Source organism: Flavobacterium sp. CHNK8 (assembly GCF_019774515.1).
Classification (GTDB): Bacteria; Bacteroidota; Bacteroidia; order Flavobacteriales; family Flavobacteriaceae; genus Flavobacterium; species Flavobacterium tiangeerense.
In genome coordinates this window covers 1,614,799-1,730,141 of record NZ_CP081492.1, presented here as the reverse complement: position 1 = coordinate 1,730,141, position 115,343 = coordinate 1,614,799, and the positions used below count along the sequence as shown (strand labels likewise).

The window sequence follows — 115,343 nt, the reverse complement described above, 5'->3', positions numbered from 1 at the left end:
CCTCATTTGAAGTTTTAATAACACTACCTTCCAAAAAAAAACTATCTACAGACTTAAATGTACTGCAGTTTGATGAAAAAGGAGAGGAAACCACACATCTTTTAAAAGGAGATAATCGTACAAACATTAATTTGATAATTACCTCAAAACCAGAATTTACAAGTTTTAAAAATAATATTGTTGATGTTGTGACCGATTTAAAGAACACTAAGTTAAACGATATTCAAAAGGCTTTAGTAATAGATAAAGTAGTCACCTTTACCAATGCATTTATTGGAAAATATCCACATGAGAAAATCATTATAACTCAAAATGATTATGATAAAAATCCGTTTTATGGCTTGAACCAACTACCCTCTTTTTTGAGTCCCTTCCCTGAAGAATTTTTGTATGAAATTAAGTTTTTAAAAACATATTTAAATTCATTTCTCAAAACAAGTTTACACCTTGACCCTAGAAAAGAAAATTGGATTTATGACGGCATTCAAGTCTATGCTATGATGAAATATATTGACGAGAATTATCCAAATACAAAAATGATTGGCAGTCTTTCCCGATTTAAACTGTTACAAAATTTTAATATTGCAAATATTGATTTTAATGATCAATACAGTTATTTTTATATGTTAATGGCACGTAAAAATCTAGATCAACCCTTAGGAGAGTCTAAAAATAATTTGATTAAGTTTAATGAACAAATTGCCAATAAATATAAGGCTGGATTAAGCATTAGGTTTCTGGATGATTATCTTAAACAAGACATTATGATGCAAAGTATTCAAGAATTGTATGCAAAAAAGCAACATATACTAGCAACAAGAACTGATTTTGAAACGCTTTTAAAATCCAAAACAAAAAAAGATATAAGTTGGTTTTTTACCACCATGATCAATTCAAGAGACATTATTGATTATAAATTTACAACTCTGAGTAAGACAAAGGACAGTATTACATTTTCTGTAAAAAACAGAACAGGAACTACAATTCCTATTCCTGTTTATGGCACTAGGAAAGGCGCAACTGTTTTTAAGCAATGGCTAGATATTGAGGCCTGTGATAGCACCTTAACCATTCCTAGAAAAAACATTGATCGCTTGATTTTAAACTTAAAAAACGAAGTACCAGAATTTAATTTGCGCAATAACTGGAAAAAGTTAAATGGTTTTTTGCCTAATAACAGACCAATAAAATTTGTTTTTATGAAAGATCTTGAAGATCCTTATTACAATCAAATATTATATGTACCTTCTATTTACTATAATTTATATGATGGCCTTACCCCGGGCATTCGATTACATAATAAAACCATACTTGACAAACCTATTATTTTTGATGTCAATCCGTCTTACTCTACTAGATCACAAAATATATCTGGATCAGCAGCATTTGTGGTGAACCAAAATATTAGGACAAGTACTCTGTACAACATTCGATATGGGATAAGTGCCAATTATTTTAATTACGCACAAGACGCAGCGTATTTTAGATTAAATCCATCAATTCAATTGCGCATTCGTGAGCCAAACTTTAGAGATAATAGAAAACAATTAATTCTATTTCGACAAGTCATTGTTAATAAAGATGAAAGTGCAATTCTTACTGAGAATACTGCAACTAATTACTCTGTTTTTAATACACGTTATATAAATACAAAAACTGAAGTTACCAATCATGTGAACTTTGCTATTGATTTACAGGCTTCAGGAAAATTTAGTAAACTTACAGCAGAAATTGAATATCGAAAACTTTTTGAAAATAACCGTCAACTCAATTTACGATTTTATGCAGGAAGTTTTTTGCATAATAAAACACAATCTAACTTTTTTAGTTTTGCGCTAGATCGTCCTACCGATTATTTATTTGACTATAATTACATAGGAAGATCAGAGAATAGTGGCCTTTTTAGTCAGCAATACATTATCGCTGAGGGTGGTTTTAAATCAAAAATAGACACTCCTTTTGCAAACAGATGGCTTACAAGTTTGAACGCTAGTTACAGCATTTGGAATTGGATAGAGCTATATGGAGATGTAGGATTAATGAAAAATAGTGGCTCAAAAGAGCGTTTTGTATACGATAGCGGCATACGCCTGAACCTGGTTACCGACTACTTTGAACTGTACTTTCCAGTCTACTCTAACAATGGTTGGGAAATTTATCAGAACAAATACAACGAAAAAATACGTTTTATTGTTACTTTTTCACCTAAAACATTACTCAATCTTTTTAATCGAAAGTGGTTCTAAACGAAAGCTATCTTGTCAAATTGTTGAATTATTCTTAAATAATCGAATATAAAATTACATATAACAAAAAAATAAACTTCATTTACTTAGAATAAATTGTGAAAATTAAATTCTATTTTTTTCAAAGCGCTATGATAATAGGTTGTTTTTAAGTAAATTTGCAGCATAAAGTTATACTTTTCTATTATGATAAAAGAAAAAACCAATTCTGCATTGACATTTGAAGATTTCAAAATCGAAGTTTTAAAAGACTATACCACCGCAATTATAAGCCGTGAGTGCAGTTTATTAGGACGAAAAGAAGTATTAACAGGAAAGGCCAAGTTTGGAATTTTTGGTGATGGTAAAGAAGTTCCTCAATTGGCTATGGCCAAAGCTTTCAAAAATGGCGATTTTAGATCAGGGTATTACCGTGATCAAACTTTCATGATGGCAATAGGTGAACTTACAATTCAACAATTTTTTGCAGGATTGTATGGCCACACAGATATCAAACATGATCCAATGTCGGCCGGAAGACAAATGGGTGGACATTTTGCAACACATAGTCTCAACGAAGATGGATCTTGGAAAGACTTAACAAAACAAAAAAATTCAAGTTCAGATATATCTCCTACTGCGGGCCAAATGCCACGTTTGTTAGGACTTGCTCAAGCCTCTAAGATTTACAGACAGGTATCAGGTATTCCAAATGCGGCAAATTTTTCAAATCAAGGAAATGAAATTGCTTGGGGAACCATCGGTAATGCAAGTACATCTGAAGGATTATTTTTTGAAACTATCAACGCGGCAGGTGTTTTACAAGTGCCAATGGTGATGAGTGTTTGGGATGATGAGTACGGAATTTCGGTTCATGCAAGACATCAAACTACAAAAGAGAATATTTCTGAAATCTTAAAAGGATATCAAAAAGAAGCAGATACCAACGGATATGAAATTTTTAGAGTAAAAGGCTGGGATTACGCTGATTTGATTACTACTTATGAAAAAGCAGCTACAGTAGCTCGTGAAAATCATGTACCCGTTTTAATTCATGTAAATGAGTTAACACAACCTCAAGGACACTCGAGTTCTGGATCACATGAGCGTTATAAAAATGCAGATCGCTTAGCCTGGGAAAGAGAATTTGACTGTATTAGACAAATGAAGTTGTGGATGATAGCTATAAATATAGCCTCTCCAGAAGAGATTGAAGCAATTGACGCTCAAGCAAAAAAAGAGGTTTTAGAGGGTAAAAAAGCAGCTTGGACAGCTTTTCTTGAGCCTATAATTGAAGATCAAAAAGACTTAATAGTACTATTGCAAAAAATCGCAACTACTAGCGCACATCAAGAGTCTATTTTAAAGTATGTAGCTGAACTAAGTGGTATTAAGACACCATTGAAAAAAGAAATTTTAGTTGCAGCTAGAAAAGTACTGCGATTGATTTTGAACGAATCTGGAAAAGATGAGCTTTCGCAGTGGATCACAAACTATACTAAGAAAGAACAAATAAACTTCAGCAGCAATTTATTTTCAGAAACAAAGGAAAATATATTTTCATCAAAAATGGCTTTACCTACTTATGCAGATGATGCAAAAGAAGATACAGATGGAAGAATGATTTTACGCGATAACTTTGATGCTATTTTTACTAAATATCCTGAAACGTTAATATTTGGAGAAGATGCAGGAGCAATTGGCGATGTAAACCAAGGTCTTGAAGGAATGCAAGAGAAATATGGAGAACTTCGAGTAGCTGACGTTGGTATTAGAGAAGCAACTATTTTAGGGCAAGGAATAGGACTTGCATTGAGAGGATTACGACCAATAGCCGAAATTCAATACCTAGATTATTTATTGTATGCAATTCAAATCATGAGTGATGATTTAGCTACTTTACGATATAGAACTGTAGGAAAACAAAAAGCACCGCTAATAATCCGTACTAGAGGACACCGTTTAGAAGGAATTTGGCATTCTGGGTCACCAATGGGAATGATTATTAATGCAGTGCGTGGAATTCATGTTTTGGTACCTAGAAATATGACACAAGCCGCCGGATTTTATAACAGCTTGTTAGAGTGTGACGAACCAGCTCTAGTAATTGAATGCTTGAATGGATACCGATTGAAAGAAAAAATGCCATTGAACTATGGAGAATTCAAAACTCCAATAGGTGTTATAGAAACTTTAAAACATGGAAACGACATTACACTTGTTTCTTATGGATCAACATTGAGACTTGTACAACAAGCTGCAATAGAATTACAAGAAGTTGGCATTGATTGTGAAGTTATTGATTTACAATCACTTTTACCATTCGACATCAACAAAGACATTATAAAAAGTATTGCAAAAACAAATCGTTTGCTAGTGATTGATGAGGATGTACCAGGAGGAGCTTCGGCTTATATCATGCAACAAATTCTTGAGGAGCAAAATGCTTATGAACACCTTGACAGTAAACCACAAACTTTAACTGCAAAAGCCCACAGACCTGCTTATGGTACTGATGGAGATTATTTCTCTAAACCATCGGCTGAGGATATTTATGAAAAAGTTTATGATATGATGCACGAAGTAAATCCGTTAAAATTTCCTTCATTGTATTAATTTTTTAAAATAATAAAAAAACCAATCTTAATCTAGATTGGTTTTTTTTTAAAATAATTTTCTTAAAATCAGCCCTCAACAAAAGTTAAACTCTACCGCACAACTTCCCATTTAATTATCTTTACTAAAACTAAAATAATTATGGAAAAATATGCATTGTTAGCTCGATTAGAAGCCAAAGAAGGAAAAGAAGCTGAAGTGGCAGCATTTTTAAAAAGTGCCCTACCATTAGTATTGGATGAACCCGAAACGGTGAATTGGTACGGATGGCAAATAGGAACATCAACATTTGGAATTTTTGACACCTTTGAAACTGAAGAAGGTCGAAAAGCACATTTGGCAGGTAAAATAGCCGAAGCTTTAATGGCAAATGCAGGAACGCTTTTATCAAAAGATCCTGTAATAGAATTTGTAGACTTACTTGCAGTAAAATAAGTATGTCAAAAAAATATTTGATTTAAGAAAACGTCTTAATTAATTGTTATAATGCCAATATAGCCTCGCTATATTGGCATTTTTTTATATTTTTAATGAAAAAAAACATGCAACCGCTAGAAAACATACTAAAAGATATTCATGATTGTAAAGTAATTGAAAATACAATTCCATATAGTGATTATATTCCACTGGATTTATCAGTACACAATACTCATTTTCAAAACCTACAATTGAAAAATGCCCCCGAATTTGAACGTTACATAGACAACTATTTATTAGAAAAAAATGCTAAAGTAGCTTATGGCGGTTACAATGAAACCAGGGATTTGTACAAGCGTAGTGGTATTTTTAATGATCTTAATACCGAAGAACGAAACATTCATTTAGGTCTAGACTTGTGGATAAAAGCAGGTACATCAGTATTAGCAGCTCTTGACGGCACGGTTCATAGTTTTAATTACAATACTGGTCTAGGAGATTATGGACCCACAATAATTCTAGAACATGCTATAGACGAACATTTATTCTATACTCTTTATGGACATTTAAGTCTAGATAGTTTAAAAAATATTGCAGTTGGTGATTTCTTTGCAAAAGGTCAGTTGCTAGCTACACTTGGTGAAGCCGCTGTAAACGGAGATTATGCTCCTCACCTACACTTTCAAATTATAAAAAACATACAAGAAATGCATGGAGATTATCCAGGTGTTTGTAGTAAAAAAGATTTAGATTTTTATCTAGAAAATTGTCCCGATCCTAACCTATTACTTAAAATATGAAAAAATTAATTTTTCTTACAGCTATTCTATTGGTTGTTATTGGCTGTAAAACCAACAAAAATATTACTACGGATCCTACAACCGCATCAACTATAATAAAAATAGCTGTAGGTGATATTAATGATACTCAAAAGATCAAGGCTTATGAACTGGGTAAACGTGTTTTAATGACGTGTAACACCTCTAAATTTAAACCTTTTACGCCTGATGAAGCAACACCATCAGTGATTCAAAATACCACACAAGAAAGACTTACTAAAACGTGTCAACGATTTAGACAATATTACGGCACATTTGAGGATTTAAAACTTATCGAAGCCTATACAATTAAAAGCGATAATTCCATTATTTTTAGATACAAAGCACTTTATTCTAAAAATGTTGCCAACAAAGAATTAAGGGTCACAATGACATCTACTAATAAGGTTTCCTCCATAAAATCATTGGACTGGAATGATACTATTAATATAAATTAATAATTCATTTAATTTCGAAGTATACTCTTTTGATATATTTTATTTTGTAACCAATTCGAAATCAAGAGATATAGTCTATTTTTCTGAAATAATTAACCTAAATTATTTCACAAATTTTCACTTTAATTATATAACAAATAAAATGTTGACTTTGTATAATTTTACATTATCGAAATAACAAACTAAATATTTGATTGAATTATTTCGATAATTGTATTTTACTATTTTTTTTATACGGCTCTAAAATTAATTTTCTGAATAATTAGTATTTGTGAAAATTAAATTTACTTGATAGCTATATAAAATTAATTAACGTAACTTACATATATTAAACACGTTACTAACACAACATTAAATAAATATATTTGAAACTATACATTAAATACATGGTGAGCAATCGTTGTAAAATTGCAGTCAAAGAAGAGTTAAAAAAGCTGAAACTCCATTTTGTGGTTGTTGATTTAGGAGAAGTCGAAATCATGGAAAACTTATCTATGGAGCAAAGACAAATCTTAAAAGCTGCACTTCTTGATTCAGGACTTGAATTGATGGATGATAAAAAATCTATGTTGATAGAAAAAATAAAAAATGTCATTATCCAGATGGTACACCACTCAACGGAGGTCATTAAAATTAACTTTTCAGATTATTTAAGTCAGCAGTTAAACCATGATTACACCTATTTATCAAATTTATTTTCTGAGGTTCAAGGTACTACTATTGAACAATTTATTATTTCACATAAAACTGAGCGCATTAAAGAGCTTATAATTTACGGAGAATTAAACATTACTGAAATTGCTTGGAAAATGAATTACAGTAGTGTAGCCCATCTTTCGAGCCAGTTTAAAAAAGTGACAGGCTTATCTCCTTCACATTTTAAAAAATTAAAAGATAAAAGGAGAAGTCCAATTGAAGAAATTGGAAATCACAAAAACAACTTATAGATATGTATTACAAAAATGGAGAAATCCAGGAAAATAACGATGTTCAGTATAACCGAAATTTAATAGAGTCTATACTAGAGCCTATATTTATTGTAAACATACAAGGTGAAATTATTGATTTCAACAAAGCAACTTCATTAATTATTGGTAAAGAACGTGAAAATATACTGTATTCAAATTTTGAAGATTATTGTCATCCCGTTCAGCAAGTTCGAAATCTTATATCAATAGTTTGCCAAAAGGGATCATTGTACGATCAAGCATTAGAACTTAAAGATGAAGCTGGTAATTTAATACCCATCTTGTGTAATGGAACACCTTTTAAAGATAACGAAGGAAATTTAATTGGTGTTATTTTTGTTGTTCGGGAAACCTCAAAACAAAAATGGTCTATTGAATTAGAGGAAGCACATAAAGAAAAAGAAAAACAACAAGACCTTAATAAAGAACTTGAAAAACTCAATAACTCTGCAATTCTAGCATCTCAGTATACTTTGAGTTTAATTGAAGCCAGTCAAGATCCGCTAGTTACTTTGAACACCAAAGGTAAGATTACGGATATGAATCAGGCCTTGGTAAACAGTACTGGAATGTCAAGAGAAGAGCTCACTGGATCTGATTTTTTTGATTATTTTACCGAAAAAAAGAATGCTCGCGAAGTTCATAAAGAGGTATTTGATAAAGGAAGCGTTTCTAATTTGCCACTTACCATCAAGCATAAAAATGGAAAATTAACTGATGTACTTTGCAACGGTTCTGTATACAAAGATGCGCAAGGAGAAGTGGCTGGTGTAGTTATAGTAGCGAGAGATGTAACAGAACAAAAAAAAATAGCATCAGCCCTGATAGAAGCACGAGTATTTGCTGAATTAGCTACCGAAATCGCAGAAGAAGCTAAAAAAAATGCTGAAAGTGCAGCCATAATTGCTAAAAATGCTGTAAAAGCCAAACAGCAATTTTTGTCTAATATGAGTCATGAAATTAGGACTCCAATGAATGCAATTATTGGATTCACAAAAGTTGTTTTAAAAACCGATTTGACTGTAAAACAATTAGAATACATCAATGCTATAAAAATGAGTGGCGATGCATTAATCGTTTTGATTAATGATATATTGGACCTTGCCAAGGTAGATTCTGGTAAAATGACTTTTGAGAAAAAACCTTTCAAATTGAATGCTTCGCTTGAATCCATGCTTCATTTATTTGAAAATAAAATTCAAGAAAAAAACTTAAAACTTATTAAAGAATACGATCCAAACATTCCAAAAGTTTTAGTGGGTGACCCTGTTCGTTTGCATCAAATTATTTTGAACCTCGTAAATAATGCAGTAAAGTTTACTCAAAAAGGTATCATCACCGTAGGTGCTCAACTAGTTTTTGAGGACGATGATCGCGTGGTTATTGAATTTTCTATTTCGGATACGGGAATAGGAATACCAGAGGACAAACTAAATCATATTTTTGAAAATTTTAATCAAGCCTCAAGTGGTACTTCAAGAATTTATGGTGGTACTGGATTAGGATTAGCCATTGTTAAACAGCTTGTTGAATTACAAGGAGGAAAAATTCGAGTAAAAAGCACTATTAAAAAGGGATCTAATTTTAGTTTTTCTTTAAGTTTTCAAAAGACAAATGCCAATGCTGCACTAGAAAATGATTTGCTAGAACTGGATTCAGAAATTAAGAACATAAAAGTTTTAGTGGTTGAAGACATTGCACTGAACCAATTGTTAATGAAAACTGTTCTAGATGATTTTGGTTTTGAACGTGATGTTGCAGAAAACGGAAAAATTGCAATTGAAATGCTAAAAGAGAAAGCGTATGACATCATTTTAATGGACTTGCAAATGCCTGAAATGAATGGATTTGAAGCAACTGAATATATAAGAATTAAAATGCAGTCACAAATACCTATAATTGCACTAACTGCTGATGTAACAACAGTAGATTTAGATAAATGTAAAGCCGTAGGAATGAATGACTATCTAGCAAAACCCGTAGATGAAAGGTTGTTGTATAGTAAAATTGTTGGTATTCTTAAAAAACCTAAACTAGAAAAATTGTCAGCAAAATTGAATGAAAATATTGATACTACAGTAAAAAAAATAAGATGTATTGATCTTGTTTATTTGAATCAAAGAACAAAGTCTAATCCAGAGCTTATGATGGAGATGATTGATTTATATCTTGCTCAGACTCCCACATTAATAAATACGATTAAACAAAGTTTTGCAGAACAAAATTGGCAATTATTGGCTGCAGCGGCACATAAAATGATTCCTTCATTCTCTATTATGGGTATTAGTACTGACTTTGAGGATATCGCCAAAAGAATTCAGGAGTTTGCAAATTCACAAGAAAAATTAAATGAAATTGACGAATTAGTATTGCAATTAGAGGAAATTTGTTTGCAAGCTTGTGGAGAATTAGAAGAAGAATTAAACATTATAAAAAATACAAAAAAGTGATAAACGAAAATAAAATTAAAATTTTTCTAGTAGATGATGATGCTTTTTTTTTAAAATCATTGGAAATTGAATTTAATCAAAACACAAATTTTGTAATAGAAACCTATCCTACTGGCGAAAAGTGTATAGAAAATTTAAATCATTTACCAGATTTAGTTATCCTTGATTTTCAACTAGATGGAATTGTAATTGATGCTATGAATGGCTTGCAAACATTAGATAAAATAAAAGAATTAAATTCAAATATACCTGTCATAATGCTTTCATCTCAGGATAAGATAGAAGTTGCAGTGCAATGCATGCATCACAAGGCATTTGATTATGTGGTAAAAAGTGAAACCGCTTTTTTACGATTAGAAAAAATAATTTCTACGATTTTTAAGTATCAAAAATTAGAAAAAGAACTGCAATGGTACATGGATAGAATGTAGATTTTTCTCTTCTATTATATTACAGCTACGCTTTAGCTTTCAATTTTAAAAATATTTAAAATTGAAAGCTAAAGCGTTTTTTTTACTGCAAAAAATACCTTAAATCATTTTGTGTGAATGATATAAGTATTATAAAAAATTGTACAACAATAACGGAGTTCTTTACAACTATTTTTGTTTAACTAAATTATAAAAAAATGAACATCAAAAGAATTTTTGGAACAATACTCACCGTCCTTGGGATAGGTGGATTAATTTATACAGCTATGTTATTCTCATCAGCAAATTCTGATTTTGAATCTGTAAAACCTTTACTGATATACGGTATTCTTGGTGCTGTATTTTTTATTTCAGGGATCAGTTTAGTTCGTACTACTAAGGACGAATCATAAATTGAATTAACCTGTTTGATTTTCTATGAATCAAAATTAAATTAATTACAATGTGCTATTTTTTTAGAATATCAATTAATTTAAAAGAACTTCAAGATGTTTTGTATTTAAAATGCGTGTAAATAGGATTTTTTTTAATTATTCATAAAATTCCAAAAAGTTCATAAAATGAGAAATTCAAAAATTAATAGGCTTGAATTATTGAAAAATAATTATCCAAATAAAAGTGATTTAGAGTTTGTAGGACCTAAAAATCAAACCTGTCGAAATATTTATCTTGAGGAATTACAAGACATATACTTTTCTGAAAAATCACTTTTAATTTCGATTCCCATATTGATCCAGAAAGCAGCGAGTAAGGAAATTTCGGATGCACTTACAACTCATTTACAATTTACAAAAGAGCACATTCAGCGTCTTGAAGATTTTTTTGATTCAATTGGAGAAAAAAATATCATACTAAACTATTCTTCTTTATATGAAAACGAATCTAATACTCCATAATCAGGACCTACTCGATTGGTATTAATTTCAAGTTCATTGTGAAAAAAAATCACAAATAAACAATTTAACAAGGAATAGAAAATGTTAATCATATAACTTTTTGAATTAATAATGTAATATAAAATTACTGTACAATATTCACCTTTGTAAAAATTTAATTCTTGATTATAGAACAAAAAATATCTGGTTAAAAACAATCAATAATTATTTATAAAAAAACTCATTATGAAACTAAACATTGGAATCACCGAAGCGCACTTAAAAAGTAGTATTACCATTTTGTCATCGCTTTTAGCAAATGAAATGACTTTGTATATAAAACTTAGAAAATTTCATTGGAACGTATCCGGGCAAAGTTTTATGGAATTGCATCAATTATTTGAAGCTCAATATACTGAGCTTGAAGTTTCGATTGATGAAACGGCCGAACGAATAAGCAAATTAGGCGGAAAAACAATTGGGACTATGAGCGAGTTTAGTAAATTATCTGTTATAAAAGAATCTCCTAATGTATACCCAGTTCAAAAAGAAATGCTACAAGAACTTGTAAAAGATCATGAAACGTTAATTGTACAATTAAGAGAAGATATTGATACCTGCGACAGCAAAAATAATGATGCTGGAACAGCTGATTTTCTTACAGGATTAATGAAAGATCATGAAACAATGGCTTGGAAGTTAAGAAGATATTTAGAATAAAAAATTAAAAAAAAGTTATGATCAATTTAAAAAATGAGGTTTTAAAACCATCAAATAGTAATTGTAGAGTGGGAAAAACAGCCCCTTCTCAAAGATACAATTATACACAAAGAAATACAGTTTTTATAAATACGAGTAAAGTGAAATTTACTTAAATAGAAATTATAAATTCCTTTTTTATAAAGTGAAATTATCAAAAATAGGTTGAGTTTTGTTTGGTTTGGGCTGTTGGAAACAACAGCCTTTTTTTTACAAATTAAATAAAACATTCTCCCACAAAGTAAACTTGAAGTATCATTTTTTTTACCCTCATTTAGAATATATCTTATCCGTAAATATTGCAACTTTTCTGTAAAGTTGTGTAACAAGGTTTATGGTTATTTATATGAATTTTGCAAAGAGAAATTTATTGAAATGTGGTAGTATTTTAAACACCCTCTAATGCCCAGCCTGAAACATAAATAGCACAATCAAAATCATAAGATATGAATATTAAAAAATCAGTTGATGTATTAAACAATTTAATAGCATCTCATAAAGATAGGGTAATAGCGTATCAAAATGCAAAAAAGGGATTTAATGAAAATGACTTAGTGCAATTATTCAATGAGTTTGAAAAAACAAGCAATTTGTTTAATGAAGATTTGATATTTGAACTGAGTAAAATAAATGGTGCCCCAAAAGAAAATGCTAGAAATCATACTTTAATTGATAAAATTTGGGGAAATTTAAAAATAAACTTTCTCATAAAAGACAAAGAAGAAATTCTAAACAGATTGGAATATTCTGAGTTTGAAATACTCAAAGTATATAAAAACTCATTGACGAACAACACTGATTTTATTCCAAAAAAGCTGAATAAAATTTTACAACAGCAACAAATATTACTAACAAATCAACATGACAAAATTAAAGATTTGGGAGATAGTATGATAGCAAAATCAAGTATGAGTTTTTAAAAGGTAATTGTATTTTTTAAAAATATAATTCAGATTAAATTTAAAAATAGAGGAATGAACCAAACATTAACGATACAAAAAGAACGATTGGGAACTTATCTCAATCAAAGTTTTATTGAAGTTGGCAGAGCTACCGAGTTTGCTATTCGTTTTTTTAAAGAAGCCATTAGGCCTCCTTATGAATTCAAGGAGCTGCTCAAACAATGTTACTTAATAGGATATAAATCTTTACCACTGGTAACTATTACTGGTTTCATAATGGGGTTGGTTCTTACTTTACAATCGAGACCAACTTTGGCAGAATTTGGAGCCGAATCTTGGTTGCCTAGCATGGTGGCACTGTCTTTAATTAGGGAAATTGCTCCTGTTATTACTGCTTTAATTTGCGCTGGTAAAGTAGCTTCAGGAATTGGAGCTGAATTAGGCTCAATGAAAGTAACAGAGCAAATTGATGCCATGGAAGTTTCAGCTATCAACCCATTCAAATATTTAGTAGTAACTAGAATTATGGCAACTACATTAATGATTCCATTACTTGTAATTTATGCTGATGGAATAGGAATAGTTGGAGGTTACATGGGGATTAATATTCACGGCGATGTAAATGTAGTCCGCTATTTATCACAAGTGATTGAATCCATAACATTTTTAGATATTTTTCCCGCAACTATAAAAACTTTTTTCTTTGGATATTTTATAGGAATGATTGGTTGCTATAAAGGATATAATGCTGAAAATGGAACTGAAAGTGTAGGTAAAGCAGCAAATTCTGCGGTAGTTACGGCCTCATTAACCATTTTTATAATTGATATGATTGCGGTACAAGTAACTGATTTATTTTTTTAATATGGAAAAAAATTACACACTTCAAAATAGTAATCCGGTAATTGAAATCAAAGACTTACACAAATCATTTGGTACAAATGAAGTTTTAAAAGGAGTAACATTTAACTTAAACAAAGGAGAAAACCTGGTAGTTCTAGGTAAATCCGGTTCAGGAAAATCAATTACTATTAAATGTATCGTTGGACTAATTAAAATAGACGACGGCATTATTACTGTGTTCAACAAAGAAATCAATTCATTAGAAATCGATGAACTAAACAAAATTAGAACACGCATTGGATTTCTTTTTCAAAATGCTGCTTTATATGATTCTATGAGTGTTCGAGAAAATCTTTCTTTTACATTGAGAAGACATGATACCACATTATCAGGTGATGCAATTAATGAACACGTTTTTGAAGTACTCGAAAGCGTGGGATTGAAGGAGGCCATAGACAAAATGCCCTCTGAATTATCTGGAGGAATGCGCAAACGAATAGGACTTGCAAGAACGTTGATTCTTAAACCAGAGATTATTCTGTATGACGAACCCACAACAGGACTTGATACCATTACCTCAAGAGAAATAAGTGAACTCATCTTAGAACTTCGACAAAAAAATAAAACATCATCAATAATTATAACGCATGATATGCCCTGTGCAAGACTTACATCTGATAGAATTGTAATTTTAAAAGATGGTGTAATACATGTTGAAGGAACATATGATGAGCTAGAAAAAAGTGAAGATGAATGGGTTCGTTCATTTTTTATTTAAATTAAAAATTAAAAATCATGGTTAAAGAGTCAGGATACCAATGGAAATTAGGAATGTTTGTTATAGTTGGATTGTTTTTATTTGTAGGTACCATCTATTTTGTAGGCAAACAAAAAAACTTATTTGGATCAACTATTGAGTTGTATTCAAAATTTAATTCAGTAAACGGTCTTGCAGTAGGCAACAACGTTCGATTATCAGGTATAAATATTGGAACTGTTGAAGATATTGAATTCCTTAATGATACTTCGGTTGTTATTAAAATGGTTATCAAAGATGAAGTTCGTAAATACATCAAGAAAGATGCCGTGGCAAGTATCAATTCGGATGGTTTAATGGGCGATAAAGTCTTGACAATAACTTCAGGAAAGAAATCTACTATATTGATTAATGATCAGGATTATATTAGATCTAAAAAAGCCATTGAAATGGATGACCTGATGGTGAGTGTTAAGAAAAGTGTAGATAATGCCGGACTGATAACTGCTGAGCTAGCGCAATTTAGCTCAAGTATGAATAATGGTGATGGAGCATTATCTAAACTGGTTTCAGATAAAAAATTCGGTAATAGCGTGGACAACATGGTAACTAGTTTAGAAGCAAGCGCATTAGAGTTTAAAACTTTTACTACTAGTATGAACAATGGTAAAGGGGCTCTATCAAAACTTATAAGTAACGAGCGAATGGGGAATTCAATAGATTCTTCTTTAACCAATGTAAAAACAGCTACAAAAGGCTTAAATGAAGTAATTGAGGCAGCAAAACATAATTTTTTATTGAGAGGTTTTTTCAATAAGAAGAAAAAAGAAGAAGATAAAAAACTCGAGGAAGCACAAGAAATTGAAGAAGCCGAAATGAAAAAAGCTTTGAAAATAGATCAAAAAAATGATTCTATCAACAAATAATACTATTGTTTTATTATATCCAAGCTATTTTTAGAAGTCTAAAACTATTTTGAATAAAATACTGTAAAGTCTAAAGGTTATTTTAAAAATCAGTGAAAATCACAACAAATAGCCATAGTTATATAATTTAATTAGTTAGAATTTTGGGAACTTTGGAGGGTGAAGATTATTTCACTATTAATAACCAAAATTATGAATTCAAATGATTTAGAGGGGAACTGGGAACAGCAGAAGGAGAAATTAAAAGAAAAATTTGTTGCTTTAACTAGCAACAAGTCATTATTTTCAGAATCTAAGAAAGAAGAAATGCTAAAGAAATACCAAGACAAACTAGGAAAAACTAGAGAGGAACTTATTGTTATTTTTCAATCCTTATAGTTTTTTTTTATCTCTTACTTACAGGATATAAAATTAGGTTTAACTAAAACTGTAATTTATAAAATCCTTTTTAATCAAAATAAATGTGACTAGAATACAAGAGACTAAAATTGATTTTTTTGTTTCGTTAATTTTAAAATACACAATATATTATAAAATGCAAGTTGTAAAAACTTGCATTTTTTTTGCTTAAATACTGTTTATCAATGTGTTAATTATTAAATTTATAACCTGTAATTACTAAAGTGTGAATCTTGAAACATTCACTAAAAGTAATGTAACAACTAAACTGTGTTAATTAATGACCTTTGTAATATATAAATCAATAAAAAAAATAAACAATGAAAAAGTCTAAAAAATTAATTTTCGCATCAATAACATTAGGATTATTATCTTTCACAGGAATCCAGGCACAAGAAAAAACTCCAGCTTTTGGTTTTAAAGGAGGTCTTAACTTTTCAAACTTATACACAGATACTGTTGATGACAATAATGTATTAACAGGTTTTAATGCAGGTTTATATGCTAAATTCCCAATTACAAATAGTATCGCAATTCAACCTGAAATTAGCTACACTACAAAAGGATCTGAATTAGTGTACAACAGTTTTGGAGTAAATGGAACAGCAAAATTCAATATCAATTATATAGAAGTACCTATTTTACTTGTTGCTAATTTAACTGATAATTTCAATGTACAAGTAGGTCCATATTTAGCATACATGGTTAGCGGTAAAACAACTAATGATTCTAATCTTGGTTCATCAGTTCGTACATTAAATACTGATGATTTCAATAAATTTGACGCTGGTATTTCAGGAGGTTTAGGTTTTGATTTAGATGCAGTAAATTTTGGAGTGCGCTACAATTACGGATTAACTAAGATTGGTAAAGATGATAGTTTTACATCTTCAGATGCTAAAAACAGTGTATTTAGCGCATACGTAGGTCTTAGACTAAACTAATAATTAACATTAAACATATTTATCATGAGCAATCTTCTTTACACAATAGCAGTTATTTTAGTGATTTTTTGGGCAATCGGTTTTTTTGCATACAGTGTTGGATCCATCATTCACATTCTTCTTGTTCTAGCGGTAATAGCTATTCTATTCAGATTAATTTCTGGTAGAAAAATATAATATTCAATACTAATTCTAATCATTAAAACTATAAAATATGAGTAATCTTCTATATACAATAGCAGTCATTTTGGTAATTTTTTGGGCAATCGGATTCTTTGCTTTTAGCGTAGGTTCAATAATTCATGTCTTATTGGTAATTGCTGTAATAGCAATATTATTTAGGCTCATTTCAGGTAGAAACGTATAAATTAATAATTATAACTTTAAAAATTTGCATTATGAAATCAGATAAAATAATATTAGGAGTTTTAGGCGGAGTAGCCGTAGGAGCATTATTAGGAGTTTTATTTGCACCAGATAAAGGTGATAACACAAGAAAAAAAATTGCTGACAAAAGCAATGATTATGCTGACGAATTGAAATACAAATTGGACAACATTTTGGGTACTATTACTCAAAAATATGAAAAAATTTGGGCAGAAGGTGAGAAACTTGTTGCTGAGGGCAAATCTAAAATGAATGAAGTTAAACATGATGGAGAAGATCTTTTAGCTCAAGGTAAAGCATCTTTTAACGAAGTAAAAAAGGATATTAATTCAATATAATTTGTATTACTTCTTTAAAAAATTAATTTTGATATAAATTTCAGGAAAATGGAAAACAATGCATCATCAATAGAAATGCTTTTTGAAAGAGCAGAGAATTATACTAAAACTTCAATAGAGTTAGCTAAACTTAATGCGATTGACAAAACTGCTGACGTGGTTTCATCACTAATCTCTAGAATGGCAATTTCTGTTGTTTTTGCGATGTTTGTTTTTCTTTCAAACATTGGTCTCTCTCTTTGGGTAGGCGAGCTTGTAGGACAACTATACTTTGGTTTTTTTATTGTTGGTGCCTTCTATCTAGCACTAGCACTTTTACTATACTACTTTAAAGACAAATGGATAAAAATGCCTATTAGTAATTTTATAATTGTCAAAATGCTTAAAAATAGTTAATATGAAAAAGAGTACTGAATCAGAGATGCTAAAAGAAGCTATTCAATTATTGAAAGAAAAACAAGCTTTAGAACTTGTACAACTTAAAGACCAATATCATGTAACTTATGAAAGTTTACAACCTGTAAACCTTATAAAAAATGCTTTTGGACAGTTAACAAAAACTTCCGAGTTTAAAGGAAATATTCTTAACAGTGTTATTGGTATTGCATCAGGATACTTATCAAAAAAAGTATTATTAGGTTCTTCCCATAATCCAATCACAAAGGTTCTTGGTACTATTTTACAATTTGCAATAACTAACTTTGTAAGTAAAAAAGCTGAGACTTTTACTCAAGAGAAGCAATCTTGATAGAAACTTTTTATAAAGATTTAAAAATTCATTAGAGGATAGCCCAAAAAGCTATCCTCTTTTTTATTGCATCAAATTGTACAATAGGTTTTCTATTTGTATTTAAAAATCAAACACCCTTATATAATAACAAATACAATATCTTTTCTAAATCCAAAACCATAATAGATACCGTAATACAATCACAACATTCTATACTGCCTTAGCTCATTTTGATGCTTCAAAAATGTGTAAATATAAGTTAATCTTACTACTTCATTATTTAATTATATAACTCTTTAAGCCAATAACATAACAACCTTTGTTATGTAGAATACTTAATCCTTAAAAATGAAAAAAATGAAAACTAAAAATTTACTATTACTCTTTGCAATACTGTTTATTGCATTAATTTCTAGTTGTGCTGAAGACGATTTTGTAGAAACAGTAGGTGTTTGCCCAGTTGTAGAATCTACCGTTCCTAATAATTTAGCGCTAAGCGTACCTTTTAATCAAATTATCTCAGTCACTTTCAATGAAGAGATAAATGCTTCAACTATCAACTCCTCTACTTTAATTATTTCAAAAGCAGATGGCACGGTAGTTTCTGGTGCAATCACGTACAGCGGAAGAACAGCAAGGTTTACTCCTGCTAACCCTCTAAGTCCTAATACTACCTATACTGGTAGGATTACAACTGGAGTAAAAGATGTAATGGGTAATGCTCTTCAAACAGATTATTTGTGGACATTTTCTACTGGAATGATTATTGTTCCTGTTGTAAATACTACTGATCCTACAAACAATCAAATTAACGTTGCTCTTAATAAAACAATAACTGCAACTTTTAGTGTTCCAATGGATCCTTTGACAATAAATAATTCAACATTTACAGTTAAACAGGGTACGAACTCAATTGCAGGTGCAATTACTTATTCTGGATCAACGGTTTCTTTTGTACCTACAAATCCTTTAACCGTTAATTCTGTTTATACGGTTACTATAACATCAGGTGCTAAAAGTTCACAAGGAACACCACTAGCTGCTGATTACGTATGGAATTTTACAACTGTTCCTGTTCCAACAGTTACATCTACTGATCCATTTAATAACGCTATAGGAGTTGATTTAAACAAAACACTTACTGCAAACTTTAGCATTGCTATGGATCCGCTAACTATTAATACAACCACTTTTACTTTAAGACAAGGGACTACAGTAATTCCAGGCGTTGTACTGTATACTGGTGGTACTACTGCTTCATTTAATCCAGTAAATGCTCTTAATCCTGGACTTATTTATACAGCAACAATAACAACTGGTGCTAAAAGTTCAGCCGGTATTCCATTAGCTAGTAACTATGTTTGGAATTTCACAACCTCAAATGTTGTAGTAACACCTCCTGTTATAACAAGTGGTTTGTTCTTTGGAGTTTTTGGAGGAAACGCAGGAATAACAAATCAAGGATTATTAACAGTAGTTGATGGTGCAATAGGAACAACCGCTGCATCAACGTTAATAACTGGTTTTACTGATGGTACAAGTGGTGATGTATATACCGTAACTCCATTAAATAATGGAATTGTTACTGATGGTATATTTACAGATGCTCCAGCTCCTGGAAATGCTACGAAAGCAGCAACAGCATTAGCTGGATTAAACGCAGCGAGAGATCTCTACAACAGTATTTCACCTGCTTCTATGCCTGGAGGTGTTGCTAATCCTGGTGCTGGTGAATTAGGAGGATTAACATTAGCTCCTGGTATTTACACTGCTTCAAGCTCTTTTAGTATAACCAACGGAAATCTTACCTTAAATGCTAATGGAGATCCGAATGCAAAATGGTATTTTCAAGCACCATCCTCTTTAACAGTAGGTGATTCAATGCCAAGTAGTGTAACTTTCTTAAACGGCGTAGGTAATCCTAATAATGTGTATTGGTATGTAGGAACTGCAGCAGTTATTAATTACGCTGGTGGTGGAGTTATGGTAGGAAATATTATTGCCAACTCTGGTGTGACTTTGTCATCTCCTGCTAATAGTACAAATCCGTTTTTAACAGTTTTAAATGGTAGAGCAATTTCATTAGTAGCTTCGGTTACTATGGTAAATACAACTATTAACGTACCGAATAACTAAGCCTAAACGATACATAATTTAGAATCAAACTAATATATCTCACTAAGGATAGATGCATTAAAAATTAATTAAAAAAATATATCATGTACAATATTAATAATTTAAAAATGGGACCAAGTAATTCTTGGTCTCCTACTAACCTCTCAATTAAAAGACTTTTAGTAGTCTCTTTGACATGGTTAGGTGCTCAAACAACAGTTCAAGCACAAGAAGTTCAATCTATTAGATATACTACTCCTTCTTGGTATTTCGGTGTAGCTGGTGGAGCCAATTTCAATTTTTATGAAGGCTCAACCAATCAACTGAATGCAAGCTTTACTCCTCCTGCTACTTTTCATGAAGGAAATGGCACAGGGCTTTTTATTGCACCACTTTTAGAATATCGTCCTGCTACCTCAAGATGGGGATTTATGTTGCAAGCCGGATTTGATAGCCGTAAAGGTTCTTTTGACCAAGTCCTTACTGCATGTGACTGTCCAGCTGATTTAAAAACTGATCTTAGTTATATTACTGTAGAACCTAGCGTACGTTTTGCGCCGTTTAAATCTAATTTTTACCTTTATGGAGGTCCAAGATTAGCATTCAATCTAGACAAATCATTCACCTATCAATTAGGAATTAATCCAGCTTTCCCTGATCAAGCTCCTTCTGCTGCTGTAACGGGTGAATTTAGTGAAATTGAAGAAACCATTTTGTCCATGCAAATTGGCGCTGGTTATGATATTCCACTTTCATCGGATCGTAACAAAACACAGTTTGTATTATCCCCTTTTGTTTCGTTCCAACCTTATTTTGGTCAAAATCCACGTGCTACAGAAACTTGGAATATAACAACTATTAGAGCTGGTGTTGCGCTTAAATTTGGACAAGGAAAAGAGATTCAAGAAGCAACAGATTTATTTAAAGATCCTGAAGTACAGTTTTCCGTAAATTCTCCTATCAATGTTCCTGGAGAAAGAAGAATGACTGAAATTTTCCCCCTTAGAAATTATGTTTTCTTTAATGAAGGGTCTACACAAATTCCAAATCGTTATGTTGAATTAACGAAAAACCAAGTGAAAGACTTCAAAGAAGACCAATTAGAAACTTTTGCTCCAAAAAATTTGTCAGATCGTTCAAAACGACAAATGACGGTTTATTACAACGTGCTGAACATACTGGGCGATCGTATGCAAAAAAATCCTTCATCAACAATCATGTTAGTTGGTTCATCAAATAATGACAATACAGATGGTCTCGCAATGGCTGAATCTGTTAAAACGTATTTGGTAAATATATTTGCAATAGACGCCTCTAGAATTACTACTAAAGGTCAAAGTAAACCAAATATCCCATCAGAACAACCTGGAGGAACATTAGAACTAGTGTTACTTCGTGAAGGAGATCGTAGAGTTTCTATAGAAAGTAATTCCCCTGATTTATTGATGGAATTTCAAAGTGGTCCTGATGCACCATTAAAACCAGTACAGATTATTGCATCGCAAGAAGCACCAGTTGATAGTTATGTTACTTTTAATAATAAAGGAGCTGGTGAAGCATTGTCTTCATGGTCCTTACAAATAACTGATGAACAGGGAAAAACACAGCCTTTTGGGCCTTATACTCAAGATGAGGTAAGCATACCAGGAAAAATGATTTTAGGTACACGTCCCGAAGGTGATTATAAAATAAAAATGATTGGTCAAACTAAAAGTGGTAAAATTATAGAGAAAGAAACTCCCGTTCACATGGTTCTTTGGACTCCTGCAAAAATGGAAGAAGGTACCAGATACAGCATCATCTATGAATTTAACACATCTAAAGCGATATCAATCTATGATAAATATCTTACTGAAATAGTTACACCTAAAATTCCTATTGGTGCAACAGTAATTATCAAGGGTCATACAGATGTTATTGGTGAGGTGGCTTACAATCAAGAATTGTCTTTAGCTCGCGCCAATGATGTAAAAACCATACTTCAAAATAGCTTGAGTAAAGCTGGTAGAAGCGATGTGAAATTTGACGTTTCTGGTTATGGTGAAAACGAAAATAACGCACCTTTTGACAATAAAACTCCCGAAGAACGTTTTTACAATCGTACAGTAATAATTGATATCATTCCAGCTGTCAAATAAAACTAAGTAATACAGAATACCATTTATTAATTCCAAAAAGAGGACAGAAACTTAACAGTCTGTCCTCTTTTTTTTACATAAAAATTTATTTTTATAAAATGAAATTACAATATCAATCCTGAATGGCGCTTTGTATATTGAATTAAGCAATTCAAATTATACATTAAAAGTATTTCATTTTTCTATATTCCTATTTTAACAACTAAAGTATAACATAAAATTATTATTTTTACTATTAAATTTTTGTAGCTATGACACCAAACGAAAAAACAATAATTAAGTTTTATACTGCTTTTGCTAATGCCGATGCCTCAACAATGTGTGAATGCTATCATTCTAAAATTGAATTTCGCGATCCAGTTTTTGGTTTATTAAAAGAAAATGATGTTTGCCAAATGTGGAAAATGCTTTTAGAACGAAGCAACGGAAATTTAAAAGTGATTTTTTCTGATTGCAAAGCAAATGAGTTCACTGGATCAGCGCACTGGCAAGCTACCTATTTATTTACCAAAACAAATAGAACTGTAATCAACAAAATTATTGCCCAATTTCAATTTAAAGACGGTTTAATTATAAAGCATACAGATGATTTTGACCTCTATAAATGGTCTAAGCAAGCCTTTGGTATTACAGGATTTTTATTGGGATGGACCGGATTTTTTCAGGGAAAAATTCAGAATCAAGCTCAAGAATCACTTCAAAAGTATATTTCTAAAAATACAAAATAGTGACATTTACTTTTTAATTATTACAACAATTTTGAAAAGTCAAAGTCCCAATCAGTTGTAAGTTTATACCATAAATGACCATTTGTAGCATCAAGCGGACAATCAAAATTATTAGTGTACAAAGCTCCAGTTCCTAATCCTTGTGGCATGGCATTATTTTTCTTAAATGTCCATTGTGCTATGGCGTTTAATCCGATATTACTCTCTAGTGCAGAGGTAATCCACCACCCTATTTGGTGCTTCTCAGCCAGGTCAATCCACTCTTGCGTGCCTTTAAAACCGCCTATAAAACTTGGTTTTAAAATAATGTATTGTGGTTTTATTTGAAGTAACAATTGCTCTTTATCCTCTTTCAAAAAAACTCCTATCAACTCTTCATCTAGCGCTATAGGAAATGGAGTTTTCTCACACAGCTCTGCCATATTTTTAATTTGATTTTTTTGAATTGGCTGTTCAATACTATGTATCTTAAATTCATGAAGTTGTAATAACTTATCTAAAGCGTTTTCTACCCCAAATGCACCATTAGCATCAACCCGAATTTCTATTTGCTCAGGTGTAAAATGATCTCTTATAAACTTAAGCAATTGAAGTTCTGCATCAAAATCTATGGCTCCTATTTTAAGTTTAATACATTTAAAACCATCTGCCAGCTTCTCTTCTATTTGCTTTTTCATGAACTGCTCCTCGCCCATCCAAACAAGTCCATTAATAACCATTGCCTTTTTACCAGCTGTAAATTCAGATGGGAATAACAAGAACGGATGATGACTCTCTAGCGATTGAAAAGCCATTTCTACACCAAACTGAATGGAAGGAAATTCTAATAAAGCTTCCCATAGTTTTACCTTTCCTAAGTGAATGTTTTCGCAGGTCCACTTTATTTTTTCTTCATAATCAGGTCTATCATCTATACTTAAACCACGTAAAATACCACACTCACCAATTCCTTTTTTGCCGTCTTGTTCTAATACTATAAACCAAGTTTCTTTATCGTTCATTACACCTCGTGATGTACCAGATGGACGTTTAAAATTAAGAATGTATTTGTGATAAGTTGCTTTCAAAATATATTTTTATTGGTGTAAATGAAGATCTTGATTGATTTAATCTACTATTTTTAAAACTTTTTCAAAATCATTAGACACGATTCCAGCTTTTTTAAAAGCTTCAAAATCTTGCTTAATTTTTTGTGTCCAACTCAAACTATCCGTTACATTTTGAGTTTGGTATTGTTTATAAATGGCTTTGGCCAATGAAAAATTTTCGTTTAACAAATACGCATGCGCCAAATTAAGCTGAATTAACAATTCTGTTTCATCCTTTTTTTGGCCTTCTTTTAAAAATTTCAATGCCTTTGCATATTGTTTTGTCACCAGATAACTGTATCCTAGATTATTATAATCCAGCGCTGAAGCTTTTCCATCATTGATAATAGTAGTCATTTTTTGTATGGCTTCACCATGTTTGCCTTGTTTTGCTAATCCAGTAGCTTGTTTTCTTAAGTCTTCATAAACAGCAGTCGAAAGGTTGCTTTCACCAAAACAACTATTTCCAAAATCTTTATACGCTTTTGCACGCTCTACAGCTAACAATTTTTGAAACTCGGAAAAGGTGTATTTAGGTTGAATTTTATCCAATATACAAACACAAAAATCATCAGAATTACTCATTTTTTGAGCCAAGTTTGATGTTTTACATTGATCAATAATAGACTTTCTGTTTTCAATTGTCCAGCCACGACTTAACTTTTTATTAACCCAGGGAACAACTTCAAGTATTATTTTCTGGTTCATAATCCAGTTTTTACTTTCAAAACCAAACCACAAGTTTCCCTTGTTGCTTTGCATACAAGCCGATTTATCAGTTGAAAGTCGTTTGGCATCTTTGCTTATTGGTGTGTTTTGAACCAAACAGGCAGTATCTGTTTTTCCGTTTTCTTTGTATTGTTTTGCTAAATCAGCACTTGTAAATATGGCATACTTACAGGTATCGTCTCCTGAAATTTTAGACAAAATAAAAACTGCTCCGGCTGACCCTTGACTAATGCCTGTGGGATCTGGAATAGATTTTAATACTGATACCAAACTTCCAGCCAATTGCTGATTTTTATCCAAAAGGGTAATTCTAAAAACTACCTCAGTGGTTCCCTCAGGAAAATCTTGGGTTTTAATAACAATTCTATCTCGTGCTGAAACCGTAATTTCCTCTGATGTAGCTCTGGTTTTATCCCAATAACCATCCTGTTGAGCAAAAATCGAGTGGAAAGAAAGTAAGAACAGAAAAAAAACAAATAGCTTTTTATATTGCATGGTAAAATAAAATAATGGATAACATGACATTCTAGAACGTGTTTAGGACTACGTTTAGTACTTATGAATGGTATTTTCCTAGCCCTGAAAGCAGTGAAAATCCTTTTATAAAGCCGTAAGCCCATCAAGGCTTACGGCTTTGTAAAAGATTGTAACGAATAGCAGGAAATAGCTCCTAAAAAAATTTACAAATCAATAGAGTTCCCTATTTCTAGCAACATTAAATCTTTTCCTTTGTTAAAAAACTTACGAATGGACTCTTCTTTATTGATTTCGATATACCCGAAAGTGTCAAAATGGTATCCTAAAATTTTATCACATTCCACAAAATCCGATGCAATGATAGCGTCTTCAACATCCATGGTGAAGTTATCACCTATTGGTAAAATGGCTAAATCAAGTTTTGTGCGCAATGGAATGAGTTTCATATCCATGGTAAGTGCCGTATCACCTGCGATATAAATATTTTTATGTTCGCCTTCTATGACAAAACCTCCTGGATTTCCTCCGTAAGAGCCGTCTGGAAAAGAGCTGGAGTGAATTGCATTTACATATTTTACTTTTCCAAAATCAAATTTCCAACTTCCACCGTGGTTCATAGGGTGCGATTGAAAACCTTTTGCGCCATAATATCCTGCAATTTCAGCATTGGATACAATTACTGCATTTGTTCTTGTTGCTATAGCTTCTACATCAAGAATATGATCTCCGTGTGCGTGTGTTAATAAAATATAATCCGCTGCTAGCGTCTCAATGTTGATGTGTGCTGCTAAAGGATTTGCCGATATAAATGGATCAACAAGTATGTGTTTGCCACCAACTTCTATTCCTAATGATGCGTGACCGTAAAATGTTATTTTCATTGTTATTGTTTTAAAAGTTTAGTTCTTAAATTATCTTCCGCCAAGGAATAAATTTACAAATAAATCTTGAATGAATGAAACCATACATATTGATAATAAGATGGCTAAAGCAAAGGTACTCAAGGCTAATTTTTTAAGTTCAGGGTCAAGATCTTTGTGATTCTTATTGTTATAAACCGTTTTTAGATGTTTTAATAATGGAATAAATGCGATGATAAATAAATACTGATCAAGTCTGTACTGACTAATTACAGCAAAAATTACAACAAGCAACATGGCTGTTATAATTAAAAAATAATGGTATTTCTTGGCATTTTCTCCACCTATTTTAACCACTATCGTATTTTTATTTGATTTTCTGTCTGAGGCTTCATCGCGCATGTTGTTCAAATTCAAAACACCGGTACTTAATAACCCTATTGCAATGGCAGGTAAAAACAAATTGAAATCCAATTGTTTAGTATATAAAAAATGAACGCCTAAGGTACTCACTAATCCAAAGAAAATAAACACAAATATATCTCCCAAACCGTGGTAGCCATAAGCGGATTTTCCTACTGTGTAACGAATGGCCGAAATAATGGCCGCTACCCCTAGCACTAAAAAAAATAGGGAATAAAAAATATTTGTATCTGAAAAGGAGACATAAATTAATAATATAGCAGCTATCAATGTGGCTATAGAAGTAATGATAATAGCTTTTTTCATGGCCTGTGGTGTAATTACACCGCTTTGAATGGCACGTTTAGGCCCTATTCTATCCTCATTATCGGTTCCTTTAACGCCATCACCATAATCGTTAGCAAAATTAGATAGCACTTGCAGTCCTAAAGTAGTTAAAAGCGCTAAACCAAAAATGGCCCAACTAAATACTTCGGTAGGTGTTAAAATATTCTCGGTAGGATTTGCAAGAGCATACATACTTCCTACGATTATTCCTGATACTGATAATGGCAATGTGCGTAAACGCGCGGCCTCAATCCAATGTTTCATAATTATTTTTTATTTAAATCTCAATCACTTATGAATTGAGTTTTTCTTTTACATCCAGTTGCTATCGGACTTTTCCATTCGATACAACCACAAATTTACTTTACTTTTTAATATTGTAAAATTACCCATCTGGAATGAAATAGTTCCTCCAGCAGTGTGCAAAATGACAGAACCAAGATCTAATTTTTTATGCCAAAAATATTGCGATGTGGAAATGGCTTGTATTTTATGAGGCTCGATAATTGCCGTGCTGATATCCCAACCACCACTTTGTTTGATGATAAAATTATCATGAATGAACAATCTATTATTTTTGAATTTAAAATACTGTAGTAAACCTATAAAAATTACATAAACAGGAACTAAATATACAAAGTCAAATGCAGCGGGTTCCAACCAAGCTCCTATGGCGTAGAACAATAAAACAGGAATAAGGATATACAACAATAACGCTACAGCTAACACTCTAAAATTAGGCTTCAAGGCTAAACCTTTTTCAGGTATTTGATCATACAATAATTGTAAAACCGAACTGCTCTCTAAATCACTGCATCCTGGAATTTCAATGATAGATTTTCTATCTTCGGCAGTACCGCTGGTAGCTTGTCTTATTCTTAATTCTAATATACCGAGCTTTTTTTGGAAAAAATTTCTTTTAATGGTTGTAATTTGGACTTTTTCAGGCTTAAGAATGGTGCTTTTAGAATTGAATAATCCATAAGACAATAACATAGAATTTTTTTGACGTGCAATTGTGTACCCAAAATATTGAATAATTACCCGTGCAATATTCAGTACCAATACACCTGCTAATACAAATACAAAACCAATTACAAGAGATTGAGAAGCTAAACCTTTATCAACATAAGAATTAACTTGTTCTTGATACACGGAATCACTCTCACTGAATTTTCTAAAATTTTCATAAATAGTACTTCCAAAAATGATAATTAATCCGATGGTTTTACCGTAGTTTGAGGTAATTCCTAACTTTAACAAACTCAGCAACCCTATGATCACAAAAGGTGCCTCAGTTGCTTCTGCTTCTTTATCAGCAAGGTTTGAATTTATATCTAAATCTTGACTTGTTTTTAAAGCCGATTGGTCAAGTAAACGCGATTTTAATTCTAACGCCACTTCATGAGAAATAGCTTTAATATGACCCTCTTTTTTGGAACTTCCAGCCGTATCTACATGCAATTCATAAACACCAATTAATTTTTGAATAAAAGACTGATTGATGTTTACTTGTTGAATTTTATCCAACTGTATGGCAGTTTTGGTTTTGTTTAAAATTCCATCAGAAATAATAAATTCCTCTTTTTCAGCATCTAAAAAAAAGGTGAAACTGCGGTATTTCAAATACGATATAACGCCTATCAAAAGTAAAAACAACACAATACCCGTAACCAGGTATAAAATATTTAACTCCTTGAATTTAAAAGCATACACCACAATTAGCGGCCAGAAAGCGCGAGCATTTTTTTGTAAAGCATAAAAAAACAACACCAACACTCCCACTGGAGATTGTCTTTGCGGCGCACTAAAACTTACATCCATTACAGTTGTTTTTGAATTTTAACCATCAATAACTGTTTGATATTTTCGGCTTGTTCCTTTTCAATTCCGGGTATTTGAATGTCACTAGAACTTCCGCCCGCTGTAAATATTTCTATTTCGGCTAAGCCAAAAAAACCAGGTATAAATCCTTCATGTAAGGCTACATGTTGTACTCTATTGTAAGGAATTATGATTGTATTGGTTGCCAAAACTCCATATCGATACAAAACGTCATGTTCTCTAAATGCAAAACCTTTTTTTCTAAAACTAAGCAGCGCAAATAAAACGATAAACAGCAATACAAATGGAGACATTAAACCTAATAAAAATGATATTCTACCTGAAAAACCATCTGGTTCAAAATACAAATAAATAAAAGGAGCTGCAATTAGTGTAATAATCAAAATAGCAAGCTTGATTGCCACCACAAAAATATATTTGGGATGCAATTTTGTAAAAATTACTTCCTCATATTTTGGGAGTAAATCGGTATCAATTATTTCGTTTGAAAAGTTTTGCATTTTTTTATTTTCTTTCAGGTTTAAAGTGTAACGTTTTAGGTTTTCGAATTGAAAACCTAAAACTTGGAACTTTTTTATGGCAACCATTTTTTTTCAAAATTTGGCTTTCTTTTTTCTAAGAATGCATTTCTACCTTCTTTTGCCTCTTCGGTCATGTACGCTAATCGAGTAGCTTCACCCGCAAATACTTGTTGACCCACCATACCATCATCAGTCAAGTTCATAGCAAATTTTAGCATTTTAATAGCCATTGGTGATTTTTGCAAAATCTCCTGCGCCCATTCATAAGCTGTTGCTTCTAATTCATCATGAGGCACCACTGCGTTCACCATACCCATATCCATAGCTTCTTGAGCCGAATAATTACGCCCAAGGAAGAAAATCTCGCGTGCTTTTTTCTGTCCCACCATTTTAGCCAAATAAGCTGATCCATATCCTCCGTCAAAACTAGTTACATCAGCATCAGTTTGTTTAAAAATAGCGTGCTCTTTACTTGCAAGTGTCATATCACAAACCACGTGTAAACTGTGTCCTCCACCTACTGCCCATCCTGGCACTACAGCAATAACTACTTTTGGCATAAAACGAATTAATCGTTGTACTTCTAAAATATTCAATCGATGTTGCCCATCATCGCCCACATAACCTTGATGGCCACGTGCGTTTTGATCACCACCACTGCAAAAAGAATACACGCCATCTTTAGAGGATGGTCCTTCAGCTGATAACAAAACTACACCTATTGAGGTGTCTTCTTGTGCATCATAAAAAGCATTGTACAATTCGGCAGTAGTTTTTGGTCGAAAAGCATTGCGTACATCAGGTCTGTTAAACGCAATTCTTGCAACGCCGTTACATTTCTTATAGGTGATATCTTCGTACTCTTTGGCAGTAATCCAATCCATGGTAATTGTTTTAAATTATTTCAGTGTAAAAATAAATCATTTTTTACATTATATCTAGTCTATTTTGAATAAGCTTATGGTAATAATTCTCTGATGAAAGGATTTAAAATGTTAAAAATCAGAAAAAAAACGATATTCTTGATGGTTATTAGCGTACTATTTTTTAAATTTATAATAAGTTAATCATCTTTATTACAAGATATAAAGTTAATTTTCTTAATTATTCTTCACTGAGTTATTAACCTAAAAAAAGAATGTATTGTTTACCATTAAAAATGTTACCGCTCTTTTTTCTAAGGAAATTATTCGCTTTATTTTTTCAGAATTCCAGAGCAAAGAATCTATGAACAAGTCATTAATCTTAGTCGTAGTAAAAATAAAGTAGCACCTGAGGTTTAACCAAAGTATTATTTTTCTTGTTGTTGCTGTGCAAAACAGTATTAAAAATATTTTTTAGAAAATAATCTAATCTATTAAAGAAAAACCAAGGTCATACCGCGAAACTATTTTTCACGTTAGTGCAATGGGTTGAACATATTAATAAAAGAGTTCGAAAGCAACTAATGTCGCTGTTACATCTTAAAAATAGGTACACAAATACTATTGATGAGCATGCATATAAAGTTACTTTCAACCATCATTACATTTTAATACTTGTACTATTTTTTTATTGTAGTATTAAAAAGAGAAAGACTAACCTTTATAGATTAGTCTTTCTTTTTTTTATTCTTTAACTAAATAAATTCCGTCTTCCTTAATTTCAATCAATTGCTCCCTGTATAAAGATCCAATTGCTTTTTTAAACGTTTTTTTACTCATCTTCAACACCGTTTTAATGTCTTCGGGATGAGAATTATCAGTTAACCTCAAGAAACCTCTGCTTGCGCGCAGTTCATCCAGAATTTTTTCGGCATTAGGTTCAATACTTTGATAACCTTGTATTTGTAAAGAAACATCAATTTTATTGTCTGGCCTGATTGTTTTAATGTAACCACGCATGCGGTCTCCCGTTCGAATGGCGTCATCATACACTTCATCCTTGTACATCAATCCTTTATACTTTTCGTTGATAATCACGTTGATACCCAACTCCGTAATATGCGACACAATCAAATCAACTTCCTCTCCTTTTTCAACAGTTAGGTTTTCATTTTTCAAAAACTGATTCAATTTACTAGAAGCGACTAATCTATTAGTTTTTTCATCCATATAAAGGTACACCAAATAGCGTTTTCCTTTTTCCATAGGGCGCGCCTGCTCTTTAAACGGAACCAAAATATCCTTTTCCATTCCCCAATCCATAAATGCTCCTATTTGATTGGTATAATTCACTCTCAAAAGTGCAAATTCATTCAATAAAATATAGGGTTCCAGAGTGGTAGCAACTGGTCTTTCTTCATGATCCAAATACACAAAAACGATCAACTCCTCACCTATCTCAAATTCGTTTGGAACATATTTGTTGGGAAGCAAAATGTCATGAATTCCCTCAGGATCTTGCTCTGGATTTCCCAAAAACAAACCCACTTTGGTATCACGTAATATCGTTAGCGTATTGTATTTTCCTATTTCAATCATTATATTGTATTTTGTAAAGTGCAAAGGTACGAAGTTTGAAAGTAGGATATTAAGAAACCGTCCACAAAAAAACTAATGCGGAAATTGCTATTGTTTTTTATTTTTAGGAGCACCCACCTTCGTTGTTTTATGACGTGTAGTCCCGCTGTACGCAGTATCCACGCCCAAAAGCGTGGGATACTCACTTCCATCGCGGCTAGATTAGGAAATATCGTTTTCATAACATAAACAACAAAAGCACCTTTTTATGAGGTTTATGTTCTCGATAGCTGCTTTAGAAACACTAGGACAATTAAAAAACCTAACAAACTTATCAAACTTTACTGTTTTAACCTCTGAGACCTAACAGGTTTTAGAAACCTGTTAGGTCTTTATTTCATATTCAAGATACACGTTACAAAAACGAAACAAAGAAAGACCTCTTGACTAATATTGCAATGAGATTATTATAAAGGTTAAAAAAAGGATTTAGTACTGCTCTATTTTTATGGTTCTAACCTCTTTTTCACTAAGTAATCAACAATCTAATTCTTGCAAAAATTTATTTTTTTGTAGTTCAAATCGACTATATTTACAATAAAAAAATAAGTGTGTTTACACCAGTCTGACATGGACAAACATCTTGACATCAATCTAAAAGAAAATGAGCTTTAAATTAAATTTAGAGAAAAGTATTAAATATGAATTTATAATCTACAAACTAAACTTTGAATATGTGCTTGAATTATTTTTTGAGACTTTTGTTTATGTAGGTTGGACATTTTTATTAGTTTCAATTTTATCAAATCCTGATAATAATGAGAATGTTTTTTTTACTTTATGTTTAATATTTTTTACAATTTTTCTTTTAATAAGTTGGTTTCTGAATTACAAAATGTTGAAAGTCGAGATTTCAAATCCTAAAATAGACAGAGAAAAAATTGTTGAACTTCTAAAAAAGGAATTTCCAGATTTTCTTCTTAATGACAATGGAATAAATATTTTACGAGGAAAATATAGAGGTGGAATATTTAGTTCTGGAAAAAAAATATTTGTAATATTTACAGAAGACAAAATACTTTTGAACTTAACAACATATGGAAGAGGAGAATCAAATATTCCTTTTTATTCAATTATTAATCACCGCAAATTAATTAAAATACGAAAGGATTTTATGAAAAATAAAAAAATATTATAAAATTAAATACCTCACCGTCTGGTCATCAAACAACACATCATAATCCATGAATAAAAATAATAAAATCCAAGTGGTACAATCCTGATTTGCAAAATATCTCTTGGTATATACTTCTAACCTCAAACAATTCCTAAAATTTTAAGGACGTGAAAAACTATTTTTCTTTTTCACTAACTTTGAGGAAATTAAAAAAACAATTAATGAAACCAAATCCTATAACTACCTTAATTCTACTTGTATGCTTTTCGATTACAACTTTTGCACAAACTACAGTTGATGATCCCGAAATTAAAAAAATGTTGACCGAAGTTAAATCGGAAAATATGGAAGCTACCGTTCGGAAACTCGTTTCTTTCGGTACTCGCCATACTTTGAGCGATACCAAAAGTAATACTCGAGGTATTGGAGCAGCACAACGCTGGGTAAAATCAGAATTTGACAAATATGCCTTGGCTTCTGGCGGCAGACTTACTTCTGTTATTGATTTTTTTACCATCAAAGCCGATGGAAAACGAATTGCAACGGATAGCCAATTAGGAAACGTAATGGCAACTTTAAAAGGTACAGATCCTACTGACGATAGAGTTATGATTATCAGTGGTCACTTAGATTCAAGAGCTTCGGATGTAATGGACTCAAAATCTGACGCTCCTGGTGCAAATGATGATGCTTCAGGAGTGGCTGCCATGATGGAACTAGCCAGAATTATGAGTCAAAGAGAATTTCCTTTTACACTCATTTTTGTGGCTGTAGTGGGTGAAGAACAAGGTTTGTATGGTGCTAAACATCTTGCTGATCTTGCCAAAGAAGGCAAATGGAATTTGATTGCTATGCTTAACAATGACATGATAGGCAACAGCTTATCAAGCGGCACTTTATTACGTGACAATACAAGAGTGCGTGTTTTTAGCGAAACTATTCCCTATCTAGAAACAGAAGCCGAAGCAAAAATGCGAAAATCAACCAATCGCGATAATGATAGCCCATCCAGACAATTAGCACGTTACGTTAAGACGGTTACTAATCAATACGTAGATCAATTGGATATTAACCTGGTATACCGCAATGACCGTTTCTTGCGTGGTGGAGATCATACTCCTTTTAGCCAAAATGGTTTTACTGCGATTCGTTTTTGCGAAATGAACGAGAACTACGATCACCAACACCAAAATGTGAGAAAAGAAAATAACATTCAGTATGGAGACCTTCCTGAATTCATGGACTTTGAATACATGAAAAAAGTAACCTGTTCTAACTTAGCTACTTTCAGCAACTTAGCTTGGTCGCCAAAAGCACCTACTAATGTTGGAATTGAAGTAAAAGATTTGACCAATTTCTCTGCTTTACTTTGGACTGCGCCAGAAGGAAAAGCTGTTTATGGCTACAACATCCTTATTAGAGAAACGGGATCACAACACTGGGAAAAAACTATTTTTGTAAAAGATACTAAGGCCGAAATTCCGTATTCTAAAGATAATTTCTTCTTTGCAGTACAAGCGGTTGATGAATTAGGACATTCAAGTTTACCTGTTTTTCCTATCCCTATTCGTTAACTTACAAGAATGAAATCAATTTAATTGAAACTAATTCTCGTGTTTCTGATTAAAAAAGTGATTTAACAAAAAAGCGTTTGTCTCAATTCGACAAACGCTTTTTTTATACCTAATTTTTACAATCAACAATTAATTGTAAACACTCTCTTTCTTAAAATGAACAGTAAGTAAATAGTAAATAACGGCTCTGTACTTGTTTCTATTAGATCTGCCATATTTTTCCATTACTGCATCAACGGCAGCGTCTAATTCTGGTCCATCAGTTAAGCCTAATTTCTTGATCAAGAAATTGTTTTTTACTGTGTCCAATTCTGACTGCTGACTTCCAGCTACTGTTGCAGCATCAGCATTATAAATTGACGGTCCGCAGCCTATTGTAACTTTAGTTAATAAATCCATATCTGGATCTACGCCGCATTTTTCTTTCAAATCTGCTGCGTATTTTACAATTAATTCTTCTCTTGCACTCATAAATAAAAGTTTTTTGTTGGTTTTTTAGTTTATAACAGACTAAAATTAAACATTATATCTTAGAGTTGTATTAAAAACAAGAAAAAAATTACACTAATTCTTTAAAAAATTGCAATAAAATACTATCATTTTGAAGTGTAGGTGTAAACACTTCTAGAATACATGGCGTATCATTTTGCGCATACAATGCAATCAAACCACTTTCAAGACTTACCTCATCACTAGCGATTGTATATTCTAAACCATACATTTTTGCTAAATGTTCGGCGGTCAAGCAATGGGATGTCTCAAAAAAAGTATTAAAAACTGGCGTTTCTTCATGTCCCGGTAGAATTCTAAAAATTCCGCCCCCACCATTATTTATGAGTATAATCTTGAAGTTTTTAGGAATATAACTGTTCCATAATGCGTTACTATCATACAAAAAACCAATGTCACCAGTTATAAAAATAGTTGGTTTTGTATTGGCCACAGCCGCACCTATTGCTGTTGATGTACTGCCATCAATTCCACTAGTTCCACGATTACAGTATACCTCAATTGTAGGGTGAATGTCTATCAGTTGCGCATAGCGGATTGCCGAGCTATTACTAATTTGTAAATGGCTGTTTATTGGTAAACCTTGAATAACGCTCTCAAATACTTTAAAATCCGAAAAAGGAATTTTATCTAAATAAATTTCGCTTTTTAACTTTCGCAATGCTTTCACAGCTTCTAATTGATTGAAATAATTACTTTCTATTGCATTTGTAAGTGGCAGAAAGGTTTCAAAAAATACATTTGGATTTACTTCAAAATGGTGTGTCAAAGCACCAAAAGTGTCATACGCTCTCCAAGAATCAATATGCCAATGGTGTTTGGGTTTGTATTTGCGTAAAAATGCTTTAATTCTTTTTGAAACGACCATTCCGCCAAATGTTACTAAAATCTCCGGACGAAAATTTTCAAAATCTTCATTCGTAAAAGGGGTAATTATCGTGTCAATGTTATTGATAAAAGTATCGTGGTGTAGGTTAGAAGTCGTTTCGGTCAAAACCACAACCGACTCATCTTTGGCGAAAGCCTCAATTACTTTCTCGTTAACGGCATTCGGTTCGTTAACACCAACCAAAATCATTTTCTTAGTAGCATTGTTCCAAATCGTTGCAAATTCTGAAACATCATCAATAGAAATCGTCTGAGTAGCATTTGCGAAAGCGACTGTGTTCACTGTGACTGAAAGTTCCGAAACGGTTTCATACAAAGGTTCTTCAAAAGGAGCATTGATATGAACGGGACCTTTTTGAGAAATAGCCGTATTAATTGCCACGTTGATTTTTAAATCATTCTCGGCCGAAACATCCTCAAGCAAATTAGCATTGTATAAGGAATGGTTTTCGAATACATTTTCCTGTCTGATGGTTTGTCCATCACCAATATCAATCTTACTTTGAGGCCTATCTGCTGAGATTACCACAAGTGGAATTTGACTGTAAAAAGCCTCTGCAAAAGCAGGATAATAATTCAATAAAGCGGATCCAGAGGTACAAACAAGCGCCACCGGATGTGCCGTTTGTTGAGCTATTCCTAAACCAAAAAAGGCTGCACAACGTTCATCAGCAATGCTGTAACATTTAAAAGCAGGATTATTTACAAAACCTATGGTAAGTGGTGCATTTCTAGAACCCGGGGAAATAATTATGTTGGTGATTCCCTTGGCTAAACAAATTTCAATTATGCTTTGCGCCAAAGGTATTTTGGGGTATATCATTGTATCTAATTTCTTTGATACAAAGTTACAAATTCGCTGGTCTTTTTCCTTGAATTTGAACTGTTATTTGCTATTTTTGAAGCAAATAAATAGCCCATGAAAACAACGATACGCGCATACAAAACTGAGGATACTCAAGCTATTTTGGAGATTATAAATTTCAATATTTTACACTCTACAGCTTTGTATGATTATAATACAAGAACACTAGAGCAACAAATTAGCATCTTAGCCGATAAACAAAGTAAAAATTTCCCTGTGATCGTGGCTGAAATTGGCGGAGTTGTTGTAGGTTTTGGTATGTATAGCGAATTCCGTTTTCGAGAAGCTTATAAATTTACGGTTGAGCATTCTGTATATGTAAGTCAAGATCATCATGGTAAAGGAATAGGTAAATTACTTCTTGAAGAATTGATAGTTCTTGCAAAAAGACAAAACTTACACACAATGATTGCTGTTATTGATTCTGAAAATCAAAGTAGCGTTGAATTTCATGAAAAATTTGGGTTTAAAACGGTAGGGATAATCAAAGAATCAGGATTTAAATTTGACCGTTGGTTACACTCTGTGTTTATGCAGTTGATTTTAGAATAAGACTCCTTAATTAGCGTTACTGGCTTGAAAAAGGTACCTTTGCATTTTTATAGTACTTATGAGTTTTACATTGCTTTCCTCCCCTTTGCAGGGTTTTACCGACTTTAGATTTAGAAATGCCCAAAACAAGCTTTTTGGAGGTATTGATACTTTTTATTCGCCTTACATTCGCCTAAATGGCAAATTAGTGATCAAGCCTTCTTATGAGCGCGATTTACTTTTAGAAAACAATCTTGAACTAGAGGTAATTCCGCAAGTAATTACAAACGATGCAGAAGAGTTTTTGTTTGTTGCTAAATATGTACGAGAACTTGGTTACAAAGAACTCAACTGGAACTTGGGATGTCCTTACCCAATGGTAACAAAATCTGGTATGGGATCTGGATTGATTAGCAATACCGAAAAAATCAATCACATACTAGAAAGAGCACACAATGAAACGGATATACTGGTATCTATGAAAATGCGTTTGGGTTATGAATCTCCTCAGGAAATTATTGATGTACTCCCTATTCTTGACAAATATCCCTTAAAAAATATAGCCATCCACGCCCGTTTAGGAAAACAATTGTACAAAGGCGGAGTAGATCTTGATGGATTTCAAAAATGTATTGATACTACTAAACATAAATTGTATTACAACGGAGACATAACCTCTGTAGCGAAGTTTCATGAAATGCAAGAACGCTATCCGAGTATTGATCATTGGATGATTGGTAGAGGATTAATCTCAGATCCCTTCTTACCAAGTATGATTAAGAATAATACTTCAGAATATCCTGCCAACAAAATTGAATTATTTAGTGCTTTTCACGATACTTTGTATGCTATTTATAGTGAATCTCTTTCGGGACCTACACATATCTTATTGAAAATGTATCATTTATGGGAATATTTTTCGGCTACGTTTTCAAATCCACATAAGGTTTTGAAAAAAATAAAAAAAGCGCAAAGTATTCGTAATTATGAAGCTGCTGTAGCTGAAATTTTCAAAAACGAAAAATTCTAGAGGAAAAAATAAACCATTAAGAAACTAAGAAAAATTAAACGCTGATTCTTAATGTAACTTAATTTCTTAATGGTGCAAAGTTTAGAAAATATTCGACACTTACTTAAACCACAAAAAAAAGAGATTTTCATTTGACTGAAAATCTCTTTTAAAATATTTTACTTTATAAAGTTAGCTAACTGCTTATGCTTTAATCCAATTCAATACTTCCGGATCAGTTACAAGAACTCTAGGTGAAATAACTTTTTCTAGTTCTCCATTTTCATTAATTAAGTATTTTTGAAAATTCCATTCTACAGTTGAATCTTGTAAACCATTTTTAGATTTTTGAGTTAAAAACTGGTAAATAGCAGCCATATCATCACCTTTTACAGATACTTTGTCCATCATAGGGAAAGTTACCCCATAATTCATTTGACAGAAAGTAGCAATCTCTTCATTGGTACCAGGCTCTTGAGAAGCAAAATTATTAGCTGGAAAACCTACAATTACTAGACCTTTATCCTTATATTCTTTGTAAACTGTCTCTAGATCTTTATACTGAGGTGTTAATCCACATTTTGAAGCAGTATTAACCACAATAATTTTTTTGCCTTTTAAAGATGCAAAATCAAAAGTCTTTCCAGACAAATCTTCAACTTTAAATTGGTATATCGATTCTTTTGTCATTGGTGTTGTGTAATTACTCGTTTCTAATTTTTTTGGTTGTGCTTGATTTTGACAACTGTAAAGAGAAAAAATAACAGTTGTAAAGAATAATATTTTTTTCATGGTATTTTTTTTTGGTAAAATTAATCAAATATTTGTTTTACTGATAATTATCTTTGTTAAACAGTAGTTAAAAAAAAGAAGCTTGGCTTTATGATGAACCAAGCTTCCAAACAAATAAAACAACGAAACTAATGTGGTATTTAAATTTCTATTGCTAAACCTAATGTTTAACTTGTTTATGGACATTAATTTATAAGCTTCAGTTTTGCTTTGTTATATTCAGTTATCTGTAAATACTTTTAGTTATTTACGTAAAGAGTTCTAAAAAAGTTTTATAAAAAGCTGTTTTTATTCTCATATCTCATTGTATGCTATAAAATTACACCCGGAATAAATTCATTAAAGATAATTTTACTATTTTTATGGATAGTAAAGTTTAAGTTTGTAGTACTAAAAATAAAGAAACATATGAGTCAAGAAGAACTATTGGTATTAATTTATAAAAAAGACGAGAGAGCTTTTACACATCTATATGATATGTATTCTAAGAGTTTGTTCTCTGTCATTAATGTTTTAGTAAAAAATCGAGAAGAAGCAGAAGATGTGCTTCAAGAAGTATTTGTTAAAATTTGGAAAAATATTGATACGTACAATGAAAGTAAAGGAAGGTTTTATACCTGGATTTTAAATATTGCAAGAAATACTTCTATTGATAAACTTCGCTCTAAAAACTTTAATAACAGTCAAAAAAACCTTTCTACAGATAATTTCGTAAATCACTTTGAAGACAGTTCCAAACTGGCAGACAAAATGGATACTATTGGTTTACAAGATTTTGTAAAAAAATTAAAACCAAAATGCATTCAGATTATTGATTTACTTTTTTTTAAAGGCTACACCCAACAAGAGGCTAGTGACGAGTTGGCAATTCCTTTAGGAACCGTAAAAACGCAAAATAGAAATTGTATTAACGATCTAAGAAATTATTTGAAAATCTAATGGAAACAAAAGAATATATAGAATCAGGAATTCTGGAACTTTATGTTTACGGCTTACTAAGTGAGTCTGAAAGCGAAGAAGTGGCCAGCAAAGCAAAAAATTCTGCTGAAATAAACTCAGAGATAATTGCTATAGAAAAAGCAATTGTAGCCTTATCATCAAGTTTTTCTCCATTTCACTCAGTAGTCAACTTTGAGAAAATTAAAGAAAAACTAGAATTAAAACACGCTCCTGTGATAGCACTTGAAAGGAGTAGTAACAAAATGCAGTATTTGGGTTGGGCTGCAACTTTACTTTTACTTTTAGGCGTAGGATATCAATACAATGAACTCAATGTTACTTCAAGTCAAGTAGTTGCTACAAAACTTGAAAAAGCAACTTTAGAGAAAGAATTTAAAAGTTTAAAAATTAAAAACACAGCAGTTGAAACCAGTTTAGCAGTAGTAAGAGATACTAAAAATACTGTTGTAGGTTTGGGAGGTCAAGCAGTAGCACCAGAGTCTTTTGCCAAAGTGTATTGGAACCAAGACACAAAAGTTGTTTATGTTGATGCATCGGGATTACCTGAACCTCCTGAAGGAATGGTGTATCAAGTATGGGCTTTAAAACTAGATCCGTTAACCCCTACAAGTATTGGTTTGTTAGAAAATTTTGATAAAAATGATCAAAAATTATTTGCTGTAAATAATGCAAATGAAGCACAAGCTTTTGGGATAACACTTGAGCCTGCTGGCGGAAGCGTATCCCCTACAATGGAGCAGTTGTATACTCTAGGTAAAGTTTAAAAAATTTAAAATCACATCAAAAAGGTTCAACTTACAACAGTTGAACCTTTTTTTTATTCAATTTATAACATTCTACTTTTAACGTACCCAATACCAAATAATTCCTGGATTATCATTACCACAACAACCCATCCATGGCGCAGGAGAGAATCCGTTTGTGGAAACTAAAGTACCCCACCATGCTCCATTGGGGTCGCTACTTGTTGTTATAGCTCCTTGTGAACCATTTGCATACCAAGGCATAATTTGTTCAATTCCGTCATTATTGTAATTCCAAGAATCAAATTTTGTATTTAAAGTAATATCCGTTTGAGTATTATTAGTGTTTACAAAACTATACGCTTGGTTAGCAGTCCAAATACCACCCCAACGACCTCTTGCTGAAGCTTCGATCATATATTGAAAACCACTAGCACTCTTTTTTAGATAATCTGCATAGACTATAATAGAATATTGACCATTAATCGTTGGAACTGTTTCATTTCTTAAAATAGCATTAGTTCCATTCCATCCGGAATTATTGTTATTACATAATATCAATGTCCAACCTCCACCATCAGTAGTCATATCTGCATAAATTTGAAACGGCGTACCACCATTAATATTAGGATTTACAATCCAATACAATCCATCCATTGCAGATGGATAATCTGTTTTTATTTGAAGTGCACTACTTCCTGCTGTAGCTGCCGAAAGTCCGTCATTTGATCTTGTATTGGTTTTACCTCCAAACGGTGTTAGCGAATTACTGGTTTGCAATGCACCGTTTTTATTGATATAATTAGAATCTGTGGTCGAAATTTTTCCATTTCTTGTTAGTACAGTAACGCTATTCACCGTTAATGATGCAGTTATAGTTCCGGCAAAATGAGTCCCTGTAAGATCTTGCGTAGCTGTAATTGTAGTAGTTCCTGGACCTGTTATTGTCACATTAGATCCGCTTATGGTGGCAACGCTAGGATTACTACTGGCGTATGAAATGCTTCCATTACTTTGACTTGTTGGTGGCGTAATAGTATAAGATCCGTCAAAAAAAGTCTTGGTTACATTTCCAAAACTACTAAGGTTAGGATCTTTTAAAACAGTTACTGTTACTGAATTGTTTACAACACAAGCACCATTTAAAGAAAAACCAGATACATAGTATGTTGCTGTTTCAGTTGGAGATACATCAATAGATGCTGTAAGTCCCAAGGGAATATTTGGAAAAATTCCATAATAGTTTCCTGTGCTTAGCTCTACCTTTATTCTGTCTACTTCTGAAAGTACGGTGTCAAAGGCAAAAATATCTGCAACATCCGCATCAGACGGTTCACTTTCATTAATTCGTAAGCCATTTGGACTGCCATTACCTCCATTTTGAGAAATCGTTTTTGCAATACTATTTTCAAAAACAAATGACGTTGACCCGTTTCCTGTTCCTGAGTATACATAAGCGTTATTGTCTGCAGGAATTCCGTTTTCTTGTGAAACCCAACCCTCAAAATAGGCCTGACTTTTACTTCCTCCCCACCATCCTAAAAGCCAATTGTTATTAGAACCATTTAAAACTCTACCTCTACTAGGACCTGTTTGTTTTGCCGTATACACAACCGAGTAAGGAGTAGAAAAATTAAAATTATTTTTAATACTTTGTGACGTATTGAACCTTAAAATAGGTTTTGAATTTAATCCAGATGCAACGTAAAGTGGTTGTGCACTAGTTGAAGGTGCAACCATGTCATTTCCATTTCCTGACTGGTCATACAGTTTTACACAATATCCAGATGAAACTCCGAGCCATGAATCAATTGCTGCTGAATCTAGATTTTTACCTGAAAAGCCAAAATCAGCTTCAACATTATCACTTGCACGTCTTAAGCGAACCGCAAATCCCGTATAATTAGATTTTAGCAATCTCAATCCAACAGCCAACTTAGCAGTTGTTACTTGATCCAAAGGGGTATATAAAACGCTACTCCATGAATAAGTAATTGCACCGGATGCTGTAAGGGTAGCCGTGTCTCCCGCATTAATGGTAACTGAAGTAGGATTTATGGTAACAGGCCCTAGTTCCTCGACGGTTACAGGCCCCGAAATGAGACTTACCGCTGGTAAACCCAAACTTCCAGAAACAACTACGTAGTAATATGTAGTGCCGTTATTTACGGTTGGAGGAATAAAAGTAGCTGAAGTAGCATCAGCAATTAATGTACCACCCACAGTGCTTGGAATGGTGTTGCTATACCATTGAAAAGTTAGGTTTTGACCTGTAGCTTCTACGCTTAATGGAGTTGCAACGGTTCCTTTACATTCAAACCTATTTAGTGGTGAAGGACTGGTTAGGATTGCTGTTGTGCATAACGTTAATGGAATTCCGTAATAACTTCCTTGATTACATTCTAATAATTGTCTAACTCCTACTGTATTTAACGTAGAAAAACCAATTGCTTCGTTTTGTAAAATAGAGCCTCCATTAGATCCACCATCATAATTACCAATGAAAATTTGGCTCAAATTATCCGTACTGGTAGTAATTGACAATACCATGCTTTCATTTGTAGGCCCTAATGAACTCGAAATCAATTTTGAAATTCCGTTTCTCCAAATAGCTACAGGAGACACATTAGAATGAAAATTAGTTCCTCCGTTTTCTAATATTCCCCCAATTCTAGGAGTCCCATCTAGAATACAGTGATAACCTGGCCAGTTAGTAGATTCTGATCGTATCACTGCTGTAACACTTGCTAAATTTAAAGATCCAGAATAAACCAAGCCTTTATTCCCCGAAAAATCAATTGCAATCTTAGTCCCTATATATTTAAAGATTCCGTTTGATACAATTCTAGGTTGTTGACTTAAATCTGGTTTTATAAGGTGTCTATTATTTCCACTTTGATCGTACCAGATACTAACATAACCATCTTGTACGCCCACAAATGCTAATAATGCTGCAGAATCTAACGATCCATTACTATCAAATCCAATATCTTGGGTAGCGTTGTCTAAACTACGACGAACTTGAATGGCACTTCCAGTATACGAACTACTTAATTTTCTTAAGCTGAAAGCAACGGCTGCTGGATCAGTAATGCTCAGTCCTAAAATATCCAAACTATTTTGAGCATTTCCTTGAAATGTAAAAAACAGTGAAAGAATAAAAACAATTTTTATAAAAAACTTCATATTGTTTTGGTTTTAGAAGCTACTATTAATAAAAATAATCAAATTGAATTCGGTCATTTACTGACAACGAGTAAGATCCGTTATTAGATGGAATATAAGTTAATGTATTTCCTGATACGGAATATGCAGTATTACTAATTCGTATTCCATTGATATACATTTTAACCTTGCTGTTGGGTGATTTAGTTTGCGTTAAAGTAAATGAAGTTTGAGCCGCAGTTGCACTAAATTCGTCTGCAACTTCCAAAATAGCTTCAGTTGAAACTGAACCATCTGCTTTTAAAAATTGTGCGGCTGTTCCTCCAGCTACTTTGAACGAAGCTGCAGTGATAGCACCACTAGTTTTTACATCTGTTATAGGTGCATGTGAACCACTACCATCTGATCCTAATTGAATAGTATTTGAAGAGGTAACTATTGCATTTGCGCCAATTGCTACCGAATTAGAAATACCATCTGTTGCAACATTTGCATTTTTTCCAATAGCAGTATTTTGTGACCCTGATACATTTGTCTGCAATGTTTGCGTACCTATGGCAACATTGTCTGTTCCTGAAACATTGTTTGATAATGCAATATAACCCAATGCCGTATTTCCTCCTGCCGCCCCATTTGAGGCTAATGCCCCTCTACCTACTCCAGTATTAGCATACCCAGCATTATTTGCTAAAGTTCCTAGTCCCACAGCTGTATTTGAATTTTCATTAAAATTCCCTCTACCAACTGTAACACCATTAATGATTGCATCAACGCTAAAACTTTTTACCCCTGAAATTGTTTGAGCAGATGTTAAATTAACGAAATTAGTATTCGTATTTGCTGTAGCAGTTGCAACAGCATCTGTTACAAATTCTGTTGTTGCTATTAAGCCATTAGAAACTCCTGCGGTTGGAGTTGGTGCTAGAGGTGATCCTGTGAAAGTTGGCGAGGCTAAATTGGCTTTTAAATCTAAAGCGGTTTGTGTTGCTGCTGAAGTTGGTTTGTTCGCATCACTAGTGTTATCGACATTGCCTAAGCCAACCATTGTTTTATCAATTCCTGAAACCGTTCCTGTAAAAGTTGGCGAAGCTAAATTTGCTTTTAAATCTAAAGCGGTTTGTGTTGCTGTTGAAGTTGGTTTGTTTGCATCGCTGGTGTTATCGACATTCGACAATCCCACCATTGTTTTATCGATTCCTGAAACCGTTCCTGTAAATGTTGGTGAAGCTAAATTCGCTTTTAAATCTAAAGCGGTTTGTGTTGCTGCTGAAGTTGGTTTATTGGCATCGCTGGTATTGTCCACATTCGACAATCCAACCATCGTTTTATCAATTCCTGAAACCGTTCCTGTAAAAGTTGGCGAAGCTAAATTTGCTTTTAAATCTAAAGCGGTTTGTGTTGCTGTTGAAGTTGGTTTGTTTGCATCGCTGGTGTTATCGACATTCGACAATCCCACCATTGTTTTATCGATTCCTGAAACCGTTCCTGTAAATGTTGGTGAAGCTAAATTTGCTTTTAAATCTAAAGCGTTTTGAGCAGCCGTAGAAACTGGTTTGTTGGCATCGCTAGTGTTGTCCACATTCGACAATCCTACCATCGTTTTATCAATTCCCGAAACCGTTCCTGTAAATGTTGGCGAAACCAAATTGGCTTTTAAATCTAAAGCTGATTGCGTTGCTGCTGAAGTTGGTTTATTGGCATCGCTAGTGTTGTCCACATTCGACAATCCAACCATCGTTTTATCAATTCCTGAAACCGTTCCTGTAAAAGTTGGCGAAGCCAAATTTGCTTTTAAATCTAAAGCGTTTTGAGCAGCCGTAGAAACTGGTTTGTTGGCATCGCTGGTATTGTCCACATTGGATAATCCCACCATTGTTTTATCGATTCCCGAAACGGTTCCTGTAAATGTTGGCGAAACCAAATTTGCTTTTAAATCTAATGCTGATTGTGTTGCTGCTGAAGTTGGTTTATTGGCATCGCTGGTATTGTCCACATTCGACAATCCCACCATCGTTTTATCAATTCCCGAAACCGTTCCTGTAAAAGTTGGTGAAGCTAAATTTGCTTTTAAATCTAAAGCAGTTTGCACAGCATAAGAAACAGGTTTATTGGCATCGCTGGTGTTATCGACATTGCCTAAGCCAACCATTGTTTTATCAATTCCTGAAACCGTTCCTGTGAATGTTGGTGAAGCCAAATTCGCTTTTAAATCTAAAGCGGTTTGCGCTGCCGTAGAAACTGGTTTGTTCGCATCGCTAGTGTTATCGACATTGCCTAAGCCAACCATCGTTTTATCAATTCCTGAAACGGTTCCTGTGAAAGTTGGCGAATTCAAAGGTGCTTTTAAATCTAAAGCGTTTTGAGCAGCAGCTGAAATAGGTTTGTTCGCATCCGAAGTATTATCAATGTTCGCCAAGCCAACCATCGTTTTATCAATTCCCGAAACAGTTCCTGTGAAAGTTGGCGAAGCTAAATTTGCTTTTAAATCCAAGGATGATTGCGCAGCAGCTGAAACTGGTTTGTTGGCATCCGAAGTATTATCAACGTTCGCTAAGCCAACCATCGTTTTATCAATTCCCGAAACAGTTCCTGTGAAAGTTGGCGAAGCTAAATTTGCTTTTAAATCTAAAGCGGTTTGAGCAGCAGTAGAAACAGGTTTATTCGCATCGCTGGTGTTATCGACATTCGACAATCCAACCATTGTTTTATCAATTCCTGAAACCGTTCCTGTAAAAGTTGGCGAATTCAAAGGTGCTTTTAAATCTAAAGCGTTTTGAGCAGCAGCTGAAATAGGTTTGTTCGCATCCGAAGTATTATCAATGTTCGCCAAGCCAACCATCGTTTTATCAATTCCCGAAACCGTTCCTGTGAAAGTTGGCGAAGCTAAATTGGCTTTTAAATCTAAAGCGGTTTGTGTTGCTGCTGAAGTTGGTTTATTGGCATCGCTGGTATTGTCCACATTCGACAATCCAACCATCGTTTTATCAATTCCTGAAACCGTTCCTGTAAAAGTTGGCGAAGCTAAATTTGCTTTTAAATCTAAAGCGGTTTGTGTTGCTGTTGAAGTTGGTTTGTTTGCATCGCTGGTGTTATCGACATTCGACAATCCCACCATTGTTTTATCGATTCCTGAAACCGTTCCTGTAAATGTTGGTGAAGCTAAATTTGCTTTTAAATCTAAAGCGGTTTGAGCAGCCGTAGAAACTGGTTTGTTGGCATCGCTAGTGTTGTCCACATTCGACAATCCTACCATCGTTTTATCAATTCCCGAAACCGTTCCTGTAAATGTTGGCGAAACCAAATTGGCTTTTAAATCTAAAGCTGATTGCGTTGCTGCTGAAGTTGGTTTATTGGCATCGCTAGTGTTGTCCACATTCGACAATCCAACCATCGTTTTATCAATTCCTGAAACCGTTCCTGTAAAAGTTGGCGAAGCCAAATTTGCTTTTAAATCTAAAGCGTTTTGAGCAGCCGTAGAAACTGGTTTGTTGGCATCGCTGGTATTGTCCACATTGGATAATCCCACCATTGTTTTATCGATTCCCGAAACGGTTCCTGTAAATGTTGGCGAAACCAAATTTGCTTTTAAATCTAATGCTGATTGTGTTGCTGCTGAAGTTGGTTTATTGGCATCGCTGGTATTGTCCACATTCGACAATCCCACCATCGTTTTATCAATTCCCGAAACCGTTCCTGTAAAAGTTGGTGAAGCTAAATTTGCTTTTAAATCTAAAGCAGTTTGCACAGCAGAAGAAACAGGTTTATTGGCATCGCTGGTGTTATCGACATTGCCTAAGCCAACCATTGTTTTATCAATTCCTGAAACCGTTCCTGTGAATGTTGGTGAAGCCAAATTCGCTTTTAAATCTAAAGCGGTTTGCGCTGCCGTAGAAACTGGTTTGTTCGCATCGCTAGTGTTATCGACATTGCCTAAGCCAACCATCGTTTTATCAATTCCTGAAACGGTTCCTGTGAAAGTTGGCGAATTCAAAGGTGCTTTTAAATCTAAAGCTGATTGTGTTGCTGCTGAAACAGGTTTATTCGCATCGCTAGTATTGTCCACATTCGACAATCCAACCATTGTTTTATCAATCCCTGAAACCGTTCCTGTGAAAGTTGGTGAAGCTAAATTTGCTTTTAAATCTAAAGCTGATTGCGTTGTTGCAAATAGTGTATTTATTCCTGTATCTACATACGTTTTAGTTGCTTTCACAGTTGGAAACTTAACGTCCGAACTTCCATCTTGTGTAAAATTAGTGCTTTTGTTGGCTATATCTTCTTTCAATTGGAGTGCAGATTTCGTAGCATCACTAATTGGCTTTGCAACATCCGATGTGTTATCAACTTGATCCAGTTCCAATGTCGTTTTGGCTCCTAAAATCGTGGTAGCATTCGTACCTCCATTTTCAACAGCTACAACACCTGTTACATTCGTACTATTTATTGCGGCATAAGCAAACGGAACGGTCGTAAACGGTTGATTGCTAATTTCAGTAAATGACGAACAATCGCCTGAAATGTTAATACTTACAACCAACTTTTTTTGAGCCGCAACCCATGCTATATTATCAAAAGATGATGCATATCCACCATTGCGAGTACCTGTACCTATTACAAGATTTACCATCCCGTATTGATCTGTCGTGGTTTGAATAACTTCCTGGTATTCGATCTTTGAAAACTCATCTACAAACTGGAATTGCATGCATACGTTTTTGTTTGCTACAGGCAGATTTTCACTAGTTACTGAAGAAATTTTATTAGTGGGTTTCAAAATAACGGCCTGATACGTAATTCCATTGCTTTGTGCAAAACCCTTTACACAAAGAAAAAAGATGAAGAGCAAAATAATTTTTTTCATAATTTGATTCATTAAATGTGATAAATTTTAAAAAAATAAGATTGAAGTTGTTCTAAAAAAATTAGAATTGCCTACACGTTTTCGATAGTACTTTTGGAAGTTCCACCTCAATGGGAAGCATAACAAAACTCACATTGTTATTCTGAAGATTCTGATTGGCGAATACTCTAATTATTCTGCATTGAATAAGAAGCAACTGTTTTCGAAAATCGGAGAAGAGTAAAGGAAAATTTCGCACGGAAGTAAACGGAAAAAAAATAAAAGCATGCTTCGACAAAAAATTTACTTTCATTATTCGGAAAAATGCTGCTAAATACTCACATAAGGAAGTGTAATTTTTTGTCATAGTTTTATGATTTTGGTATATACTGAAAACGTTGAAGTATTTAAGCGAACTAGGTATTCTCCTCTTGATAAAAACGGAAGCAAAACAGTCAAGAGGAAATTATCTGCTTTTTTACTTTGATTAAAAACTAACCTGCCACTGATATCAAATACATTTATTTCAATATCATCAGAAACAATTTTTGAGAATTCGAAATTTATTGTTTGAATAAATGGATTGGGATACGTATTAAATTTTATTTCCTCGGGTGGATTTGAGGCAATATACTTTCCCCAAAAACTCTGTTGAAATCCCTGCTGAATCACATAATTAAAACTTGAAGTCCCAACATTACTGTTTTGACCAATCGTTTGTGAAACTGAAATCCCATCTGGTAATTTTTTGGAAGCCCCTTGTGCAGAAACCATCTCATGATGTAAAACTTGACCTTGAAAAGTCACTGTAAATAATATAAGTAAGTACCTCATAAATATAATATTTTATACAATATTACATAAATAAAATGTATTTCAACGATAAAATTTGCATTTAATCGGAAATAATAAGTATTAACAAGTGTATAATTACATATTATAAATACATGATTAACAATACAATATAAAATCGAAACTTTTTTTACATTTAAAAAGAAAGGTGTTTTTAACACGGAATACTTTTTCTAGAACTAAAAAAATAGCAGTCAAAAGTTTAAGGTAAGCATACGGCACAAAAAAAGGGTTTAACTCTACAGTTAAACCCTTTTTCAATACATAGCGATACAATTTATTTCTTGTAATACTTTTTATATTTTGGATAAGACAAAGCACCAAATAATGCAATCACTCCACTAGTATACCAAATCCAACTTAGTGAATGTGCCTCACCACTTGCATACGAGTGTAATCCTACTAAGTGAAAATTCACTCCATAATACGTAAACAATGTAGAGATAAAAGCAAACATACTCATTAGATTAAAAATCCATTTTCCACGCAATGAAGGAACAAAACGAGCATGAATTACAAAAGCATAAACCATAATGGTAATCAAAGCCCAAGTTTCTTTTGGGTCCCAACCCCAATACCTACCCCAACTTTCATTAGCCCATTGTCCGCCTAAAAAGTTACCAATAGTAAGCATGATAAGTCCAATTGTTAGAGCCATTTCATTGATATAAGTAATTTCTTGAATGTTTAAATCCATTTTTACTTTATTCTTTTCATTCGTAAACATAATTAGCAATAATGCTACAGCTCCTAAAATCATTCCCAAAGCTAATGGACCATAACTTCCTACGATAACCGCAACGTGAATCATTAACCAATACGAGTTCAAAACAGGTTGTAGGTTGGCAATTTCGGGATCAATCCAGTTCAAGTTAGCTGCAAATAAAATCATTGCAGTTACAAATGCTGAGGACGCCACAGTAAGTTTTGATTTACGATCAAATGCCAATCCAAAAAACATAGTTGCCCATGCAATATAAATGATAGATTCATAAGCATTACTCCAAGGTGCATGTCCAGAAATATACCATCTTGCAATTAACCCAACTGTATGTAAAACAAAAAGTAAACCTATTATTATATGCATCCCATTTACAGAAAATTGCAACCACTTACGTTCTTTGAAAATTTGTAAAATGGTAAAAAACAACATTGCAATAGCTGCCAAAATATACCAAGTGGTTAATTTGCTAAAAATATCATATTTGTTATACATTATCTCTGAGGAGATTCTGTCCTCACTTGGTCTTACTTTACTACCAAAACGTTTTTGAAAACCAGTAATACTTTCTACTAATTCATCAGCAGTCTTAAAATCTCCTGTTGTAGATGCAGTTGCTAATGAACCAAAATACAATGGCAACACATTTTTGGTATAAGTTGCTTCCATACCTTTAAAACCAGCCTCATTCAATTCTAAAAAGGAAACCCATTTATTGTTTTTATCCTCTGGAATCGGGAAAATTTTAAGGATACGACCACTCAAAGCAGATTCCATAAGATTTACCCTTTTGTCTGTATCGATAAAATCTTTTTCAAATTGATTTGGATTAGCAGCTTTATAAGACTCGTCTAAGTATTTAGAAAGTTTGTAATTCCCTTTTTCATCAAAAAATGCTATGAACGGTGCAACCTTTGCTTTGCTATCAACACCAATTATTTTTCTTATACTATCGTTTCCTTTTCTTAAATGAATGATAGGAATCTCAATCCAATAACTAGCATACTGAGTTATTGATAAGAAAACTTGATCTGAATTCATATCATTATAAGAATCACTCTGGCTTACTTTTCGCAATAATTCTGATGAAAAAGTGTTGATTGGTTTCATTCTTCCACCACCATCTTGAATCACTAATCTACCAAATTTAACAGCATGAGCCTCAGAAACCTTATATTTTGTTATTAAAGCCAGTAATTCCTCTTGACTTAATTTTTTCTTAGAATGACTGCTGTGTTGTGCTGGTTTTTCACTAGCGGCTGCCTCACTTGCTGGAGCTTCAGTATGTGCGTGCCCTTCATGTTCTGCATGTTCGTGTTCTTGAGCCATACCGCTCATACTAAAAAACAATAGGCAAACCCCTAACAATTTTGCTTTTTTAGATTTCACAACATCCAATTTTCTTTTTAGATCAGCAAATCTTGAATATTTAGTAAACATAATAGCCATCATAGCAAAATACAACATAAAATAACCGATGTACGTTAACAAAGTACCCCAAAAATCATGGTTTACGGATAAAATAGTTCCTTTTTCATCCGGGTCAAATCCCGATTGAAAAAAACGATACCCTTCATAATCTAAAACATTATTCATATAAATTCGGGCATCAAATGGCTCTTTATCTTGAACCGTTACTTTACTTTCAAATGAAGAATAACTTTTCTCAGTTCCAGGGTATTTTTGAGCAATAAAATCATTCAATCTGATTTTAAAAGGCAATACATAGGCTTTGCTTCCGTAGAAAAAAGAATAATCTATTTTTCCAATTTTAACTGTTTTGGACTCCCCTACTTTTCCTTTTGAACCTAAAAGAGTAACTGTTTTTTCCTGGCCTTCTGCTTTTATTTTAAACGTAATAGCATCTTCATGCGTTTTGGCTTTAAAATCATTATCCGATTCATAGTCTACAATTCCTTTTACGGCAGGATCAGGAAATACAAAACGCATTTCGCCTATGCTATATAAAGAACGCATCATTAAGGGTTGTGCATTATCCTTGGTAACTTTACCTTGTAACTTATCTGCCATACGCATAAAGTTACCTTCAAAAGGAGTTTGAATGGTATATTCTTTACCATTTGTGGTAATGTTTATAGCGCCATCAGTGTATTTATTAAGTGAAAACAATACGTTATGAATGTTTTGAACTTCGCCTTCTTTCAAGAAATGTTCGTGTCTTCCACCATCACCAGCTTCTACTATTTTTAAGTAAAGAATTCCTTTTGGATCGGGTTTTATATATTCTTTGGCACCCATTATAAAGTTTTCATATTCCACTTCAAATGGGGTATCGGCAAATTTTCCAGTGATACTAAAATCATTATTTGTAGCAGGAGATAAAAGCACTTTTTCCTCAAAAACTCTGCGCCTCATTTCGCCTTTGTATTCGCCATCAACAAAGACGGTAAGAAAGGTTTTTTCTGAAAAAATCTGATTTTCAGCAGCTCCTTCACGAATCGGCATTACTCCTTCATAACTTATATAACGCGTTACAAATGCACCTACAATGATGAAAATAAACGACAAATGGAGCAATAAGGTAGCCCACTTTTCTTTTTTTAATAATTGATATCGCTTGATGTTACCAATAAAATTAATCACAAAAAAGACATGAATGGCCTCAAACCACCAAGCATTGTAAATCAAGATTTTTGCAGTATCTGTATTGTATTTACTTTCTATAAAAGTTCCGGTACCCATAGCAACTGCATATGCTATAAACAAGAAAGCCATCAAACGTGTAGAAAACAAAAAAGAAACTATTTTTTTTTCCATTTTTAGGAGATTATGTTTTGTAAAATTGCCACAAAAGTACTTAAAAATGTTGAGTACTTTTAGCTGACATTTGTTAATTAAATCAAAATTAAGGTGGTGTTAAGAGAGAAAAACATTTATTTTCGGTTTCAAACTGTTACATTTTTACAGTAATCTCCAATTGAATTTTTTTTATATTTTTTTTTCTAATTTTGTCTGATGAATAAAGTAGTTATTATAGGTTCTGGAAATGTAGCTCAACATTTAATTGAGGCTTTTCAAGTTGAGGAACAAAACAAAGAAATTGAATTAATACAAGTATACACAAGACAAAAATCAGCACTGTCTCACCTACTGTCTTGGAATCAAATTACAGATGATTTTAATTCCCTTGCCGAGGCTGATGTATACATTATATGTGTGGCCGATGATGCTATTGAAGAAGTTTCGGCAAAGCTACCCTTTAAAAACCGATTAGTAGTACATACATCAGGCAGCATTCCACTTACCGCAATCCATGAAGACAATAGAAAAGGTGTTTTTTATCCCTTACAAACTTTTACAAAAAATAAAAAAGTAGACTTTTCTAAAATACCTATTTGTCTTGAAAGTGAAAACGCACCAGATTATCATATACTTCTTAAAATAGCACAATCTATTTCTAAAAAAGTGTATGCAATCAATTCAGAACAAAGAAGAGCATTGCATGTTGCTGCCGTATTTGCCAATAATTTTACCAATCATTTGTTCCAAATTAGCCAAGAAATTTGTCAGGACAACCAAATTCCTTTTGAAATTTTGAAGCCGTTAATTTTTGAAACTGTTCAAAAACTTGAAATTTTAACTCCACAAGAAGCCCAAACTGGGCCTGCAAAAAGGAACGACCAAAAAACCATTGAAGCGCATGAAACTTTTTTGGCACACAAAAAATATTTAAACATTTATAAAATTCTAACCCAATCTATTCAAGAAAATGTCAAAAAGTTATAAGGAAATAATGAATGATATCACTACATTTATTTTTGATGTAGATGGTGTACTTACAGATGGATCTGTTTTTGTGACCAATGAAGGTGAAATGTTAAGAACAATGAACATTCGCGATGGATATGCCATGAAAGCAGCTGTAGAAAGCGGATATAAAGTGTGTATTATTTCTGGCGGAAGTAACGAAGGTGTTCGAGTTCGTTTGCAAAATCTAGGTATAACCGATATTTATTTGGGCACACCTAATAAAGTGGCAACCTTTGATGAATACACCAATTTGTACCAAATAAAACCTGAAAACGTATTATACATGGGTGATGATATACCAGATTATCATGTGATGAAATTAGTAGGTTTGGCTACCTGCCCGCAAGATGCTAGTCCTGAAATAAAAACCATTTCAGGCTATATATCTCATAAACATGGCGGTAAAGGAGCTGTACGTGATGTAATAGAACAAGTTATGAAAACTCAAGGAAAATGGAATACCCATTTTGAAGGTAATCATGATTAGTTAATACTATTTTTTCTCCCAATACTAAATAAAATCAATTTAGTTTTAAAATGATTTTAAACGTAAAATTATGCACTATTTAAAACTCATTCGATACCAGAATCTTTTAATGCTTGCTTTGATGCAACTGGTTTTTAGATTTGGATATTTTCAATTCGAAAATGTAACATTGGCACTCAAAGATTGGCAATACCTTTTGCTTGTTTTATCTTCTGTATGTATTGCAGCGGGTGGCTATGTGATAAATGATATTTTTGATCAAGGTACAGATGCCATCAACAAACCCAGTAGAATGACCATTGGAAAAAGCATTTCTGAATCTCAAGCTTACAATTTATATGTGGGACTCACAATTGTGGGTGTTGGAATAGGTTTTTATCTTTCAAATGTAATTTCTAAACCTGGTTTTGCCTCAATTTTTGTACTGATCGCAGCTACGCTCTACCTTTATGCAACAAGTTTGAAGCAAATGTTACTTATAGGCAATGTAGTTGTAGCACTTTTATTGTCTTTTAGTGTTGTAATTATAGGCGTTTTTGATTTGTATCCTGCCACCGTACCTAATAATAAACAGCAAATGGGTATCTTATTTTCAATACTTCTTGACTACGCTGTCTTTGCTTTTATGATTAATTTTATTAGAGAAATTGTCAAAGATATTGAGGATAATGATGGTGATTTTAATCAAGGTATGTACACGCTGCCTATTGCAATAGGAAAGTCTAGAGCCGCAAAAACTGTTTTTGCCCTAAGCTTTATTCCTCTTGCAGCCATTTTATATTATATTAACAGTTACTTACTAAACTTGTTTTTTGTAACTATTTATTTGTTGTTATTTGTAGTAGGGCCTTTATTATTTTTTATTGTAAAAATATATACTGCAAACGCAACAAAAGATTTTAAATATTTGAGCGTTATACTCAAGTGGATACTCTTTTTTGGAATCCTATCATCAGCTATTATCCGAATAAATATCAAATACAATGCTTAAAAACAAACTGAAAGATTACAAAATAATTTTGGCATCAGGTTCGCCAAGACGCCAACAATTTTTTAAAGATTTAGATCTCGATTTTGAAATACGACTCAAAGAAATAGAAGAAGTTTATCCATCTGGATTAAAAGCACACGAAATAACTGATTACTTAGCCGTTTTAAAAGCATCGGCTTTTGAAAACGAACTGGATAAAAATGAACTTTTAGTAACTAGTGATACCATTGTTTGGCATGAAGGTAAAGCTTTGGGTAAACCAAAAGATAAAGCAAATGCTTTCGAAATTTTAAAATCCTTATCGAATGCGACACATGAAGTAATTACATCGGTTTGTTTTAAAACTTCGGAAAAAATAGAGGTCATTCATGAAGTTACCAAAGTTACCTTTACTGCTCTGAGCGATGAAGCTATTGCGTATTATTTAGAAAATTACAAACCTTATGACAAAGCTGGTTCTTACGGAATTCAAGAATGGATTGGTTTTATTGGAGTTTCAAGAATTGAAGGATCTTATGCTAACGTGATGGGAATGCCTACAGATAAAGTGTATGAGTACCTTTCTAAACTATAAATACTCATGTTAATTCACTTGATAAAAGAATATTCAAAAGAAATAATTGCAACTGGAATTGTAGGTCTATTGCTTTTTTTATTAAGGTACTTAACCACTAAAATAGTAAGGAAATATGCAAAATCTAATTTAACAATAGAGCACAGAACTAATTTAGTGATCAAATACCTTCATTTGTTCATCAATATATTAGTAGTAATTGCGTTGATTATTGTTTGGGGAGTACAACCTAAAGATATTATTATTGCTTTATCTTCATTTACTACCGTTGTAGGTGTAGCCATGTTTGCACAATGGTCTATTTTAAGCAATATTACCTCTGGAATTATCTTGTTTTTTTCATTTCCGTTTAAAATTGGTGATGTGATAAAAATTCATGATAAAGATTTTCCAATTCAAGCAGAAATTGAAGATATAGGTGCATTTCATGTTTTTTTATTGACCGATGAAGGTGAAAAAATCATTTTTCCAAACAATTTGTTACTGCAAAAAGGGATTTCGATTATTAAAAATAAACATGCTGATAAAGAATTTACAGATTAATAGTTTCATATAGTTAAGGGAAATAAGAATTTATTATGTGATAATATTGTAATCATTTGAAGTAATGATGTAATTACTAGTTGAGGTTTTTTATTGATTTTTGTACTGTAAATTGTTCTTATATATTTGTAAGACAACTCAAACCATTTCTATATGAACGAAGAACTAAAATTTCCTTTTTACGCAAAGCTTACTTTTATCACATTGGGTTTAATTGCCCTGATTTTTATATTTTACATAGGGCAAAATATAATTGTTCCCATTATAATGTCGTTTTTGTTTGCGATCTTATTATATCCAATTGCTCAATTTTTAAAATTAAAACTTAGGTTTCCCAACGTCTTAGCAGTAATGATTGTAGTGATTTTATTCATCTTGTTCTTCATTGGACTTTTCGTTTTTTTATCCTATCAAATAAGTGATTTTGCTGAAGATTTTGATAAGATTGAGAAAAACATAAACATCCATCTTTCTAATATTCAAGGTTTTATTAGAGATACGTTTCATGTAAGTTCTAGAGAACAAAAACAATATATTGATACTGCAACCGAAGATTCATTAGAAAAAGGGAAAGAGATTTTAGGCACAACCTTAATGTCATTTACAGATACTCTTGTAAATTTAACTCTAATACCTATTTACACTTTTTTAATATTATTATATCGAACCCACTTTTTGATGTTTCTATCAAAACTTGTTGATAAAGAACACCATCATAAACTAAAAGATATATTGACCAATATACGTATTGCTATAAACAGTTATATCGTGGGGTTAATTATAGAAATGATATTAGTAGCCACAATGACTACAATTGGATTGATGTTAATAGGTGTTAAATATGCCATATTATTAGGAGTGATGACCGGAATTTTAAACTTAATCCCCTACATAGGAATTCTTTTTGCGGGTGTTTTAAGTATCGTGGCCACTTTAACAGGCACACCTGATTTATCTATAATAGTTGGTGTTATCGCAGTTACTGTAGTTGTTCAGCTTATTGATAACAATATTTTGGTACCGTTAATTGTAAGTTCAAAAGTTGAAATCAATGCATTTATATCTATTATTGCCATCATTATTGGTGGTGCCATAGCAGGGGTTTCTGGAATGTTTCTTGCACTGCCTATATTGGCTGTTTTGAAAGTTATTTTCGATAGAATAGACACACTAGAGCCTTGGGGTTACCTAATGGGTGATCATTTACCCAAAACGTACACGTGGCGTAACATAAAATTACCCCTTTTTGATTCAGAGGAAGAGTCAAAACCCAATGTTATAATCACAGAGGTTCAACTTCCAATGTTTACAGAAACTACAACTGAAATTGACTCCTCAAAAACTAAAGAATAGATCAATAAGTTTTAGTTTCTATATCCTATGCCTACCCCATCATTGATTGAGGGGTAGTTATTTCAGTCTGTCAACTGTACCCTTGATTTTTATAAAATGCGTACCCCAAAAAAAACTTTACTATTCTTGCTTATTCTTTGTGCAGCACAGTTGACTTTTGCACAAAAAAAAACAACTGCAAAGGATAGTACTGCCATCTATTCCAACATTAAAAACTTTTCTAAAAAGACCAAGTTTACACAGGTAATGCACAAACTAATCTTTAGATCTTCTGTTATAAAAAGCAGAAGCACTAAACAAGTACAGAAACAATACTCCGATTACGAAGGCAAAATTATTCGAAAAATAAACATCGTAACCTTAGATCCATTTGGATACTCTGATGTTGACACTTCAAAAAAACCAAAAAATTGGGCTGAGCGAACCGGTAATAAAATCCATGTAAAAACCAATAGATTAGCCATTTTAAATTTACTTTTAATTAAAAAAAACAAACCTTTTGATTCTTTACTAGTAAGAGAATCTGAACGATTGATACGCTCGCAACGATATATAAACCGTGTAGATGTAGCGCCTCAAAGCATTGTAAATAGCCCTGATTCCGTTGACATTTCTATTCGTATTTTAGATTCCTGGAGTATTATTCCAAAAGGATCAATTTCAAGCTCACGAATGAATCTTGAAATTAATGAACGTAATTTTTTAGGGTCAGGACATCAATTTGAAAATAAGATCAAAAATCAATTTAGTGATTCAAAAACTGCTTATGATGTGGCGTATAGTATTCCTAATATTAAAAATACTTTCATAAACACTAAAGTACGGTATCAAATAGATTTAGACGGTTATTATGGCAAAAGTATAAATATTGAACGTCCTTTTTATTCCCCTTTGACAAAATGGGCAGGCGGAATTTATCTAGATCAACAGTTTAGAAAAGATTCTCTTCCTGACTTGAATGCTGTTTTTGAATTTCAAAATTTTAAATACAATACACATGACTTATGGCTAGGGCGCGCTTTCAAGCTATTTAAAGGGAACTCGGTTGGTGACCGAACTACAAATCTTGTTGTAACGAGCCGATTTATGAATTTAAAATATTCAGAAAGTCCTACAGCGGTATATGATCCCGAAGATTTTTATTCTAATGAAAAACTGGCCTTAATTGGAGTAGGAATTTCGTCACGTACCTTCGTTCGAGATCGATACATATTTCAATATGGTATAATTGAGGATATACCTATTGGTAGAATCTATGCATTAACAGGTGGATATCAATATAAAAATAATGCTAGACGTATGTATCTGGGTTCTCGTACGTCTTTTGGTAACTTTTATAAATGGGGCTTTTTGAGTACCAATTTTGAATTTGGAACATTTTTAGAAAACTCAAATACGATGCAAACTGCATTTACTTTTGAAGCCAACTATTTTACTAACTTAATGACAATTGGTAAGTGGAAAATCAGACAATTTGTAAAACCTCAGGTAATAATTGGTTCTAAAAGAGCTAATGCCTACGGTGATCAATTATCAATAAATGAAAATTACGGGCTTAGTGGTTTTACTATGGCAGCCTATGGAACTCAAAAGGCTATCTTAACACTACAAACTCAAGGATACTCCCCTTGGAATCTTTGGGGATTTCGCTTGAATCCATTTATCAACTACTCAATTGCAGCGCTAGGCAACACCTCAAAAAGCTTTTTAGAAAGCAAAGCTTATTCCAAGTTGAGTATTGGATTCATTATCAATAACGATTACCTTGTTTTTAGTTCTTTCCAAATTTCGTTATCCTATTACCCAACAATACCTGGCAATGGGAGTTCAATTTTTAAAACAAATGCAGTCGAAACAACTGATTTTAGATTGCAGGATTTTGATTTAGCAAAACCAAGAACTGTACAGTATAAATAATTGAAAATCAACAAACAAAAAAAATAAATTAACATCAAAAATCGAGTGTGAATTATACAATTTATATTTCAAATTATGTAAATCAACTGTGTCTTAATACTTTATATTTGTTATCTTAATAATCACTTCTAAAACCAATAATAATGAAAAAAGTTACCTTCTACTTAATGATGATGGTGTTGTCATTAAGTGTGCTACCAACACAAGTATTTGCCGCTGAAAAAAATCCAACTACAATTTCTTCTACTCCAAAAGAAGTTCCTGCAGAAGTTAAAGTTTTATTGAATCGTCTTGATGAAATAAAAGCAATGGACAAATCAGAAATGAGTCGAGCAGAAAAAAAAGAGCTAAGAAAAGAAGTTCGAGCTATAAAAACAGAATTAAAATCTACGGGGAATGGTGTCTATTTATCTGTAGGAGCTATTATTATAATTATTCTTTTACTTATATTGCTTTTGTAAAGCAAATTTTAATGATTTGAAGAGGAAACGTAAATGCGTTTCCTCTTTTTTTTTCCATTATACCTACATTATATTACTAAAACAATTAAATAAATTTTAAATTATGAAAACCATTCAAACAATACTAATTGGAATACTTTTTATGACGTGTTCCTTTTCCATAGACGCACAAGTATCTGTAAATGTAAATATCGGTACACCTCCAGCTTGGGGACCATCAGGATATTCAGCAGTAGACTATTATTATTTACCAGATATTGAAGCTTATTATGACGTTAGAGCAACACAATTTATTTTTTTAGGTAATAGTGGATGGATCAGATCTAGAAATCTACCCAATCAATATCGAAGCTATAACTTATATAATGGATACAAGGTAGTGTTGAATGATTATCGTGGTAAAACTCCTTACGCTAATTTTAAAACACACAAAACAAAATATTATAAAGGGTACAAAGGTAAACCTCAAAAAAATATTGGAGTTTACAAAGTCAATAATTCAAGTTCATTTAAAGCCAATAAAAATTACAAAAGCGAACAAGGAAATCACGGAAACAATAAAAAAGACAAAGGAAATAATGGTCATGGAAAAGGTAAAAATTAAATTTTAAATATTTAATTACCAATAATTTAACTATAAAATAAATCTTTTGATATATTTCCCTCTTTCTTTAATACATATTACTTAATCTGATTTGGCACAGTTCTTGAAAATTGTTGATAGAGATAAAAAAAACATTTTTATAATAAATCAATAAAATAGAATAATATGAAAACGATTAAATTAATAGCTGCTGGAATTATTTTACTAGTTACAAGTTCAATGCAAGCACAAGTATCTATAAATGTAAATATTGGTAGTGCTCCTTCTTGGGGACCCACCGGAAATGTAAATGCTGAGTATTATTACTTACCAGACGTAGAAGCTTATTATGATGTAAGAGCTACACGATTTATATATTTTGACAGTGGAAGATGGATTCGTGCAAGGTTTCTACCTAACCAATATAGAAATTACAATCTAAACACAGGGTGTAAAGTAGTTCTTAACGATTACCATGGTCCAAGTCCTTACAATCATTTTAAAACCCATAAAGTAAAATACTATAGAGGGTACAGAGGTAATGAACCTAGAAATGTAGTTTATCATGTAGATAGAAGAGTTTACGCAAACAATAGAACTGATAATCGAGAATACTATAAAGGACACAGAGACAATGATCGTCATGATGACCACAAAAACTACAAACAAAAAGATAAAAGACACGATAGAGATCACGGACGTGGACATGATAGAGATTAAGGAATCATATATACTTAAAAAAGGGAGAAGAACACTAAATGTTTTTCTCCCTTTTTTTGTAGAAAAGATTTTATAAACAGTATCGAACGTTAAAAAATTTTGTAAAAAATATTTAATCCCTACATTTGGAGTTAAAGGAATAATATATTTAGATAATGTATAAAAAAAGCTACTTAATCAGTATTGTATTGCTAATTTGTTTGCAAATCACAAATGCACAACAACCTCAAAAACTTAATTCAGTTGAAATTTACAATCAAATTGAAAAACTCAATTTTCTAGGCTCAGTATTATACATAGCTGCACACCCTGACGATGAGAACACGAGACTTATTTCTTTTCTTGCCAATGATCAAAAAGCACGCACAGCTTATCTCTCGTTAACTAGAGGAGATGGTGGGCAAAATTTAATTGGTACACAGTTACGAGAATTACTAGGTGTAATAAGAACTCAAGAACTTATAGAAGCTAGAAAAATAGATGGTGGTGAACAATTTTTCTCGAGAGCAAATGATTTTGGATTCTCAAAAAATCCAACGGAAACTTTATCCATTTGGGAAAAAGAAAAAGTATTAGCTGATGTAATTTGGGCAATAAGAAAATTCCAACCAGATGTAATTGTTAATCGCTTTGATCATAGATCTCCGGGAACCACACACGGGCATCACACCGCATCAGCAATGTTAAGCGTTGAAAGTTTTAAGATGGCTAATGATTCAACTGTTTTTCCCGAGCAATTACAATTTGTAAAGCCTTGGCAAACTAAAAGACAATTTTTTAATACTTCATGGTGGTTTTACGGTACAATGGAAAAATTTAATGCTGCTGATAAAACAAACTTAATTAGCCTTCAAACGGGTACATATTATAGTAATCTAGGGAAATCAAACCAAGAAATTGCTGCTTTGAGTCGGAGTCGTCATCAATCACAAGGTTTTGGTAGTACAGGTGTTCGCGGTGAGGAGACTGAATATTTGGAATTCATAAATGGAGAAGCTTTAAAAGATAAAAAATCTCTTTTTGAAGGTATAGATACTTCCTGGAATCGTGTCAAAGGTGGAAAGCCAATTGGAGATTTACTCTCAACTATTGCAAAGGAATTTGACTCAAAAAATCCTTCGGCAAGTATTCCAAATTTGGCGAAAGCCTTCACCATGATGCAAGCCTTAGAACCTAATCAATGGTCACCTGTAAAAGCAGCCGCAGTAAAAGAAATCATTGCTGCTTGTGCTGGATTGTATTTAGAAGCTGTGGCTCAAAACCAAGAGACAACTCCTGGTAGTACCCTAAAATTAAAACTTGAAGCTATCAATAGAAGTGCCATTCCCATGGAGTTGATTAGTGTTAAAACAATACCAAATAACATTCTTTCAAGTCAAAACCAAGATTTAAAATACAATCTACTCAAAACAATAAATCTTGATTTTAAACTTCCTGAAAACCTAGATTATACACAACCATATTGGTTGCAAGATGCGGGTACAACTGGAATGTATACTGTAAACGACCAAAATAAAAGAGGTGTTCCAGACATTTTAAGAGAAGCGAAAGTAGAATTTAATATTCGTATCAACGGAATTGAAATTCCATACGAGCGTACCATTGTTTACAAATATAATGATGACGTAAAAGGTGAAGTTTACAATTACCTTGATATTGTTCCAGATGTGACTACTGCAATTACAGATAAGGTTTTGCTTTTTAAAGACACAAAAACTAAACAAGTAGGTGTTAAAATTAAAGCTGGTAAAGATAATATTAAAGGAAATTTACAGCTTGAACTTCCAAAAAACTGGACAGTAACACCTCAAAACATTCCGTTTTCATTTGAAAAAAAGGGAATGGAGCAAATTTTTTATTTTGATGTTACAGCTCCAAAAAAAGCCGAGGAAACAATAGCTAAAAGTGTTGCAATTATTGACAATAAAAGATTTGATAAAGAACAAATTATCATTTCTTACGATCATATAACAAAACAGCAAGTACTACAAACAGCATCGGCTAAATGTATCAAAACCGACTTAAAAACAAATGAAGAAAGAATTGCTTACATTATGGGTGCTGGTGATGAAGTCCCAAACAGCTTGACACAGTTAGGATATAAAGTAACATTAATCAAAGCAGATGAAATTACACCAGAAAAGCTAGAAAACTTTGATGTAGTAATGACAGGAGTTAGAGCATACAATACTATCAACGCATTGGTTAACAAACAAGCAATCCTTTTTGATTTTGTAAAAAACGGAAAAACAATGATTGTTCAATACAATACTGCAGGTGACTTAGTGACCAATGTCATAGCACCTTATCCTATAAAATTATCTCGTGATCGTGTCACCGAAGAGGATGCTGAAGTTCGTTTTTTGGCTCCAAATCATCCCGTTATGAATTATCCTAATTCAATAACGGCACAAGATTTTAAAGGCTGGAAACAAGAGCAAGGATTATATTACCCAAATGAATTTGACAAGGCGTTTACCCCTATTTTTTCATCAAATGATACAGGAGAAACACCTAAAAATGGCGCTTTATTAATTGCGCCTTACGGCAAAGGACATTATGTATACACAGGCATTAGTTTTTTTAGGGAACTACCAGAAGGTGTTACGGGTGCTTATAAATTGATCTCAAATATTATCTCTTTAAAGCCTTCACAAACCATATCAATTCAAAACAACAAGCTCTAATTTATAACTATGGAACCATTGAAACAAAAAACTTGGAAAAAAAATTACACTTGGGTATTGGTGGCAAATGCCATATACATTGCCATTTTTTGTCTTATTATGAAATTATACTCTTAAACTATGCAATTATTTGACTGGATTATACTAATTGTTACATTACTTTTTATTGTTGTTTACGGAGCTTGGAAAACAAAAGGAAGTAAAAACGTTGAAGATTTTATACTTGGTAATAACGAAACTCCGTGGTATGTCGTAGGACTTTCTGTAATGGCAACTCAAGCAAGTGCAATTACGTTTTTATCTACTCCAGGACAGGCTTATCATGACGGAATGGGTTTTGTGCAGTTTTATTTTGGTTTGCCTATTGCCATGGTTATAATTTGTGTAACCTTTATTCCTTTGTACCACAAGTATAAAGTGTATACAGCCTACGAATATCTCGAAAAAAGATTTGATTTAAAAACCCGTTCTCTTGCTGCCATACTTTTTCTATTTCAAAGAGGTTTAGGAACTGGATTAACTATTTATGCACCCGCAATAATTTTATCTGCTATACTCGGATGGAACCTTACTTATATGAATATTGTAATAGGTTTCTTGGTAATTATTTACACGTTTTCCGGAGGTACAAAAGCGGTTAATGTGACTCAAAAACAACAGATGTTTGTGATCATGTCTGGAATGTTTATCACATTCTTTCTTATTCTGTATTATTTACCTAATGATATGACGTTTTCTAGTGCTCTTCATATTGCAGGTGCCAATGATAAAATGAACATTGTTAATTTCTCTTTTGATCCCGAAGAAAAATATACTTTTTGGAGTGGTATAACAGGCGGTTTTTTCTTGGCACTAGCCTATTTTGGAACAGATCAATCCCAAGTGGGTCGCTATTTATCGGGGAAATCTGTACGTGAAAGTCAAATGGGACTGATTATGAACGGACTTTTAAAAGTTCCTATGCAGTTTTTCATATTACTTACAGGTGTCATGGTGTTTGTTTTTTTTCAGTTTAATCCGGTGCCTTTGAATTTCAATCCAAACAATAAAACATTGATTGAAAAATCAGCATATAAAGGAGAGTACAACGCATTAGAACAAAAACTGAATGATCTTTCTGAAGATAAAAAAGTCATAAACTTACTGTATATTGATCAGCTTAACCAAGATTATGACAATCCTATCTTGAGAAAAGAACTAGTAGCTTTATCAAATAAAGAAAAAGATTTAAGAGACAAAGCCAAAGAGATCATTCTAAAAGCAGATAGTAACAGCGAAACCAATGATAAAGATTATGTGTTTTTTCATTTTATTCTTAATTATTTACCAAAAGGTCTTATTGGGTTATTATTGGCTGTAATTATATCGGCGGCCATGTCATCAACTGCCTCAGGACTTAATGCCTTAGCATCTACAACTGCTATAGATATCTACAAAAGAAATGTAAAAGCTGAAAAATCAGAAAAACATTTTTTGTATGCAACAAAGTTTTTTACACTTTTATGGGGTGTGATTGCCATTCTTTTTGCCTGTGTTGGAACTTTATTTGAAAATTTAATTCAATTAGTAAACATTATTGGATCTATATTTTACGGGACCGTTTTAGGGATTTTTCTAGTAGGTTTTTATATCCACAAAGTACAATCAAAAGCTATTTTTTACAGTGCTGTGGTAAGTCAACTCACCATTTTTATCATTTATTACTACGCTATTTATGTATATCCTAGCGGTCAGGAAAAGTTAGGCTATTTATGGCTAAATTTTATTGGCGCCATGCTAACTATAATTATTTCATTGCTGTTTCAGTTTACAATTTTTAAAAAGTCACAAAAAGAAGTAGCGCACTAAATACTGTACTTATTCCTGATAAAAAATCTTATTCTTGTTTTATAGTTTTAAAACCAGAATAAGATTTTTTATTTGGTCTTGATTCACAAACTAGTTGAACACGAGAGAGCTAAAAAATTTAGATTTCTCCTCACCAAAGGATTTTGTCTAATTTTAAACTAGAACATTACAATCTTACAAAAGACTGTATACCTGTAAATCTATAAGAAAACTGTATGCTGTAATTCCTATAATCCAGTTCATCAAAAAAAAATCCCGAACTACCATGGTAATTCGGGATTTAAAATATTTATTTTGCTTTTTAGCTCTTACTCCACTCTGCAATACTGTCTTTATTCATTTTTACATAATCTTGATTTTTTGCAATTTCTGCTGCAGCAAGAGAAGCTTTTGCAGTTTCTACAGCTCCTTTTTTATCGCCTAATTTTGCTTGAATCAAAGATTTCAATCTGTTGTACCAAAAAGGTTTTTCTTTTGTCATGTCTAATGCTTTGTTAACATGAGCCAATGCTTTGTTAGCATCTCCATTAGATTGAAACAAAAACTGAGCTGCAGAGAAATAATCCCCAGCAGATGGACCAGCTAAAACTTTTTCTATATTAGCTGTTGTTTTTTGTTGAGTTGGAACTTCAAACTTTACTGCTGCATATGAATTTTCCCAATACATTTCTAGAAAAGCATAATTATTGTCTAAACCGCTCACTCCTATTGTAAAAGTTTCAACACTTTTATTTAAAGTTTCTGGCTTAACCGATGTTTTCAAGACTACATTTTCTTCTTTCCATTCTTCTGGATTTCCCCAGTTATCAGTAGTTTTATAGAAAATTACATCCCAACTTTCAATTTTAGGAATCGTGTACAAAGAATATTTTCCTTTTTTTAAGGTTTTTCCATCAATAACTACATCGTCACTAAAAGAAACTATTGTGTTTTCGTTAGCTCCTGTTCTCCAAACTTTTCCAAACGGAATTAAATTTCCAAAAACTACTCTACCCTTAGCGCTTGGTCTTGAATAAGTAATTTCAACATCAGTTAATCCCACAACTTGGTTTATGGTAGTTTTAGGACTAGATTGAGGTGTTTTTAATTGTGCTTCTGCACTTAAACCAGCCACAAAAAGGGCTAGCGCAATAATCATTTTTTTCATGGTTTGTTATTTTATGATTTTCAAATTTACAAATTCAGATACTCTTAAATGTTAATTATTCCTTAATTTAGCCTTGATTTCCTGCACCATTTCAAAATTCAATTCGTTAAAATGATTTATGATCACATCTGCAATTGACAAATCTTGAGCAACTGAATGAATGCTGTTGTAACCTACGCAAAAAATCCCTGCGGCATTTGCAGCTTTAATGCCATTAGTACTATCTTCAATAACAATACAATTCTCTTTTGGGGCAATAGAAAGGCTTGCGGCGTGCTCAAAAATAGCAGGATGTGGTTTTGATTGTGCAAAATCTTCCCCGCTTATTTTATGCGAAAAATAGTCGTGCAACTTAAACCTATTAAAAACCCGTTCAATGGTAACCTTAGATGCTGATGAGGCCAAAATTAATTGTATCCCATTTTGATGTAATTCTCGAATTAAATTTTCAACACCTTCCAGCAATTCTAAATCAGCCTTACTGTCAAAAGCATCGTTAAAAATAGTACGTTTCCGCTGAATTAATTCCTCTACTTCATGGTCAATTGTAAATAACTCTTTCAATTTCTGAAAGGTATTTCGCGTGGAAAAGCCGGTAAATGAAGTGTACATTTCCTCGGTAACAGCAATATTTAGCTCTTCAAATTGCTTGAAATAGGCGTAGCGGTGAACCGGCTCTGTATCTACGATTACGCCATCCATATCAAAAATTACTGTTTGTATCATTTTAAATTATGAGTTATGAATTATAATTATTAATCCCTGAAAAGAGAGATAAAGAACGGAACACTATTTTTTAAGCAAGTAGCGTATTACTGTTTCTGCAGCATACAAGCCAAATAATCCTGGCATGTAACTATTGGTTCCGTAAAACGATTTTTTATAATTAGATCCATCAGTCATTCTCAAACTGGATTCGTCTTGAATTTCAGAGGAGAAAACGACTTTCAATTTATCTATTTTTAACTCTTTCAAGCGTCTGCGAATGGTTTTGGCAAAAAAGCAATTTACAGTATTCGTAATATCAGTCACTTTTACTTTAGAAGCTTCCATTTTTCCACCCGCACCCATGCTGCTGATGATTTTTACTCTTTTGCGTTTCGCAGCAACAATTAAATTTAGTTTTGGCGTCACACTATCTATACAATCCAAAACATAATCAAACTCCTCCGTAACAATCTCAAAAGCACGCTCAGGTGATAAAAATTCTTGCACGCGAGTTAATTGCAACTCTGGGTTAATATCCATCAATCTATCGCCAACGATAGTGATTTTTGGTTGTCCAACTGTAGAGTGCAAAGCTGGCAATTGTCTGTTAATGTTGGTAATATCCACTACGTCCCCATCTACAATTGTCATTTTGCCCACTCCGGCTCTAGCCAAAAATTCAGCAGCAAATGAGCCTACTCCTCCTAATCCTACTACTAATACGTTTGCATTTTGTAAATTAGCCAAACCTTCTTTTTTAAATAAAAGTTCTGCTCGTTCTGTCCATTCTGCCATTTTTTTATGTTTAAAAGTGTCCTGTTTTACATGTTATCCAATTAAAATTGAATTCCAAAAACAGTACTAAAGTTATTGTTTATGATTTTTTGAATTTCTTCAACTGTTGTTTTTTTGTATTGGGCAGCACGTTCATAAACGGCTTTTATCCCATCTTCTACAGTATCGGTTTCTAGAAAAAAACGTTCTTGGGGAATGCTTTTAAAAACCGACTCTAATGCTGGATTACGCAATAAATATTTTCCAAAAGAAAGGTAAAATCCCTGCTCTAACAATTGCTTAGCTACAATTGCATTTTTAGAAAATCCATGAATTAGTATCGGAACTGAGATGTTGAGCTTTCTTTTAATGACAATCAATTCATCAAAAGCGGCCACACAATGAATGACAACTGGTTTATTGTATTTTTGTGCCAAAAGTAATTGTTTTTCAAAAACCACTTGCTGCAATTCTAGCGGGATTTCAATGCGTTTATCCAAGCCACATTCGCCTACAGCAAGACAATTAGATTGTTGTAATTGTGTTTCAATGATTTTTAAATCAGCGTCAACTCGTTCTTCTGTGATGTACCAAGGATGAATGCCGATAGAATAAAAAGGGAGTTTCGCATCAAATTCATGAGGATATTGATTCACCAACTCTAGGATCCCAGATTGATTTGTAAAGTGATGCGTATGTAAATTGAAAAATTCCATTAGTCATGAAACTTTTTTACACCAGCCTTAATAGCAATCTTCAAATCATTTTCTAATGGAACTAAGGGACAAGAATAACCGGGATTATACGCACAATACGGATTGTATGCTTTGTTAAAATCTATTGTTATAACATCACCATCAGGTATTTGTAAATCTATGTATCGCCCGCCAAGGTAACTTTCATCACCTGATGTTACATCCGAAAATGGTAGAAATAAGTAATTTACATATTCCTTTTGTTTAGATAACTCTATATTTTGATATACATTCAACTTAAATTCCTGATCATCCATAGTAAAATAAACTTCACCGTATTTAATGTAAGTTGGTTTTCTATCGGTTGATGTTTTCATTAAAAAAGGTTGCTCACTAGGTGTTCTAACTAATTTTGCAGTCACAAAATAAGTTGGGTTTGCGGGAAAAAAATCTAATGATTTAAAAACTGCCAAATCCTTTGCTGTAAGCGGACTTTTTTCTGGGTTTGAATACTGAGCATTTAATTCTTGTTGAAACTGAGTTACGGCAATAGCATTATAGGACTCTTGCGCCACAACAAAAGTGAGTTGTAAACAGATAAAAATGGTTAGGACAGTTTTCAATGGTTTGATTTTTATGCAAAAATAGTGTAAAAGTTACAATACTACAATGAAAATTGAAGAACAAGAAACGTCATGAATAGCCTATTCCCTAGCCCAGATAGCAGCGAAAATCCTTGTATTTTTTTTCTTTAGAAAAAATACAAGATTGTAGCGAATAGCTGGAAAAAGCTCCTAAAAAACATTGTAAATTTGTAACTCACAAAACTACTTTATGCTGCAAACTGCTTTTCAACGCTACATCAATAATTTTAGAGGATTTACCAGAGAAATTTGGATCCTTACCTTAATTACTTTTATTAATCGTGCCGGAACCATGGTGCTTCCCTTTTTATCGAAATATTTAAAGGAGGATTTACATTTTTCCTATGCGGAAGTGGGCTGGATTATGGTGGCTTTTGGCTTTGGATCCATGCTTGGCTCTTGGTTGGGAGGTAAATTATCAGACAAAATAGGGTTTTACAAAATTATGATCTTCAGTTTATTTACCAGCGGACTATTACTTTTTATGGTTCAGTACATAAGAACATTTTGGGGATTGTGTGCCGGAATGTTTGTGATCATGACCGTTGCTGATATGTTTCGTCCCGCCATGTACGTTTCACTAGCCACCTATGCAAAACCTGAAAATCGTACCAGAGCCCTAACATTAGTGCGCCTTGCGGTAAACCTTGGTTTTACGGCGGGACCAGCATTAGGAGGATTAATCATCATGAATATGGGCTATAGCGGCTTATTTTGGGTTGATGGGAGTTCTTGTATCATCTCTATTTTGATTTTTACACTTCTCGTAAAAGAACGCAAAAAACCATCTGATTTGAATAGCAGTACCACTGAAACCGAGATTCCAGCATCAGTTTTCAAAGACAAAATATTTTGGATTTTTCTTTTTGTATGCTTTATAACTGCCGTATTGTTTTTTCAACTTTTTACCACTTTACCGCTGTATCACAATGAAAAATTTGGATTAACGGAGTTTCAAAGCGGACTTTTATTGTCCCTGAATGGTCTTTTAATTTTCTTTCTAGAAATGCCTATTGTGAGTATCAGTCAAAGAAAAGGAATTGACAAACTCAAAATAATATTATGGGGATCCTTATTAATGTCTCTCAGTTTTTACGTTTTAATGTTCAACATTTGGGCTGGCATCTTAGTGGTTAGCATTATTTTTATCACTTTTGGCGAGATGTTTATATTTCCCTTCTCCAATTCCTTTGCGCTTAGTAGAGCTCCAAAAGGTCATGAAGGCCGCTACATGGCTTTGTTTACCATGAGTTTTAGCTTAGCGCATATTGCAAGCTCAAAAACAGGTCTTGAAATTATTGACAGTTGGGGTTATCAAGCAAATTGGTTTGTCATGGGAACATTGGGCGTGCTGGCCGTTGCAGGCTGCATGTGGTTGCAAAAACTGGTTCAGCAGGAAAAACTATATAAATAATTTTATGATTTGGGCGTGACCCTAATCCAAAAAAGGGGCTTATCAACATGGTATTGAATAGGCCCCTTTTTTGGATTACGGTCGGGCTATCCGCACCGCTATGGCGGTTTACTCCTATCCCTCACGCAAAATTACCTACATTTGTAAATCATACTAAAACAGCTATTTACGTTATCTATACGACACTAACATATTGCAAAAACTACAATTTTAGTTAAACAACTATAAAAATAGTTTGTAAACTATAAATATAGTTGTAAGTTTGAATCAAATATAAAACATCATGCAAAAACTGACCAATAAAGAAGAGGAAATCATGCACATATTATGGAAGCTCAAAAAAGCTTTTGTAAAAGAAATTTTGGCCGAAATCACAGAGGAGCAACCGCATTACAACACACTCTCTACTATAGTGCGCAATCTAGAAGAAAAAGGATTTGTATCACACAATGCCTTTGGGAACACACATCAATACTTTCCCGTAGTATCCCTTGAAGAGTACAGAAAACGCTTTATGCACACAGCAATTGATCATTATTTTAACAGCTCTTATAAAAATATGGTAAGCCATTTTGCCAAAGAAGAAAAAATATCAGCTGCTGAATTACGTGAAATTTTAGCCATGATTGAGCAACAAGAACAAAACAACTAAGCTATTTAAAACCAACTAACCAAAAACCAAAACCAGCATGGAAGCACTTTACGTATATCTCCTAAAATCTAGCGGCTTACTAGCACTTTTTTTCGTAGCGTATCATTTTTTGCTTCGCAAAGAAACTTTTTTTACCAGCAACCGATGGTTTTTAATATTGGGTTTAATCACTTCGGTTGTTTTGCCATTCGTCGCCTTTACAAAAATTGTTTGGATTGAACCAAGCAAAAATACCATTGACTGGTCTCAAATACCACTAGCTACCAGTTCTGAAAAGGTTCCTTTAGAAATCAATTGGTACTTAGTTATTGGAATGTTATACGCCATTGGTATGCTTCTTTTTCTACTAAAACTTGCTTTGGATTTTTATAGTTTACACCGTGTACTAAACGGAAAACACTTTAAAAATCAAGCCGATTTTAAATACATTGACACCACAGAAAATATAGCGCCTTTCTCTTTTTTTAATACCATTGTTTATAATTCCACCTTGTACAGCAAAGCCGAATTAGAAAATATTTTGGAGCATGAAAAAGTACACAGTGAGCAAAATCACACTGTTGACGTATTAATTTCAAGACTGTTTTGTATTGTTTTTTGGTTCAATCCCTTTATCTGGTTGTATAAAAGAGCAATCTTGCAAAATCTAGAATTCATTGCTGATAGTGAAGCAACTAAAAAAATATCCGACAAAAAAGCGTATCAATTCACGCTCTTAAAAATAACAACACACGAAAATTGTGTTGCCATTACCAATCATTTTTATCAATCATTAATCAAAAAACGAATCGTTATGTTAAACAAAAATCAATCAAAAAAATGGAATTCATGGAAATATGCAGTAATTGTTCCAGCTCTAGTAGCGTTTGTACTTTTATTTCAAATTGAAGTAATTGCACAAGAGAAAAAACAAGTTACAAAAGAGAACACCTTAAACTCAGTCGACTTTGAATTAGAAATAAACGCTACGTCTACGAAAGAAGAACTAAATGCTCAAAAAGATTTATTTAAAGAAGATTTTGGAATTCAACTAGATTTCACTGACTTAATATACAATAGTAGCAATGAAATTATTCAACTAAAAGCTGAAATAAAAAGTAAAAACAATGAAAGAAAAATATATAGCGTTAAAGGAACAACACCTATAAAGCCTTTTAAAATATTTGCTAAAACCGAAAATGATAAAAAAGTTATTTTTGGTTTCAAAGCTGATAAACAGAAAAATAGTCAACTGAGTAATCATTTTAAAGCCACAGAAAAGAATGGTGAAAAAATTGAAATTAAACTAAATGAAGGCAATTCAGGAACAAACGAATCCAATCACGAGGATTATTTATCTATTAATAATTTTAAAAAAGATGGAGTAGAATATTTACTAGTTATCAATGGAGTTAAACAATCAAAAGATCACCCCATTCGCTTGCCATTTAATGATGAAATAGTAAGTCAAACGATATTAGAATCACAGCAAGCTATTGCTAAGTATGGATCTGATGCTGCAAATGGAGCGTGTGAAATTATAACTTCAAAGACTACAATTAAAAATAAAAAACGTAAACAAAAAAACAGTAAAGATTCTAAAAATGATAATACTGATATTTATACCACAGTTATAGCAACTGAAGTACCAGAATTAAAACTTGATAAGGACAATATTAAATCATCAAATAATGACCAAAACACTGTAAAAACTTTAGAAATGACATTTTCTAAAAATCAAACCAATTCTTTACCAAAAGACATAGAATATTACATCAATGATAAAAAAGTAACTAGAAACAAAATTGAAAAATTAGATCATAATACTATTGAACGCGTTGATGTAGATAAATCTAAAAACAATACAAAAATTATGAAATTTTACACAAAGAAATAATATACAACTCAATTAAAGACGGTTCAAATCATGACCGTCTTTTTTTATATCTTTGTGAAAAATTAAATTGCATGTATAAAATTCTTGCTCAAATCAACAAAATCATTCTACCTAGCTTTACAAAACAACGTTTAGACTTGGCCAAAGCCAAAAAATGGCAGATAGCAATTATTGGTTACAGGTATTACGTTACCACTCGTGCCTTACGCTAGTAGGTCATAGCGGCAAATACAACATGATTTAAAATTTTATCTCTTCCGTTCAAAAAACGCAGTTCCATCAAGAAATTACATTGAACAACCACACCGCCTAGCTTTTCTACAAGTTCACAAACTGCCTTTGCCGTTCCGCCAGTAGCCAAAACATCATCATGAACAAGCACACGGTCCCCTTTTTGTATGGCATCTACATGAATTTCTAAACTATCTGTGCCATACTCTAAATCATAACTAGCCGAAATGGTCTTATAAGGCAATTTATTAGGCTTACGAACAGGGATAAAACCCACCTTCAACTCTTGCGCTAATAAAGTTCCAAAGAAAAATCCACGACTCTCTACCCCAACAACCTTATCAATTTTTAAATTTTCCACACCTGCTAACAGTATTTTAAGGCATTCATTCCTTGCTTCTGGATCAAGAAGTAGTGGAGTGATGTCTTTAAACAAAATTCCTTCCTTTGGAAATCCCTGAATATCACGGATATAATTTTTTAAAATCATTTTTTTTATTTTTTTACAATTTTACACTTGCAAATTACACATTTATGCCTATATTTGCACCCGCAAGCAAGACAATAAGTCGCTTCGCAAAAAGGCCTTGTGGCGCAACTGAATAGCGCACTTGATTACGGCTCAAGAGGTTACTGGTTTGAATCCAGTCAAGGTCACTTTAAAATCCTTAAACACACTGTTATCAGTAGTTTAAGGATTTTTTTTGTTCTATTTTTTTTATTTACTTTATAAAAATTCAAAATCCCTATTTGATACTCTCAAAATAGGGATTATAAAAAGTATTCTTTTGAGTTTATAGTGTAGCCATATCAATTACAAAACGGTAACGCACATCCCCTTTTGTCATACGGTCATACGCTTCATGAATGTCTTTCATATCGATTAATTCAATATCTGATACAATACCATTGGCAGCACAGTAATCTAACATTTCTTGTGTTTCTGGTAATCCTCCAATTAACGATCCTGCTAAACTTCGTCTTCCTCCTATTAAACTAAAGGCATGAATTTCATAAGGTGTTGGAGGTACTCCCACACATATATGCACACCATTAACACGCAATAATGATAAGTAAAGATTTAAATCATGAGGAGCAGATACGGTATCTAAAATAAAATCAAATGTTCCTGCTGCTTTTGCTAATTGTTTTTCATCTTTGGTCACAATAAAATGATGTGCCCCTAGTTTTTTTGCATCTTGTTCTTTATCTGGTGAAGTACTCAACACCGTAACTTCAGCACCAAAAGCAACACCAAACTTAACGGCCATGTGCCCAAGTCCTCCAAGACCTAGTACAGCCAGCTTATGTCCTTTTCCTACTTTCCAATGTTTTAATGGTGAATATGTTGTAATTCCTGCACACAATAATGGAGCTACTGCCGCTAGGTCTAATTTATCTGATATGTGTAAAACAAAATCCTCATGAACTACAATGGTGTTCGAATACCCTCCGTATGTAGGTGTAACACCATCTTGACCAAGTGCATTATACGTATCTGTTCTTCCGTTGATACAAAATTGTTCTAATCCCTCTTTACAATTTTCACAAGTTCTACACGAGTCCACAAGACAGCCTGTTCCCGCTAAATCACCTACTTTGAATCGTGTAACTTTTTCTCCTACTCCAACTACTTTACCAACAATTTCATGTCCAGGGACCATTGGGTAAATAGATCCTCCCCAATCATCTTTTATTTGATGTAAGTCACTATGACAAACACCACAAAATTGTATATCAAACTGAACATCATGTGCTCCAAGAGCTCTTCGTTCAAAATTCCAAGGCGCTAAATCTGATTTGGCATCTTGTGCCGCATATCCTTTTGTAAGTATCATAATAAGTAAATTTAATTGTTATAAAATTATGAAATTTTAACTTATCAATAATTTTAAAGAGTTATATAATTACAATCAAATTATCAATCAACGGCAAAAGATTATGTAAGCTTAAAATATAATTTGGATAAGAAGAAATTGATCAAACTATATTGAAGAAAGTATTAGGTAGGCTAAACTTAATTTGATATCAGCAATTCAAATCATGATCGAATAGTACAAAAAACTAAATACTAAGCCAATATTTATGAGATTTTAGAACAATAATTGTTGCCGTTTTTTTTCAAAATGTCACTGTACAATGTGTTCCTTTGTAAAAGAATTCATTTCCATAATATTCAAACAATACAATGAACACATACCTCTTTGATAATCATTTTGTTGAAACTAACTATAGCGAGCATGAGTTAAATCATCAAGAGTTTGAATGTTGCACTTTTACCAATTGTTCTTTTTCCGAATGCCATTTTATATCCGTGACCTTTATTGATTGTACTTTTATAAACTGTTTTTTTACATCCGCAAAAATAAATCACGTTGCGCTACGAAATGTAGTATTTGAACACTGCGAAATTAAAGATGTAAACTTTGCTATGTGTGACGCATTTATTTTTAGAATTGGATTTAATAACTGCATTCTTGATTTTTCGAAATTTTATAATTTAAATCTAAAGGAAACACAATTTACAAAATGCAGTCTAATAGCCGTAGATTTCATGAATACCAATCTAACTCAAGTTATATTTGATCATTGCGATTTGTATAAAAGTGAATTTTCGGGTGCAAATGCGCATCATACTGATTTTAAAACAAGTTATAATTATACCATTGATCCAAAAAAGACAAAACTAAAAAAGACCCTTTTTTCAAAAAATGAAGTAAAGGGCCTTTTATATCAGTATGATTTAATAATTGAATAACAACAATAAGTGAAAAGTGTGTGCAGTACAGCATTAACCATGAATGGTTTCACTGTTACCATATTTTGCAATAACTGATTCTTCATAAGCTAGCCATTCTCGCCAGCGTTTTTCAACATCAATTCCTTCGCCGTATTTACGTGCATAGGTTATAAAAGTGGTATAGTGTTGCGCTTCACTCTCCATTAATTCTCTATAAAAAAGAGCTAATTCTGGATCCTTAATATTTTCGGATAAAACTTTAAATCGCTCACAACTTCTGGCTTCAATCATTGCTGAAAAAAGCAAACGCTCCACTAAACTGGATACTCTACTGCCATTACTGCTTTTTTTCATGTACAGGTATAGCTCATTTACATAGTCGTCTTTTCGCTCTCTGCCCAGTTTTAATCCACGCTTGATGATGATATTATGCACTTGCTCAAAATGATCAATTTCTTCTTTGGCCAAAGCCAATAAATCACGAACTAAATCTTGATGTTCAGAGTTGTTCGTAATAATTGTAATGGCATTTGTAGCTGCTTTTTGTTCGCACCAAGCATGATCCGTTAAGATTTCTTCAATATTTTTCTCAACAATATTGACCCATCTGGGATCTGTAGGCAATTGTAATCGTAATACACCCATTTTTTTAGTCTTAAAGTTAGGAAGTCGAAAGTCATAAAGTCGAAAGTCGAAAGCCAAAACTAAGAAAGAATATTAAATTCTATACAAAGACTTTAGACTTTCGACTTTAAAACTTAAAAACGTATTTATTTAGAAAACAAAAATAGCTCTTTCGCTCATCATTTCGTTAACTTCATTAGCTACCGCTTCAATTACATCTTCGTTTGTATGATCTACTAATACTCTGTCAATTAAGGCTACAATAGTTTCCATATCTTCTTCAACAAGACCACGAGTGGTAATAGCTGCTGTACCTACACGAATACCAGAGGTAACAAATGGTGATTTATCATCAAATGGAACCATATTTTTATTTACTGTAATTTCAGCTTTAACCAATGCATTTTCAGCTTCTTTACCAGAAATATTTTTATTTCTTAAATCGATTAACATCATATGATTGTCAGTTCCTCCCGAAATAATTTGGTAACCACGTTTTACAAAAGCTTCAGCCATAGCCTTAGCGTTTTTTTGTAATTGTAACGCATAGGTAAAAAATTCGTCTTGTAATGCTTCTCCAAAAGCAACCGCTTTTGCAGCAATGATATGCATTAAAGGTCCACCTTGATTACCAGGAAACACAGCTAAATCAAGTAAAGATGACATCATTCTTATTTCTCCTTTTGGAGTAGTTAAACCAAATGGATTTTCAAAATCCTTACCCATCAAAATTAATCCTCCACGAGGTCCACGTAATGTTTTGTGAGTCGTTGTAGTAACAATATGACAATGAGGTAAAGGATCATTCATCAAACCTTTTGCAATAAGTCCTGCAGGATGAGAAATATCAGCTAATAAAATAGCTCCTACGCTGTCAGCAATTACTCTAAAACGAGCAAAATCCATATCACGTGAATATGCAGAAGCTCCAGCGATAATCAGTTTTGGTTGTTCTCTAGTTGCAATTTCTTGAATTTTATCGTAATCTAATAAACCAGTTTCTGGATCTACACCATAAAAAGAAGGTGTATATAAACGCCCCGAAAAATTTACAGGTGATCCGTGTGTAAGGTGACCTCCATGAGACAAATCAAAACCTAATATTTTATCACCAGGCTTAATACAAGCATGATATACTGCTGTATTTGCTTGAGATCCTGAATGTGGCTGTACATTAGCATACGCAGCACCAAATAATTCTTTGGCTCTATCTATAGCAATTTGTTCAACAACATCAACTACTTCGCAACCTCCGTAGTATCTTTTGCCAGGATATCCTTCGGCATATTTATTAGTCAGTACAGATCCTGCTGCTTCCATCACTTCGTCACTTACAAAGTTCTCTGATGCTATTAGCTCTAATCCGTGTATTTGTCTTTCTTGTTCTTCTAGAATAAGGTCAAAAATTTGTTCGTCGCGTTGCATTTTTTTGATTTTCGTTAATTTATAGCAAAAATACAAAAAAACGTTTGGTTAATACTTAGATTATAATATATTTGATGAGTAATTTTTTAACAAAACAATTAACATCATATGCCAATAACAGCAAACGATACCAATAGAAAATCATGGTTAGAAGTACCTGAAAACAGTGATTTCCCTATTCAAAATATACCCTTCGGAGTTTTCCTAACAAAAGAAAATATTGTTACTGTAGGAACAAGAATAGGCGACTATGCCATAGATCTAGGTGCACTACAACAACTCAATTATTTTGATGGTATTGAACTTACTGATGATATGTTTATGCAGGATACGCTGAATGACTTCATATCAGACGGAAAAAAAACATGGAGACTGGTAAGAAACCGCATTGCTGATCTATTTGATGCAAACAATACCAAACTACAAAACAATACCAAAGACCGAGATATTGTAATCTTTAGAATGGAAGATGTTGAAATGCAATTACCAGTTTTAATTGGTGATTACACTGATTTTTATTCGAGTAAAGAACATGCAACTAATGTGGGGAAAATGTTTAGAGATCCTGAAAACGCATTATTACCTAACTGGCTTCATATTCCAGTAGGTTATCACGGCAGAAGCTCTTCGATAGTGCCGTCTGGAATTCCTGTTCACAGACCCATGGGTCAAACATTACCTAACGGAGAAACAAGTCCAGTTTTTGGTCCGTCCCGTTCTGTTGATTTTGAACTTGAAACTGCGTTTATCACCACTGACGTCAATATCATGGGTGAAAATATTCCTGTAACGGAGGCCGAAGATTATATTTTTGGGATGGTGTTATTAAATGACTGGAGTGCACGTGATATTCAAAAATGGGAATACGTTCCGCTAGGGCCATTTTTAGCTAAAAACTTTGCCTCTTCAATCTCACCATGGATAGTAACTATGGATGCATTAGAACCATTTAGAACAAAAGGTCCTAAACAAGAGCCTACGCCCCTACCGTATTTACAACAAAAAGGGAAGCATTCATTTGATATAAATCTAGAAGTGGCAATTCAACCTGAAAATGCTGAACCTACTATAGTTTCTAAGTCTAATTTTAAATACATGTACTGGACTATGAGTCAACAATTGACGCATCACACCTCAAATGGATGTAGAGTGAATTCTGGAGATATGATGGGATCAGGAACGATATCAGGACCTACTGAAGATAGTTTTGGTTCTATGCTTGAACTTACTTGGGGTGGAAAAAATCCAATAAAAATGAGCGATAACACAGAGCGTAAATTTATAAATGACAATGATACTGTAATCATGAAAGGTTTTTGCAAAAACGGTCATGTACGTATTGGTTTTGGAGAAGTTTCAAGCAAGCTATTACCTCCTTTTGTACGAAAATAAAATTTATATAAAATTACCTTTTGAAACCTAACAATTATACTATTTTTGTTAGGTTTTTTTTGGCATTATATTTGAATTTAGCTTTTTGAAATATTCTTTTCGCTACAATCAAAAAAACATTGCTTAACATTCTACCTCTAAAATTAACGCTTATGAAAAAAATTACTATTCTATTTATCTTATTTATTTTAATTTCATCCTGTGGAGTAAAGCAAACCCAAAATGCATTAAGCTCAGGCAATTATGATCAAGCAATAGATAATGCCATTTCAAGTTTAAGAAGTAACAAGGATAAAAAAGGAAAACAAGATTACGTTTATCTCCTGGAAGAGGCTTTCGCCAAAGCAAAAGATAGAGATCTTAACTATATTAACTTGTGGACTAAAGAAAACAATCCTGCTCAGTTAGAGAAAATTTATAACACCTATGTACAATTAAATCAAAGACAAGAAAACATAAAACCAATTTTACCCTTAAAATTATTAAACGAAGGCCGAAATGCAATCTTTCCATTTGATGATTATAGTGATAAAATTGTAAGTAGTAAAAATGCACTAGCAGCTTATTTATATGCAAATGCTAAAAAATTAATGATCTCTACTGATAAGATGAATTTTAGAAAAGCATTTAATGACTTGAATTATCTCAACCAGATTAATCCAAACTATAAAGATGTTTTACGATTAATGGAGGAAGCAAAATTTAAAGGCTGTGATTTTGTTTCGGTTACTACAAAAAATGAGACTAGCATGATTATCCCTGTTCGTTTGCAAAATGATTTACTTGATTTTAGCACATTCGGGTTAAATGACGCTTGGACGGTGTATCACAACAACAAACAAAAAGGTATTGTTTATGATTATGGAATGGTCATCAATTTTAGAGACATCTTAATTTCACCAGAACAAGTTAAAGAGCGCGAATTTGTTAAAGAACGCGTGATAAAAGACGGTGTAAAAAAACTAATTGATGCTAATGGTAAAGAGGTTCTAGATGAAAAAGGAAAAGTAGTAATGGTTGACGATTTAAAAACGGTAACCGCCAGAATTTATGAATTCAGACAATTTAAATCTTCGCAAGTAACAGCTAAAATAGATTACGTTAATCTAAGAACCAATCAACTTATACAAACATTTCCTTTAACAAGCGAGTTTGTTTTTGAAAATATTTATGCCACTTGTAATGGAGACAGACGCGCCTCGGACGATAACTATTTTGCGTATTTTGACAGAAAACCTGTTATGTTCCCTAACAGCGAACAAATGATTTATGATACTGGTCAAGATCTAAAAGCAAAAATTAAAAACATTATTACTCAAAATAGATTTAGAAACTAACCTTTATAAATCTTTCATTTAAAACTCCTAGAGCACTACGTTCTAGGAGTTTTTTTTTTTTTTAAAATAACACAATAGTTACATAATTTGTTACAAATAAAAATTAAATAGTTGAAATTCAAAAAAAAATGTACTTTTGCAGCTGTGAATAATACAAACGTACATATAACTTCTTTGTCACGGACAAACATGCTAACCGCTTCTCCCGAAGTACGGACACTATAACTATAGTTTCCTAGAGCTGTTTCTCATTTATTCATTTTTTCATTTTTTTTGTTTTGACATTATCAAACTCTATTGGATTATTATATCCTTTATTTTTTATAGTATTTACTGTATTTTATTGTAAATCAAAATACTACATCTATTCTTTAGATTTTAGTGCAAATTCATATTGCCTAAAATTCATTTTAGCTTTTAATCAAAAATCATTTTATAACATCCAAATTCTACTTTTGAAATGAACATTTCCATTGTCACAACTCAGGAAGAGCACTACAAATATGCGCAAGAAATATGCGAAACAATAGAGTTATCAGCACTTTTAAGAGGTACTGGTATTGCTAAAAGAACGCCTGAGTATATCCAGAAAAAAATGGAGACTCAAGACGCCGTTATTGCACTTGACAACGGGAAATTTGCAGGTTTTTGTTATATCGAGAGTTGGCAACATGGCCAGTTTGTAGCACATTCAGGCTTAATTGTTCATCCTGATTACAGAAATCTTGGTTTGGCAAAAAAAATAAAGTCGTTTGTGTTTGATTACTCGCTAAAAAAATATCCTGAAGCAAAAGTTTTTGGGATTACAACAGGCTTAGCAGTAATGAAAATAAATTCTGATTTGGGATACAAACCAGTTCCTTTTTCAGAGCTTACAAATGACCCGAGCTTTTGGAAAGGCTGTCAAACCTGCACTAATTATGAAATTTTGAAAAGCAAAGACAACAAAATGTGCTTGTGTACAGGCATGCTATATGATCCAAATGAAAAACCAAAAGACCCACCAAAACATCCTTTCAATGTCCGGATTTGGAACCGTTTGAAGAAAATAAAACAAGCGGTATTTTTAGATAAATAAACCCCCTACTTGAAGGGACGTGAGCCAAGACATAGAAGAAAAATTACATAAAATAACATTCCCTTTTGCCAGTATTGGCACCCTCTCCTTCGGAGGGCTGGGGGAAGAAAAAAATGAAAAAATGAAAAAAGTAGTATTAGCATATAGTGGAGGTCTTGATACTTCCTACTGCCTGAAATATTTAAAAAACGAAAAAGGTTTTGAAGTTCACACCGTACTAGTAGATACTGGTGGATTTACCGCTGAAGAATTAGAAAGCATAACAACAAGAGCGTATGAACTTGGAAGTGCAAAGCACACCAATCTTACCATTGTAGATAAGTATTATGATAAAGCCATCAAGTATTTAATTTTTGGAAATGTATTAAAAAACAATACCTATCCACTTTCTGTAAGTGCTGAACGTGTTTTTCAAGCTATCGAAGCCATTAAATATGCAAAATCTGTTGGCGCAAGTGCCATTGCACACGGAAGTACTGGCGCTGGTAATGACCAAATTCGTTTTGATTTAATTTTCCAAACCATCGCACCCGAAATTGAAATCATCACTCCTATTCGAGATTTGAAATTATCAAGACAGGAAGAAGTAGATTATTTAGCTAAAAACGGAGTTTCATATTCTTGGGAAAAAGCACAATATTCCATTAACAAAGGGTTATGGGGAACAAGTGTAGGCGGGAAAGAAACTTTAACATCGCATCAAGCGCTACCTAGCGAAGCTTATCCTTCTCAATTGGTAAAAGAGGGCGCAGAAAAAGTAACCTTAGAATTTGAAAAAGGAGAATTAGTAGCTATAAATGGCATTAAAGACAAACCTTCGGCTAATATTGTTACTCTTGAAAAACTGGCTAATGCCTACGCAATAGGTAGAGACATTCACGTAGGTGATACCATTATTGGCATTAAAGGAAGAGTAGGTTTTGAGGCTGCCGCACCTTTAATTATCATCAAAGCACACCATTTATTAGAGAAACACACACTAGGAAAATGGCAGCAATACTGGAAAGAACAACTCGGCAACTGGTACGGAATGCTGTTTCATGAGGGGCAATTTCTTGATCCTGTGATGAGAAATATCGAAACTTTTTTGCAAGACACCCAACATACTGTCAACGGAAAAGTGACCGTTACACTAAAACCCTATCATTTTTCGCTTGACGGAATCGAATCTGAAAATGATTTAATGAATACGAGTTTTGGACAATACGGAGAAATGAACAATGCATGGACTTCTGATGATGCCAAAGGATTTATCAAAATTCTTGGTAATGCTCAAAACATATTTTCATCGGTAAATAATGAAACATACGAATAATAAATAGCGTTTTTTTTAGGAGCAGAAATATTTTGCATTTCCTGAAACATCGTCCCGCTTTACGCTACAATCTTTTCCTTTAAAAAAAAGGAAAAGGATTTTCACTGCAATCGGGGCTAAAGAGAGAAATAGTTCTTTTTTAGAAAATTAAAAAGAGTAATATCCAATCTGTGGAAATCAGTAAAAACTGTGACAAAAAATAATTCGAAAAATAAAAAATTATGATTACTATCGGTATAATAGGTGGATCAGGATATACAGCAGGAGAATTAATTAGAATTCTAATGTTTCATCCTCGCGCAACCATTGATTTTGTTTTCAGTACAACAAATGCTGGAAAGTCACTTTCTGTGGCGCACCACGATTTACTCGGCGATATTGAAATGAATTTTACCGATACCGTAAATCCAAACGTGAACGTAGTTTTCTTATGTTTAGGTCATGGAAAATCAAAATCATTTTTAGAACAAAATCAATTTGCAAGTCATACCAAAATTATCGATTTAGGCAATGATTTCAGATTGACAAAAGACAAAGAATTCAATGAAAAGTCTTTTGTTTATGGTTTACCTGAATTGAACAAAGCGGCCATTAAAAACGCTCAATTTATAGCTAATCCAGGTTGTTTTGCAACAGCAATTCAGCTGGCATTATTGCCTTTGGCGAAAGCCGGAATACTCACAACTGACGTTCATATCAATGCCACAACAGGAAGCACAGGAGCCGGAGTGACCCCTTCAGAAACAACACATTTTAGCTGGAGATCAAACAATATGTCGCATTACAAAGCTTTTGAACACCAACATCTAGGGGAAATTAACCAATGTGTCCACCAATTGCAAGCGGATTACGCAAACGAATTGATTTTTGTACCCAACAGAGGTGATTTTGCCAGAGGAATATTCGCCACATTATACACAACAATCGAAGAAAGTCTGGAAAATTTAGTAGCAAAGTATGAGACTTATTACCAAGACCAACCTTTTGTTACGGTTACTACTACAGGAATCAACATGAAACAAGTGGTTCAAACCAATAAATGCATTATTAGTTTAATGAAAAAAGGAAACCGATTATTGATAACATCAGTAATCGATAATTTAACAAAAGGAGCTTCAGGACAAGCCATACAAAACATGAATTTAATGTTTGGATTAGATGAAACCACAGGATTACATTTGAAACCAAGCGGATTTTAAAATAATTAAAAGATTGAAGAATTTAATGATTTAAAAATTATTAGGATTCTAGAAACAGAAAAAGATTTAAAAACGACTTGAATCTTTAAATTTTTCAATTTTTAAATCTTTAAATAATAAAAAATGAACTTATTTGACGTTTACCCATTATACAGCATCACTCCTGTAAAAGCGCTAGATTGCACTATTACAGACGAAAACGGAGTGGAATATTTAGATTTATACGGCGGTCATGGCGTAATTTCCATTGGACATACCCAAACAGATTATGTCATTGCCTTAAAAAAACAGTTAGACAACATTAGTTTCTATTCAAATGCGATTCAGAATCCACTGCAAGTTGAACTAGCCCAAAAGTTAGGGAAGCTTTCAGGATTAGAGGACTACACTTTATTCTTGTGTAGTTCTGGAGCTGAAGCAAATGAAAACGCTTTGAAATTGGCCTCGTTTCACAACCATAAATCGCGAGTAATTGCTTTTGACAATTCCTTTCATGGAAGGACTTCGGCGGCAGTTGCAGTAACTGACAATAAAAAAATTGTAGCTCCAATCAATGCGCAGCAAATTGTTACTTTTTTACCCTTGAACAACATTGAATTGGTTGAAAACGAACTCAAAAAAGGCGATGTATCTTCGGTAATAATTGAAGGTATTCAAGGAGTGGGCGGATTAGATCAAGGTACCACAGCATTTTTTCAGGATTTAGAAAAAATATGCGCAGCGTATGATGTTGTTTTAATTCTAGACGAAGTACAATCCGGATACGGAAGAAGCGGAAAGTTCTTTGCCCACCAACATCATGATATCAAAGCAGATATAATTTGTTTGGCAAAGGGAATGGGGAACGGTTTTCCAATTGGTGGGATTCTGATTTCTCCAAAATTCACAGCTAGTTACGGATTATTAGGAACTACTTTTGGAGGAAACCATCTAGCTTGTGCAGCCGGAATTGCAGTTTTAGACGTGATGCAAAAGCAACAATTAATGGATAATGTGAACGACGTTTACGCCTATTTTCTGGAAGTAATCAAACAAATCCCTGAAGTAATTCAAGTTAAAGGAAGAGGATTAATGCTGGGTGTAGAATTTGATTTTGACGTAAGTACACTACGTAAAAAGATGATTATCGACAAACATATTTTTACTGGAAATGCAAATAACAAAAACTTACTGCGAATTTTACCTCCTTTAACAATAACAAAACCAGCAATCGACTTGTTTATAAAAGCCTTACAAGAAGCTTTAGTAGAGATTCAATAACATAAAGTAATGCTATTTGTAATAGAATTTAAACAACTAAAAATGAAGTTGCTATTATAAAATTAGTAAGACTTATTAAAAAACAAAATCATGAATTTCAACGCTGTCAATAACATAGATGTACTGGAAACATGGGTTAAAAAAGCCTTAAAAATCAAGAAGAAACCCCTCAAAAATAAAAAGTTAGGTAAAAACAAAACACTAGGATTATTGTTTTTCAATTCTAGTTTAAGAACGCGATTGAGTACGCAAAAAGCAGCCTTAAATTTAGGAATGAATGTGATGGTAATGAACTTTACCAATGAAGGCTGGACCCTAGAATTTGAAGAAGGTGCTGTAATGAACTCAGGAGCCTCAGAGCATATTAAAGAAGCTGCTGCAGTTGTTTCTCAATATTGTGATGTCATTGCTATAAGAGCATTTGCTGGATTGGTTGATAAAGAAAAAGACAATGCCGAAATAGTACTGTCTAGTTTTATAAAATACGCAACTGTTCCTATTATTAATATGGAGAGCGCTACAGGACACCCATTACAAGCGCTGGCTGATGCAATTACCATTGAAGAATTTAAACCCAAGCACCGACCCAAAGTGGTTTTAACATGGGCACCACATCCTAAAGCATTACCTCAAGCTGTTGCCAATTCTTTTGTAGAAATGATGCAGTTACAAAAAAATATGGATTTTGTAATCACTCATCCAAAAGGGTATGAATTGAATCCTGAAATTACGAAAGATTCAAAAATTGAATACGATCAAGACAAAGCATTTGAAAACGCTGATTTTATTTATGCCAAAAATTGGAGTAATTATATTGAATACGGACAAATCACAAATTCTGATCCAAACTGGACCGTAACAGCTGAGAAAATGAAATTAACTAATGATGCAAAGTTTATGCATTGTTTGCCCGTAAGACGTAACATGATCGTATCAGATGAGGTGATTGATGGTCCTAACTCAATTGTAATTGAACAAGCCAATAATAGAACCTTCGCAGCACAATTAGTGCTTCAAAAAATATTAAAAAAATAAGGCACTGAGATGCAAAGGTTATAAGACACTAAGTCCTTATAACCTTTGTATCTCAGTGCCTCAGAACTTTTTTAAATGAAAAATAAAAAACCGATAACGATAATAAAAATTGGTGGAAATGTCATTGATAACCCGATGGAATTGGCTCATTTTTTAGCAGATTTTTCTAAGATTGAAGGCTACAAAGTACTCGTTCATGGCGGTGGAAAATCAGCTACAAAATTAGCCGAAAGTATGGGTTTAGTTCCACAAATGATTGATGGAAGACGCATCACCGATGCCGCAATGCTAGAAGTTGTAGTCATGATTTATGCTGGTCAAATCAACAAAAATATTGTAGCACAATTACAAGCCAATTCCACCAATGCAATCGGTTTTTCTGGAGCTGACGGGAATTTGATTCAATCAGAAAAACGAAATCACCCCACAATAAATTATGGTTTTGTAGGTGATGTCAACAAAGTAAATACACCCTTACTAGAAACGTTACTTTTAAACAATCTTGTACCTGTATTTTGCGCCATCACACACGATGGCAACGGACAATTATTAAACACAAACGCAGACACGATTGCCAGTGAATTAGCAATCGCTTTATCAGAAGTTTTTGAGGTAACTTTGAATTACTGTTTTGAAAAATCAGGAGTTCTATTCGATGCCGAAGACGATTCTTCAGTTATTGAAAACATAAATTCCGAATTATATGCAAAATTAAAAACAGAAAAAGCCATACATTCCGGAATGATTCCTAAACTGGACAACTGTTTTAATAGTTTAAACAAAGGAGTTCAAAAAATAAAAATAGGGCATCACCGCATGTTGCTAGATGCAACGGCTATTTGTACAAATATCAAATTATAAAAAGTGAAACACAAGTCTCACCGATTTTGAAAAATTTCTTTTTCAATTTTAAAAAATCGTTTAATCTGTGGCTAAAATAAGTATGAAAAACATAGAAATCCTTACACAAGAAGCCATTGCGCTATTAAAAGCACTGATTGAAACACCTTCATTTTCCAGTGAAGAAGATCAAACTGCACTTTTAATCGAAAATTGGTTTACACTAAATAACATACCTTTTAAACGCGAAAATAATAATGTTTGGGCTTTCAACAAACATTTTAATGCTACAAAGCCTACGCTACTATTGAATTCTCACCACGACACGGTAAACCCAAATCAAGGCTATACCAATGATCCTTTTCAAGCCATTGAAAAAGAGGGTAAATTATTTGGTTTAGGCAGCAATGATGCTGGCGGATGTTTGGTTTCTCTTTTAGCTACTTTTGTCCATTTTTATTCCCATGAAAATCTACCTTACAATTTGGTAATGGTAGCCTCTGCCGAAGAGGAAAGCAGTGGAAGAAACGGCTTAAACAGTGTTTTAAAGAACTTGCCTGAACTAGATTGTGCCATTGTGGGCGAACCCACTTTAATGCAATTGGCCATAGCCGAAAAAGGTTTATTAGTTCTTGATGTCATCGTAAAAGGTACCGCCAGTCATGCCGCACATCAAAATCTTGACAATTCCATTTACAAAGCAATTCCCGTAATCGAGTGGTTTAACAGCTACAATTTCGAAAAAATTTCAGAGGTTTTAGGCCCTGTTAAAATGACCGTAACCCAAATTAATGCCGGAAAACAACACAATGTAGTTCCTGCAGAATGTCATTTGGTTGTAGATATCAGGGTAAATGATTGTTACAGCAATCAAGAAATTCTAGATACTGTAAGAGCAAATGTTGCTGCAGAAATTAATCCAAGATCCATGCATTTAAACGCTTCTTCCATTCCTGTTTCTCATGGATTGGTGCAGGCCGGAATCGCATTAGGAAGAACCACCTACGGCTCGCCTACCCTTTCAGATCAATCGGTTTTGAGTTGCAAATCATTGAAACTAGGACCTGGTGAAACCCTGCGGTCACACTCCGCAAACGAATTTATATTTATACATGAAATAACAGAGGGAATCCAACTGTATATCAATATACTAACTGATTTTTTCAAACAATAAAACGATTAGGAGCTAATCCCGCTATCCGTTACAATCTTTTATTTTTTTAAAGAAAAAAAATAAAAGGATTTTCACTATTATCGGGGCTATAAAGACGATTCCTATAGATCATGCAAGTTTCAAGATGAAACTTTAAACCTGAAACAAAAAACAATATGAAACTTTGGGAAAAAGGAATACCAACAGATAAACAAATCGAACATTTCACTGTGGGAAACGACAGGGAATTGGACTTGATTCTCGCAAAATATGATGCTTTAGGTTCAATTGCACACGCTAAAATGCTCGGAAACATTGGTTTATTGACAGCTAGTGAAACAGATATGTTAGTAGCTGCTTTGAACGAGATTATTGCTGATGTTACGGCTGGAAATTTCACAATTGAAGATTCCTTTGAAGATGTGCATTCGAAAATTGAATATTTGCTAACAGAAAAATTAGGAGATGCTGGAAAAAAAATTCATACCGCGCGTTCCCGTAACGATCAAGTTTTAGTAGATGTAAATTTATATTTAAAAGATGTAGTAATAGATCTAAAAGCTCAAGTAAAAAGCCTTTTTGATTTACTGATGGCATCAGCAGAGAAACATCAAAATGTATTATTACCTGGCTACACCCATTTACAAATTGCAATGCCATCTTCTTTTGGGATGTGGTTTTCTGCTTACGCCGAAACTTTGATTGATGATATCACAATGCTGAATGCCGCTTTGAAAATTGTAGATCAAAATCCATTAGGCTCAGCCGCAGGCTACGGCAGCTCCTTCCCTATTGATAGAACTTTTACAACGCAAGAATTGGGTTTTGAAACTTTAAAATTCAATTCGGTAGCCGCTCAAATGAGTCGTGGAAAATCAGAAAAAACAGTTGCTTTTGCCATGAGTAGTATTGCCGCTACCCTATCAAAATTCGCAATGGATGTTTGTTTGTATATGAGTCAGAATTTTGATTTCATTGCTTTACCATCTCATCTTACAACAGGTTCCAGTATCATGCCACATAAAAAAAATCCGGATGTATTCGAGTTAATTCGAGGAAAATGCAATAAAATTCAAGCCTTACCTTACGAAATTACTTTAATTACCAATAACTTACCGAGTGGTTATCACAGAGATTTGCAATTATTAAAAGAAGGTTTATTCCCAGCCATTCAAAACCTGAAAGCCTGCTTAGATATTGCGATTTTCTCCATAAAAGACATTACAGTAAAAGACAATATTCTTTCCGATCCAAAATACAATTATTTATTTACTGTTGACACTTTAAATGAAATGGTAGTTGCCGGAATGCCGTTTAGAGACGCATACAAAGCAGTTGCAGAACAATTGGAAAATGGAACTTTTACATCCCCAAAAGAAACCAAACACACACATGAAGGCAGTATTAACAATCTATGTTTGAACGAGATTATAGAGAAAATGAGATTGGCCTATTACTAAATATCAATCACAACTATTTTCATAAATCCATTCTGTAAAAAGAATGGATTTTTTCGTTTCAATAAAATTCAACACTAATAAATTATACTCTTATTGAGAAGTTAACACTTTAAACCTATATTTGAGTTTAAATTTCAAGATAGTATGAGTATGAAAAAATTTGAAGAAGAGGCAACGAAAAGTCTTTTAGAAAAAGAATTAATAACCCCTGAACAATATAATCAAGTAGAGGCCTACCGAAATTTAAATCTTTTTTCATTACATACTGAGCTTAAATTATTTTTGTACGCCTCTGTATTACTATTTACTTCAGGTATCGGTATTTTAATTTACCAAAACATAGATAGCATTGGACACATCGCTATTTTGGCTATATTATTGTTGATTACCGTTTTTTGTTTTTACTTCTGTTCTAAAAACGCTATCGGATTTAAAAAACAACAAACTCAATTTGAAAATCCTATTTTTGATTACCTCATTTTAGCGGCAGTATTATTAAGTTGCATTTTTGTTGGCTATCTACAATTTCAATACACTGTTTTTGGTACCCATTACGGATTAGCTACTGTTGTTCCTACTGTAATAGCTTTCTTCTGTGCTTATTATTTTGATAATAAAAGTATCTTATCAATCGCAATCACGGGTTTAGCAGCATATATTGGTTTGTCCGTTTCTCCGCAATCTTTACTTCACAATGATTTTAACGAAAACAATACCCTGAGCTATTCAGCTATTTCATTAGGTATTTCATTAGTAATTTGGACTATTTACAGTTCAAATATTGACTTAAAAAAACATTTTAGCTTAGTATTTCTCACTTTTGCTTTGCACATTATAAGCATTGCTTGTATTAATAATTTATTCGATAGCTATTGGGGCATTTTTATAATACTATTGGCTGGTTCCTGCTACTATTTTTACCGTACCAGTTACCTCATTAAATCGGTTTCATTGTTTGTCTTTACCTTAATTTACGCCTATATCGGTCTAAATATATTCTTGTTCAAATTATTAGAATTCAGCAATATTGATAGCGAATTATTTATCTCTTTCTTTTTCTTAGTTCCCTTTTACTTTATTGGTTCTATCATTTACTTTATTCGACTTATTAAACAATTCAATAAAAAAGCTAGTCATGATACAATATAACAAAACCGAATTAGAGCAAGAGTTTCTAGTTTCAGAAGGGCACTCTTTAAAAAAAGCTGGATTTATAGATGAAAGTCAGTTTCGCTTAATTGATAAAAATTTAACCGTACTTAAAAGTCAAAAAAACATCTTAATCCGAATTGGATTTTTTCTGCTAGGGAGCTTTTTATATTCCTCCATTTGTGGCTTTCTTACTCTAATTAGCCTAGATTCAATGAATGAAAATTATCAATTTCTGGTTTATCTTTTTGCTATCATTGGTTTCATTGGTACTGAAGTTTTAACCAATCAAAAATATTACGGTTATGGCCTTGACGATGCGTTCATACTAGGTGGACAATTGTGCTTAGCAATTGCTATAGGCATTTCAACAGACGGAAACAAACTTACCATTTCCCTCATACTCTCAATAACCTCCTTGCTTTGTTATTTTAGATATGTACAGCTATCAATGGTTTTCTTATTTTGTATAACACTCACTTGTTCTATACTTTTCTTGATGTTTGAATTAGGCGCTTTCGCAAAAACTATACTGCCTTTTACTATGATGTTTTTTGCAATTGTTATCTATTTTGGCAGCAAAAAACTATTAGCAAGATTAACACTCCCATTTTATTACAATGGCATTGTTTTTACACAAGCTTTTGCACTGATTTTATTTTACATATCAGGAAATTATATGGTGGTTAGAGAACTTTCAAGTGAATTAATGGGTGTAATTGTTACTGCAAATAACGATATTCCGTTTGCCATTTTCTTTTATGGATTCACCTTTATAGTTCCGGTGAGTTATTTGGTTTTGTCTTTGTACAAAAAAGACCGCTTTATGCTTTGGATAGGAATCCTAGCTCTTTGTTTTTCAATATATACCATTCGTTTTTACTATGCTGTTTTACCTGTTGAAATTGCCCTCACCATTGGTGGTTTGGTATTATTTGCATTTACTTTTTTTGCTATAAAAAAGATTAAAAACAATACTAATGGTGTTACTTTTCAACCAGATCGTTTCTCACACGGAAATCTATTTGGCACTGCCGAAATATTCATGGCGACACAATTGGGATTAAAACCTGAAACTACGGTGGAATCTCCAATGGAATTTGGTGATGGAGATTTCAGTGGCGGAGGTTCTGGAGGAAGTTATTAAAATAAAAAACCAAGGATAAACAAACTAATATTTGTAAATCCTTGGCAATTTCTTTGATTGGTTATTGCAACTATAATTTAGCTCCCAATTCTCCAGCATCAATATCGCTGTGAGAAACATTGTATACCGCCTTACCATCTTTAATCAAAATCAATTGTGGTGATTGATGTGTAACCCCAAAGCGGGAAGCAATTTCATTAGAAACATCTCTAAAAGCAATTAAATCTAAAAAATAAGGCGTTACTTTCTCAGGAAAGTTAAACTCATTCTCAAACTGTTTCAAAGCCATTCTACTCACACTACAACGAGTGCTATGCTTAAAAATGGCAACAGGTTTTACTTGAGATTGGGCTATTATCTCATCTAGTTGTTCTAATGCTTGCAAAGGCTCCCAAGTCATTGAATTAGTTTGGTCATTAGAATCACTACTACCAAAAATATTTTTTAAAAAACTCATAATTTGTCGGTTTTTCAGTCATTTTGACTGTTCAATATGATATAAATCATATTTAATAAGCCATTTTGTCTGTAATTTTACTGTGGAATATTAATTGAATAATCAGTCACAAAGATAAAATAAATTAATAAGAAACTGTGATTAAAGTATTTTACTAACAAAAACAGGCAAAAACTTGTTGCAAAAAACTAAAAAAATGAATATCAATAAATTTACCATCAAATCTCAAGAAGCTATCCAACTTTCGCAACAATTAGCACAAAGCTATGGACAGCAACAAATTGAAAACGAACATCTTTTTAAAGCTATTTTAGAAGTTGATGAAAACGTAGCGCCATTTATATTAAAAAAACAAAATGTAAATGTTCCCTTATTTATTCAAATACTTGAAAGTACAATTCAAAGTTTCCCGAAAGTTACTGGTGCCGAAATAATGCTTTCTAGAACTGCAAATACCACGCTAAACGAAGCCGAAATAATTGCAAAAAAAATGAATGACGAGTACGTTTCGGTAGAGCACTTAATACTTGCTATTTTTAACTCGAAGACTAAAGCGTCTCAGATTTTAAAAGATCAAGGTGTGACCGAAAAAGGATTGAAAGCCGCAATTGATGAACTAAGAAAAGGAGAACGTGTAACCTCGGCTTCTGCTGAGGAGACCTATAATTCTTTGAATAAATATGCCAAAAATCTAAACGAACTTGCTAAATCTGGTAAACTAGATCCCGTAATAGGTCGTGACGAAGAAATAAGACGTGTATTACAAATACTAACGCGCAGGACTAAAAATAATCCCATGCTAGTTGGAGAACCTGGAGTGGGTAAAACTGCCATTGCTGAAGGATTAGCACATAGAATTGTAGATGGAGATGTGCCTGAAAATCTAAAAGATAAAATTGTATTTTCACTGGATATGGGTGCATTAATTGCAGGCGCCAAATACAAAGGCGAATTTGAAGAACGTTTAAAATCAGTAGTTAAAGAGGTTACCGCTGCAGATGGAGACATCGTTTTATTTATTGATGAAATTCACACGCTTGTAGGTGCTGGCGGTGGCGAAGGTGCTATGGATGCGGCAAATATTTTAAAACCCGCATTGGCACGTGGAGAGTTACGCGCTATTGGTGCCACAACATTAGACGAATATCAAAAATATTTTGAAAAGGATAAAGCATTAGAAAGACGTTTCCAAAAAGTGCAAATTGAAGAACCTGATACTGATAGTGCTATCTCCATACTTCGTGGTATAAAGGAAAAATACGAAACACACCACAAAGTTCAAATAAAAGATGAAGCAATTATTGCCGCTGTTGAATTATCCCAACGTTACATCACAAACCGATTTTTACCGGATAAAGCCATCGACTTAATGGATGAAGCAGCTTCAAAAATCCGAATGGAAATTAATTCAAAACCAGAAGAGCTGGATGTTTTGGATCGAAAAATAATGCAACTTGAAATTGAGATTGAAGCCATTAAAAGAGAAAAAGATGAAAGTAAACTCAAATCTCTTGGCCTAGAACTGGCTAATCTTAAAGAGGATAGAAATACAATTTACACCAAGTGGAAATCAGAAAAAGATGTTGTTGATGGCATTCAATTGATTAAAAAAGAAATTGAAGATTATAAATATGATGCTGAACGCGCTGAACGCGATGGAGATTACGGAAAAGTAGCCGAAATACGTTACGGTAAAATTAAAGAAGCTCAAGAACGACTTGAAATTTTACATCAAGAACTTATTGTTAATCAAGCCGGTGGAAGTTCCTTAATTAAAGAAGAGGTAACACGCGAGGACATTGCTGAAGTTGTAGCAAAATGGACTGGTATCCCTGTGCAAAAAATGCTTCAAGGTGAAAGAGAGAAACTTTTACATCTTGAAGAAGAATTACACCGCCGTGTAGTAGGTCAAGAGGAAGCAATTGAAGCCGTAAGCGATGCCGTACGAAGAAGTCGTGCAGGATTACAGGACATGAAAAAACCGGTGGGTACGTTTCTTTTTCTTGGGACAACCGGAGTGGGAAAAACAGAATTGGCAAAAGCTTTAGCCGAATACTTATTTGATGATGAAAACGCTATGACCAGAATTGATATGAGCGAATATCAAGAACGCCATAGTGTAAGTAGATTAGTGGGTGCGCCTCCAGGATATGTGGGTTATGACGAAGGCGGTCAACTAACAGAAGCCGTTCGCAGAAAACCATATTCTGTTATTTTATTGGATGAAATTGAAAAAGCACATCCTGACACCTTCAATATTTTATTGCAGGTACTTGATGAAGGACGTTTAACAGATAATAAAGGTCGTCTTGCTGATTTTAAGAATACCATTATCATCATGACATCTAATATGGGTAGCCAAATCATTCAAGATAAATTTGAAAATTTAAAAGGCAGTATTGAGGCTGCTACCGAGGCAGCCAAAGTTGAAGTTTTAGGTTTATTAAAACAAACTGTCCGACCAGAATTTATTAATAGAATTGATGAAATTGTTATGTTTACTCCTTTGACAAATGCTAATATCACTAAAATTGTTAGTTTACAGCTAAAATCTGTAACTAAAATGCTAGCACTACAAAACATCACTATGGATGCCACACCTGAAGCAATAGCCTATTTAAGTATTAAAGGCTATGATCCACAATTTGGTGCCAGACCAGTAAAACGTGTCATTCAGCGTGAAGTCCTTAATGCTTTATCCAAAGAAATCCTTGCTGGAAAAATAACTACCGATAGTATTATACTGCTTGATGCATTTGATAACAAACTAGTCTTTAGGAATCAAAGTGAGTTAGTTTCTTAATTTTTTTTAACCACCAGTTTGACACTGGTGGTTTCTTTTTTTGCTTCAATGATTCATTACAAATTGAAGCCTCTCCCTTATTAAGACATGAAGATTATAACTAGTGTAAATTTTTACTTTTTGGCATTTTTAAAATTAATTTTTAAATAAAAAGTTTTAGCTTCGCAAAACATAAATATTAAAAATAAAACACCCTAAAAATTCATAATTAGGGTAATCAAACAACTTTTAAAAAGAACATAATGGCATCAGGTTTCTTCGTACTTTTAGATGATATAGCTGCAATAATGGATGACGTTGCTGTAATGAGTAAAGTAGCTGCAAAAAAAACTGCAGGTATTTTAGGAGATGATTTAGCTGTAAACGCTGAAAAAGCTTCAGGATTTATTTCCTCTAGAGAATTACCAGTTTTGTGGGCTATTGCCAAAGGATCTCTGTTAAATAAAATCATAATTTTACCTATAGCTTTTTTATTGAGTCACTATTTACCAATTGCTGTAATCGTAATACTGGTGCTAGGAGGAATCTATTTGGCCTATGAAGGAGCTGAAAAAATATATGAATATTTTTTTCCACATGAACATAAACATGAAGATATAACAGCACAGCCCATGACCGAAGAAGAGATTCTATCTCTTGAGAAAGAGAAAATTAAATCTGCAATTGTAACTGATTTCATTTTATCTGTAGAAATAGTAATTATCGCTCTAGGAACAGTAATAGAAAAACCTATTTCATCCCAAATAGTGGTAGTTTCCCTCATTGCACTCGTAGCAACGATAGGTGTTTACGGAATTGTAGGTCTTATTGTTCGTATGGACGAAGCAGGTCTTAAATTAATCAGTATGAGTAAAAACGAGAACAGTATAGGAACAAAAATCGGTACTGTATTAGTAAAAGCGTTGCCTATGGTTATTAAAAGTTTATCAGTAATTGGTACAATAGCTTTATTACTTGTTGCCGGAGGTATTTTTATGCATCAAATTCCTTTTTTACATGGAATATTACCTCAAATACCTTCAATCATAACTGAATTTGTCGTTGCGTTAATCATTGGATTAATTACACTAGGTTTTGTTATGCTTTTCAAAAAGTTATTTGCAAAAAAATAAACAATACTTTTCATTTTTAATCATTTTTGCTTTTGAATGATTAATCCCTAAGTCAAAGCTAACTGCAAATAAATCGTATCATTATTAATTTTCAGCATTATGGACATCGTAAAATTTAAAATCACTCCCAAAACAATTAAAGTTGAAGTGCGTAACTCTAATAATTATGTTTTTGATTTTAACAATTCAGTATCCATTGCCAAAGAAGATAAAGATGTACTTTTGAAACTCTATAATGCACTTGATTTACTTTTTAAAAAAGAAACTCCAGTAGATTTAAAAAATTATATTGCTCCCAATCAAACTAATATTTTAGATCAAATTAAAGAAGTAGGTGAAGCAAATGAATAATATGTCTAGTCCTGAAAAAGTGATACAGGATTAATAAAAAATAAAAGTACAATTTTAGACAGTAGCAAGCTCTGGTTTGCTACTGTTTTTTGTTTTATAGGTTCTCATTTTAATTTTGTTTTGGTGATGCATCTGATTTGGAGTAAGCATGTAATTAGAATAATGAGGTCTGATTTCATTATAGATATCAATAGCTTCTTTTACAATTTTTTGCATGATTTCTGCTTTTTGATTGTATTTGTCAATCCTAAATTCCTGTTTTAAAATACCATTGATCCTTTCTGCCACTGCATTTTCATAAGGGTCAGAGTTTTGTGTCATACTGCATAGAATTTTATTTTTATTAAGTTGCTTTTGGTAGTCATTAGCACAATATTGAATCCCTCTGTCTGAATGATGTATCAATGGTAAGTTTTTGTTGTTTCTGTGTTTAAGAGCCATTTTAAAAGCCTTCAAACTGCTTTCTGTGTTCATGTTATCGGCAACATAATATCCCATAATCTTTTTAGAATAAGCATCTGTGACTAAGCTTAAATAGCAAGGATTATCTCTTTTTCCTATATAGGTTATATCAGAGACCCAAACTTGCTCTGGTCTGTTAATTTCTAAATCTAGAATTCGATTTTGATGTTTATTAAATCGATGATGTGAGTTAGTCGTTACATGATAACTTCGTTTAGGATGTATCAATAAATGATTGGCTCTGAGTATATCAAAGAATTTATCTCTTCCAATTTTCATTAATTGAAGTTTATCCAACAAAAGATAATATAGTTTTCGAGTACCTATTCTAGGCATTGTCTTCCTGATATTATTCACCATCAAAATCACTTCTTTGGCTTTGTTTTGTTTGGATGCTATTCTTCTAGTCTTTCGATAATAAACCTGTCTGTCTATCCCGAACAAATAACAGGTAAACGCTACTGTTTTTTGTTCTTTTGCTCTAAAGCGGGCGATTGTTCGGGTGCAGAGTTTTTTCGGATATCGATATGATATTCTTTCTCAGCTAAATCAATCATCATGTCAAACAAGATTGCTTTTTTATCTGCAACGTAAGCTTGTCGTTCTAAAAGAGCCTTTTGTTTTTCTAATAGCTTGACTTGGGCTTCAAGTTCCATAATTTTTTGTTCGGGTGACTTTGCCATATTCAAAGGGGATTGGTTTTCCCAATCAAAGTTACCAAATTTTCGTAACCAGCCCAGAACTGTAGCATGGCTTTGAATGCCATATTGTTTTCTAATTTGGGTAATTGATGAACTACCTTGCTCAACTTCTCTAACGATTTGAAGTTTTAAGGACATGCTGTAATCTCGCTGGGTGCGCTTTACATAATTCGTGTATTCTTCCATAACGATTGTTTTTGTGTATCGCTATTTCAGGACGGGACAATAAAAAAAAATAAAAGGCCGTTTCTAAATAAGAAACAGCCTTTTTTATGTTTTGTAAAGTGCTCTTAGTTGGTTATTTACTAATATAAATAATTTAAAGCAGTAACATCGTTACCATTAAAAGCTCCTGTGTCACTTGAACTAAAACATGCTCTCATGTAAGAAGTTGCATCATAACCAGATGGTGTTCCAGGAATAAGTACGGCTCCCACGCCACCGTCACCTTCGCTTGTATTTGATCCACAACTCTGACGGCTAAACCAGTCTGTGTGACGCAAACCTATACAATGTCCAATTTCGTGAGCAGCTACATGAGAATTCACACCTACAGAATATGTATCCATTCCTGAATATAATGTAACTGAATTAAAAGGCGCACCTCCAGATGGGAATCCAGCTACTCCACCTGCACTACCGGTAGCTCTTCTAACAACGATATTAGCACCTGTTGTGTTTGAACTAAAAGTTAATGTAAAAGTAAGTGTCAAACCTAAACTATTGTATCTATTTACAGCAGCCTGTAATCCAGAACGCATGTTAGCACTTAAAGCAGAAGTACCAGTTCCTGATAAACCTACTATTTTAATAGTTCTAGGTCCTGAAACAAGGTTATTAGTTCGGTACTGCTCAGTTGTTATACCACCATGCAAGTCCATTTTATTTAATTGATCTTTGGTCATAACAATATCGCCTTCTATTAAGAAAGCATCTTCTGTTGTTCCATTTGGATTAGTATGCTTAACCACTTTCACATCTTTATTATTAAAAGAGAGAGCACTAATTTTAGCTAGAATTTCAGGAGTTATTTTAGTTGCTTCAAGATTTGTTTGATTGGTTTCATCATCTTTACTACAAGATATAAATGCCATAACTGCGCATGACATTACTAAAATTGATTTAATTTTTTTCATTGTTTTTGGTTATTTTGGGGTTAATTAATGAATTGTATTTTTGAACACTTTACAAAATCATTACATCGAAAGTAGACAATTATTTTTGTACGAATATAACAATTTAAATAATATAACAATTTTAACATTTATTGTTATATTAATAAATATAAAAAGCTTGTAAACCCAGTAATTTCGTTTTTATTAAATTTTACACTTTTAATGATACGTCAATCAAAATGTTAAATAAAAACACTTTCTTCGAATAAGGTAAAAACAAAATCAGGTTATTTGAATTATTTATCAATTTACGCAAAACAAGTTCTACTTAAATTGTTTAAATTTGACTTTTACAATCAGCTGTATCAGATCTTAATTTAAACAAAAAACTTAAATACAAAATAGTTTACTTTAAATTTTTAACATATTTTTTGTAAGAATTAAAATTTATAAAAACACTTTTTACATCGAATAAAACAGAATTTAGAAGTATTTTATTTAAAAAAAATGTTTATTTTAGATATAAATTAATAACACTTATTTTACATTATATTAAGATTAAAAAAAATATTTAATATCCCAAAAAAGTTGATGAAAACTAAATATACCATACTTATTATTATTTTTCCTTTTATCCTTTTTGCACAAACGGAAGAAAAATGGAAACAATTTATTAAAGAAAAAAGAGATAAATCATCAGCTCAATTTTATCTTGTAAAAACACAAGATGCACTTTTAAATAATTGTAAGATTATAAAAAAACTAGATTCAAAATTTAGTGTGATTTCCTTTTCAAAAAATTCGGTTGAAAATCAAGATATTAAATTATATCCATTAAATAATATGTGGAAATTACCAAGCAATCTAAAAAACCATTCATCGAAGAAAAAGTATATAATCGTAACTAACGATATTTTAAAACTAACAGAAAAACTTAAAGCATTACAGATAGAATACTTTATCCAATCTGATGTAGTATTTATAAATACCAACTACAAATCTTTAGTTAACCAAATCATTCCCCTTCATAACGTCTTATCCATTACCCAAGAATCTTTCACCCCTACCGTTGAATCTAAAATTATTGACCAAAACTTTAGCGTTAATCAAATTAATATGTTGGTAAAAAATTTTAAAGACATAACGGGTTTAAATCAAATTGTATCTATTAAAGATGAATTTTTTGACATCAACGATATTGATTTGTTAAATAAACATATTCCTTCTAACACACAATCTAGTCAAGTTTCAAAGCACGCAACTGCAATGGCTACAATAGTTGCAGGCTTAGGAAATAGTTCTGTTTTGGGCAAGGGTGTTGCTCCAAAAGCAAAAATTCAATCATCCAATTTTCTCTCTCTCTTCCCAGATGTAATAACAACTATGCAAGGAGCCACCATTCAAAACCACTCTTATGGTACTGTAATTGAGAATTTCTATGGCAATCTAGCGGCAGCATTTGACAAAACTCTTTACGAGAATTCTACAATCAATCATGTTTTCTCAGCAGGAAATAGAGGGACTGAAGGATTTAAAAGCATTACAGGAAATTTTAAACAATCAAAGAATAGTATTGTGGTAGGAAGTGTGAATGCTAGTGAAAACAGTATGCCATTTTCATCAAAAGGTCCTGCGTATGACGGTAGGATCAAACCCGAAATCGTAGCTTACAGTACAGAGGGTACCTCAAATGCAACTGCAATCACATCAGGAATTATTTCATTATTGAAAGAGCTTTACAACAAAACACATACAACTTCTTTACAGAATGCAACTGCAAAAGCAATCTTGATAAATAGTGCAAAAGATTTAGGAAATTTAGGTCCTGATTTTACTTATGGCTATGGAAACGTAAATGCCTTAAAATGTTTAAATACCATACAACAAAATAGAATTATAACAGGAACTATAAAGTCTGAACAAAAAAACTTGCACCAAATAACCATACCAAATAATAGTAAGAATTTAAAAATAACATTGGTTTGGAATGATCCGCCAGCCCAAGTAAATACTAACATTAGTTTAATACATGATTTAGATTTAGCGTTAATTTCACCATCAGAAACTTTTTTACCATGGATATTAAATCCCAATTCACCTCAGTTACCCGCAACAAAAGGTATTGATAAAGTCAATACAATTGAACAAATAGAAATTACTGACCCTCAATTTCAAACATACAGTATATCCATAAGTGCTGGTTTACTAAATACGGATAGTCAAGATTACAGTATTGTTTATGATTATGAGATAAAAAACTCATTCGAATGGAACTATCCTATTCTAAATGATAATTTCCCGCTAGATGGTAAATTAATTTCACCAATAAAATGGAACTCAACAATTACAGGAACTAACGGTGAATTATCTATAAGTTATAACGATGGACAAACTTGGGAATCCATCAAAACGAACATCAATATAGAAAATGGACAATACCTATACCTACCTTTAAAAGAGCTTTTTACGAAAGCAAAACTTAAAATGAAAATTGGTAATGAAGAGTTTATTTCGGATAATTTTATCATTTCGTACGATTTAAATACCACGACTTCATTAGTTTGTAATGGAACAACTGAAATCAATTGGACTAAACCAGAAACTGTTTCTAGCTTTAATATTTACGAATTAGTTGATACAAAACTTACTTTCAAGGAGCAAGTTACTAATTCAACCTACACCTATACAAACGGTAAAATTCACGCTGTCTCTCCTAATTTCAACTCTGTTGAGGTTATAAAAAGCGAATCTACTTTACGTTATGAAAATAACTCCAATTGTTATTTTGAATTTGTAAATGCCGAGATTACAACTGAGAACCTAATCACAATCTCAACAAATCTTTTTAGTCTATTTCAAATAAAAAAAGTGGAACTCTTAAAATTAGTCAACAACAAAGAAATACTTTTAACATCGAAGAATGTTCCTTTATCTAAAAATTTTACTCTAGATGATGTCGCTCCATCAGAAGGATTTAACAAATACAGGGTACGACTGACACTAGAAGATAATACAACAATAAATTCAACAGCTATTGATATTATTTTTATGGGAAAAAGTGATTTTTTTGTTTATCCAACGGCTTTAAAACCAAACCAAGACATCAATATTGAAACTAAAAAAGAAGAAGAAACTTTTTTCTATCTTTTTAACATGAATGGGCAAAATACAGTATCACAATCCTTCATTACAAAAAGTACTTCCATCACTTTACCAAGTCTACCAAGTGGTATTTACATTTACAAAATCATCTCTAAAACAGGAAAAAATAAAACGGGAAAAGTCAGCATTCAGTAGTACGCTCTAACTTAAATTGTTTTTTTATCTTACATAAAAACTCATGAGAAACACCCAGATACGATGAGAGATTCCTATCATTAATTCGCTGTGCTTTTACAGGATATTTGTTTATAAAATCTAAATAACGTTGCTTTGATGTCTTGTTCAAGATATCAAGCAATCTATCCTGCATGACAATATTTGTTTTTTCAATCAGCAAGGTGTGAAATTTCAAAAGCTTTGGAACTTCTTTAAATAATTTAGTTTTATTTATTTTATTAATGACCAAAATTTCACAATCCTCAAGTGCTTTGATGTTATACCTTGTAAGTTTATCATGATAAAAACTTTCAACATCAGTTATCCAATCATTATCAAATGCAAAAAAAAGTATACACTCAGCACCATTTTCTTTCAAGTGATAAATTTTGAATGCTCCATTTAAAACAAAGGCTTCGTATTTACTATTAGAATCCTGAATTTGGAGATAATCATTTTTTTTTAGTTTAACCTGTTTTACGTTTTCCTGAATTAATTCCCATTCTTCATTGGTCAAGGGAATTTTTTTCTCAATATTATTTCGCAGTAATTCGTACATTTTTTTGGGGTTTTATTTATATTAATTATGCATTATTTTAATCGAAAAACAGTAGGTTATGCAATCGATTACGTAAAAATAATAAAATTATAGTATTTTCAATATAACAATCAATAAAAAACACAAAATTTAATTAATTATAGATTTTATTGAACAAGTTCAATAATAATACCTTTTTTTATGATTTATTTTGTAATGCTTTAAATCACTAACATTTAACAAAAAGTACTATGAAATTAAATTTAAATGTATCCGTTTTCATTGTGAGTCTTTTCTTTGGGTTCACAAGTTGTAACAATGAAGAAACTGCAGAAACTAATGCAGGTACAGCACAGTTAGAAACAAAAACATCAAAGAACAATGCAAGAGTTGGCGATTGTGCAGCTGTTCCTGGCTGGGCATCACAAAATGGTGGAACTACTGGAGGTGGCAACGCTACAGAAACAGTAGTAAGTACTTATGCGCAATTAAAAGCTGCAATAGAAAACACTTCTGTGAAAGTCATTAAAGTAACAGGAACCATTACTATTCCTGCTACTTCAACGGGTCGTATTGCTTTTCAAGATCAAACTGGAAAAACAATTTATGGCGCCAGCGGTGCAAAATTAGTTTCGACGGATCAAACCAAAGCCAATTCTGGAATTTTAAATATTAAGAGATGTAAAAATATCATTCTTAGAAATCTAATTTTTGAAGGACCAGGTGCATATGATACAGATGGTTGGGATAATGCAATAATTGATAATTGCCAAAATGTTTGGGTAGATCATTGTGAGTTTAGAGATGGAGTTGATGGGAATTTAGATATCAAAAATCAGTCAGACTTTGTAACTGTCTCTTACACTAAATTCACGTACCTAAAAGCTCCAAAACCAGGTGGATCAGGAGGTTCACCAGATCACAGATATTCAAATTTAATAGGGTCTAGTGATGGTGCAACAGCAGATAGAGGTAAACTTAGAATAACTTTTGCAAGATGTTGGTGGGCTACTGGATGTAAAGAAAGAATGCCAAGAGTACGTTTTGGTAAAGTACATATTGTAAACAACTACTTTAACAGTTCTGCTAGTAATAAATGTGTAGCTGCAGGTCTTGAAGCTAGCATTAGAGTTGAAAATAATGTATTTGAAAATGTAAATCAACCTATTGACCTTATGACAGGCTATACTGCTGTTACAGTTATAGGAAACATATTTACAAACACAACGGGTAATACTGCTGGAAGCAATACGGCTTTTACACCAAGTTATACCATACCGCTACTGTCTGCTAGCGCTGTAAAAGCTGATGTTACAGCTGGAGCAGGTGCTACATTTACTGGAAATATTTGTGGATCTTTTTAATTAATTTCAAATTTTTAAAACAACACTTCTTGCAAAACAGGAAGTGTTGTTTTTTTTACTAATTATAAAGCAGTAGAAAGCTTATTTCAAAATTCTTTAGTAAAGTTCATTAGCAAACACGTGAGGTCTATTTTATACTAGCCATAAAATTTACTATTTTTGTATTCTAAAATTTATGTAATGTCAAATAAAAAGTATAAAATAGCTGTTATTCAATTAAACCTGAATGATGTAGCCGAAAATAATTTAAAAAAATGTATTAGTTGGGTTAGAGATGCAGCAAAACTTGGCGCCGAAGTAATTTCTTTACCCGAATTATATAGCAGTCATTATTTTTGTCAAAGTGAAGATGTAGATAATTTTGCTTTGGCGGAACCGTTATACAGCACTTCTTTTACTGCTTTTAGTGCTTTGGCAAAAGAATTAGGAGTTGTAATTATTGTTCCTTTTTTCGAAAAAAGAATGGCTGGTATTTATCACAATAGTGCCTATATTATTGATACTGATGGTTCAGAGGCAGGATTGTATCGAAAAATGCACATTCCAGATGATCCCGCTTTTTACGAAAAATTCTATTTTACACCGGGTGATTTAGGATTTAAAAATAATCGTACACAGAAAGGAAATATAGGAACATTAATCTGTTGGGATCAATGGTATCCAGAAGCAGCACGCATAACAGCTTTAAAAGGTTCCGAAGTATTGTTTTACCCAACAGCAATTGGTTGGCATCCGCAAGAGAAAGAGCAATATGGTGAAAACCAATATGGCGCTTGGATGAATGTAATGAAAGGTCATGCCGTTGCAAATGGTGTTTATGTTGCAGCAGCAAACCGTATTGGTTTAGAAAAATATTTACCAGAAACTCCTGGAATTGAATTTTGGGGAGCTTCATTTATCTGTGGGCCACAAGGTGAAATTTTGGCGCAAGCCTCACATGATAAAGAAGAAATTTTAATTGCCGAGGTTGACTTAGACTTACAAGAAAATGTGCGTCAAAACTGGCCATTTTTTAGAGACAGACGTATAGATGCCTTTGGAGATATTACAAAAAGAGCAATTGACTAACTGCTCTTTTTAAAACAAAAAATCCCTGCTGAATTCTTTATTCAAGCAGGGATTTTTTTATTTCGAGAGTACATTTTAGTTCAAATCTGGCTGGAAAACTTTCACACTTCCGTCACCTTCACTACTTACCACAAGCAAACTTCTTTTTGTTGGACTTTTTGAAGCAGGAATATATAGTAGACCCTCAGGAGCATCACCCGTTTTTATAGTTTGCATTAGTTTAGGTGCTGCAGGATTTGAGATATCATAAATCATTACTGCATCTGCGCGTTCAAGACCTACAAAAAGTATTGTTTTAGCCCCCATTTTTGTAACTACTACAGATTCTGGCTCAGCCCCTTTATCATCACTTCTACTGTCATCATAAAAACCTAATTCTTGTGATTTTTTATCCAATTCATTTTTACTATCATAAACTAAATCACCAGTTGTACCATTCCAGATTGAAAACGACCTCGACCCAAACGATACTAGCTCATCAAAATCGCCATCGCCATCAGTATCTCCCATTTTAGTATTAATATTTAGCCTACCTAAACTAGTCTCAGCTTTTAGTGCTGTAGCATCTGGAAACGCTACAGGATCAAGAATTACTGATGAACTACCTACTCTTTTTACATCAACAAAAGCGCTATATTCTCTAGCATCACCTTCATTTGCAGTTACAAAATAAGATATTTTATTTACTTCAAAACTACTTATTGCATCTGGTTGATACATTCCTTTTATTTTCCAAGGTTTCATAAAGATTCCTCCATCTTTATCACTAACATCAATTGCGTTGTCAGCAAGATTATAGTCTTTTAGACCCAAAGGAAAAATATTCGTAATCGTTTTGCTACTCAAATCAATTTTAGCAACCCCATTGTTTTCTTGTAAAGTTACCCAAGCTGTTTTAGAATCAGCAGATATAGTAATGTATTCTGGTTCAACATCTGATGCGAAATTATTAGTTACGCTAGCAATTCTAAAACCTTTTGCCTTGAGCGTATTTAACTGGTTTACAAAACCTGCAAAATTTAAAGTTGTAACCGCATAATTACTATTTACCGCAATTATAGATACGGAACCCTCTGGGTCAATCGAGTAAGTGTCGTTTGGCTCACCTTCATTGGCAGTCATGATAAAATTTCCATCAGGAGAAAATGTAATCATATCTGGTAAGGCACTAACCGTAATTTCTTTAATAAGAGCGTATGTAGTGGTATCAAAAACCAAAACTTTACCAGCATCTTGCTTATTCGGTTTTGCCTCTAAGGCTACAGCTAATTTACCATTAAAGGTAGCAACGCTATTTGAGGCTCCATTATAAGGCGTCAAATCAATACTGGTTACAAATTTTGGACTCGCTGGATTTGACAAATCAATTACATCAATTCTATTCGTATTGCTATTGTTGACAGTAAATAATTTCTTAGATACTTCGTCATATGCACTAATTTCAGCAGCACCTGTTCCTCCTATTGTAAGACTTCCAATTTCTTTAAATGAGGCAGGATTTTCATTCACAATAGTCTCTTGATCGTTGCTTGAATTATCCTCTTTAGTACAACTAGACAAAATCAAAATTGCAGCTAGAAGTGAAATACTGTATTTTTTCATAAATTATTTTTTACCAAAAATAGAAATGAACAAATCAACTGTAATTAACACAATATTATTTAATCATTACCTTAACACTATAAATGAAAACGCAGTTTTAAAAAATTGCAATGTTTGCTCGTTTTTTAAGTGAGCCTGAATCATTATATTTGCAACCTTGATAAACATATATAATATGACTACAAATACTAGGCGTTTTCCAGCCGAATGGGAAAAACAACAAGGAATGCTATTGTGTTTCCCTCATAATGGGAAAGATTGGCCTGGAAAATATGAAGCAGTTCAATGGGCTTTTGTAGAATTTATTAAAAAAGTAGCAACTTTTGAAACTGTTTTTTTGGTTGTGGCAGATGAAAACCAAAAAATAAAAGTAAACACCATGCTGGAAACAGCTCATGTTGAACTAACAAATGTTTCGTACATCATTCACAAAACCAATAGAAGTTGGATGCGTGATTCTGGACCTATCATTATAAAGAACGGAACCGAAAGAGAAGCTTTGAACTTTAATTTTAATGGCTGGGCCAAATACAAAAACATACAATTAGATAAATTTGTTCCTGCTAAAGTAGGCGAATTTTTAAATATTCCTGTGACTCAAGTCATGTACAAAGGAAAGCCGGTGATTGTTGAAGGTGGTGCCATCGATGTAAACGGGCGTGGAACCTTATTAACATCAGAGGAATGTTTAATGCACCCAGACATACAGGTTCGAAATGCAGGCTTTACAAAAGAAGATTACGAAGCCGTTTTCAAGGAATATCTTGGCGTAACCAATGTGATTTGGTTAGGCGACGGAATTGAAGGCGATGATACTCATGGACATATTGATGATTTGTGTCGATTTGTAAACGAAGATACCATTGTCACTATTGTAGAAAACGATCCGCTTGATAAAAATTATAAGCCGCTACAAGACAATTTAAAACGTTTACAAAATGCAAAACTTGAAAACGGAAAATCTCCAATTATTGTAGCCTTGCCAATGCCGAAGAAAGTAGAATTTGACGGTTTGCGATTACCTGCTAGCTATGCTAATTTTTTGATTTTAAACCAATCTGTTTTAGTACCTACATTTAATGATAGTAACGACCGCAAAGCACTAAACATACTAGCAGAATGTTTTCCAGATAGAGAAATTATCGGCATAAATGCAACTGATTTTATTTGGGGTTTTGGAACCCTACACTGTTTAAGCCAGCAAATACCTAAATAAAGAAATAAAAAAAGACTTGTAAATACTTACAAGTCTTTTTTGTTAAAATAAATTCTTCTTTTAAAATTCCAAAAAATTATTTATCTCTGGTAAAAGGAATTTTTTGTCCACCTGGAACAGTCATTTCAAAACCGTTTAAACTTTCGTTGAACTCAAACTTAAGTCCCGCTTGTTTTGATTCAAAAGCATTCTTTCCAATGTTCTCCACAGAAAATGCAGGATAATTTGTAATCAAGGCATTAAGCGCTCCATTTTTTTCAGAAAAAGTGATTTTAAGAGGTGCCATTTGAGTTGAAAAAGTTCCCAAATAACCATCCAGAATTACATCTTTTTCAAGTAAACCTTTGTCAGCAGTCCATACATTATTGGCAGTATTAGAATCTGGAAACGCATGATCAGGATCTAATGTGATGCTTTCAATTTCTTCAGTAGAATTGTGTTTAAACGACCAAGATTTATTTTTTTGCCACACTTCAACTGGTAACTTTACTCTTGTAATTTTTCCACTTTTAGTTTTTACTTCAAGAGATACAGGCATGACCATTTTTTCGAAGTTCTCAATAGTAATAATAACTCCCTTTTTAGGGTCATTTTTTACATATTTTATTGAATTTATACCTTGATCTAAACGCCAATTGTATTGAAACCAACCTCTCCAAAACCAACTCAAATCTTCTCCAGCAACATTTTCAATTGTTCTAAAAAAGTCATCAGGCTGTGGGTGTTTGAAAGCCCAACGCTCTACATACGTTTTCAATGCTAAATCAAAACGCTCAGGTCCTAAAACTTGCTCTCTTAAAATAACTAAACCTGAACTAGGTTTAGAATAGGCCAAAAGACCAATGTTACGCTCCTTCATATTGTCTGGTGAACTCATTATTGTTTCCAGAAAAGGACTTGTATACATTTCTGCTCTTTGATGCATGTCTGCTTTTGGCTCTTTGTATTCTCCATTATTAAAATCAATTGAACTTAATGAATTGATAAAAGTATTGAAACCTTCGTCCATCCATGCAAACAATCGTTCATTAGATCCTACAATCATTGGGAACCAGATATGACCAAATTCATGATCTGTAACACCCCATAAATCAGCACCTTTTGATTCCCAACTGCAAAAAACAATTCCAGGATACTCCATTCCACCTTCATTTCCAGCAACATTTACAGCTGCAGGATAAGGGTATTCAAACCATCTTTTAGAGTAGTTTTCGATAGAAGCTTTTGTATATTCTGTAGATCTACCCCAAGCTGCATCACCTGCACTCTCAACTGGATAAACGGACATAGCTAACGATTTTTTCCCACTTGGCAAATTGATTTTGGCAGCATCTAAAATAAAAGAGGCTGATGATGACCAAGAAAAATCACGAGCATTATTTATTTTAAAATTCCAAGTTTTTGTAGTTCCTGCTACTGATTTTGAAGTATTTGCCACTTCATCGGCAGTTCTAATAAATACAGTTTTATCACTTTGCTTCGCTTGTGCTAACCTACTTTGCTCAACTGCTGAATATACTGATGTAGGATTTACCAATTCACCAGAGGCAACCACAATATGATTTGAAGGAGCAGTAATACTTACATCAAAATCACCATACTCTAAATAAAATTCAGATGCCCCTAAATAAGGATTCACGTTCCATCCACGCACATCATCATATACACACATACGAGGATACCATTGTGCTATTGTAAAAATTTTTCCGTTTTTAGTTTCTAAAACGCCCATTCTATCCGATCCTTCATAAGGAGCAATAAATGAAAAGTCGATTTTAATTTTTGTAGAACCTCCCTTTGCACTCAATGCTTGCGGTAAAAAAACTTGCATTCTAGTGTCAGAAATCACATATTTTAAAGGTGTTTCTGTAGCTACACCTTTGTTTGTACTAATTACAGATACTGATTTTATTTTGTGACCTCCGTCAAAAACTTGACCTTGTGCCCCATTTCTACTACCTGATAATGGTACTATTGCACTTCCACGAGAGTCTGCTTTAAAAAGATTTTGATCCAAATTCATCCAAACAAATCCTAATTTATCAGGACTATTGTTGGTATACGTTATAATTCCAGATCCTGAAATTTCATTGTTTTTCTCGTCAAGTTTAGCTGTTAGTTTGTAACTAGCACTATTTTGCCAATATTCTGACCCTGGTTGACCACTTGCTGAACGTGTTGCAGTTCCATTTTTAGTGTAAAAATGAGGTCCAAAAGCATCATGATAGTCGTACTTTGATACTGTATTAGCAGTATTTTCAGGAGTTTGTTGTGCATTCAAATTTATTATTCCAATAAATAATAAGCTCGCATGTACAAAAAATCCAAGATTGATTTTCTTCATAGTTAATTGATTTTGTTTACAAATTAATGAAAAAAAAGATAATTTTGAGTATAAAAGATTAAGAATTTTAGCACTTTGAGAAAAAAAACATCTTGTTATTAAATATTGAATATATTTACGGCAAATTCAGAGTATCTCAGTAAAAACAAAATTATTTTGACTACAATTTTAAAAAACAACAAATTAACTGCAACAATAGATCATCATGGTGCAGAACTCATTTCTCTAAAACACCAGAATACAAGAGAATATATGTGGAATGGTAATCCCGAATTCTGGGGCAAACATTCCCCTATTTTATTCCCAATAGTAGGAACTTTAAAAAAAAATTCTTTTCATTACGAGAATAATGATTATCATTTAACCCGTCATGGTTTTGCCAGAGACATGGACTTTGAAGTTCTTGAAGCGAATGATGAAAGAGCTGTTTTTTCATTATCACGTACCAGTGATACTTTAAAAAATTATCCTTTTGATTTCCAATTACAAATCATTTATACTCTTAAAGAAACAAATTTATCAATTTCCTATCTGGTTAAAAACTTTGGAAAAAAAGCCATGCCCTTTTCTATTGGAGCCCATCCAGCCTTCGCTTTACCATTAAAATTTGAAGATTATGAAATTGAATTTGAAAAAGAGGAGCCTCTAGAGTATCATTTATTAAGAAATGATTTAATATCACAGGAGACCCAAAAATTAAATCTTCAAAATAAAAAAGTAAAACTAAATTATGATTTATTTGCGCTTGATGCATTAATTTTCAAAACAATACAGTCCAAAAAACTTACAATTTTAGAAAATAAAAAACCTCTTTTAAAAGTTGAATATGAGGATTTTCCAAGTTTAGGAATTTGGACAAAAAAATCAGCACCATTTATTTGTATTGAACCTTGGTTTGGATATTCTGATGTACTAGAGAGCACTGGAGATTTACTACTAAAAGAGGGTATTCAAATTTTAGAACCAAACGCAACCTTTCAATCCATATTTACTATCAAAATTCTTTAATAAAATTCTATGTTGACTATCAATTTTACACCATTTCCAAATCTTGAAACCGACCGTTTACTTTTAAGAAGAGTAAACACAGGTGATGTAAAAGAAATTTTAATGTTACGATCTAATCCAGAAACCATGCAGTATATTCCTCGTCCTTTGTTAAAAACGGATGAAGAAGCATTGGAGCATATTGCAATGATTGATCATAAAATTGAAGTTAATGAGGGCATCAATTGGGCTATAACTTTAAAAGATAGTCCAAAACTTATCGGGATTATTGGTCATTATCGCATTAAACCAGAACATTACCGAGCAGAAATTGGATACATGCTACTGCCTGATTATCAAAGAAGAGGAATCATTACTGAGGCTGTCAAGGCTGTAGTTCATTATGGGTTTAACGCCTTAAAACTACATTCAATAGAAGCGGTTATAGCACCAGAAAATCTTGCATCGGCAAAAGTATTAGAAAATAATAATTTTGTAAAAGAAGCTCATTTCAAAGATTATGAATTTTACGAGGGCCGATTTTTAGATTCAGCTATTTACTCCTTAATCAATAAATCATAATTTTCAAAAACTTAAAATCAACAAAATTAATTATGATTTTTGGAAATAACTGTTACTTTTGTTGATTAATAATTCCTCTTAAAACATTATCCTACTGACTTTTTTTATGAAAAAATTAATTGTTCTTATAATTTTAATTTCTAGTGCTACTCTTTCTGCTCAAACTTATGTTAAAGTAAATGCTTTTACAACGATTTTAACGATACCAAATGTAGGTATTGAAACGAGCATAGGTAAGAAATCAACTTTTCATTTTGATGCTTTGGCCTCTTTTTGGAAATCAATCAACGGTAAACCCAGAGAATTTTATACTTTCACTCCAGAATACAGATACCATTTTAAAGAAAAATACAACGGTTTTTATGCAGGTGCACATATAGGAGCTAGTATTTTTAATTTCCAAAAGTGGAACTATTTAAATACTAATTTATATGAAAAAGGGTTTGGTTATTTTGCTGGTGCAACTATAGGATATCAAGTAAAAGTAAATGAAAAATTTATGATTGACTGTTTCCTAGGTGGTGGTTGGCACCAAGGATTTTACAAAGGATATGACTTAACCACAGGTGAACGCTATGAAAATGTAAAAAATTACAACAAAAGCGGGGAGTCACTTCCTTACAGAGGCGGCGTAATGGTTTCTTACAAAATAAATTAAAATTTATTTATACTTTTAACATATAGATCTTCAACTTGTTTACGAGCCCAATCTGTCTTTCTTAAAAAAGTCAAACTGGATTTAATGCTTGGATTACTTGAAAAACATTTAATTTTAATCAGTTCACTTAGGGTGTCAAATCCATAAAGATTTACAAGTTTTTCTACAATTTGCTGAAGCGTGACTCCGTGTAGCGGGTCCTTTGATTTTAATTTATCCATTGTACAAATATATACATTCTAAAATTTATGATTTATTAACCCCCTAAAAAATCTAACCATGAAAAAAAACCTACTCATCCTTGCCCTATTGTTTTTTAATATTTGTTTAGCACAACAAAATGTTACTACCTATTATTTTATTAGACATGCCGAAAAAGTAGATGATTCCAAAAATCCTGATTTATCAGAAAATGGATTGAAAAGAGCCAATCAATGGAATGCTATTTTCGCCGATGTTCACTTTGACGAAATTTATACTACCGATTTTAAAAGAACCACACAAACTGCAGCACCTACAGCTACTGCTAAAAATATAAAAACTAAACTGTACGATCTTAAAGATTTAAATATTGAAAATTTCAAAAATGAAACTCTAAATAAAAAAGTCTTGATTGTAGGGCATAGTAATTCAATACCCAAATTTGTAAACCAAGTTATCAAATACAATTTGTTTCCTGATATTGAAGATACGGTTTTTGGGAACTTGTATGTAATTACAATCACTGGTGATACTATAAGCTACCATTTATTGAAATTGCCATAATCATTGCTTGATATTTTAATTTTGCTACCTTTGCACCATGTTAAAAACAATTAATATTTACAATAAAAGAGCCAAATTCGATTATGAAATTATCGAAACATTTACGGC

104 protein-coding genes and 1 tRNA gene (2 of these 105 only partly in view) are annotated in these 115,343 nt (G+C 32.8%); 73 read left to right on the top strand and 32 right to left on the bottom strand.

Features of this window, described 5'->3' with window-relative positions:
* The 25 genes from K5V07_RS07310 to K5V07_RS07190 form a co-directional block, all read left to right on the top strand.
* Positions 1–2,246: the 3' portion of an aminopeptidase gene (locus K5V07_RS07310; RefSeq protein WP_370632457.1), read on the top strand. Its footprint begins 580 nt before the window's first position; the window shows 2,246 of its 2,826 coding nt (coding positions 581–2,826); its start codon lies off the left edge, out of view; the stop codon is at positions 2,244–2,246.
* 186 nt (positions 2,247–2,432) lie between these two features.
* The gene (locus K5V07_RS07305; protein WP_221916957.1) at positions 2,433–4,841 is read left to right on the top strand and encodes a thiamine pyrophosphate-dependent enzyme; all 2,409 of its coding nucleotides are present in this window, start codon (positions 2,433–2,435) and stop codon (positions 4,839–4,841) included.
* A 141-nt stretch (positions 4,842–4,982) separates the two neighbouring features.
* Entirely contained in the window at positions 4,983–5,276 is a 294-nt protein-coding gene (locus K5V07_RS07300) for a putative quinol monooxygenase (protein ID WP_144890649.1), read from the top strand.
* 107 nt (positions 5,277–5,383) lie between these two features.
* Entirely contained in the window at positions 5,384–6,058 is a 675-nt protein-coding gene (locus K5V07_RS07295; protein ID WP_221916956.1) for a peptidoglycan DD-metalloendopeptidase family protein, read from the top strand.
* Positions 6,055–6,534, top strand: coding sequence for a hypothetical protein (locus K5V07_RS07290; protein ID WP_221916955.1), 480 nt, complete (start codon positions 6,055–6,057; stop codon positions 6,532–6,534). The genes K5V07_RS07295 and K5V07_RS07290 overlap by 4 nt, the downstream gene beginning before the upstream one ends.
* A gap of 386 nt (positions 6,535–6,920) precedes the next feature.
* Complete coding sequence (locus tag K5V07_RS07285; protein ID WP_086455095.1) at positions 6,921–7,481, top strand: AraC family transcriptional regulator; 561 nt, start codon at positions 6,921–6,923, stop codon at positions 7,479–7,481.
* A gap of 2 nt (positions 7,482–7,483) precedes the next feature.
* Positions 7,484–9,952: a PAS domain-containing hybrid sensor histidine kinase/response regulator gene (locus K5V07_RS07280; protein WP_221916954.1), complete on the top strand. Its 2,469-nt coding sequence runs from the start codon at positions 7,484–7,486 to the stop codon at positions 9,950–9,952.
* On the top strand, positions 9,949–10,383 hold the full coding sequence (locus tag K5V07_RS07275) for a response regulator (protein ID WP_221916953.1): 435 nt from the start codon (positions 9,949–9,951) through the stop codon (positions 10,381–10,383). Before K5V07_RS07280 ends, K5V07_RS07275 begins: the two co-directional genes overlap by 4 nt.
* 197 nt (positions 10,384–10,580) lie before the next feature.
* The gene (locus K5V07_RS07270) at positions 10,581–10,775 is read left to right on the top strand and encodes a hypothetical protein (protein WP_086455092.1); all 195 of its coding nucleotides are present in this window, start codon (positions 10,581–10,583) and stop codon (positions 10,773–10,775) included.
* Positions 10,776–10,943: 168 nt separating this feature from the next.
* Entirely contained in the window at positions 10,944–11,279 is a 336-nt protein-coding gene (locus tag K5V07_RS07265; RefSeq protein ID WP_221916952.1) for a DUF892 family protein, read from the top strand.
* A 225-nt stretch (positions 11,280–11,504) separates the two neighbouring features.
* Positions 11,505–11,978, top strand: coding sequence for a Dps family protein (locus tag K5V07_RS07260; protein ID WP_182651690.1), 474 nt, complete (start codon positions 11,505–11,507; stop codon positions 11,976–11,978).
* 485 nt (positions 11,979–12,463) lie between these two features.
* Positions 12,464–12,937 carry a DUF2383 domain-containing protein gene (locus tag K5V07_RS07255; protein ID WP_182651691.1) on the top strand — a complete coding sequence of 158 codons (474 nt, stop codon included), beginning with the start codon at positions 12,464–12,466 and terminating at the stop codon, positions 12,935–12,937.
* A gap of 54 nt (positions 12,938–12,991) precedes the next feature.
* The gene (locus K5V07_RS07250; protein ID WP_144890623.1) at positions 12,992–13,783 is read left to right on the top strand and encodes an ABC transporter permease; all 792 of its coding nucleotides are present in this window, start codon (positions 12,992–12,994) and stop codon (positions 13,781–13,783) included.
* A gap of 1 nt (position 13,784) precedes the next feature.
* Positions 13,785–14,540 carry an ABC transporter ATP-binding protein gene (locus K5V07_RS07245; protein ID WP_221916951.1) on the top strand — a complete coding sequence of 252 codons (756 nt, stop codon included), beginning with the start codon at positions 13,785–13,787 and terminating at the stop codon, positions 14,538–14,540.
* A gap of 17 nt (positions 14,541–14,557) precedes the next feature.
* A complete protein-coding gene (locus tag K5V07_RS07240) occupies positions 14,558–15,445 on the top strand; it encodes an MlaD family protein (protein WP_221916950.1) in 888 nt (295 codons plus the stop codon).
* 192 nt (positions 15,446–15,637) lie between these two features.
* Positions 15,638–15,823, top strand: a complete 186-nt coding sequence (locus K5V07_RS07235) for a CsbD family protein (protein ID WP_144890614.1) — start codon at positions 15,638–15,640, stop codon at positions 15,821–15,823.
* Positions 15,824–16,164: 341 nt separating this feature from the next.
* Entirely contained in the window at positions 16,165–16,788 is a 624-nt protein-coding gene (locus K5V07_RS07230) for a porin family protein (protein WP_144890611.1), read from the top strand.
* A gap of 24 nt (positions 16,789–16,812) precedes the next feature.
* Positions 16,813–16,965 (top strand): lmo0937 family membrane protein, encoded by a 153-nt coding sequence (locus K5V07_RS07225; RefSeq protein ID WP_140344716.1) that lies wholly within the window; start codon positions 16,813–16,815, stop codon positions 16,963–16,965.
* 37 nt (positions 16,966–17,002) lie between these two features.
* Complete coding sequence (locus K5V07_RS07220; RefSeq protein ID WP_144890608.1) at positions 17,003–17,155, top strand: lmo0937 family membrane protein; 153 nt, start codon at positions 17,003–17,005, stop codon at positions 17,153–17,155.
* A gap of 31 nt (positions 17,156–17,186) precedes the next feature.
* Positions 17,187–17,513 carry a YtxH domain-containing protein gene (locus tag K5V07_RS07215; protein WP_182650018.1) on the top strand — a complete coding sequence of 109 codons (327 nt, stop codon included), beginning with the start codon at positions 17,187–17,189 and terminating at the stop codon, positions 17,511–17,513.
* A 48-nt stretch (positions 17,514–17,561) separates the two neighbouring features.
* Positions 17,562–17,909: a hypothetical protein gene (locus tag K5V07_RS07210; protein ID WP_182650020.1), complete on the top strand. Its 348-nt coding sequence runs from the start codon at positions 17,562–17,564 to the stop codon at positions 17,907–17,909.
* Position 17,910: 1 nt separating this feature from the next.
* On the top strand, positions 17,911–18,261 hold the full coding sequence (locus K5V07_RS07205) for a hypothetical protein (RefSeq protein ID WP_221916949.1): 351 nt from the start codon (positions 17,911–17,913) through the stop codon (positions 18,259–18,261).
* Between the two features lie 339 nt (positions 18,262–18,600).
* Positions 18,601–20,379 carry an Ig-like domain-containing protein gene (locus K5V07_RS07200; protein ID WP_221916948.1) on the top strand — a complete coding sequence of 593 codons (1,779 nt, stop codon included), beginning with the start codon at positions 18,601–18,603 and terminating at the stop codon, positions 20,377–20,379.
* A gap of 83 nt (positions 20,380–20,462) precedes the next feature.
* Positions 20,463–22,496 (top strand): OmpA family protein, encoded by a 2,034-nt coding sequence (locus K5V07_RS07195; protein ID WP_221916947.1) that lies wholly within the window; start codon positions 20,463–20,465, stop codon positions 22,494–22,496.
* A 251-nt stretch (positions 22,497–22,747) separates the two neighbouring features.
* Complete coding sequence (locus K5V07_RS07190; protein ID WP_144890591.1) at positions 22,748–23,224, top strand: nuclear transport factor 2 family protein; 477 nt, start codon at positions 22,748–22,750, stop codon at positions 23,222–23,224.
* Between the two features lie 20 nt (positions 23,225–23,244).
* Here K5V07_RS07190 and K5V07_RS07185 read toward each other — a convergent pair whose 3' ends face one another.
* The 8 genes from K5V07_RS07185 to K5V07_RS07150 all read right to left on the bottom strand — a co-directional run bounded on the left by K5V07_RS07185 (position 23,245) and on the right by K5V07_RS07150 (position 31,956).
* Complete coding sequence (locus tag K5V07_RS07185) at positions 23,245–24,291, bottom strand: o-succinylbenzoate synthase (protein WP_221916946.1); 1,047 nt, start codon at positions 24,289–24,291, stop codon at positions 23,245–23,247.
* A gap of 39 nt (positions 24,292–24,330) precedes the next feature.
* Positions 24,331–25,566 carry a tetratricopeptide repeat protein gene (locus tag K5V07_RS07180; RefSeq protein ID WP_255577795.1) on the bottom strand — a complete coding sequence of 412 codons (1,236 nt, stop codon included), beginning with the start codon at positions 25,564–25,566 and terminating at the stop codon, positions 24,331–24,333.
* 155 nt (positions 25,567–25,721) lie between these two features.
* Positions 25,722–26,399: a metal-dependent hydrolase gene (locus K5V07_RS07175; protein WP_221916945.1), complete on the bottom strand. Its 678-nt coding sequence runs from the start codon at positions 26,397–26,399 to the stop codon at positions 25,722–25,724.
* Positions 26,400–26,429: 30 nt separating this feature from the next.
* Complete coding sequence (gene menA, locus K5V07_RS07170; protein WP_221916944.1) at positions 26,430–27,392, bottom strand: 1,4-dihydroxy-2-naphthoate octaprenyltransferase; 963 nt, start codon at positions 27,390–27,392, stop codon at positions 26,430–26,432.
* Positions 27,393–27,440: 48 nt separating this feature from the next.
* Complete coding sequence (locus tag K5V07_RS07165) at positions 27,441–28,952, bottom strand: PH domain-containing protein (RefSeq protein ID WP_221916943.1); 1,512 nt, start codon at positions 28,950–28,952, stop codon at positions 27,441–27,443.
* Positions 28,952–29,560 carry a PH domain-containing protein gene (locus K5V07_RS07160; RefSeq protein ID WP_255577794.1) on the bottom strand — a complete coding sequence of 203 codons (609 nt, stop codon included), beginning with the start codon at positions 29,558–29,560 and terminating at the stop codon, positions 28,952–28,954. The genes K5V07_RS07165 and K5V07_RS07160 overlap by 1 nt, the downstream gene beginning before the upstream one ends.
* A complete protein-coding gene (locus K5V07_RS07155; RefSeq protein WP_086454479.1) occupies positions 29,548–30,378 on the bottom strand; it encodes a 1,4-dihydroxy-2-naphthoyl-CoA synthase in 831 nt (276 codons plus the stop codon). Before K5V07_RS07155 ends, K5V07_RS07160 begins: the two co-directional genes overlap by 13 nt.
* A gap of 723 nt (positions 30,379–31,101) precedes the next feature.
* Positions 31,102–31,956: a S1 RNA-binding domain-containing protein gene (locus K5V07_RS07150; protein ID WP_221916942.1), complete on the bottom strand. Its 855-nt coding sequence runs from the start codon at positions 31,954–31,956 to the stop codon at positions 31,102–31,104.
* Between the two features lie 643 nt (positions 31,957–32,599).
* On the opposite strand from K5V07_RS07150, the gene K5V07_RS07145 reads away from it, so the two are divergent.
* Both K5V07_RS07145 and K5V07_RS07140 read left to right on the top strand, forming a co-directional pair.
* Positions 32,600–33,133, top strand: a complete 534-nt coding sequence (locus tag K5V07_RS07145) for a hypothetical protein (RefSeq protein WP_221916941.1) — start codon at positions 32,600–32,602, stop codon at positions 33,131–33,133.
* A 200-nt stretch (positions 33,134–33,333) separates the two neighbouring features.
* A complete protein-coding gene (locus K5V07_RS07140) occupies positions 33,334–34,686 on the top strand; it encodes a M28 family metallopeptidase (RefSeq protein ID WP_255577792.1) in 1,353 nt (450 codons plus the stop codon).
* A gap of 129 nt (positions 34,687–34,815) precedes the next feature.
* Here the strand turns inward: K5V07_RS07140 and K5V07_RS07135 are convergent, their stop codons facing one another.
* Together K5V07_RS07135 and menD are read right to left on the bottom strand one after the other, a co-directional pair.
* Complete coding sequence (locus K5V07_RS07135) at positions 34,816–35,157, bottom strand: DUF2853 family protein (protein ID WP_221916940.1); 342 nt, start codon at positions 35,155–35,157, stop codon at positions 34,816–34,818.
* An 88-nt stretch (positions 35,158–35,245) separates the two neighbouring features.
* On the bottom strand, positions 35,246–36,907 hold the full coding sequence (gene menD / locus K5V07_RS07130; RefSeq protein WP_221916939.1) for a 2-succinyl-5-enolpyruvyl-6-hydroxy-3-cyclohexene-1-carboxylic-acid synthase: 1,662 nt from the start codon (positions 36,905–36,907) through the stop codon (positions 35,246–35,248).
* Between the two features lie 96 nt (positions 36,908–37,003).
* On the opposite strand from menD, the gene K5V07_RS07125 reads away from it, so the two are divergent.
* Positions 37,004–37,501, top strand: a complete 498-nt coding sequence (locus tag K5V07_RS07125; protein WP_221916938.1) for a GNAT family N-acetyltransferase — start codon at positions 37,004–37,006, stop codon at positions 37,499–37,501.
* A 58-nt stretch (positions 37,502–37,559) separates the two neighbouring features.
* A complete protein-coding gene (locus K5V07_RS07120) occupies positions 37,560–38,510 on the top strand; it encodes a tRNA-dihydrouridine synthase (protein WP_221916937.1) in 951 nt (316 codons plus the stop codon).
* A gap of 183 nt (positions 38,511–38,693) precedes the next feature.
* On the opposite strand, the gene K5V07_RS07115 is transcribed toward K5V07_RS07120, so the two are convergent.
* On the bottom strand, positions 38,694–39,281 hold the full coding sequence (locus K5V07_RS07115) for a glutathione peroxidase (protein WP_221916936.1): 588 nt from the start codon (positions 39,279–39,281) through the stop codon (positions 38,694–38,696).
* Positions 39,282–39,689: 408 nt separating this feature from the next.
* Between K5V07_RS07115 and K5V07_RS07110 the strand changes: the two genes are divergently transcribed.
* Entirely contained in the window at positions 39,690–40,220 is a 531-nt protein-coding gene (locus K5V07_RS07110) for an RNA polymerase sigma factor (protein WP_144890547.1), read from the top strand.
* Positions 40,220–41,005, top strand: coding sequence for an anti-sigma factor domain-containing protein (locus K5V07_RS07105; RefSeq protein ID WP_144890545.1), 786 nt, complete (start codon positions 40,220–40,222; stop codon positions 41,003–41,005). The genes K5V07_RS07110 and K5V07_RS07105 overlap by 1 nt, the downstream gene beginning before the upstream one ends.
* A gap of 78 nt (positions 41,006–41,083) precedes the next feature.
* Here K5V07_RS07105 and K5V07_RS07100 read toward each other — a convergent pair whose 3' ends face one another.
* From K5V07_RS07100 to ccsA, 4 genes are all read right to left on the bottom strand, one after another.
* Entirely contained in the window at positions 41,084–44,170 is a 3,087-nt protein-coding gene (locus tag K5V07_RS07100; RefSeq protein ID WP_221916935.1) for a fibrinogen-like YCDxxxxGGGW domain-containing protein, read from the bottom strand.
* 25 nt (positions 44,171–44,195) lie between these two features.
* On the bottom strand, positions 44,196–49,010 hold the full coding sequence (locus K5V07_RS07095; protein ID WP_221916934.1) for a hypothetical protein: 4,815 nt from the start codon (positions 49,008–49,010) through the stop codon (positions 44,196–44,198).
* A gap of 342 nt (positions 49,011–49,352) precedes the next feature.
* Entirely contained in the window at positions 49,353–49,823 is a 471-nt protein-coding gene (locus tag K5V07_RS07090) for a T9SS type A sorting domain-containing protein (protein ID WP_221916933.1), read from the bottom strand.
* Positions 49,824–50,118: 295 nt separating this feature from the next.
* Positions 50,119–53,340, bottom strand: coding sequence for a cytochrome c biogenesis protein CcsA (ccsA, locus tag K5V07_RS07085; protein ID WP_221916932.1), 3,222 nt, complete (start codon positions 53,338–53,340; stop codon positions 50,119–50,121).
* A 198-nt stretch (positions 53,341–53,538) separates the two neighbouring features.
* On the opposite strand from ccsA, the gene K5V07_RS07080 reads away from it, so the two are divergent.
* From K5V07_RS07080 to K5V07_RS07025, 12 genes are all read left to right on the top strand, one after another.
* Positions 53,539–54,309 carry a Rossmann-like and DUF2520 domain-containing protein gene (locus K5V07_RS07080; RefSeq protein WP_182650060.1) on the top strand — a complete coding sequence of 257 codons (771 nt, stop codon included), beginning with the start codon at positions 53,539–53,541 and terminating at the stop codon, positions 54,307–54,309.
* Entirely contained in the window at positions 54,293–54,820 is a 528-nt protein-coding gene (locus tag K5V07_RS07075) for an HAD family hydrolase (protein WP_221916931.1), read from the top strand. The genes K5V07_RS07080 and K5V07_RS07075 overlap by 17 nt, the downstream gene beginning before the upstream one ends.
* Before the next feature lie 70 nt (positions 54,821–54,890).
* Positions 54,891–55,811, top strand: a complete 921-nt coding sequence (locus K5V07_RS07070) for a geranylgeranylglycerol-phosphate geranylgeranyltransferase (protein ID WP_221916930.1) — start codon at positions 54,891–54,893, stop codon at positions 55,809–55,811.
* A complete protein-coding gene (locus K5V07_RS07065) occupies positions 55,804–56,385 on the top strand; it encodes a Maf-like protein (protein WP_221916929.1) in 582 nt (193 codons plus the stop codon). The genes K5V07_RS07070 and K5V07_RS07065 overlap by 8 nt, the downstream gene beginning before the upstream one ends.
* Positions 56,386–56,397: 12 nt before the next feature.
* Complete coding sequence (locus tag K5V07_RS07060) at positions 56,398–56,928, top strand: mechanosensitive ion channel domain-containing protein (protein WP_221918152.1); 531 nt, start codon at positions 56,398–56,400, stop codon at positions 56,926–56,928.
* Between the two features lie 153 nt (positions 56,929–57,081).
* A complete protein-coding gene (locus tag K5V07_RS07055; RefSeq protein WP_221916928.1) occupies positions 57,082–58,281 on the top strand; it encodes an AI-2E family transporter in 1,200 nt (399 codons plus the stop codon).
* A 96-nt stretch (positions 58,282–58,377) separates the two neighbouring features.
* Positions 58,378–60,198: a hypothetical protein gene (locus K5V07_RS07050; protein WP_221916927.1), complete on the top strand. Its 1,821-nt coding sequence runs from the start codon at positions 58,378–58,380 to the stop codon at positions 60,196–60,198.
* Positions 60,199–60,341: 143 nt separating this feature from the next.
* Complete coding sequence (locus K5V07_RS07045) at positions 60,342–60,659, top strand: hypothetical protein (RefSeq protein WP_144891709.1); 318 nt, start codon at positions 60,342–60,344, stop codon at positions 60,657–60,659.
* A gap of 103 nt (positions 60,660–60,762) precedes the next feature.
* Positions 60,763–61,263, top strand: a complete 501-nt coding sequence (locus tag K5V07_RS07040; protein WP_221916926.1) for a hypothetical protein — start codon at positions 60,763–60,765, stop codon at positions 61,261–61,263.
* Between the two features lie 165 nt (positions 61,264–61,428).
* Positions 61,429–61,962 carry a hypothetical protein gene (locus tag K5V07_RS07035; protein WP_221916925.1) on the top strand — a complete coding sequence of 178 codons (534 nt, stop codon included), beginning with the start codon at positions 61,429–61,431 and terminating at the stop codon, positions 61,960–61,962.
* A 155-nt stretch (positions 61,963–62,117) separates the two neighbouring features.
* Entirely contained in the window at positions 62,118–64,649 is a 2,532-nt protein-coding gene (locus K5V07_RS07030) for a PIG-L family deacetylase (RefSeq protein ID WP_221916924.1), read from the top strand.
* A gap of 120 nt (positions 64,650–64,769) precedes the next feature.
* Entirely contained in the window at positions 64,770–66,497 is a 1,728-nt protein-coding gene (locus tag K5V07_RS07025) for a sodium:solute symporter (RefSeq protein ID WP_221916923.1), read from the top strand.
* 301 nt (positions 66,498–66,798) lie between these two features.
* Here the strand turns inward: K5V07_RS07025 and K5V07_RS07020 are convergent, their stop codons facing one another.
* The 5 genes from K5V07_RS07020 to K5V07_RS07000 form a co-directional block, all read right to left on the bottom strand.
* Positions 66,799–67,644 carry a DUF2911 domain-containing protein gene (locus tag K5V07_RS07020; RefSeq protein ID WP_221916922.1) on the bottom strand — a complete coding sequence of 282 codons (846 nt, stop codon included), beginning with the start codon at positions 67,642–67,644 and terminating at the stop codon, positions 66,799–66,801.
* A gap of 51 nt (positions 67,645–67,695) precedes the next feature.
* Positions 67,696–68,370, bottom strand: coding sequence for an HAD family phosphatase (locus K5V07_RS07015; protein ID WP_221916921.1), 675 nt, complete (start codon positions 68,368–68,370; stop codon positions 67,696–67,698).
* Positions 68,371–68,433: 63 nt separating this feature from the next.
* Positions 68,434–69,147: a ThiF family adenylyltransferase gene (locus K5V07_RS07010; protein ID WP_144891724.1), complete on the bottom strand. Its 714-nt coding sequence runs from the start codon at positions 69,145–69,147 to the stop codon at positions 68,434–68,436.
* Positions 69,148–69,188: 41 nt separating this feature from the next.
* The gene (locus K5V07_RS07005; protein WP_221916920.1) at positions 69,189–69,842 is read right to left on the bottom strand and encodes a TatD family hydrolase; all 654 of its coding nucleotides are present in this window, start codon (positions 69,840–69,842) and stop codon (positions 69,189–69,191) included.
* Positions 69,842–70,444, bottom strand: a complete 603-nt coding sequence (locus K5V07_RS07000) for a DUF1684 domain-containing protein (RefSeq protein ID WP_221916919.1) — start codon at positions 70,442–70,444, stop codon at positions 69,842–69,844. Before K5V07_RS07000 ends, K5V07_RS07005 begins: the two co-directional genes overlap by 1 nt.
* Before the next feature lie 211 nt (positions 70,445–70,655).
* On the opposite strand from K5V07_RS07000, the gene K5V07_RS06995 reads away from it, so the two are divergent.
* From K5V07_RS06995 to K5V07_RS06980, 4 genes are all read left to right on the top strand, one after another.
* Complete coding sequence (locus tag K5V07_RS06995) at positions 70,656–71,879, top strand: MFS transporter (protein WP_221916918.1); 1,224 nt, start codon at positions 70,656–70,658, stop codon at positions 71,877–71,879.
* Positions 71,880–72,162: 283 nt separating this feature from the next.
* Positions 72,163–72,531: a BlaI/MecI/CopY family transcriptional regulator gene (locus K5V07_RS06990; protein ID WP_144892109.1), complete on the top strand. Its 369-nt coding sequence runs from the start codon at positions 72,163–72,165 to the stop codon at positions 72,529–72,531.
* Between the two features lie 37 nt (positions 72,532–72,568).
* Positions 72,569–74,407 (top strand): M56 family metallopeptidase, encoded by a 1,839-nt coding sequence (locus K5V07_RS06985; RefSeq protein ID WP_221916917.1) that lies wholly within the window; start codon positions 72,569–72,571, stop codon positions 74,405–74,407.
* 71 nt (positions 74,408–74,478) lie between these two features.
* The gene (locus K5V07_RS06980; RefSeq protein ID WP_221916916.1) at positions 74,479–74,619 is read left to right on the top strand and encodes an SsrA-binding protein; all 141 of its coding nucleotides are present in this window, start codon (positions 74,479–74,481) and stop codon (positions 74,617–74,619) included.
* On the opposite strand, the gene K5V07_RS06975 is transcribed toward K5V07_RS06980, so the two are convergent.
* Complete coding sequence (locus tag K5V07_RS06975; RefSeq protein ID WP_221916915.1) at positions 74,616–75,128, bottom strand: adenine phosphoribosyltransferase; 513 nt, start codon at positions 75,126–75,128, stop codon at positions 74,616–74,618. The two genes, K5V07_RS06980 and K5V07_RS06975, sit on opposite strands and share 4 nt — an antisense overlap.
* 93 nt (positions 75,129–75,221) lie before the next feature.
* Here K5V07_RS06975 and K5V07_RS06970 point away from each other — a divergent pair.
* Positions 75,222–75,295 (top strand) — tRNA-Arg (locus tag K5V07_RS06970).
* 137 nt (positions 75,296–75,432) lie between these two features.
* Here the strand turns inward: K5V07_RS06970 and K5V07_RS06965 are convergent.
* Positions 75,433–76,476 carry an NAD(P)-dependent alcohol dehydrogenase gene (locus K5V07_RS06965; RefSeq protein WP_221916914.1) on the bottom strand — a complete coding sequence of 348 codons (1,044 nt, stop codon included), beginning with the start codon at positions 76,474–76,476 and terminating at the stop codon, positions 75,433–75,435.
* 350 nt (positions 76,477–76,826) lie between these two features.
* Here K5V07_RS06965 and K5V07_RS06960 point away from each other — a divergent pair, with 350 nt between their 5' ends.
* Positions 76,827–77,396 (top strand): pentapeptide repeat-containing protein, encoded by a 570-nt coding sequence (locus K5V07_RS06960; RefSeq protein ID WP_221916913.1) that lies wholly within the window; start codon positions 76,827–76,829, stop codon positions 77,394–77,396.
* A gap of 33 nt (positions 77,397–77,429) precedes the next feature.
* On the opposite strand, the gene K5V07_RS06955 is transcribed toward K5V07_RS06960, so the two are convergent.
* Positions 77,430–78,023, bottom strand: a complete 594-nt coding sequence (locus K5V07_RS06955) for a tRNA-(ms[2]io[6]A)-hydroxylase (protein WP_221916912.1) — start codon at positions 78,021–78,023, stop codon at positions 77,430–77,432.
* Between the two features lie 129 nt (positions 78,024–78,152).
* Positions 78,153–79,427 carry a serine hydroxymethyltransferase gene (gene glyA / locus K5V07_RS06950; protein ID WP_221916911.1) on the bottom strand — a complete coding sequence of 425 codons (1,275 nt, stop codon included), beginning with the start codon at positions 79,425–79,427 and terminating at the stop codon, positions 78,153–78,155.
* Between the two features lie 108 nt (positions 79,428–79,535).
* Between glyA and fahA the strand changes: the two genes are divergently transcribed.
* The 12 genes from fahA to K5V07_RS06890 all read left to right on the top strand — a co-directional run bounded on the left by fahA (position 79,536) and on the right by K5V07_RS06890 (position 93,792).
* Positions 79,536–80,819, top strand: a complete 1,284-nt coding sequence (fahA, locus tag K5V07_RS06945; protein WP_221916910.1) for a fumarylacetoacetase — start codon at positions 79,536–79,538, stop codon at positions 80,817–80,819.
* 152 nt (positions 80,820–80,971) lie between these two features.
* Complete coding sequence (locus K5V07_RS06940; protein WP_221916909.1) at positions 80,972–82,156, top strand: hypothetical protein; 1,185 nt, start codon at positions 80,972–80,974, stop codon at positions 82,154–82,156.
* 460 nt (positions 82,157–82,616) lie between these two features.
* Positions 82,617–83,234, top strand: a complete 618-nt coding sequence (locus K5V07_RS06935) for a GNAT family N-acetyltransferase (protein ID WP_086455018.1) — start codon at positions 82,617–82,619, stop codon at positions 83,232–83,234.
* Between the two features lie 121 nt (positions 83,235–83,355).
* Complete coding sequence (locus tag K5V07_RS06930; RefSeq protein ID WP_221916908.1) at positions 83,356–84,549, top strand: argininosuccinate synthase; 1,194 nt, start codon at positions 83,356–83,358, stop codon at positions 84,547–84,549.
* Positions 84,550–84,770: 221 nt separating this feature from the next.
* Positions 84,771–85,748: an N-acetyl-gamma-glutamyl-phosphate reductase gene (argC, locus tag K5V07_RS06925; RefSeq protein WP_221916907.1), complete on the top strand. Its 978-nt coding sequence runs from the start codon at positions 84,771–84,773 to the stop codon at positions 85,746–85,748.
* Between the two features lie 123 nt (positions 85,749–85,871).
* A complete protein-coding gene (locus K5V07_RS06920; RefSeq protein ID WP_221916906.1) occupies positions 85,872–87,008 on the top strand; it encodes an aspartate aminotransferase family protein in 1,137 nt (378 codons plus the stop codon).
* Between the two features lie 90 nt (positions 87,009–87,098).
* Positions 87,099–88,043 carry an N-acetylornithine carbamoyltransferase gene (locus K5V07_RS06915; RefSeq protein WP_221916905.1) on the top strand — a complete coding sequence of 315 codons (945 nt, stop codon included), beginning with the start codon at positions 87,099–87,101 and terminating at the stop codon, positions 88,041–88,043.
* A 75-nt stretch (positions 88,044–88,118) separates the two neighbouring features.
* A complete protein-coding gene (gene argB / locus K5V07_RS06910; protein WP_221916904.1) occupies positions 88,119–88,904 on the top strand; it encodes an acetylglutamate kinase in 786 nt (261 codons plus the stop codon).
* 82 nt (positions 88,905–88,986) lie between these two features.
* A complete protein-coding gene (locus K5V07_RS06905; protein WP_221916903.1) occupies positions 88,987–90,057 on the top strand; it encodes a M20 family metallo-hydrolase in 1,071 nt (356 codons plus the stop codon).
* A 155-nt stretch (positions 90,058–90,212) separates the two neighbouring features.
* Complete coding sequence (gene argH, locus K5V07_RS06900) at positions 90,213–91,496, top strand: argininosuccinate lyase (RefSeq protein ID WP_221916902.1); 1,284 nt, start codon at positions 90,213–90,215, stop codon at positions 91,494–91,496.
* A gap of 150 nt (positions 91,497–91,646) precedes the next feature.
* Positions 91,647–92,645: a DUF2157 domain-containing protein gene (locus tag K5V07_RS06895; RefSeq protein WP_221916901.1), complete on the top strand. Its 999-nt coding sequence runs from the start codon at positions 91,647–91,649 to the stop codon at positions 92,643–92,645.
* Positions 92,632–93,792, top strand: coding sequence for a hypothetical protein (locus K5V07_RS06890; protein WP_221916900.1), 1,161 nt, complete (start codon positions 92,632–92,634; stop codon positions 93,790–93,792). The genes K5V07_RS06895 and K5V07_RS06890 overlap by 14 nt, the downstream gene beginning before the upstream one ends.
* Before the next feature lie 70 nt (positions 93,793–93,862).
* Here the strand turns inward: K5V07_RS06890 and ytxJ are convergent, their stop codons facing one another.
* The gene (ytxJ, locus tag K5V07_RS06885; RefSeq protein WP_221916899.1) at positions 93,863–94,249 is read right to left on the bottom strand and encodes a bacillithiol system redox-active protein YtxJ; all 387 of its coding nucleotides are present in this window, start codon (positions 94,247–94,249) and stop codon (positions 93,863–93,865) included.
* Between the two features lie 196 nt (positions 94,250–94,445).
* Between ytxJ and clpB the strand changes: the two genes are divergently transcribed.
* The 3 genes from clpB to K5V07_RS06870 all read left to right on the top strand — a co-directional run bounded on the left by clpB (position 94,446) and on the right by K5V07_RS06870 (position 98,515).
* Positions 94,446–97,052, top strand: a complete 2,607-nt coding sequence (clpB, locus tag K5V07_RS06880) for an ATP-dependent chaperone ClpB (protein WP_221916898.1) — start codon at positions 94,446–94,448, stop codon at positions 97,050–97,052.
* Between the two features lie 242 nt (positions 97,053–97,294).
* Entirely contained in the window at positions 97,295–98,164 is an 870-nt protein-coding gene (locus tag K5V07_RS06875; protein ID WP_221916897.1) for a DUF808 domain-containing protein, read from the top strand.
* A 99-nt stretch (positions 98,165–98,263) separates the two neighbouring features.
* The gene (locus K5V07_RS06870; RefSeq protein ID WP_144891771.1) at positions 98,264–98,515 is read left to right on the top strand and encodes a hypothetical protein; all 252 of its coding nucleotides are present in this window, start codon (positions 98,264–98,266) and stop codon (positions 98,513–98,515) included.
* 54 nt (positions 98,516–98,569) lie between these two features.
* On the opposite strand, the gene K5V07_RS06865 is transcribed toward K5V07_RS06870, so the two are convergent.
* The 3 genes from K5V07_RS06865 to K5V07_RS06855 form a co-directional block, all read right to left on the bottom strand.
* Positions 98,570–99,421 (bottom strand): IS3 family transposase, encoded by an 852-nt coding sequence (locus K5V07_RS06865; RefSeq protein ID WP_221916371.1) that lies wholly within the window; start codon positions 99,419–99,421, stop codon positions 98,570–98,572.
* 14 nt (positions 99,422–99,435) lie between these two features.
* A complete protein-coding gene (locus K5V07_RS06860) occupies positions 99,436–99,864 on the bottom strand; it encodes a hypothetical protein (protein ID WP_221916217.1) in 429 nt (142 codons plus the stop codon).
* 119 nt (positions 99,865–99,983) lie between these two features.
* The gene (locus K5V07_RS06855; RefSeq protein WP_144891773.1) at positions 99,984–100,814 is read right to left on the bottom strand and encodes a M57 family metalloprotease; all 831 of its coding nucleotides are present in this window, start codon (positions 100,812–100,814) and stop codon (positions 99,984–99,986) included.
* Positions 100,815–101,384: 570 nt separating this feature from the next.
* Here K5V07_RS06855 and K5V07_RS06850 point away from each other — a divergent pair.
* Positions 101,385–104,090, top strand: a complete 2,706-nt coding sequence (locus K5V07_RS06850) for a S8 family serine peptidase (protein ID WP_221916896.1) — start codon at positions 101,385–101,387, stop codon at positions 104,088–104,090.
* Here the strand turns inward: K5V07_RS06850 and K5V07_RS06845 are convergent.
* The gene (locus tag K5V07_RS06845; protein WP_182651155.1) at positions 104,077–104,670 is read right to left on the bottom strand and encodes a Crp/Fnr family transcriptional regulator; all 594 of its coding nucleotides are present in this window, start codon (positions 104,668–104,670) and stop codon (positions 104,077–104,079) included. The two genes, K5V07_RS06850 and K5V07_RS06845, sit on opposite strands and share 14 nt — an antisense overlap.
* Before the next feature lie 230 nt (positions 104,671–104,900).
* On the opposite strand from K5V07_RS06845, the gene K5V07_RS06840 reads away from it, so the two are divergent.
* Both K5V07_RS06840 and K5V07_RS06835 read left to right on the top strand, forming a co-directional pair.
* Entirely contained in the window at positions 104,901–106,013 is a 1,113-nt protein-coding gene (locus K5V07_RS06840; RefSeq protein WP_221916895.1) for a polysaccharide lyase family 1 protein, read from the top strand.
* Between the two features lie 180 nt (positions 106,014–106,193).
* Positions 106,194–107,081: a carbon-nitrogen hydrolase gene (locus K5V07_RS06835; RefSeq protein WP_182651157.1), complete on the top strand. Its 888-nt coding sequence runs from the start codon at positions 106,194–106,196 to the stop codon at positions 107,079–107,081.
* A gap of 75 nt (positions 107,082–107,156) precedes the next feature.
* On the opposite strand, the gene K5V07_RS06830 is transcribed toward K5V07_RS06835, so the two are convergent.
* Positions 107,157–108,683 carry a choice-of-anchor I family protein gene (locus K5V07_RS06830; protein WP_221916894.1) on the bottom strand — a complete coding sequence of 509 codons (1,527 nt, stop codon included), beginning with the start codon at positions 108,681–108,683 and terminating at the stop codon, positions 107,157–107,159.
* 175 nt (positions 108,684–108,858) lie between these two features.
* On the opposite strand from K5V07_RS06830, the gene K5V07_RS06825 reads away from it, so the two are divergent.
* Positions 108,859–109,899, top strand: a complete 1,041-nt coding sequence (locus K5V07_RS06825; protein ID WP_221916893.1) for an agmatine/peptidylarginine deiminase — start codon at positions 108,859–108,861, stop codon at positions 109,897–109,899.
* Between the two features lie 76 nt (positions 109,900–109,975).
* On the opposite strand, the gene K5V07_RS06820 is transcribed toward K5V07_RS06825, so the two are convergent.
* On the bottom strand, positions 109,976–112,243 hold the full coding sequence (locus K5V07_RS06820; RefSeq protein ID WP_221916892.1) for a M1 family metallopeptidase: 2,268 nt from the start codon (positions 112,241–112,243) through the stop codon (positions 109,976–109,978).
* Positions 112,244–112,399: 156 nt separating this feature from the next.
* Between K5V07_RS06820 and K5V07_RS06815 the strand changes: the two genes are divergently transcribed.
* The 3 genes from K5V07_RS06815 to K5V07_RS06805 all read left to right on the top strand — a co-directional run bounded on the left by K5V07_RS06815 (position 112,400) and on the right by K5V07_RS06805 (position 114,470).
* A complete protein-coding gene (locus K5V07_RS06815; RefSeq protein WP_221916891.1) occupies positions 112,400–113,251 on the top strand; it encodes an aldose 1-epimerase family protein in 852 nt (283 codons plus the stop codon).
* A 9-nt stretch (positions 113,252–113,260) separates the two neighbouring features.
* A complete protein-coding gene (locus K5V07_RS06810; protein WP_221916890.1) occupies positions 113,261–113,812 on the top strand; it encodes a GNAT family N-acetyltransferase in 552 nt (183 codons plus the stop codon).
* A 106-nt stretch (positions 113,813–113,918) separates the two neighbouring features.
* The gene (locus tag K5V07_RS06805; protein ID WP_221916889.1) at positions 113,919–114,470 is read left to right on the top strand and encodes a DUF3575 domain-containing protein; all 552 of its coding nucleotides are present in this window, start codon (positions 113,919–113,921) and stop codon (positions 114,468–114,470) included.
* On the opposite strand, the gene K5V07_RS06800 is transcribed toward K5V07_RS06805, so the two are convergent.
* Positions 114,467–114,691 carry a VF530 family DNA-binding protein gene (locus K5V07_RS06800; protein ID WP_221916888.1) on the bottom strand — a complete coding sequence of 75 codons (225 nt, stop codon included), beginning with the start codon at positions 114,689–114,691 and terminating at the stop codon, positions 114,467–114,469. The two genes, K5V07_RS06805 and K5V07_RS06800, sit on opposite strands and share 4 nt — an antisense overlap.
* Before the next feature lie 58 nt (positions 114,692–114,749).
* Between K5V07_RS06800 and K5V07_RS06795 the strand changes: the two genes are divergently transcribed.
* Both K5V07_RS06795 and smpB read left to right on the top strand, forming a co-directional pair.
* Positions 114,750–115,235 carry a histidine phosphatase family protein gene (locus tag K5V07_RS06795; RefSeq protein WP_221916887.1) on the top strand — a complete coding sequence of 162 codons (486 nt, stop codon included), beginning with the start codon at positions 114,750–114,752 and terminating at the stop codon, positions 115,233–115,235.
* A gap of 37 nt (positions 115,236–115,272) precedes the next feature.
* On the top strand, positions 115,273–115,343 hold the start of the coding sequence (gene smpB / locus K5V07_RS06790) for an SsrA-binding protein SmpB (protein WP_086454511.1). 382 nt of this gene lie beyond the right edge of the window; the window shows 71 of its 453 coding nt (coding positions 1–71); it begins with the start codon at positions 115,273–115,275; the stop codon falls past the right edge of the window.

Excerpts from the sequence above, each read along its gene's own strand:
- K5V07_RS07305 (WP_221916957.1), top strand. The coding sequence starts at position 2,433 with ATGATAAAAGAAAAAACCAATTCTGCATTGACATTTGAAGATTTCAAA.
- K5V07_RS07300 (WP_144890649.1), top strand. The coding sequence starts at position 4,983 with ATGGAAAAATATGCATTGTTAGCTCGATTAGAAGCCAAAGAAGGAAAA.
- K5V07_RS07295 (WP_221916956.1), top strand. The coding sequence starts at position 5,384 with ATGCAACCGCTAGAAAACATACTAAAAGATATTCATGATTGTAAAGTA.
- K5V07_RS07290 (WP_221916955.1), top strand. The coding sequence starts at position 6,055 with ATGAAAAAATTAATTTTTCTTACAGCTATTCTATTGGTTGTTATTGGC.
- K5V07_RS07285 (WP_086455095.1), top strand. The coding sequence starts at position 6,921 with ATGGTGAGCAATCGTTGTAAAATTGCAGTCAAAGAAGAGTTAAAAAAG.
- K5V07_RS07280 (WP_221916954.1), top strand. The coding sequence starts at position 7,484 with ATGTATTACAAAAATGGAGAAATCCAGGAAAATAACGATGTTCAGTAT.
- K5V07_RS07270 (WP_086455092.1), top strand. The coding sequence starts at position 10,581 with ATGAACATCAAAAGAATTTTTGGAACAATACTCACCGTCCTTGGGATA.
- K5V07_RS07265 (WP_221916952.1), top strand. The coding sequence starts at position 10,944 with ATGAGAAATTCAAAAATTAATAGGCTTGAATTATTGAAAAATAATTAT.
- K5V07_RS07260 (WP_182651690.1), top strand. The coding sequence starts at position 11,505 with ATGAAACTAAACATTGGAATCACCGAAGCGCACTTAAAAAGTAGTATT.
- K5V07_RS07255 (WP_182651691.1), top strand. The coding sequence starts at position 12,464 with ATGAATATTAAAAAATCAGTTGATGTATTAAACAATTTAATAGCATCT.
- K5V07_RS07250 (WP_144890623.1), top strand. The coding sequence starts at position 12,992 with ATGAACCAAACATTAACGATACAAAAAGAACGATTGGGAACTTATCTC.
- K5V07_RS07245 (WP_221916951.1), top strand. The coding sequence starts at position 13,785 with ATGGAAAAAAATTACACACTTCAAAATAGTAATCCGGTAATTGAAATC.
- K5V07_RS07240 (WP_221916950.1), top strand. The coding sequence starts at position 14,558 with ATGGTTAAAGAGTCAGGATACCAATGGAAATTAGGAATGTTTGTTATA.
- K5V07_RS07235 (WP_144890614.1), top strand. The coding sequence starts at position 15,638 with ATGAATTCAAATGATTTAGAGGGGAACTGGGAACAGCAGAAGGAGAAA.
- K5V07_RS07230 (WP_144890611.1), top strand. The coding sequence starts at position 16,165 with ATGAAAAAGTCTAAAAAATTAATTTTCGCATCAATAACATTAGGATTA.
- K5V07_RS07225 (WP_140344716.1), top strand. The coding sequence starts at position 16,813 with ATGAGCAATCTTCTTTACACAATAGCAGTTATTTTAGTGATTTTTTGG.
- K5V07_RS07220 (WP_144890608.1), top strand. The coding sequence starts at position 17,003 with ATGAGTAATCTTCTATATACAATAGCAGTCATTTTGGTAATTTTTTGG.
- K5V07_RS07215 (WP_182650018.1), top strand. The coding sequence starts at position 17,187 with ATGAAATCAGATAAAATAATATTAGGAGTTTTAGGCGGAGTAGCCGTA.
- K5V07_RS07210 (WP_182650020.1), top strand. The coding sequence starts at position 17,562 with ATGGAAAACAATGCATCATCAATAGAAATGCTTTTTGAAAGAGCAGAG.
- K5V07_RS07205 (WP_221916949.1), top strand. The coding sequence starts at position 17,911 with ATGAAAAAGAGTACTGAATCAGAGATGCTAAAAGAAGCTATTCAATTA.
- K5V07_RS07200 (WP_221916948.1), top strand. The coding sequence starts at position 18,601 with ATGAAAACTAAAAATTTACTATTACTCTTTGCAATACTGTTTATTGCA.
- K5V07_RS07195 (WP_221916947.1), top strand. The coding sequence starts at position 20,463 with ATGTACAATATTAATAATTTAAAAATGGGACCAAGTAATTCTTGGTCT.
- K5V07_RS07190 (WP_144890591.1), top strand. The coding sequence starts at position 22,748 with ATGACACCAAACGAAAAAACAATAATTAAGTTTTATACTGCTTTTGCT.
- K5V07_RS07180 (WP_255577795.1), bottom strand. The coding sequence starts at position 25,566 with ATGTCATGTTATCCATTATTTTATTTTACCATGCAATATAAAAAGCTA.
- K5V07_RS07175 (WP_221916945.1), bottom strand. The coding sequence starts at position 26,399 with ATGAAAATAACATTTTACGGTCACGCATCATTAGGAATAGAAGTTGGT.
- menA (WP_221916944.1), bottom strand. The coding sequence starts at position 27,392 with ATGAAACATTGGATTGAGGCCGCGCGTTTACGCACATTGCCATTATCA.
- K5V07_RS07165 (WP_221916943.1), bottom strand. The coding sequence starts at position 28,952 with ATGGATGTAAGTTTTAGTGCGCCGCAAAGACAATCTCCAGTGGGAGTG.
- K5V07_RS07160 (WP_255577794.1), bottom strand. The coding sequence starts at position 29,560 with ATGGTTGCCATAAAAAAGTTCCAAGTTTTAGGTTTTCAATTCGAAAAC.
- K5V07_RS07155 (WP_086454479.1), bottom strand. The coding sequence starts at position 30,378 with ATGGATTGGATTACTGCCAAAGAGTACGAAGATATCACCTATAAGAAA.
- K5V07_RS07150 (WP_221916942.1), bottom strand. The coding sequence starts at position 31,956 with ATGATTGAAATAGGAAAATACAATACGCTAACGATATTACGTGATACC.
- K5V07_RS07145 (WP_221916941.1), top strand. The coding sequence starts at position 32,600 with ATGAGCTTTAAATTAAATTTAGAGAAAAGTATTAAATATGAATTTATA.
- K5V07_RS07140 (WP_255577792.1), top strand. The coding sequence starts at position 33,334 with ATGAAACCAAATCCTATAACTACCTTAATTCTACTTGTATGCTTTTCG.
- K5V07_RS07135 (WP_221916940.1), bottom strand. The coding sequence starts at position 35,157 with ATGAGTGCAAGAGAAGAATTAATTGTAAAATACGCAGCAGATTTGAAA.
- menD (WP_221916939.1), bottom strand. The coding sequence starts at position 36,907 with ATGATATACCCCAAAATACCTTTGGCGCAAAGCATAATTGAAATTTGT.
- K5V07_RS07125 (WP_221916938.1), top strand. The coding sequence starts at position 37,004 with ATGAAAACAACGATACGCGCATACAAAACTGAGGATACTCAAGCTATT.
- K5V07_RS07120 (WP_221916937.1), top strand. The coding sequence starts at position 37,560 with ATGAGTTTTACATTGCTTTCCTCCCCTTTGCAGGGTTTTACCGACTTT.
- K5V07_RS07115 (WP_221916936.1), bottom strand. The coding sequence starts at position 39,281 with ATGAAAAAAATATTATTCTTTACAACTGTTATTTTTTCTCTTTACAGT.
- K5V07_RS07110 (WP_144890547.1), top strand. The coding sequence starts at position 39,690 with ATGAGTCAAGAAGAACTATTGGTATTAATTTATAAAAAAGACGAGAGA.
- K5V07_RS07105 (WP_144890545.1), top strand. The coding sequence starts at position 40,220 with ATGGAAACAAAAGAATATATAGAATCAGGAATTCTGGAACTTTATGTT.
- K5V07_RS07100 (WP_221916935.1), bottom strand. The coding sequence starts at position 44,170 with ATGAAGTTTTTTATAAAAATTGTTTTTATTCTTTCACTGTTTTTTACA.
- K5V07_RS07095 (WP_221916934.1), bottom strand. The coding sequence starts at position 49,010 with ATGAAAAAAATTATTTTGCTCTTCATCTTTTTTCTTTGTGTAAAGGGT.
- K5V07_RS07090 (WP_221916933.1), bottom strand. The coding sequence starts at position 49,823 with ATGAGGTACTTACTTATATTATTTACAGTGACTTTTCAAGGTCAAGTT.
- ccsA (WP_221916932.1), bottom strand. The coding sequence starts at position 53,340 with ATGGAAAAAAAAATAGTTTCTTTTTTGTTTTCTACACGTTTGATGGCT.
- K5V07_RS07080 (WP_182650060.1), top strand. The coding sequence starts at position 53,539 with ATGAATAAAGTAGTTATTATAGGTTCTGGAAATGTAGCTCAACATTTA.
- K5V07_RS07075 (WP_221916931.1), top strand. The coding sequence starts at position 54,293 with ATGTCAAAAAGTTATAAGGAAATAATGAATGATATCACTACATTTATT.
- K5V07_RS07070 (WP_221916930.1), top strand. The coding sequence starts at position 54,891 with ATGCACTATTTAAAACTCATTCGATACCAGAATCTTTTAATGCTTGCT.
- K5V07_RS07065 (WP_221916929.1), top strand. The coding sequence starts at position 55,804 with ATGCTTAAAAACAAACTGAAAGATTACAAAATAATTTTGGCATCAGGT.
- K5V07_RS07055 (WP_221916928.1), top strand. The coding sequence starts at position 57,082 with ATGAACGAAGAACTAAAATTTCCTTTTTACGCAAAGCTTACTTTTATC.
- K5V07_RS07050 (WP_221916927.1), top strand. The coding sequence starts at position 58,378 with ATGCGTACCCCAAAAAAAACTTTACTATTCTTGCTTATTCTTTGTGCA.
- K5V07_RS07045 (WP_144891709.1), top strand. The coding sequence starts at position 60,342 with ATGAAAAAAGTTACCTTCTACTTAATGATGATGGTGTTGTCATTAAGT.
- K5V07_RS07040 (WP_221916926.1), top strand. The coding sequence starts at position 60,763 with ATGAAAACCATTCAAACAATACTAATTGGAATACTTTTTATGACGTGT.
- K5V07_RS07035 (WP_221916925.1), top strand. The coding sequence starts at position 61,429 with ATGAAAACGATTAAATTAATAGCTGCTGGAATTATTTTACTAGTTACA.
- K5V07_RS07030 (WP_221916924.1), top strand. The coding sequence starts at position 62,118 with ATGTATAAAAAAAGCTACTTAATCAGTATTGTATTGCTAATTTGTTTG.
- K5V07_RS07025 (WP_221916923.1), top strand. The coding sequence starts at position 64,770 with ATGCAATTATTTGACTGGATTATACTAATTGTTACATTACTTTTTATT.
- K5V07_RS07020 (WP_221916922.1), bottom strand. The coding sequence starts at position 67,644 with ATGAAAAAAATGATTATTGCGCTAGCCCTTTTTGTGGCTGGTTTAAGT.
- K5V07_RS07015 (WP_221916921.1), bottom strand. The coding sequence starts at position 68,370 with ATGATACAAACAGTAATTTTTGATATGGATGGCGTAATCGTAGATACA.
- K5V07_RS07010 (WP_144891724.1), bottom strand. The coding sequence starts at position 69,147 with ATGGCAGAATGGACAGAACGAGCAGAACTTTTATTTAAAAAAGAAGGT.
- K5V07_RS07005 (WP_221916920.1), bottom strand. The coding sequence starts at position 69,842 with ATGGAATTTTTCAATTTACATACGCATCACTTTACAAATCAATCTGGG.
- K5V07_RS06995 (WP_221916918.1), top strand. The coding sequence starts at position 70,656 with ATGCTGCAAACTGCTTTTCAACGCTACATCAATAATTTTAGAGGATTT.
- K5V07_RS06990 (WP_144892109.1), top strand. The coding sequence starts at position 72,163 with ATGCAAAAACTGACCAATAAAGAAGAGGAAATCATGCACATATTATGG.
- K5V07_RS06985 (WP_221916917.1), top strand. The coding sequence starts at position 72,569 with ATGGAAGCACTTTACGTATATCTCCTAAAATCTAGCGGCTTACTAGCA.
- K5V07_RS06980 (WP_221916916.1), top strand. The coding sequence starts at position 74,479 with ATGTATAAAATTCTTGCTCAAATCAACAAAATCATTCTACCTAGCTTT.
- K5V07_RS06975 (WP_221916915.1), bottom strand. The coding sequence starts at position 75,128 with ATGATTTTAAAAAATTATATCCGTGATATTCAGGGATTTCCAAAGGAA.
- K5V07_RS06965 (WP_221916914.1), bottom strand. The coding sequence starts at position 76,476 with ATGATACTTACAAAAGGATATGCGGCACAAGATGCCAAATCAGATTTA.
- K5V07_RS06960 (WP_221916913.1), top strand. The coding sequence starts at position 76,827 with ATGAACACATACCTCTTTGATAATCATTTTGTTGAAACTAACTATAGC.
- K5V07_RS06955 (WP_221916912.1), bottom strand. The coding sequence starts at position 78,023 with ATGGGTGTATTACGATTACAATTGCCTACAGATCCCAGATGGGTCAAT.
- glyA (WP_221916911.1), bottom strand. The coding sequence starts at position 79,427 with ATGCAACGCGACGAACAAATTTTTGACCTTATTCTAGAAGAACAAGAA.
- fahA (WP_221916910.1), top strand. The coding sequence starts at position 79,536 with ATGCCAATAACAGCAAACGATACCAATAGAAAATCATGGTTAGAAGTA.
- K5V07_RS06940 (WP_221916909.1), top strand. The coding sequence starts at position 80,972 with ATGAAAAAAATTACTATTCTATTTATCTTATTTATTTTAATTTCATCC.
- K5V07_RS06935 (WP_086455018.1), top strand. The coding sequence starts at position 82,617 with ATGAACATTTCCATTGTCACAACTCAGGAAGAGCACTACAAATATGCG.
- K5V07_RS06930 (WP_221916908.1), top strand. The coding sequence starts at position 83,356 with ATGAAAAAAGTAGTATTAGCATATAGTGGAGGTCTTGATACTTCCTAC.
- argC (WP_221916907.1), top strand. The coding sequence starts at position 84,771 with ATGATTACTATCGGTATAATAGGTGGATCAGGATATACAGCAGGAGAA.
- K5V07_RS06920 (WP_221916906.1), top strand. The coding sequence starts at position 85,872 with ATGAACTTATTTGACGTTTACCCATTATACAGCATCACTCCTGTAAAA.
- K5V07_RS06915 (WP_221916905.1), top strand. The coding sequence starts at position 87,099 with ATGAATTTCAACGCTGTCAATAACATAGATGTACTGGAAACATGGGTT.
- argB (WP_221916904.1), top strand. The coding sequence starts at position 88,119 with ATGAAAAATAAAAAACCGATAACGATAATAAAAATTGGTGGAAATGTC.
- K5V07_RS06905 (WP_221916903.1), top strand. The coding sequence starts at position 88,987 with ATGAAAAACATAGAAATCCTTACACAAGAAGCCATTGCGCTATTAAAA.
- argH (WP_221916902.1), top strand. The coding sequence starts at position 90,213 with ATGAAACTTTGGGAAAAAGGAATACCAACAGATAAACAAATCGAACAT.
- K5V07_RS06895 (WP_221916901.1), top strand. The coding sequence starts at position 91,647 with ATGAAAAAATTTGAAGAAGAGGCAACGAAAAGTCTTTTAGAAAAAGAA.
- K5V07_RS06890 (WP_221916900.1), top strand. The coding sequence starts at position 92,632 with ATGATACAATATAACAAAACCGAATTAGAGCAAGAGTTTCTAGTTTCA.
- ytxJ (WP_221916899.1), bottom strand. The coding sequence starts at position 94,249 with ATGAGTTTTTTAAAAAATATTTTTGGTAGTAGTGATTCTAATGACCAA.
- clpB (WP_221916898.1), top strand. The coding sequence starts at position 94,446 with ATGAATATCAATAAATTTACCATCAAATCTCAAGAAGCTATCCAACTT.
- K5V07_RS06875 (WP_221916897.1), top strand. The coding sequence starts at position 97,295 with ATGGCATCAGGTTTCTTCGTACTTTTAGATGATATAGCTGCAATAATG.
- K5V07_RS06870 (WP_144891771.1), top strand. The coding sequence starts at position 98,264 with ATGGACATCGTAAAATTTAAAATCACTCCCAAAACAATTAAAGTTGAA.
- K5V07_RS06860 (WP_221916217.1), bottom strand. The coding sequence starts at position 99,864 with ATGGAAGAATACACGAATTATGTAAAGCGCACCCAGCGAGATTACAGC.
- K5V07_RS06855 (WP_144891773.1), bottom strand. The coding sequence starts at position 100,814 with ATGAAAAAAATTAAATCAATTTTAGTAATGTCATGCGCAGTTATGGCA.
- K5V07_RS06850 (WP_221916896.1), top strand. The coding sequence starts at position 101,385 with ATGAAAACTAAATATACCATACTTATTATTATTTTTCCTTTTATCCTT.
- K5V07_RS06845 (WP_182651155.1), bottom strand. The coding sequence starts at position 104,670 with ATGTACGAATTACTGCGAAATAATATTGAGAAAAAAATTCCCTTGACC.
- K5V07_RS06840 (WP_221916895.1), top strand. The coding sequence starts at position 104,901 with ATGAAATTAAATTTAAATGTATCCGTTTTCATTGTGAGTCTTTTCTTT.
- K5V07_RS06835 (WP_182651157.1), top strand. The coding sequence starts at position 106,194 with ATGTCAAATAAAAAGTATAAAATAGCTGTTATTCAATTAAACCTGAAT.
- K5V07_RS06830 (WP_221916894.1), bottom strand. The coding sequence starts at position 108,683 with ATGAAAAAATACAGTATTTCACTTCTAGCTGCAATTTTGATTTTGTCT.
- K5V07_RS06825 (WP_221916893.1), top strand. The coding sequence starts at position 108,859 with ATGACTACAAATACTAGGCGTTTTCCAGCCGAATGGGAAAAACAACAA.
- K5V07_RS06820 (WP_221916892.1), bottom strand. The coding sequence starts at position 112,243 with ATGAAGAAAATCAATCTTGGATTTTTTGTACATGCGAGCTTATTATTT.
- K5V07_RS06810 (WP_221916890.1), top strand. The coding sequence starts at position 113,261 with ATGTTGACTATCAATTTTACACCATTTCCAAATCTTGAAACCGACCGT.
- K5V07_RS06805 (WP_221916889.1), top strand. The coding sequence starts at position 113,919 with ATGAAAAAATTAATTGTTCTTATAATTTTAATTTCTAGTGCTACTCTT.
- K5V07_RS06800 (WP_221916888.1), bottom strand. The coding sequence starts at position 114,691 with ATGGATAAATTAAAATCAAAGGACCCGCTACACGGAGTCACGCTTCAG.
- K5V07_RS06795 (WP_221916887.1), top strand. The coding sequence starts at position 114,750 with ATGAAAAAAAACCTACTCATCCTTGCCCTATTGTTTTTTAATATTTGT.